The sequence below is a fragment of the Embleya hyalina genome (assembly GCF_003967355.1).
Classification (GTDB): Bacteria; Actinomycetota; Actinomycetes; order Streptomycetales; family Streptomycetaceae; genus Embleya; species Embleya hyalina.
In genome coordinates this window covers 1-111,616 of the sequence record NZ_BIFH01000016.1, presented here as the reverse complement: position 1 = coordinate 111,616, position 111,616 = coordinate 1, and the positions used below count along the sequence as shown (strand labels likewise).

Here is a 111,616-nt window from a genome sequence, read left to right as displayed (position 1 = left end):
CCGGCCCGTCCGGGTCGTTGGTGCTCATGCCTTCACGGTACGACTTGTCGTTGCGAGACGACGGGGGCGGCGGGACGGCCGCCGTGGTGGGCCGATGCCCAGGAGTTACCCAGGAATGACAATATTGGTATAGACCTCTGGGGTCGGGACGGTGTTGACTTGCGCTCAGGCGGGACCGCGGGTCCGTGCCGATCGCCGGAAAGGAATCAGTCGCCATGACGACCGTCTCCCCTCCGCACGTCGGCGCGCCGGTCGCCTACCTGCGGTGCTACCCGCGTGACCCGTGGGAGATGGCCGCCCACCGCAACGCGCTGACGGCGTACGCGCAGGGCATCGGGCTGAGCCGGCCGGTGGTGTGTCTGGACAACGGTGTCTCCTCGCGCGAGGAACGACCCGCCCTCGAACAGCTGCTGGCCCATGTGCTGGCCGGCGCCGTCCGTATCGTCCTGATCCCCGGCCTGTGGGTCTTCTCGCTCGACCCCGAGCGCGCCCGCGCCATCGCGGATCGCTTCATCACCGCCGGCGCCGAGATCATCGACCTCCCGGGCCGCTGGCACGAGCACGAGGGACGCCGCGTCGCGAGGTGGTGAGGTGCGTGGGGTGCGTGGGGCGGAGTGGGAATCGACTCCGCCCCGGTCGCGGCCTCAGCCCGATACCGCCGCCCGCACCGCCTTGGTGACCTCGTCGGCGCGCTTGGTGATCTCGTCCACCCGGGCGGTCTGCGCGGCGAGTTCGGCCCGGACCTGCTCGTCCCTGATGCTGTTGAGGTTGACCTCGATGTTCACCCGGGACGTGGTCGCCGCCGCCCGCGCCGCCTCGACCGCCGCGGCCACGTCGGTGATCACCGCTTGATTGGCGATCGGCAGCAGCTTCTCCGCCAGTTCGACACACGCCGAGGCCACCACGATCACCTCGGCCGGCGGCTTGGCCGCGCCGATCAGCGCGGCGGCCACGGTCGCCGACCGGTCGGAGACCTCCTTGGCGCTCTCCCGGGGCAGCCGGTGCGCCTCCGTCACCGCGGTGAACGCGGCCGCGTCGGCCTCGGCCAACCGCAGTGCCATGGCCCGCAGTTCGTCGGTCAGCGAGATCACCTCGGCGATCGAGCCGGCGTGCTCGGTGTACCGGTCGCCCGTGGTGTAGCGGGCCACCATCCCGAGCAGCGCGGTGGCCTGCGCGACGTGCAGCGCCGCCGCCGCTCCGCCGCCGGGCGCCGGCACCCGGTCGGCGAGCCGGTCCAGGTATTCGCCGATCTTCTCGTCGTGCATGGGAGTTCGTCCTTCGCTCGGGGGGCGACTACCGCATGTCCGGGAATCCTCGCACGAATCCGATCCGTGTTCGGTCCCGACGGCAACCTTCGCACCGCCGTGCGGTCAGCGCGTCGGCCCCGCCGCCGACTCCCGCACGCGGAGCACGATCGCGGTCGCGTTGTCGTGGCCGCCCGCGTCCAGGGTCGCGGTGAGCAGGCGGTCGACGATCCCCGCGGGCGCCTCCGGCGCGGCGAGCAGTCGGCCGAGCGTGTGGTAATCCAACTGTTCGGCGACGCCGTCGGTGCACAGCAGGTACACGTCGCCCGGCCGCAACGTCACGTTGAGCACGTCCGGTTCGGGCCGACCGGGGTGTCCGAGGTAGCGGCCGAGCCGATAGCGCGCGGCGCCGGCCTCCGGCGAGTCGGCCGCGTACCAGCCGTAGACCGCGCCCAACCACGCCTCGGTGTGATCCACCGTCAGCAACTCCAGGTATCCGGCCCGCAGGCGATACCCGCGCGAGTCGCCGATCTGGACCAGCCACGCGGCGGCCTCGGGATCGCTCCCCGCGCCCGCGTCGGCGACCAGCGCGGTGAGCGTGCAGCCGGTGACCCCGTCCAGGTCGCGGGCCGCGGCCAGCACCCGGTCCTGGACGCCGGCCACGCCCGCCCGCAACGCCGCCGGGTCCGCCGCGCCGCCCCCGTGCACGGCCCGGCGGACCGTCTCGGTGAACCCGGTCATCGTGATCCGTCCGGCCGCCGTGCTCCCGGGCCCGTCGCCCATGCCGTCGACCACGGCGGCCAGGCGCAGGTCCGGGTCCAGGCCGAACACGTCGAAGTTGGCCCGATACCGGGTGCCGACCACGCTGCCCGCCGCCGCGAGCACCCGCACCGGGCCCGCCGTGAAACCGACCCCGCCCGCGGCCCCCGGATCCTGCCGGCGTCGTTCGAACATGAGCGGCCCCCTTCGCTCCGATTGGCGTACCGTGGCACGCTATCGGGCGATCAGACCACGGTGCGGAAATGTGTGGTGAGCCGCCCGGCGTCGTCCAGCACGTGGAACGCGAGCGCCGGCGGGATGTCCGCGGCGACGAACGGCGCGTCCTCGTCGGCGCGCTCCCAGGGCAGGTTGACGGTGGAGACCACGCCCGGGGCGACGATCAACGGCTTGCCGGCGAACGTGGTGGCCGCGGGCGTGTGCGCGTGTCCACACAGCAGCGCGGCCACGTTGGGCCGGTCGGCGACCACGGCGGCGAGACGGTCCGCGCCGAACTGGCGGATCGCGTCGATGGTCGGGATGCCCAACTCCACCGGCGGGTGGTGGAAGGCCACGAACACCGGTACGGAGGACGGGGTTTCGTCCAGCACCCCGGTCAACCAGGTCAGCGTCTCGTCGGCGATCAGCCCGTCGTCGCGGCCCGGGATCGACGAGTCGCACAGCGCGTACACGGCGCGCTCGGTGCGATGTGCCCGGTTGATCGGGGCGTCGTCGTCGGGCTCGTCGAGCAGCCCCTCGCGAAACGGTCCGCGTACGTCGTGATTGCCGGGCAGGATCAGCAGCGGGTGCCTGGACGCCAACGCCTTGCGGGCCTCGTCGTATTCGGCGGGCAGGCCCCGGTCCACGATGTCGCCGGTGACCAGGACCGCGTCCAGGTCGAAGGGGAGCGCGTTCAGGTGCTCCATCGTCGCGCGGGTGCGCTCGGCGGCCCGCCGGCCGCCGTCGAGGTGGGTGTCACTGAGATGCGCGAACACGATCATCGGGCGGTCCTTGGAGGCGAGGGGAAACGTCGTTCCGGTGTAACCGGTCGTGATGACGTAGACGCTACGCGGGCCACCGGACCAGGGTTAAGATCCAGTGAAATGCCGAAGGATTGGTCCGGTTCGTGAGCGCGGTGGGTGAGGCGGGCGGTGCGGCCGCCGCGATCGACCTGCACGTCGACGTCGACACCGCCGAGGGCCGCCGGGTCGGTCTGGAGCGAGCCCTGCGGGCGGCGATCCGCGGCGGGCGGCTGGCGCCCGGTGCCCCGCTGCCGTCCACGCGCGGGCTCGCCGCCGACCTGGGCTTCGCGCGCGGGACGGTCACCGCGGCCTACGACCAGCTGGTCGCCGAAGGCTTCCTGATCACCCGTCGGGGAGCCGGCACCCGGGTCGCCGACATGCCCGGACCGGCCGTGCCCGCGGCCGCACACGGCGGGCCGGAGACCGCCCCGCCCCGCTTCGACCTGCGTCCCGGCCTGCCGGACGTGTCGGCCTTCCCGACCGCCGCCTGGCTGCGCTCCACCCGTCGGGTGCTCACCACCGCCGCGCCGCTCGCGGTGCACGGCGTCGGCGACCCGCAGGGCCGGCTCGAACTGCGCACCGCGCTGGCCGAACACCTCGGCCGCACCCGAGGCGTGCTGACCACGCCCGATCGCATCGTGATCACCTCGGGCTTCTACCAGTCGATCGGGCTGCTCGCGGGCGTCCTGGCCGAGGCCGGGGTGCGTGTGGTGGGGATGGAGGACCCCGGGCACAACGTGTATCGGGACGTGATCCGGCGCGCCGGGCCGGCGGTGGTGCCGCTGCCGGTGGACGCCGAGGGCGCGCGTTTCGAGCGGTTGGCCGATCCGGCGCTCGGCGCCGTGGTGTTGACGCCGGCGCACCAGTATCCGACGGGCGTGCCGCTGCGACCCGGACGCCGACACCGGGTGTGCGCGTGGGCGCGGGCGAGCGGCGCGTTGATCGTCGAGGACGACTACGACGGCGAGTTCCGCTACGACCGGCAGCCCGTCGGCGCGTTGCAGGGCATGGCGCCGGAGCATGTGGCGTATTGCGGGTCGGTGTCCAAGACGTTGGGGCCGGGACTGCGGCTGGCCTGGCTGGCCCTGCCCGCACACCTGGTCGAACCGGTGGTGCGGGCCAAGCACCGGGCCGACTGGCATCCCAGGGGCTGGGCCAGTTGGTGCTGGCGGATCTGCTGAACCGGCACGACTACGAGCGGCACGTGCGCGCGGCCCGGCTGAGCTATCGCCGTCGACGGGCCCTGCTCGTGCGCCGCTTCGGTGCCGAACGGACCGCTTCCGGGCCGGAGTTCCGCGGGGTGGCGGCCGGGCTGCACGTGCTGATGACGCTGCCGCCGGGCGGGCCGGACGAGGACCTGGTGCTCGCGCGCGCCGCGGCGTGCGGGATGGCGCTGCGCGGCGTACGCGAGTTGTGGCACGGGCCGGCTCCCGAGGAGGGCGTCCTGGTCGGCTTCGCGGCCTCGCCCGGCCACGCCTGGCCGGGCACGCTGGACGCGCTGGCGGAGGTGCTGCGGGCGCCGTGATCGGGCGGGCGCGGTCAACCGGGCCCGACCACCCGGAAGTACAGGTGGGTCACCCGTCGGCCCTCGATCACCCGGGTCGCCTCCAACTCGATCGGGGTGTGCGCGAGGTGGTCGAAGAAGCGGATGCCCGCGCCGAGCAGGACCGGTACCAGGTTCACCACGATCTCGTCGACCAGGCCCGCGTTCAGGCACTGGCGCACGATGTCGGCGCCGCCGATGCCCACGGTGCGGTCGCCGGCCGCCTTCCGGGCTCGGGCGACCGCGTCGGCCACCCCGGCGGTGACGAAGGTGAACGGCGCGTCCGGATGCGCGGCGACCCACTCGTGCGGGACGTGGTGGGTGACCACGAACACCGGCACGTCGATCGGATGGCTGCCGCCCCACCCGTCGGTGAGGTCGAACAGCCGGCGGCCGGCGACGACGGCCCCGGCGTCGACCAGCGTCTTGCGCAGATGGCGGGCGCTCGCCTCGGAGGTACGGAAGGTCGGCCCCGAACCCGGTGTGGGGATCTCCACGTTGCCGTTCGAGTACCACCCGAACAGGTCCTCGACGCCGTCCGACGGGTCGGCGACGAATCCGTCCAACGACATGGTCTTCTCGGCCACGACGATTGCCATGCGGCTGCCCTCCCGGGGTCGGGTCCGGGGTATCCCTCCAGTCTCGGGGAGGGTGTGGGCGGGCGCGCGCGGGGACGGGCGGTGCGGGCGCGGCTCGGGTTCCGGGCGGGTACCCGGGGCGCGCTCGACGTGCGCTCGACGCGCGCCATGCGTGCGCCCGGCGGATATCGGTGACGCGGAAGATCCGGGACGTGACCGTGGGTGTCGTATCCATGGAGCAAACCGGGGACGGCTGATACGTTGAAGCGCGAGGATATGCGTGCAGCTTTGTGTATAAAGCACCTTTCTCATTCCCTGGATCCGTCCGCCGGCCGTGCCGGCCACGTGCGACTCCGGGCCCGGTGCCGGAGAGTTCGTGGCCGCCCTTCGTGCTCGCCCTCGTCGTTCGTGTTCGGTTCGTGCCCGTGTTCGTTCGCACTCGGTTCGGGTGCCCGATCCGTCGTGTTCGGCGTTCTGTTTCGACCCCTTTCCGTTCGGCCCCCCGGCTCGACGTGCGGTTCGACGTGGCGGTTCGACTTGCGACAGCAGGAGGCGGCTCGATGAGCATTTCCGACGAGGAACGACGTGTCTTCACCGAGCGCGACCTGCGCGCGTTGTCGACCGCGGACCGGGACGCCGACCCGGCCGCCGAACGCCGGGCCTGGCGGCACCTGGGCGACGAGTTGGGCCGGGTCCTGTGCGACCGGTACGAGCAGGGGCCGCCCGCGAGCGCGGAGTCGCTCGTGTCGCCGGACCGCTGCCCGGTGCGGACCGCGATCGTGCTGCGGGCGCGGACCCGGGACATCCGCGAGCGGGTCCTCGGGCATCGGGCGGCGGTGGGCCGGGCGTTCCGGGTGCTGGAGACGCCGTGCCGGGGCGACGGCCGGTACCGCCGGGCGGAGGCGTTGATCGCCCTGTCGCTGGCCGCCGGTCAGGCCCGCTGCCTGGGCAACCGCCTCACCCTGCTCCCGACTCCCGTCCCGCCGCGACCGGGCGCACTCGCCGAGGCCCTGGGCACCGCCCTGGCCGAGAGCGGTCGCGCCCTGGACGCCGCGCAGCGACGCCTACGCGCATCGGCCGAGCCGGGCCGAACGATCCCGGCCACGGCCGCCCTCGCGGCGGCGGGCTCCGCGGCCCGCCTCGCCACATGCCTGGAGGAGGAGATCCGCGCCGAGGCGATCGACGCCTCCGACACCGACCTGTCCCACGTCGATCACCTGGACCTCCCCCTGCTGGCGGGGGTCGTCTGGTCCCGCACCACGATCTGGCCGGACACTCTGGCCCCGCTGACCCGCCGCCACTCCAACCGCGTGGCCCCGGGCGTCTACCAGATCCGTGCGACCCACCCCTGAGCGCGCACCCGAGGGTGTGGGTGTCACCGGGCCTGCGTCCAGTGGGTGGGGTGGGTGTGGGGATCGGCCAGTCGGGTCCGGGAGTTGCCCTTGGCGGCGTCGAGTTGGGACCGGGTCAGGTAGAGGGCGTCGCGCAGGTCGGCGTCGCGCAGGTCCGCGTCGCGGAAGTCGGCGCCGATCACGTCGGCCAGGCGCAGATCGGCTCCGCGCAGGTCGGCGCCGATCAGGTACGCCCCGCGCAGGTTCGCGCCGCGCAGGTCGGCGCCCTTGAGGCGGGCCCCCATCAGGTCCGCGCCGCGCCGGTCCTTCCGGCGGCCCGGGAGGACCGCGCGGGTCAGTTCGCTCGCGCGCAGGAGCAGTGGGTTGTACCGCTCGCGCAGCGCCGTGATGTCGACCCGCAGCAGGTCGGCGGGGCTGCCCAGGGTCAGCCGTTCGGTCTCGTCGTAGGCGGCGCCGAGGTCGGCGTGTACCGGGTGCGCGGCCGGCAGGGACAGCGCCTCGTTCAGGTAGCGGAGCAGTTCGTGCAGGTCGCGCATGACCGGGAAGACCCGGAACATCTGCTGCGCGGTGTGCGGCGCCCGGCGCCAGTCCCGGCCGGCGTACGTCACCTGGGCGACCTTCTGGCCCGCGCCGAAGCAGTCGTAGACGGTGCAGCCCGTGAAGCCGATCGTGCGCAGGCGCGTGTGTACGCCGCAACCGAAGTCGTCCGTGCGCAGGTTGGGGCAGGGGCGGCCGGCGGGCTTGTCGATGGCGAAGTCGGCCGAGGCGGCGAAGGCGGGCGCGACGCAGCACAGCGCGAAGCAGTTCGCGCAGTCGGCGCGCAGGGCCTCGGCACGCGCGCCGACGAGGACCGGGTCGGGGCCGGGTGCTGCGGGTTCGCGCTGCTCGGGCACGGTGCGGGGACTCCTGACGGGGCGGGGGAGCCGGGGCCGGGGTCGCGGTCGGCTCGGGACGATCCGCCCATTGTCCCCGATCGGCCTCGGTGAGCGGTTCGGGGCGGCGCTCACCGGGTGGGGTGGACGGGGCGACTCGGCGAAGTGGGCGGGTTCGCGGCCGAGGTGGTGGCCGCGGCCGCGCGCAGGCCGGCCAGGAAGGCGTCCATCGCCGGTTGCGGCGGCGCGGATCGGCGGACCGCCACGTGGATTCGCCGGACCGGCTCGGGGTTGCGCAGTTCGCGGACCGCGGTCGCCGACGGCCGGGCGTCCAGGGCCGATTCGGGAACGAGGGCGATGCCGAGCCCGGCCGCCGCGAAACCCTGGGCGGTGGCGTAGTCCCGGCTCTCCACCACGAAGTCCGGGCCGAACCCGGCCGCACCGCACGCGTCGAGCAGCACGTCCAGACACGGCCCCGGCGATTCACTGGCCACCCACGGCTCGTCGGCGAGATCGATCAGATCGAGCACGGGTTTCGCGGCGAGCCGATGCCCGGGGGGCAATACCGCGCGATACCGGACGTCGAGCAGGTGCACGAGCCGCAGATCATCGCCGACCGGCCGGTCGGCGGGCCACACCACAAGCGCCGCGTCGGCCCGCCCGTCCCGCACCTCGGCCAGCGGATCGAGCGGCTCGGACAACCGCAACTCGACCTGCACGCCCGGATGTTCGCGGCGCAACGCGGCCAGCGCGGGGGCCACCAGGAGCGCTCCGACGCTGGCGAAGTAGTGGATCGTGATCCGCCCCCCGCGCCCGGCCCGAAGCTCGGCCAGCGCGGTCTCGGCCCGGGCGAGGTGCGCGCCGACGACCACCGCGCACTCGGTGAGCAACCGCCCGGCCTCGGTCGGCCGCACACCCCGACCGACGCGCTCCAGGAGCGCGATCCCGACCTCCTTCTCCAGCGCCGCGATCTGCTGGCTCACGGCGGAGGGCGTGTAGCCGAGGTTGCGCGCGGCGGCGGTGACCGAGCCGCTGGTGACCACCGCTCGAAGGGTCTGCATACGCCGGACGTCAATCATGTAGTGAAGCTTAAAGGTTCATGCAGACATTGTCGCTTGTCTTAAGTGATGGGATGCGACACCGTAAAAAATCCCGTTGATTCCCTTGATCCCTTTGCTTCGGAGGCGAACAGTGCCGGGTGGCTCGCGCGCGACGCTCGTGCGGATGGTGGTTCTCGCCCTGCTCTGGGGGTCGGGCTTCCTGTGGATCAAGGTGGCGTTGAACGGGGGGTTGGCGCCGCTGCACATCACCGTCGTGCGCTGCGCCCTGGGGGCACTGGCGCTTTTGGCGCTCGCCCGGTCCGCGCGGCAGCGGCTCCCGCGTGATCGGCGCACCTGGGGGCACCTCGTCGTGGCCGCGCTGTTCTGCAACGCGGTGCCGTTCTTCCTCTTCGCGGTCGGCGAGCAGACCGTGGACTCCGGCGTGGCGGGTGTCCTCAACGCCACGACCCCGCTCTGGTCACTGGCCATCGGCATCGCGATCGGCACCGAACGCGGGCTGCCCGCGACGCGGTTGTTCGGCCTGGTCCTGGGCTTCGCCGGCACGCTGCTGATCTTCGCGCCCTGGCAGCACGGCGGTGCGACCGGTCGCGGCGCACTCGCCCTGCTCGGCGCGGCCCTCGGGTACGCGGTCGCGTTCGCCTACATGGACCGGCACCTGATCGGGCGCGGTGGCGCGCCGCTCGCGCTCTCGGCCGCGCAACTGGTGTGCGCGACCGGGCTGACCGCGCTCGCCCTCCCGGCCGGCCCCGCGCATCCGGGTGGGCCGACCACGACCGCCGTGATCGCGGTGATCGTCCTGGGCGTGTTGGGTACCGGCGTCACCTTCCACCTCAACTCCCGGCTGATCGCCGACGAGGGCCCGACGGCGGCGGCGACGGTCGGCTACCTCCTGCCGGTGGTGTCGGTGACCCTGGGTGCGATCGTCCTGGACGAGCCGCTGAGCGTACGGGTGGTGGCGGGCATGATCGTGGTGCTCGCGGGCGTGGGACTGACCCGGGTCCGGGGAACGGCCACTTCGACCGCCGAGGTGCGAAGCCCCGCCTCCCCTTAGCGGTCGGTGTCGTCGGGGGTGGGAGTGGCCTGGTGGAAGGACATGCGCCGGCCGGCTTCGGCTTCGGCTTCGTCGGTCGTCGGGTGGGTGTGGACCCATCACGCCGGGGATCATCGAGCGATCTCGGTTCAGGAGGTGCGGCCCGGGGTCCAGGTGCCCGGGCGGATCACCACGGCCGTGGTGTGGATCGGTGGGCTGTGCCGGAAGCGGAGGGTGAAGGGGATGGTCTGGCCGGGGGTGAGTCTGGGGGGTGTGCCGAGCATGATGTTCGCGCCGCTCGCGGTCATGCCGAGCAGGCCGTTGGCCGGGATCGGCAGGGCCTTGGTCATCCACATGCGGCCGGCGTAGCCCGTGTAGGTGTGGAAGCTGAAGCCGACGTCGGTGGTGATGGGTGTGCTGACGGAGACGAGTTCGTCGTTGGCGTCGCCGGTGTTGCGGATGGTGAAGTAGGCGGAGGTGGCGTCGGCGTTGGTGGCCAGGTGTACCCGACCGTCGCTGATGGAGAGCTTGGGCGCGGTACCGGCGCGGCCGGTCGCCGTCCAGACGGTGAGCAGGGTCAGCGCGAGGGCCGCGGCCAGGACGGGGCCCGCGACGGACTTCAGCGCGGCCACGGGCTTCGGTACGGTCGGGGGCTTCATGTCCGGTCCCGCTTCGCGTCGTCGGGGCGGCCGGCCCGGAATCGGGTCAGCCGGAGGCTGTTGGTGACCACCGCGAGGGAGCTGACCGACATCGCGGCGGCGGCGAGCATGGGATTGAGCAGCCCGGTCACCGCGATCGGGATCAGCACCACGTTGTAGCCGAACGCCCAGCCGAGGTTGGCCCGGATCGTCCCGGTCGTGCGCCGGGAGAGCCGGATCGCGTCGGCCAGCGCGCTCAGGTCGTCGCGCACCAGCGTCACGTCGGCGACGCCGATCGCCGCCGCCGTGCCGCCGCCCATGCCGATGCCCAGGTCCGCCTCGCCGAGCGCGATCGTGTCGTTGATGCCGTCGCCGACCACCGCGACGGCCCGTCCGGGGTGGTCCTGCCGCAGGCCGCGGACGAGTTCGGCCTTGTCGTGCGGGTCCAACTCGCTCAGCACCTCGTCGATCCCCACCGCGTCGGCCACCGCCCGGGCCGGGCCCGGACGGTCGCCCGTGGCCAGGATCACCGTGACGCCGAGCCGATCCAGCGCCCGGATCGCGCCGGCGGCCTCCGGGCGTACCGAGTCGCCCAGGACCAGCACCCCCGCCGGCACGCCGTTGACCGTCGCGACGACCGCGGTGTCCCCGGCGGCGTCCGCCTCGGACAGCGCCGCGCGCAGGCGGGCGGGCAGCGCCGTGACGTCCTCGACGCCCGGGCGCAGCACGGCCACCCGCGAGCCGTCCACGAGGCCGCGTACGCCGATCCCGGGCTCCGCGGCGAAATCGGCGACCGGCGGCAGTGTGCCGACGCGCTCGCCGGCCGCGCGGGCCAGCGCGCGGCCGATCGGATGCCCGGACGCGGACTCGACCGCGCCGACCCGGGCGAGCAGTTCGCCCGGGTCGACGTCGGGGGCGGCCACGTGGCGCAGCAGGCTCATGCCGCCGGTGGTCAGCGTGCCGGTCTTGTCGACCACGACGGTGCCCACGCGGCGCAGGCGTTCCAGGCCGGCGGGTTCGCGGATCAGTACGCCGAGCCGGGCGCCGCGCCCGGTGGCGGCCAGGATCGCGGTGGGCGTGGCCAGGCCGAGGGCGCACGGGCAGGCCACGACCAGGACGGCCATGGTCGCGCCGGCCGCGGCCTGCGGGTCGCCGCCGGCGCCGAGCCAGAAGCCGAGCACGGTCACGGCGGTGGCCAGTACGGACGGGACGAACACGCCCGCGATGCGGTCGGCGAGGCGCTGCGCGCCGGTCTTGCCGGCCTGGGCCTCCTCCACCGCGGCGGTGATCCGGGCGAGGCGGGTGTCCGCGCCGACCGCGGTGGCCCTCGCGGTGATCCGGCCGCCCTCGTTGACGCTGCCGCCGGGGACCCGGTCTTCGGGGCCGACCTCCATCGGGCGGCTTTCCCCGGTCAGGTGGGACACGTCGAGCGCGGAGCGGCCGTCGACCACGACGCCGTCGGCGGGTACCCGGTCGCCGGGCCGGACCACGAACACCTGACCTACCGTCAGGGACGCGGTCGGCACGGTCACCTCGACCGTCTTGCCGCCGGGCCCCGGATGCAGGACGGCGACCCGGTCCGGGACGAGCGCGGCCAACTCGCGCAGCGCGGAGCCGGTCCGGGTCCGGGCGCGGTCCTCCAGCCGGCGGCCGAGCAGGACGAACAGCGGCACGGCGACGGCGACTTCGAGGTACATGTGCGCCTCGTCGCCGGCGGCGGGCGGCAGCAGGGTGAAGGGCATCCGCATCCCGGGCTCGCCGGCGCCGCCACCGAACAGGGCCCACAGGGACCAGCCGAACGCGGCGAGGACGCCGAGGCTGACCAGGGTGTCCATGGTCGCGCCCGCGTAGCGCAGTCCGTGCAGGGCCCGGCGATGGAACGGCCAGGCGCCCCACGTGGCCACCGGCGCGGCGAGCGTCAGGCACAACCACTGCCAGTTGGTGAACTGCCAGGCGGGCACCATCGACAGGACCAGTACGGGCAGCGCCAGCGCGGCGACGATCAGGAGATCGCGCCGACCGCGGTCGATCGCCTCGGCGGCCGGGCCGGTCGCGGCGGCGCCCGCGGGGGTGGGGCCGGCCACCGTCGCCTCGTAGCCGGCGGCGGTGATGGCCGCGAGGACGTCGATCACCGGCAGGGACGCGGGGTGCACGACGCGGGCCCGCCCGGTGGCCAGGTTGACCGTGGCGGTGACGCCGTCGAGCCTGGCCAGCCGACGCTCGACCCGATGCACACAGGCCCCGCAGGTCATGCCGGACACGGTCACGTCGGTGGTGATCGGTCGGGTGGAGGTGGTCACAGGGCGGCGCCGGGGCTGCGCGGACCGCCGTCGGGTTCGCCGAGACCCATCCGGCCGTGGCCGCCGCCCTCGTCGCCCATCTTGACCGGCGCCCCGGGCCGGCCCGGCTCGCGCAGGTCGGGCGCCACCGGGCCGGCCTGGCGGCCGATCGTGAACGCGACGACGAACAGCACCGCGAGCAGGCCCAGGAAGGCGAGCACCGTTCCGGGCGCCGAAGCGGCCCGGCGCGACGTCGCCGTCCGACGCGAGGGCGAATCCGGGGTGATCCCGGCATCTCCGGCAACTCCGGTGATCTCGCCGGTCGGCGGACGGAACGGCGGGCGCGGGCGCGGATGCCGGGAGCGATCCCGGGGGTCGGGTCCACCGGCGAACACGGGCATGAAATCGGGCTCCAGGGATCGATCGGCGGGCGAGGGCATCCCGGTAGTCGGTCGGCGATCATGCCTGGTTCCCGCACGACACGATTCACGCGGACTCCCGGGGGACGGCCGGGACGACGCGGACTCGGGGCACACGGTGGCGGGTTGTCGCCCTCGACGTCGATTCCGCGCCGATCGTGTGCCGGTTCCGATCGGGTTCCGGGCGGATCCGGGGTGGAGTTCGGTCCGGGTTTCGGCGGGGTTCGGGAGAAGTTCGGGAAGTGGGCGGCCACCCCCGGGTCCGATCGGCGTGCGCGGATGGGAACATGAGGGTCACCATGCCTGCCCGGTCCGTGCTTCGAGCCGTTCGCGCCGCGATGTTCGCGGTGGTCTGTGTGTTGCTCGCGCTGTTCGGGCACACACTGATGTCCGACGCCCCGGTGCACTGGGTCGCCCCGGTCGGGGCCGGGGTCGGGATCGGCGTACTGGCCTGGGCCGTGGCCGATCGCGAACGTGGTCTGGGCGCGATCACGGCCGCCGTACTGGCCGCCCAGGCCGGTCTGCACACGTTGTTCACACTGGCCCGGCAACCGGTTCCCGAGCCGACCGGCGCGGCCCGCTTTCGGTCCCAGTGGCTCCAGGTGTTGTTGTGCAACGACGACCGCCCCGGTGACGCGCCGACCCACTCGGTGGCCGAACTGCTGACCCGGATGCGGTTGGACCCGGACCTGGCCCGACAGTCCCCGGCGGCGGCCGGCTTCGGCGGACCCGCGTCCGGCTCCGGTGGGCACCACACGGCGAGTGCCGGTTCCGGGATGGGCGGGATGAACCACGACGGTGCGCTGATGTCCGTTCTGGGACACGGCGGTACCGGGATGTTCGCCGCACACGTGCTCGCCGCGCTCGGGTGCGGCCTGTGGTTGCGGCACGGCGAGAAGGCGGTCTTCCGACTGCTGCGCCTGCTCGCCACGATGGCGGGCACCGTGGTGCTCGCGCTGGTCGGCGCCTGGACGTCGCCGATCGCCGCCGGCCGCCCCGCGATGCCGAGGGCGAGCCGGCGTCGGGTCCGGGCCGTCCCCAAGTGGGTCAGCCGACCGCTACCGGGTCGAGGGCCGCCGGCGGCGCTGTACGCCTGACGTCCACCGACGTCCACCGATGTGCGCTCCGGCCCACGCACGACCGCGCGGGACGGCCGGGTCCGTCGTGCCTTCGGCGCGGTGACCCCGCCCGATCCGGGCGCGTCCCGGGCGCGTCGGCGCGTCGCGGTCGGTGGATTCAGGCGTACCGATCACCCGGGTGACGCCGGTGTCGTGACCGGGAAACGTTCCCCGGTTCCCGCCGCCCCGGCGCGGTCCGCGACGTGGTCGCGGCCGCCCCGGGCGTCGGGAACGGGCGGGCGTCGTCCCGATCCGCGACGCCGCCACCCCTCCCGTCGGCACGCCCGGCGTCGGATCCGGCTCGACCCGATCGGACCGGCCCGGTGCCGCGTCACGGGTGTGGGTCGGCGTGTCCTCGGGTGCTCCACCGCACCGTCGTCGAGTCCGAGTCGCAGGCACCGCCGCGCTCGGCTCCCGGTGCGCGCCCCTCCACCCGCTCGGCATCGATCCGCCCGGCGCCGATCGATCGCCGCCCGCTCGACGAGGACGTGGACCATGTCTGCTCTCCACCCTGTCACCCGATCGGAACACCGCTCCGAACACCGGCCCGACCACCGACCGCCGGCGCTGTCGGCACTGCCGTCGGCGCCCGCGCCCGACCCGAGGCGTCCCGCCGGTTCGGGGCTCGCGACGACCGTGATGTTGCGCCCCGCGGGGCGCCGTACCGCACACCCCACGCCCGACCCGTCCCGTGCGCCCGAAGCCTCGCGCGGCGAGCGCACCGCCTCGGTGACCCCGCTCGACTCCCGCCGGTCGGGGGATTCCATGCCCGACTTCGACCTGACCGCGAGGGCCCTCGCCGGCGCGGCCGGTGACCCGGAGGCCGTGGACGACTTCGTCCGGGGCACGCATCGCGACGTGTGGCGCTTCGTCGCGTACCTGACCGACGTCCAGAGCGCGGACGACCTCACCCAGGAGACGTACCTGCGGGCCTGGACGGCGCTGCCGCGTTTCACGGGGGCGTCCTCGGTCCGGACCTGGTTGTTGTCCATCGCCCGACGAACCGTCGTCGACCGCTATCGTGCGGCGGCCGCGCGACCCCGTACCGCCGCCGTCGAGGACTGGGTGGAAGTCGCCGAGCGCCGCCAGGACATCACCCGTCCCGGCTTCGACGAGGGCCTGGCCCTCGACGACCTGTTCGGCGCGCTGCATCCGGCCCGACGCGAGGCCTTCGTACTGACACAGGTGCTCGACTTCGGCTACGCCGAGGCGGCCGTCATCGCCGGCTGCCCGATCGGCACCGTACGCTCACGCGTCGCCAGGGCCCGAAGCGACCTGATCGCACTCCTGCGCGAGGCCGACGAAGTCGGCTACGACTCCCCGGAACCCCGCCCCACCCCGCACCGCAGGGCCGGCTGACGTGCCGGAGGGCACGCCACGCGACCCGCGTGGCGTGCCCTCGTTCGGGGGCGGCGACGCCCCGCTCGATGCCCTCCTATGCCCTGCGGTCCGCGAGTACGTACGAGGCGGCGGCCACCGTGCCGGCCACCGCGAACACCGAGGGCCAGGCGCCGATCCTCTTCGCGAGTGGGTGCGAGGCGCCGAACGCGACCGTGTACAGCCCGGTCAGCGCGGCGGCGGTCGGCGTACCGGCCCGCTCCCGCCACCCCTTGGCCGCCACCGCACCCGCCGCGGCGAGCACCGCGCCGCCGAGCGGCCGCCGCTTCGTATAACGGGCGACCGCGTACCCGCCGACCAACCCGGCGGCGGCAACGGCGGCGGAAGGTACACGAGCCATGGAACGCACTCCTCACAACGACGACGAGACCGCGGTCGATCGATGCCACCGGGGCACGGCGGCGACCGACCGCTCCGCGTACGAACCTAACCCCCCGCGATTCGTGGCCCGCCCCCACCCGGCGCCGAGGTCGCGTCAGGCGACCGCGGTCCCCTCGAGTTCGACCATCAGGGTTGGGATCGCCAGCCGGGTCACCCCGAGCATCGTGGTGGTCGGCGCCACCCCGGCGGCACCCAATCGTGACGCCAGCACGCCGTAGTGCCGAAAGAGCAGATCGACGTCGGTCGTGTGGACGTTGAGCCGGATCAGGTTCGCGAGGGACATGCCGGCCTCGCCGAGAACGGCCTCCAGGTTGTCGAGGGCCAGCGTCAACTGCGCCGCCATGTCGCCGTCGTGCTCGGGCCTGCCCTCGGCGCTCATCGCGGTCTGCCCGGAGCAGTACAGGGTCCGGGTGTGCCCGGAGACGACCTCTCCCTGGTTGAACCCGAGCTCCGTCGACCACGTCACCGGGTTGACTGCCGTTCGTTCCATCGCCACGTCGGCTCCATTCGTGTGTGTCGCAAGTACGTACGTCCGCCGGCCCGACGGCCGGCTCCGACGTCGTGGGGAAGAGCCTCGCAATGAATCACGACATCCTCGGTCATGTATTCCGATAAAATTCTCGAGGTGCGCGCCGATCGGTTGGTTTCGCTGGTGTTGTTGCTGCGTCGGCGCGGTCGGTTGACCGCCGCCACGCTGGCCGACGAGCTGGAGGTGTCCACGCGCACGGTGCTGCGCGACATCGAGGCGCTGTCCGCGGCCGGCGTCCCGGTGTACGCCGAGCGCGGTCGGCACGGCGGGTTCGTGTTGTCGCCCGGTTTCCGGACCGAGCTCACCGGACTGAACCACGACGAGGCCCTTGCCCTGCTCGCCGCCGGATCGGGGCGCGGCGAGCAGGTGTTCGGCCTCGGGTCGGCACTCGCCTCGGCGATGCGCAAGGTGGTCGACGCACTGCCCGAAAGCCATCGGGCCACCGCGAACGACGCGGCGCAGCGGTTTCTCGTCGAGCCCGAGACGGACCTGCTCTCGCGCCGGTCGCCGGCCGAGGAGGTGCCCGGTACGGCGATGATCGAGGTCCGGCGCGCGGTGCTGGCCGGACACCGGCTCCGGATCCACTACGCGGCCGCGGGTCGGGAGCCGAAGTGGCGCACGGTGGACCCGATCGGCCTGGTCACCGTGCGCGATCGGGGCTATCTGCTGGCCACCCGATCCGGCGAGGACCGCACGTACCGGCTGTCCCGGGTGCTGGCCGCCGAGGAACTTCCCGAACCGGCGCAGCGGCCGAACCGGGTCGACCTGGACCGGGTCTGGCGCGAACGCTGCGCGCAGTTCCTGGCCGACGAACAATTCGCCGTACTGGTACGGGTGAACCCGGCGCGGCGGGAGGAACTGCTGGCCACCGCGCTGGCCGTGCGCGCCGAAGAGCCCGAGGCGGACGGCCGACTGCGCCTGGAAGTGACCTTCCAGGACGCCCGCCACGCCGAGTGGGCCCTGTGGCAACTCGACCCGGACGCCGAGGCCCTGGCCCCCCGGTCGTTGCGCACGTCCCTGCACGACCGCGCCACCGCGGCCGCCGTCCGCTACGCGACCTCCCCCTGACCACCCGTTCCGCGCCTCCGCGCCTCGTTCGCGTCGGTGCCGTGTCTGTCGGGGGTGCCGGGTAGTGTTCGTCGGTCGGCGGTCTTGTCGCTTGTGGGTGGTTCGTGCGTATTCGGTGCGGTGAGAGGAGGTCGGCCGTGGGTTCGACTCGGTGCGGGGTGTGCCGTGCCTGGGTCGACCGGGCCGGGCCGGGGGCGTGGTGCGGGTGAGGGCGCCTCGAGTGGCCGTGGCGGCCGACGCCTACGGGCACGGGGGGCGGCTGCGGCCGCTGGGCGACGACGGGGTGCCGCTCGGTGCGGCCGTCCACGTGGCCGATCTGGTCGCGGCGGTAGCCGACTTCGAGGCCGCGCCGGTGCCGCCTCGGTGGGTGTGGGCCTCGGCGGAGAGTGCCTACGCGCCGTTGTCGCCCTCCCGGGTGAGCCGCTGTCACGACCTCGCGCTGGTCGAGTCGCTGCTGCTCGCACACGAGGAGCGGATCGGCGAACCCCGCTCGCTGGGCGCGGCCTGGGCCCGGCTGAAGGGCCTGCCGGTGCCCGAGGACCTGCCGATCGGCGTCGCCGACGCGCAGGACAGCCTGTTCGTCCCCGATCGGCTGCGGCTGCCCGCCGGCGTCGACGCGCTGGAGGCCGTGGTGGCGGTGCACGCCGACCAGGTGCGCCGCATCGACACGATCGAGGACGCCGCCCGGCGCTCCCGCTTCCGGCTCCTGGTCGCCGCCGAGTCGGCGGGCGGGCTGGCCGCGGCGGAGATGGCGGCCGACGGGCTGCCCTGGCGGGTCGACGTCCACGACGCGCTGCTCACCGAACTGCTCGGCGCCCGGCCCCGGGTCGCGGGCGCGCCGCCGCAACACCTCGTCGACCTGGCCGAGCAACTGCGCGCGGCGCTCGGCGGGCGGGCGTTCAACCCCGATTCGCATCCGCAGGTGATGAAGGCGTTCGCCGATCAGGGCGTACGACTGACCTCCACCCGCACCTGGTACCTGCGCGACGTGGCCCACCCGGCCGCCGCGCTGTTGATCAGGTACAAGGAACTCGCCCGCCTGCACGCCGCGCACGGATGGGCGTGGCAGGACACCTGGGTACGCGCCGGCCGATTCCGCCCCGAGTACGTGGTCGGCGGCGTCGTCACCGGCCGCTGGGCCGGTCGCGGCGGCGGCGCGCTGCAGATCCCGCGCGTCCTGCGCGGCGCGGTGGTGGCCGACCCCGGGTGGCGGCTGGTGGTCGCCGACGCGGCGCAGTTGGAGCCGCGCGTGCTGGCCGCGATGTCCGGGGACGCCGGGCTGGCCCGCTCGGCCGCCGCCGGCGACCTGTACGAGGCGTTGGCCAAGGCCGCCTTCCAGGGCGATCGGGCCAAGGCCAAACTCGGCCTGCTCGGCGCGATGTACGGGCAGACCAGCGGCGACATCGGCCCGCTCCTGACCACCCTGCGGCGGCGATATCCGGACGCGATGGGCTACGTCGAGGCCGCCGCGCGCACCGGCGAGGAGGGCGGCATCGTACGGTCGCGCCTCGGGCGCACCTGCCCGCCGCCGTCCTCCGCCTGGCTCGACCTCGCCGAGGGCGGCGCGAGCGGCGAACCCAACGCCGACCGCACCGACGACGCGGGCGCCCGATCGACGCGCGCCCGGGGTCGCTTCACCCGCAACTTCGTCATCCAGGCCAGTGCCGCCGACTGGGCACTGGCCCTGCTCGCCGCGTTGCGCCGCCGGCTCGCCCGCTACGACGCGTCCCCGTCGGGCCGCCCGCATCTGGTCTTCTTCCAACACGACGAGTTCGTGGTGCACAGCCCCGCCGACCTGACCGACGCGGTATCCGCCGCGATCACCGAGGCCGCGGAGGAGGCCCGAACCCTGGTCTTCGGCGACACCCCCGTCCTGCTGCCCCTGGTCCCGACGGCGACCCACACCTACGCCGAGGCCAAGTAGCGCGGCACGACGGCCGGGTGCCGCGTGGCCCGGATGTCAGTCGGCGTCGAGCCGGCGCGCGGGGCGGTCGCCGGCGGCACGGTGGGCACTCCGGTAGGCGCGCGGGGTGGAGTCGGTCAGCGCGCGAAAGTGCCGGCGCATGGCGACCGGCGACACGAAGCCCGCGCGGTACGCGATCTCCTCGACGGGGATGTCGGTTTCCCGGAGCATGCGTTGGGCCTCCTCCAGGCGCATGCGCAGGAGGTATTGCAGCGGGCTGAGGCCGGTGTGCGCGCGGAAGCGGCGGGTGAGGCTGCCCGCACCGGTACGGGCGTGCGCGGCCAGGTCGGCGAGCGTGAGCGGATCGTGGAGGTGCGCGCGCATCCAGCGCAGCGTCGGCTCCAGGCCGACGGTCGCGGCGACCTGCCGGGCGATGGTCTCCTGGACGTCGTCGGCGTACACGTGCAGCGGGGTGATCAGTTCCCGGCTCGTCGCGTCGGCCACCCGCCGGCCGTGATCGTGGGCGAGCAGGCGCAGACAGACGTCCATGCCGCCGAACACGCCCGCCGCGGTGAGGAAGGGGCCGTCCTCGATCGCGATGCCGAGCGGATCGACGTCGATGTCCGGATACAGCTCGGCCAGTTCGTCGGTACGGCGTCGATTGGTGGTGGCGCGGCGTCCGTTCAGGAGTCCGGTCGCGGCGAGCGTGAAGGTCCCGGTGTCGACGGCGGCGATCCGGCCGCCCCGTCGCGCCACCGCGCGCAGTGCCGGCACGACGCCGGCAGGCGGCGCGTCCCGGTAGCCGTCGTGGCCCGGGATCAGCACGACGTCCGCGTCCGCGAGGGCGTCGAGCCCGTACGGCGCGCCGATCCGCGGACCGGCCGGTCCGGCGATCGTCCGCGGACCGGGGCCCGAACAGATCCTGACCTCGTACGCGACGCCGCGATGGTCGCGTTCGGCGGCCCCGAACACCAGCCCGGGAGTGGTGAGCTGGTGCCCGGGAACCCCGTCGAGGGCCAGCACGGCGACGACCGACATGGGGGAATCCAATCACCCGCGGCACGCCGACGCCGCGCGCCACATCGACACGACGCGGGGTGTCCCACGCGCCCGGCATCACACCCGCGCCCGGCGCGGACGACCGCGCCGGGCGTCGGGCGCCTCGGCCTACCTGCCGCCGTGGATCGTCTTGTGGATCCAGCTCTTGTACGCGGTGTCGTTCGTGTACAGGCCCGGGCCCGTCGCGCAGCCCGGCTTGCCGTCGCCGTCGCCCGACGTGGTGCCGATCAGCTCCCACCGGCCGGCGCGGTTCTTCTGGATCTGCGGGCCGCCGGAGTCGCCGAAGCAGGCCATGGCGTCGAGCTTTCGGCTGACCGTGCACAGGCGGGTGCCGTCGGTGCGGCCGTTGCACTCGGCGCTGGTGCCCAGGCGGGTGTCCAGTTCCTGGAGCCGGTTCGGGAAGACCGCGTTCTCCAGGCCGTCCGGGTCGACGATGGTGCCGAAGCCGAGCAGTCGAGTCGGCGTGCCCACCGGCCCGGCCTGCTTGGCGAGCTTGATCGGCTTCTCCTTGACCGGCCGGTCCAGGCGGATCAACGCGAGGTCGTTCACGTTGTAGCCACCCTCCTCGGCCGGCTGCGAGTAGCCGGGATGCATCACGATCCTGTCGATCTTGCGAACGGTGCCGCCCTGCATGCGGTTCTCGCTGCCGATCCGCACCGTCCCGGCCAGTTCGATCGGCAACTCGCGGTCGACACAGTGCGCCGCGGTGAGCACCCACTGCCGGTCTATCAAAGTGGCCCCGCACCCGGCGTCCACGCCCCCCGCCTTCATCGGGACGTAGGCCATGAACTGGTACTTCTCGGTCGAGTCCTGCCCGTTGACGATCGCCCCGGCGCTGCCGGCGAAGGCCGTGGTGCCGAGCACGAGTGCCGCTCCCGTGGCCGTGAGCGCCTTGGCGACCAGGCCGCGCCGGCGGCGCGGGGCGGGGCCGGCGGTGGAACGCGAGGTGGATGCGCGCATGTGGTGACCTTTCGTGGAGGGAGTATCGGCCGCACAGGGGTGCGGCGGCCGTACCCGGGGCCGGACGTCTCCCGCGTCCGGCCTCGTGCCATCCATCCTCGGCGCGGCGATCGGCTCGAAACAGCCGTCTCGATGTCGTCCTCGGCTAGATTCCGGACATGCCAGTGATCGCCGTGCTCGCGCTCGACGGAATCCCCGGGCATCAGCTCACCGCCCCCGGACTCGTCTTCGGCACCGCCGCCCGGCATCACCCACCGGTCGCCTACGACCTGCGGATCTGTACCGCCCCGGGCTTCACGGCGACCGGCGACCCCGGGGCTTTTCGGGTGGACGGGTGCTGGGATCCGGCCGCGCTGGAGGAGGCCGACACGGTCCTGATCCCGGGGCACGCGGGCTTTCGCGACGAACCCGCGCCGGAGATCGTCGCCGCGCTTCGGGGCGTCGCCGCGCGCGCCGGCCGGATCGGCGCGGTCGGCACCGGGACCTTCACCCTCGCGGCCACCGGTCTCCTGGACGGCCGACGCGCCGCCACCGCCCGGCGGTACACCCGGGAACTGGCCCGGCGCCACCCCCGGATCCAGGTCGACCCCGAGGGTGAGGTGGTCGCCGACGGCGGGTTCCACTCCGCCGCCGGTGTGCTCGGCGGCGTCGACCTGTACCTCGACCTCATCACGCTCGACTACGGCCCGGGCGTGGCCATCGAGACCGAGCGGCAACTGTTCCTCCACCTGCACGCCCCGGCCGAGGACGTCGACGCCGACGGCCCGGACGACGCCGCGCACAGCGCGTACACCCCGCCCGGCAGCAGCCTCGAACCCACCACCGGGTGGCTGGCGGCCAACCTGCACCACCCGATCGCGCTCGCCGACATCGCCGGCCACGCCGGGCTCGGCGTGCGCAGCCTCACCCGTCGATTCCGCGCCGAGACCGGACTGTCCCCGCTGCAATACCTGCTCCGCATCCGCATCCAGCGGGCCCAGTGGCTGCTGGAGCGCACCGAGGACCCGGTCGAACGCATCGCGGCACAGACCGGCCTGGGCACGCCCGCGAATCTGCGCACGCACTTCCTGCGCGCGACCGGCACCACGCCGAGCGTCTACCGCGCGGCCTTCCGCTCCCTCGTCGCCGACCTCACCCCCGCGCAGCAGTCGCGGCCCCCGGATCGAAACCGCGCGTGAGCCGTCGAATTCCCCGCCCCGACGACGCGGGGACGCCCACGACACACGGCGACGAGAGAACCCGACCACATGCACGCGCAGCAGGAGCAGGTCACCGCACGACTGGGACGCATCGGCGTCCGGGAGCGCCACGGCACCTACGCGGCCGACCCGGACCCGGGCACCGCCGCGGCCGAACCGGCCGAACTCGGCTCCACCGCCGCCTGGTTCGGCGGCGCCCCCGTCGACGGTCACACCGGCCTGCCGCACGCGCGGTGGGCCCGCCTCGGCCCGGCGCCGCGCGACCTGTAGCGGGTCGCCCGCGCCTCGCTCGTCCCCGAATCGCCGGCCGCCCGCCGCCGTCGGGGCCGCCCGGCAGGTGTACGACCGGGAGCGGACGGGGCAGGAGTAGCAGACGAGCGGGACGAGACGGACGACGCGGACGCCACATCGGCGGAACGAGTGGAGCGAGGGGTTCGATGAACAGCGCGGAGCTACTGGTCGACGCATTCGGCCGGGTACAGGAGGTCGTGCACGAGGCGGTCGCCGATCTGACCCCCGGCCAACTGGCCGAGCGCCTGGACGACGACGCGAACTCGATCGCGTGGCTGATCTGGCATCTGGCCCGGGTCCAGGACGACCACGTCGCCGACGTCGCGGGCCTGGAGCAGGTGTGGACCGCGCAGGACTGGCACAAACGTTTCGAACTGCCCTTCCCGGTCCGGGCGATCGGCTACGGGCAGGACACGAAGGCGGTGGCCGCGGTCCGGGTGGACTCGGCGGACCTGCTCACCGGCTACTACGACGCGGTACACGAGCAGACCGTGGGCTACGTGCGCGACCTGACGCCCGCCGACCTGGATCGGGTCGTGGACGAGGCGTGGACGCCGGCGGTCACCCTGGGCGTACGGCTGGTCAGCGTGATCGGCGACGACCTCCAACACGCGGGTCAGGCGGCGTTCATCCGAGGCATCCTCCTGCGGCGCTAGCTCCGCCGATCCCGCTCCCCGACTCTTCCCGCCCCTCCCACGGAGGAAAGGACGCCGTTCCCATGGCCCCCGATCCCGTTTCGCCCTCCCCGTCGGCGCACGGCGCACGTTCTCCGGCCGCCGCGTTGTTCGACGCCATCGGGGCCGGCTACGAGACCGCGTTCGCCGATCTGCCCGAACAACTGGCCGCGCTGGACTGGCTGATCGCCGAACTCCCGCCCGGTTCGAAGGTGCTGGACATCGGATCCGGTACGGGCCGGCCGACCGCCGAGCGGCTGACCGCGGCCGGCCACCGGGTGACCGGGATCGACGTCTCGGCGACCATGGTCGAACTGGCCCGGGCCCGGGTCCCGGGCGCCGTCTTCGCGCAGGTGGACGCCCGCGACCTGGTCGACGACGACGCGGCCTGGGACGCGGTCTGCGCGTTCTTCCCGTTCCTGCAACTGCCGCGCGCCGACCTGGACCACCAACTGGAACGCCTGGGCGCCCGGCTCGTGCCCGGCGGGCTGCTCGCGTTCGCGACGGTACCGGCCGAGGCGGACGGCGTGGAGATCGACTGGCTGGGCCACCGGGCCCGGGTGACCAGCCACTCCGGCGAGGAACTGCTCGTGCGCCTGCGCGCCGCCGGTCTGGAGATCCTGCACCAGCGGGTCGGTGTGTTCCATCCCCGGCACCCCGACGCCGGGCCGGAGGAACAACTCTTCGTACACGCGCGCAAGTCCGCCGCGGGCTGAGCGGTCGCGGCCGGGCCGGCGGCCGGCCGCCGGCGGTCGGCCGGTACCGTTGACCCGGTAGCGGAATGCCGTACTCATCCGGCTCCGCGTGCCTTGTCCGTCCGCCTCGCCTCGTTCGGGATCCTGTGATGACGATGACCGAACGTGCGGACCCGAGCGACGACGGGCGGTCCGACGGCGCCGCCCGACCCGGCCGCCTCGCGCCGCCGGAGTGGCTGGCCCTGACCCTGCGCGCCACCCCGGGCCCGATGCCGAAGGCCGCCGCCGTGCGCGCCGCGATCGGCATCGGCGCGCCGCTCGCCGTGGGCGTACTCGTCGACGACACCGCCTCGGGCGCGCTCGTGGCCATCGGCGCGCTCGGCGCGGTCTTCGGGGACACCGCCGACGCGTACCGGCTGCGCGTCCTCAACATCGCCGTCCCGCAGCTCGTCGGCGCGATCGGACTCGCGCTCGGCAGTGCGCAGTTCGGGCACGGCTGGTCCGCCGTCGCGATGCTCACCGTGCTCGCCCTGGTCGCCGGGATGATCAGCACGATCGGCGCGGTGGCCTCGGCGTCCGGCCTGAACCTGCTGCTGATGGCGGTCATCGGGGCCGGCCTGCCGATGCCCTCGCCGTGGTGGCGCGCGCCCGTGTTGACCCTGGCCGGGGCCGGGCTGGTGCTGCTGATGGCGCTGCTCGCCTGGCCCGCGCGCTCGCGCATCCCCGAACGCGACGCGGTCGCCGACGTGTACGACGCGACCGCGAACCTGCTGGCGGCGGCCGGTACCGAGGAGTGGGAGCCGGCCCGGGCGGAGGTGACGCTGACCCTCAACCACGCGTACGACCTGCTGCTCGGCCGGCGGGCGGTGGCACCCGGCCGCAGTCGCGGCATGTCGCGGCTGGTCGCGCTGTTGAACGCGGTCGGCCCGCTGGTCGAGGCGGGCACCGCGACGCACGCCGAGGAGCGTTCGGCGGCCGAGGTCGACGTGGCCACCGTGCGCGAGATCGCGGCGGCGGTGCGCGGCGGTACGGTTCCCGTCGGCTCGGCCGATCGCTCGGGCGTCTGCGCTCCGGCCGATCGTGCGGTGGCCGCCGCCATCGCCCATGCCCGGGAGACGTTGTCCGGCGCCTACCGGGTGCCCGATCGGGTCGGCCGTCCGGGCGCGCTGCCCGAGCGGCTGGCGGCCGGCGCGCGCGGTCTGCTGGTGTCGGCGGAGTCGTGGCGGTACGGGCTGCGGCTGACCCTGTGCATCGGGGTGGCCCAGGCGCTGGTGTCCGTGGTGGACGTACCGCGCTCGTACTGGGTGCCGCTGACCGTGACGTTCGTTCTCAAACCGGACTTCGGCTCGGTCTTCTCCCGGGCCCTGCTGCGCGCGCTGGGTACGGCGGCCGGGCTCGTGGTGGCGGGCGTGATCCTGGAGTTCGTGCCGCGCGGGGGATGGGAGGTGCCGGTCGTGCTCGTGCTCGCGGCGGCGCTGCCGATACTCTCCCGGCGCGGCTACGGCTATCAGACCGCGGTGATCACGCCGCTGATCCTGATCCTGTCCGATCTGCTGGGGCACCAGGGGGTCGGGCTGCTCGCGCCGCGCCTGGTGGACAGCCTGATCGGCTGCGCGATCGTGCTGGTCGTGGGTTACGCGTTGTGGCCGGAGAGTTGGCACACCCGGGTCGGCGCGCGTTTGGCCACCGCGATCGAGGACACCGCGCGCTACATCGAGTGCGCGTTCGACGAGAACGCCGACCAGGCCGCCCGGGCCCGGACCCGGCGGCGGATCTATCGCGATCTGTCCGACGTACGGACCGAGTTCCAGCGCGCGCTCGGCGAACCGCCGCCGGCGGGTGCCCGGGCGGCGGCCTGGTGGCCGTTGATCGTGGCGGTGGAGCGGGTGATCGACACGGGCACGGCCGCGGCGGTGCACACCGCGCACGGCGCGCCGCCGCCCTCGCCGGCGGCGGCGGCGCACATCGCGGCCGAACTGCGGGCGTTGGCGGCGTCGATGCGCTCCGAGGAGGCGGGCGTGGGGCCGGGTACGAGCCCGGTCGGGTCCGCGCCGTCGGCGGAGGTCGGGGAGCCGCGGGACGTGTTCTCCGACGTGCGGCGGGAGGTCCGTTCGGTGCGCTCGACACTGGACGGGCCGTCGGAGTCCCCGGAGCCGCCGAACACCGGCAACCCCCGGAAGTCGGCTGGAAGTCCGGGCCCGGAGGCCGGCGTCGACAAGGCGTCAACCGAGGGTTGACCAATCTCGATCGTCAACCTACGGTTGACGCATGGAGAATCCCACGCGCATGACCAACCCGGTCCGGCTCGACGATCTCATTCGAACCATCAAGCAGACCCACTCCGACCCCCTGGAGCAACTGTCCGGCGCGGTGATCGTGTCCGACCACCTCGGCGAGTTGGCCGACCACCTCATCGGCCACTTCGTGGACCAGGCCCGCCGCTCCGGCGCGTCCTGGAAGGACATCGGCGCCGGCATGGGCGTCACCAAGCAGGCGGCGCAGAAGCGCTTCGTCCCCAAGGCCGCCGGCGAGGCCGAACTCGATCCGCGCCAGGGCTTCGGCCGGTTCACCGCCCGGGCCCGCAACCTGGTGGTGGCGGCGCAGAACGAGGCGCACGCGGCGGGCAACGTCGAGATCGGGCCGGTACACCTGATCCTCGGCCTGATCGCCGACCCCGCCTCGCTCGCCGCCGCGGCCGTAATCGCCCAGGGGGTCACGCTGGACGCGCTCCGGGAGGCGGCCCGCGCCGAACTGCCGCCGACCGCCGAGACGGTGCCCGACCTCGTCCCCTACGACGCGGCGGCCCGCAAGGTCCTGGAACTCACCCTGCGCGAGGCGCTGCGCCTGGGCCACAACTACGTCGGCACCGAGCACGTGCTGCTCGCCCTGCTGGAGTTCGAGGGCGACACCGACGGCGTCCTCGGCGGCCTGGGCATCGACAAGACGGCCGTCGACGCGTACCTGGTCGAGGCACTGGCCGCCATCGCGGGCGCCGCCGACGGTCCGCAGGACTGAGCCCGCACCCCGATTTCGTGGTGTCGTCCACCGCCACGACCGCCCGAGCGGCGTCGTTTCCGGCCCCCCGCCGGGGGCGACGCCGCTTCGGCCTGCCCGTCCCGGTCGTCTCCGTCAGCGTTGTCATCCCTGTGTGATAAATGGTGCGTTCGGGTTAAAGATGTGCCGTTCGCGTGCCGGGGCATCGGTGTGCTGCTCGACTGGTGGGGTCGCCGGTTTCGCTCGGATCGTTCCGATCCGGGGCCGGTGGGCCAGTGCCACGGCGTTCGGTACGGGAACCGGCCAGGGGGCGGGGATGTGTCGTCTTCCCGGCGAGGGCGGGTTCTCGGCCCCGGTCGAAGCCGTGCTCACGCCTCGCGAGTCGCAGGTGTTGTGGCATGTCGCGCAGGGCGACACCTATGCGCGGACGGCCCGTTGCATGGGGATCTCGGTGCACACCGTCGACGCGTATCTGCGCCGGATCCGGGCCAAGCTCGGCGTCGCCACCCGGGCGGAGCTGATCCGCCTGGCGATGGTCCCGGGGGACGGTCGCCCGGGTCGCCGGCACACCGATGCGCCGCGCTCCGGCCCCGAACACCCGTGACAAGCCCCCGAGTCACTGTCGCCGCATGCCCTATGTCCGCGGATACGACTCCCTTCGGGAGTCCGGTGGGTCCGCGGCCCGAGGCCGCCTGGCGGCCGGTACGGGCGAGCAGTGCGGCGGGTGCCACGGGCCCGGCTCGGCGTACGGGTGGTGACCCCGGGCCCGGCGTCACGAGCGGGTCCGTCCGGCGAGCGCGTCCGCGAGCAGGCACTGGGTCGGCAGCGCCAGTCGGCCGCGATTCCAGTGGAACACCGTGTAGTACGCGATCGCCTGCCTCGGCCCCACCTCGGCCTCCTCCGTGGCGAAGTAGCCGCGCGTCCACCGCTCGGCCTCGGCCGCGACCTCGGCCCGATGCCGTACGGCCGCCGCACGCAGCGGTTCCGGCAGCGCGTCCCGCAGCGCCCCGATCGCGCGCCAGTGCGCCCGGATCCGTACCGCCGTCTCCCGCCACGCGTCCGGTACCTCCGCCGGCAGGCCGTACCCGGTGCCGCGCCGCACCCGGTCCCACACGTCCCGGTCCTCCCAATCCCGCACCCCGACGCCGTCGAGCACGTCGCGGAGCAGGATCAGCGAGTAGGCCCAGGCGGGCAACGCGCGGGCGTCGTCGGCCAGGAAGCGCAACCACGCCGGCGAGTCGGCGGTGAACAGGCGGTGCACGCTGCGCATCGACACCTCGCCGCCGAACAGGTGCGCTTCCGGCTCGTATCCGCCCGGCTCCCGATGCCGCACCACCTGCTCGCGCAGCCAGTCGTCGGCCCGCTCGGACACGGTCTCGCGCAGTCGCTCCGCCGTCGCCGCGTTGCCGTGCACGGCGAATCCGATCCTGATCCCCGGCGGTTTGTGCAGATGGAAGAAGTCCGTGGCGGCGCCGGTGGCCGGCAGTTCGCAGGCCGAATCCGCCAGCCGCCCGTACAGTCGGCCCTCGGCGTCGGCCGCGGGGGTCACCCCGACCTGGATCCACCGGGTCCGCCGCACCCGACGGTCGGCGGCCCGGTCGAGCGCGGCCGGCCCGGCGGCCATGAACGCACGGCGGGCCGCCACGTATTCGCCGTCGGCCGAGTCCGTGGTGGCCCCCCGGACGTCCCGGAGGCAGTCGTCCAGGAGCACGCCCAGCGGCACCGACCGGGCGCCGACGGACACCTCGCCGGCCGGTGCCGGATCGTGCCCCGCGTGCGCCGAGCCCATGCCACCGCCCCCACCGCCGACCGCGTCGGCACCTTCGCCGTGACCGACCCGATCGGCACCGTCCGTTCCCGGCACCCATCCTCGTGGTCGACCGAGTGTGCCGTATTGTCACGAGAACTCGTGAATTGACCACAGGCTGATGATGCGCTAAGTAGTCAGTGAACTTCACAGAGCGACGATTCCGTGTCGCGTCGGCGACTCGGCGGCCCGCCGCACCCCCGAATGGCCCCGCCTCACCGTGGCGCCCGGGTGTGTGTGCGATCGACGTAACCCCGGACGCGGGGGCGTGTGACGTTCGCGAAACCGCCGCTCTTTAGCGTCCCGGACATGGGGCTCGCCCGGCATCACCGCACGCGCGCCGCACGGCCGGCCTGTATCGACGTGTATCAGTACATATAAGCGAGTGTCGGAAGTTCCGGAACATACCGGGAAAGGGGTGTCGCCCGTGTCGGGATCGGATCCGAAGGCGGCCGACGACACCGTACGGACCGTCTGCTCGTATTGCGGGGTCGGCTGCGGCATGCTCCTCGACATCGCCGTCGACTCCGCGACCGGTCGGCGCACCGTGCTCAAGGCGCGCGGCGACCGGGCGCACCCGACGAACCGTGGCCGGCTGTGTACGAAGGGCGCCACCAGCGCCGAACTGCTCACCGCCCCGGGCCGGTTGACCACCGCGCTGGTCCGTGCCGAGCGTGCCGCGGCGCCGACGCCGACCGGCGTGGACGCGGCGATCACCACGACCGCCCGGCGGCTGCGCGAGATCCTCGACGCGCACGGCCCGGACGCGCTGTCCTTCTACGTCTCCGGCCAGCTCACCCTGGAGGCCCAGTATCTGGTCACCAAGCTGGCCAAGGGTTTCGTCGGCACCAACCGGATCGAGTCGAACTCGCGGTTGTGCATGGCCAGTGCGGGGAGCGGCTACAAACTCTCGCTCGGCGCGGACGGACCGCCCGGCTCGTACCAGGACTTCGAACACGCCGACGTCTTCCTGGTGATCGGCGCCAACATGGCCGACTGCCACCCGATCCTGTTCCTGCGCATGATGGACCGGGTCCGGGCGGGCGCCAGGCTGATCGTGGTCGACCCGCGCCGCACCGCCACCGCCGCCAAGGCCGATCTGTTCCTGCAGATTCGTCCCGGTACCGATCTGGCCCTGTTGAACGGCCTGTTGCACCTGCTCGTGGAGAACGGCGACACCGATCCCGCGTTCATCGCCGAGTGCACCGAGGGCTGGGACACGATGCCGGAGTTCCTGCGGGACTACCCGCCGGCCCGAGTCGCCGAGCTGACCGGCCTGGCGGAGCAGGACATCAGACAGGCCGCGCGCTGGATCGGCGCGGCGGGGGAGTGGACCAGCTGCTGGACGATGGGGCTCAACCAGAGCACCCACGGCACCTGGAACACCAACGCGCTGATCAACCTGCACCTCGCCACCGGCGCGATCTGCCGACCGGGCAGCGGCCCGTTCTCGCTCACCGGGCAGCCGAACGCGATGGGTGGCCGGGAAATGGGTTACATGGGTCCGGGGTTGCCCGGGCAGCGGTCGGTACTGGTGGCGGCGGACCGGGAGTTCGTCGAGCGGCTGTGGGAGGTGCCCGCCGGGACGCTGCGTGCGGAGCCGGGCGGCGGCACGGTGGACCTGTTCGCCCGGATGGCCGCGGGCGAGGTCAAGGCGTGCTGGATCATCTGCACCAACCCGGTCGCCTCGGTGGCCAACCGGGACGCGGTGATCGCGGGACTGCGGGCGGCCGAATTCGTGGTCGTCCAGGACGTGTTCGCGGACACCGAGACCAACGCGTACGCCGATGTGGTGCTGCCCGCCGCGATGTGGGCCGAGACCGAGGGCGTCATGGTCAACTCCGAACGCAACCTAACCCTGTCCCGACGGGCCGTCGACCCGGTCGGCGAGGCACTGCCCGACTGGCTGATCATCGCCCGGATCGCGAGCGAGATGGGTTTCGCCGACGCCTTCGACTACGCCTGCGCCGAGGAGGTGTTCGACGAACTCCGGCGCGCCCGGAACCCGACGACCGGCTACGACCTGAGCGGGGTGAGCCACGCGCGGTTGCGCGAGACACCGGTGCAGTGGCCGAGTTCGGCGCCGGACGGACCGGACCGCAACCCGATTCGGTACGTGTCGGCGGACGCCGCGAAAGCGGGTGACGCGGGCGGCACCCGCAGGCCGCGCTTCCCGACCGCGAGCGGGCGGGCGGTGTTCTTCGCCCGACCGCATCTGCCGCCCGCCGAACTGCCCGATCGGGACTATCCGATGGTGCTCAACACCGGCCGGGTGCAGCACCAGTGGCACACGATGACCAAGACCGGGACGATCGACGCGCTCAACCGCCTCGACCCGGCGCCGTTCGTGGAGATCCACCCCGAGGACGCGCAGGAGCTGGGCATCGAGGCGGGCGACGCGGTCGAAGTGGCCTCCCGACGCGGGCGCGTGGTGTTGCCCGCCCGGCCCACCGACCGGGTCCGTCCGGGCAACTGCTTCGTGCCGTTCCACTGGGGCGACCGGTTCGGCGCGTTCCTCGGGATCAACGCGGTCACGAACGACGCGGTCGACCCGATCTCCTTCCAGCCCGAATTCAAGTCCTGCGCGGTGGCGTTGACCAAGGTGGCGGGCCCGGTCCGCCCCGACCCGGCGGCGCCCTCGACCCCCGCGTCGGGACCGGACCCGGCCGCCGTCGCACCGCCGTCGGCCCCGACCGACCCCGACATCCGGGCCGCGGCCACGCTGCTCGGCCTCGGCGACCTCGCGCCGCCGGTGTACACGGACGAGGAACGGCGGTACCTGGCCGGGTTCCTCGCGGGCGCGGCCGGATCCGCGACGACCCGGGCGCACGGCGTCCCGGTGCTGCCCGACCGGGCCCCGATCGCCCCGGCCCGGGTGCCGTGGGTCAACGGGCTCCTGGCGGGCCTGTTCTCCCGGACCCCCGAGACGCCCGCCGCCACGACCGGAGCCGTCGCGGTCGCCGACCCTGCGGCCGAATCACTGGGCGAGGGCGACGTGTTGGTGCTGTGGGCCTCGCAGACCGGCAACGCCGCCGAGTTGGCCGGCTCGATCGCCGGCCGACTGGCCGAGGCCGGGCGACGACCCGTCGTGCGCGAGATGACCGAACACAGTCCGGACACCCTGCCGAGCGGGACACCCGTGCTCCTGATCACCAGCACCTTCGGCGACGGCGAGCCGCCCGACAACGGGGCCGGGTTCTGGGCGGCGCTGACCGGGGCCGGGCGACCGGAGGTGCACGGCCTGCGCTACGCCGTGTTGGCCCTGGGCGACTCGGGCTACGCGGACTTCTGCGGGCACGGCCGACGCCTCGACGAGCGACTGGCCGAACTCGGCGGCACCCGGATCGCGCCACGCGCCGACTGCGAACCCGATTACGACCGGACCGCCGCGAGCTGGCTGGACGGGGTACTCGCCGCGCTCGGCCCGGGGCCGGCGGCCGGCGCGACGACCACCGCGCCGGCCGCCGCAACGAGCCCGACGACGGCCGTTGCCACGACGCGGATACCCGGCCCGGCGACCGGGGCACCGTCGCCGCCGGCGGCCGTCGGCTATTCGAAGGCGGCGCCCTTCCCCGCCCTGCTGATCGGCGATCGACTGCTCGGCCTGCCCGAATCCGCCAAGGAGGTTCGGCAGTTCACCTTCGACACGCGCGGCGGCGCGCACGGCGACCTGGACTACGAGCCCGGCGACGCGCTCGGGGTATGGCCGGTCAACCGCCCGGAGGCGGTGGCCGAGTGGCTGTCCGCCGCCGGCCTGGACCCGGGAACCCCGATCCCCGTGCCGGACCTGGGCGAACTCGCGCTCGGCGAGGCGCTGCGGAGCCGGTTCGAGATCGCCCGGATCACCCCCGAGTTGCTCCGGTTCGTCGCGGACCGCACCCGCGACCGGGACCTGGAGCGGCTGCTCCGGGCCGGACACCGGGACGAACTCGCGCGGTGGAGTTGGGGCCGCCAGGCGGTGGACGTGATCGGCGAGTTCGCGGTGCGGGCGGATCCGGTCGAGTGGGCCGGCGTGCTCAAGCGGCTGGAGCCGCGGCTGTACTCGATCTCCTCCAGCCCGCTCGCGCACCCCGGCGAGGTGCGGATCACCGTGTCCGTGGTGCGCTATCGCAACGAGGCCGGCGCCGAGCGGCAGGGGGTGTGCTCCGGCCATCTCGCGACGCTGGGCGCCGACGGACCGGTGCCGGTATTCGTGCGCCGCTCCCCGCACTTTCGGCCGCCGACGGATCCGACCACACCGGCCGTGATGATCGGCCCCGGTACGGGCGTCGCCCCGTTCCTGGGCTTCCTGGCCGATCGGCGGGCGCGCGGCGACACCGGGCCCAACTGGCTGTTCTTCGGCGAGCAGCGCCGAGCCACCGACTTCTACTACCGGGACGAACTCGCCGAGTTCCGCCGTGTCGGTCTGCTGGACCGGCTCGACCTGGCGTTCTCCCGTGACCAGCGGGCCAAGATCTACGTCCAGGACCGGATGCGCGAACACGGCCCGCGCATGTGGGACTGGTTGTCGCGCGGGGCGCACGTCTACGTCTGCGGCGACGCGGGTCGGATGGCCAAGGACGTCGACCGCGCGCTGCGCGAGATCGTGATCGTGCACGGCGGGCGGTCCGAGGACGAAGCGGACGCGTACGTACGGCAGATGGTCGGGGAGCGGCGCTACGCGCGGGACGTGTACTGAGGAGTGGGCGGCGGCGCCGGCTCAGACCCGTTCCAGGGGGCGATGCGGCGGTGCGGGCAACTCGACCCGGATGGGGTCGCCGGGTCGGATCTCGCCGCCGGCGCGGACCACGCCCATGATGCCCGCCTTGCGCACCACGTTGCCCGCCTCGTCCCGACCGACGACCTCCTTGAGCAGGCCCGCGCGGAACGTGTTGATCTGCGGACACGGGTTGCGCAGTCCGGTCACCTCGACCACGGCCTCGGCGCCCAGACGCAGCAGCGTGCCGGTGGGCAGCCTGAGCAGGTCGACCCCGCGCGTGGTCACGTTCTCGCCCAACTCCCCGGGAGCGACGATGAATCCGGCGGCGGCCAGCTCCTGGTGCAACTCGGCGTGGATGAGGTGTACCTGGCGCAGATTGGGCTGCGTGGGGTCGGCCGCGACCCGTGATCGGTGTTGCACGGTGACGCCGAGATGGGCGTCGCCCTCCACACCGAGGCCGGCGAGGAGCCGGATGGCCTCGGCGTTCCCTTTGCTGAACGTGTGTTCGCCGCTGCGCGACACCGCCACCACATCGCCGTTCACGTCCACGTCCGCCTCCTTGGTTTCCATAAGATACTCACTACGGTCCGACGACACGGTACGGCAGCGCCCGCCCGCACCGCTCCTACCCCGGATCATCGCGCTCCACCCGGCCCGCGCCGACGCCCCGCGCTCGAAGAACCGAAGAGGCGTAAGCCGCCCTCGGCCGCACGATCGTTCTCACGGAACCCGGCCGCGGTCGACCGCCCGCGTCGCCGACCCCCGTCGCTCGCGGACAATAGGCTTGATACGCAGCGGAGTTGGCGCCGGGCGCCGACCGCGAAGTCGGGTGGCGCGGTCTCGTGCGACACGATGTGACCTGTGTCACGCGTGCCCTTCGGGATGATATCGCCGTATTCGACGACGGCCCCGCCCGGAGTCGCGGATACCGCCGTGCGCAGCACGCGCGACCGCGTCGATTCGGTGGATCGCGGCCTCGCGCGATAGGCATGGACCCCCGCCCGCCGCGCCCGGTTCGGCGACGGTCGTGGGCGGGCAAGCCGCGGGACCCGGTCCCGATGATGCGTTCGTGGAGGATTCCTGATGCGCGCCCGTGCCCCTCGTGACTTCGACCAACTGCCGTACGCCCACCGGCTCGTGGCGTTCGACGGCGAACTCGACCGGGAAGGCGACCACGAGTTCGCACACTTCGACGGAGGCGTGTTCGCGGACGTGGAGGGCGGCGGTACCTCGTTCACCTCGTCGGCCTTCTCCTCGGTGAGCTTCGACGGCGGCCGCTACCGCCGTGCCCGGTTCGACGACGTGTGGCTGCACGCCGCCCGCATCGTCGGCACCGACCTCGCGGAAACGACGTGGATGGACGCCGAGTTCACCGCGTGCGTCCTGGCCGGTCTCGAGGTGTTCGGCGCCGGGTTGCGCCGAGTGGCCTTCCACAACTGCAAGTTCGACTCGGTCAACCTGCGGGGGGCCAAGCTGCGCGAGGTCTCCTTCGTGGACTGCCTGCTGCGCGACGTGGACTTCGCCGGCGCGACGCTGACCGATCTGCGCTTCCCCGGCTCGACCCTGGAGCGGGTCCGCCTCGAAAACGCCGTGCTGACCAGGGTCGACCTGCGCGACGCGGGCGCGCTCGGCTTCGCGTCCGGCATCGACGCACTGCGCGGCGCGACCGTCGACAGCGCTCAACTCCTCGACCTGGCCCCGGCGCTCGCCCAGGTCCTGGGTCTGATCGTCAAGGACAGGTAGGCGCACCCGAGGAGTCGGGCGAACGGCTCGGCCGCGGCGCCGATTTCCTCGTCGCGGGCGAACGGGCGCGGGCTCGGCTTATCGCAACGCAATCGCTCGGGCACACTGGGTGAGTAGGCCGTTCCATTCCCGACGCGTGAGGTCGTCCGCAACCATGGCTCAGCCCGCATCCCCCACCCCGTCCACCTCGAACGCCCCACCACCCTCGGCCGCGGCGGCACCGGTGGGCCGCTGGCCGGCCATCATGGTCAGCGGCGCCGGCATCCTGATGACCCTCGACGTGACCATCGTCAATGTCGCGCTGCCCGACATCGCCGACGATCTCGGCGCCCGACTCGGCGGCCTGCAATGGGTGGTCAGCGCCTACACGCTCGCCTTCGCCGCACTGCTGCTCGCGGCCGGTTCGGTCTCCGACCGGATCGGCCGGCGGCGGGTGTTCGGCGTGGGCGTGGCCCTGTTCACCGTCGCGTCGGCGGCCTGCGCGTTCGCGCCGAACGTGGGCACGCTGATCACCTTCCGCGGCATCCAGGGCGTCGGCGCGGCGATGGTGATGGCCACCTCGTTGGCGCTGCTCGCGTCCGCCTACTCCGGGCGCGCCCGACAGACCGCGATCGGCGTCTACTCCGGCCTGAGCGGTGCCGCCGCCGCGCTCGGGCCGCTGGTCGGCGGCGGCCTGGTGGACGGGCTCGGTTGGCGGTGGATCTTCCTGATCAACCTCCCCGTGGGTGTCCTGGTCGTGGTCGGCACCTGGCTGAGACTGCCCGACGACACCACCGACACGGCGGGGCGCGGGCGACTCGACCTTGCCGGCGTACTGCTGGCGATCGCGGGCCTGTTCGCGCTCAACTACGGGGTGATCAAGGGCCCGGAGGAGGGGTGGACCTCGACGATCGTGCCGGCCACGCTGATCGTCGGGACGATACTGATCGTCGCCTTCGTGGTGGTCGAGGTGGTTCGGCCGTCGATCGCGCTGCTCGATGTCCGGCTGTTCCGGATCCCGTCGTTCACCGGGGCGATCCTGGCCAGTCTGTTCGGCCGGATCACCTCGTTCGGGCTGTTGCCGTTCCTGATCCTGTGGTTGCAGGGCATGCTCGGCAACTCGCCGTTCCAGACCGGCGTCAAGATGCTGGTGCTGACCGGTCCGCTCCTGTTGATCGCGCCGCTGAGCGGGTTGGTGCAGCGGGTACTGACGCCGGGTCAGGCGATCGGTGCGGGCTTCGCGGTGGCCGGGGTCGGGTCGTTGACCATGGCCCGGGTGGACGCGGGCAGTTCGTGGACGGTCATGCTGCCGGGCTTCGTCCTGCTCGGCATCGCGGGCGGACTGAGCTTCCCACCGCTGATGGGCGTGGCGGTGGGCGTGGTGCCGGCCGAGCGGGCCGGGATGGCCTCCGGCGCCACCAACATGTTCTTCCCGCTGGGCACCTCGATCGGCGTGGCGGCCGGCGGCGCGCTGCTGACCGCGCGGATCGGTAACGACCTGGGCGACGACGTGCTCACCGACGGCGGCGTGCCCCCGGGCGCGGTCGACCAGGTTCGGGACGGTGTCGTCTCCGGCCGGTTCGCCCCGCTGAAGGACCACCCGGCGGCGATGGCCGACGCCCGGGACGCCTTCACCTCCGGCCTGGCCCAGGTATGCCTGCTGATGGCCGTCATCGGATTCGTGGCCGCGATCCTGTGCACGGCGCTCATCCGCGAATCCGACCGCCACGAGGTCCCGCGGCCCGCGGCGGGCTGAACACGTTCGCGACACCCGACGATCCCGGACGCCGCCGCCACGCGCGACGGAAGCCAACGGGATCGTGGGCGTTCCCGGACGGGACCGCGTGCGCCGGTCGCCCGGACGCCTCGCGTGGGGCGCGGGCTTTCGGGTGACGATGATTATCGTTGGCGAGCCCGGACGGGCGGTGGGCGGCGCGACCTGTGAGGATGTCCGCTGGTGTCGCGCCCGACCGCGGGTCCTGTCGCGCCGGGGAGTTGTGCCGATGCGTCGAGGGGCGCGGCGGAGGCGGATGTCGCCGGGTGCGGCACGGGCGGGGGAAGTGGCGGTGGGCGAGATGCAGGGGGCGGACCGGATGGGTGCGGGGGAGGAGTCGGCCGGGGGATCCGGAGGACTGATGCGACCGCGCGGGCTCGTCGATCTGCGCGGGCGGGAGCACGGGCCCGCGGTCCTGGGGTATCCCGCCGGCGCCGTCGTGGTGGTCTCCGGGCTGCCGGGGAGCGGCAAGAGCACGCTGCTGAACCGCTGGTCCGGATCGGCCGTCGTGGTGGATCCGCGGACGGCGCACGTCGAGTATCAGGACCGGATGCCCCCGTGGTTGCCGTACGCGGTGTACCGCCCGTGGGTGCGGCTGCAACACGTCAGGCGGCTGCGTGCACACGTGCGGAGCGGGAGGCCGGTCCTCGTGCACGACTGCGGCAGCCGGTCGTGGATGCGTCGGTGGTTGGCCCGGTCCGCCGATCGGCAACGACGCGAACTGCACCTGGTTCTGCTCGCGGTGGACGCCGCCGACGCGCTGGCCGGGCAGGAGAAGCGCGGACGCTGGGTGCCCGGACGGGTCTTCGACCGGCATCGGCGCGGCCTGACCCGGTTGTTGCTGGCGCTGTCCGTACAGGGCGCGGCGGTCGTCCCCGAAGCGGCCTCCGTCGTACTGCTCGACCGCACCCTGCGCGAACACGTGCTCGCCCTGGAATTCGGCCCGGCCCGCACGGCCGCTCCCCACCCGGAGACCCCCGAGCGGCCTCCGGCCCCGCCCACCGCACACATCGTCGTCACCCGACGCGACCCCAAGGCCCCCGAACCCGCGTCCTAGGACGGGCCCGGTCGCCGGGGCGGGGCCGGCCACCGCGGCGGCGGTGACCCCCGCGCCCCGCCGCGCCCCGAGCCGAGCCGCCGCGCCGGGTCCCGTGCCTCCGACGCCGCGCCGCCCGCCGAGTCCCCTGTGCCCGGCGGACGAGCGCCACACGTCGAAAGCATGCGTCACCGCGCCAACAGGCGCAGCCCACGGTGCATGTCGCGGGCCGGTTCGAGTACCGCGAGCGTGGTGAGCGCCACCGCTCCCGCCCGCTCGGCCCGGCGCACCCGGGCCTCGGCCCGCCGCTCCCGCCACGCGGTCCGCCGCAGCGCCGCGCGCTCCGCGTCCGCCAGGATCTCCCGCTCGCGCGCCTTGAACATCTCGTACTCGATCATGACCGTCTCCCGTTTCCCCCGACCCGGCCTCCCCGGTTCGTGGTGACAGCCTCGCGGCCCAGGTGGGCCCCGGACATCGGGCGGATGCCCCATCCCCACGCCCCGAGTGGCCCCCCGCAGCCCCCTAAGGCGCCCTAGGGATGCCCACCCGCCGACCCGGAACCGCCCGGGCAACCGACCCCCGAGCCCCGAGCCGACCCACCGCCCACCCTTTCGGGCCGCCCCGCTTGTGGCCGGACCCCCGCCCGCCGAGCGTGGAAGCGAGTCCACACCTCCACGAAGGGTCGGTCATGTCGCAGGAGCACGTCGTCGCGGTCAATCCGATCTTCGCCCGCCCCGGGGAGGCGGTCGCCGTGGAGCGCTACCGGATGCCGATCGGCGAGATGTTGCCGGAGACCGCGTTCCGGATCGTGCACGACGAGGTGATGCTCGACGGCAACGCCCGCCTGAACCTCGCCACCTTCGTCGGCACCTGGATGGACGAGTACGCCGCCCGGCTCTACGCCGAGTCCTTCGACAAGAACATGGTCGACAAGGACGAGTACCCGCACACCGCGATCATCGAGGACCGCTGCTGGAAGATCCTCGCCGACCTCTGGAACGCCCCCGACCCGACGCACACCATCGGCACCTCCACCGTCGGCTCCTCCGAGGCCTGCATGCTGGCCGGGCTCGCGCTCAAACGCCGCTGGCAACACGCCCGCCGGGCGGCGGGCAAGCCCACCGACCGGCCGAACCTGGTGATGAGCTCGGCGGTCCAGGTGGTCTGGGAGAAGTTCTGCAACTACTGGGACGTGACCCCGCGCCTCGTCCCGATCAGCGAGGAACACCGCACCCTCGACGGCCACGACCTGGACGCCTACGTGGACGAGAACACGATCGGCGTGGTGGCCATCCTCGGCGTCACCTACACGGGGGCCTACGAACCGGTGAAGCGGATCGCCGAGGCCCTGGACCGGATCCAGCGAGACACCGGCGCGGACGTCCCGATCCACGTCGACGGCGCCTCGGGCGCGATGGTCGCGCCGTTTTTGCAGAGCGACCTGGAATGGGACTTCCGGCTGGAACGGGTGCACTCGATCAACACGTCGGGACACAAGTACGGCCTGGTCTACCCGGGCCTGGGCTGGGTGGTGTGGCGGAGCGCCGACCTGCTCCCGGAGGACCTGATCTTCAAGGTCAGCTACCTCGGCGGCGAGACCCCCAGCCTGGCGCTGAACTTCTCCCGCCCCGGCGCCCAGGTGCTGCTCCAGTACTACCAATTCCTGCGCCTGGGCCGCAGCGGCTACCGGGCCGTGCAGAAGTCCTCCCAGGACGTGGCCCGGTACCTCGCCGACTCGATCGGGGCGATGGGCGCGTTCGAACTGTGGAACGACGGCTCCGACATCCCGGTGTTCGCCTGGCGGCTGAAGTCCGGCCACACCGGCAACTGGAACCTGTACGACCTGTCCGACCGACTGCGGATGAAGGGCTGGCAGGTACCGGCCTACCCGATGCCGGACAACCTGGCCGACACGACCGTGCAGCGGATCGTGGTCCGCGACGGGCTCGGCATGGACCTGGCCCGGGACCTGCTCGACGACATCCGCGCCGCGACCGACTTCCTGGACCGCCTCTCCGGCCCGATGCCCACCGACGGCGCGGTGCCCGGCTTCCACCACTGAGCGTGCGGGGCGCCGGGACCGGCCCGCCGCCCCGCGCGCTCAGCCCAGTCCCAACTCCCGCTCCCCGAGCGGCGCGAAGAACGCCTCCACGTCGGCCGCTGCGACCTCCGCCAGTGTTGCCGGCGACCAGCGCGGCCGGCGATCCTTGTCCACCACCTGCGCCCGCACACCCTCGACCAGATCGGGCGTGGTCACCGCCGCGCACGAGACCCGGTACTCCTGGTCCAGCACCGCTCCGAGCGACTCGGCCCGCCGGGCCCGGCGCAGCGCCGCCAGCGTCACCTTCAGCGCCGTGGGCGACTTGGCCGCGATCTGCTCGGCCGCCTCCTTGGCCGCCGGTTCGCCGCTGTCGAGCAGCCGGTCCAGGATCTCCTCGACGCGGTCCGCCGCGTAGCACGCGTCGATCCAGGCGCGCCGCTCGGCCAGCACGCCGGCGGGCGCGGGTTCGGCGTGGCGGGCCGCCGCCCCGGCCGGGTCGCCGGCGGCCAGAGCGTCGAGCAGGGCCGGCAGCCGGTCCGAGGGTACGAAGTGGTCGGCGAGCCCGCACAAGATCGCGTCGGCGGCGCCTATCGCGCCGGCGGTGAGCGCCAGATGGGTGCCGAGTTCGCCGGGCGCGCGGGAGAGCAGGTACGTGCCGCCGACGTCCGGCACGAAGCCGATCCCGGTCTCCGGCATGGCCACCGTCGAGCGCTCGGTGACGACGCGTACGTCGCCGTGTGCCGAGACGCCGACGCCGCCGCCCATCACCACGCCGTCCATGATCGCGACGTAGGGCTTCGGATACGCCGCGATCCGCGCGTTCAGCAGGTATTCGTCGCGCCAGAACTCGCGCGCCGCGTGGCCGCCTTCGAGCGCGTCCGCGCGGATCGCCCGGATGTCCCCGCCCGCACACAGCCCGCGCTCTCCCGCGCCGGTGATCAGTACGGCCGCGACGGAGTCGTCCCGCGCCCACTCGTCGAGCGCGACGGTGATCCGGCGCACCATCGGGTGGTCCAGCGCGTTGATCGCGCGCGGCCGGTTCAGGGTGATCCGACCGAGTCGGCCCGCCGGTCCGATCCGATCGACCAGCACGGTGTCCTCGGGCGTGGGCTGCGGGGGCCGCGCGTGCGGTGTCATGGTGCGTCGTTCCCTTCGGGGTCCGTGGAAGAGCCGATCGGCGGCGGCCCCGGCGACCCGCCCCGTTCGCGGCTCCCCGATGTCCGTACACCCCGGCGATCTCTCTCGGCACCGTATCGCCCGGCCTTCGACGTCCCGCGGGCACGCATGTGCGCCGGCCTCCCGCGCCGGTGGCCCGGCGCCGAAAACTCTTCGCGGAATCGCCTTGACAAAGTCGCGAGATTTTTTGCTAAACCTACCCAAGTCGGTTCACCCAACCGTCGTCAATCGACGCATTCATGGGGGTTTGCGCCATGGGCGGATCACCGCTCGTTTCTTTGCTCCACGTCGCCGAGGTCGTCCGGATCACCCCGCGCGTGATGCGCGTGAGCTTCACCGGGGAGGGGCTGGGCGACGACTTCGCGACCTGGCCGGACCAGCAGCTCAAACTGTGCTTCCCGCGCCCCGGTCAACCCGCGCCGCTGCTGCCGCGGGAGGATCCGGACGACCTCGGGCGGTGGTACGGGGCGTTCCTGGCCATCCCCGAGGCCGAACGCCCCTGGATGCGCAGCTATACGGTCCGCGCACATCATCGGGAACGCGCCACGATCGACGTCGACTTCGTGCTGCACCCGGACGCCGGGCCGGCCACGCGGTGGGCCGAGTCGGCGCGCCCCGGCGACATCCTCGCCCGCTACGGCCCCTCGGCGGCCTACGCCAGGCCGCTCGGCACCGCCGACACACATCTGCTGATCGGCGACGAGACCGCGCTGCCCGCCATCGGCTCGATCCTGGCGGCGTTGCCCGAGGACACCCACGCGGTCGTGTACGCGGAGGTGGTGGACGCGGCCGAGGAGCAACGTTTCGCCTCCCGGGCCCGGCTCACCACACACTGGCTGCATCGCGGCACGGTGCCGGCCGGGCACGGTGACCTCCTGCCGGCGGCGCTTCGGGCCGCCCGGTTGCCGAAGGGGTCGATGCGGGCCTGGTTGGCGGGTGAGGCGGGGACGGTCCGGGCGCTGCGCCGGCACCTGGTCGACGAGCGCGGACTGGCCACGGGGGCGGTCGAGTTCGCGGGCTACTGGCGGCTGCGGTTGAGCCAGGACGACGCGCCGACCGAGGCGGACCTGGCCGAGGCGCGCGAGCGGGTGGCGGACGCGGCGGCGACCGGCTCCTGAGCGAACCGGCCCGCGCCGCACCCGGCCCGCGCCGCGCCTACACCGCCCGCCACGACGGGCTGCGGCCGGCCATGGCGACGACCCGGTCCAGCAGCGGCGCGTCGGCGGGTACCGCCACCGGGGGCGCGAAGATGGCGTCCGGGTCGGGGAGATCCGGGTCGACCGCCTCCTGGGCCGGGGCGAGGAAGGCCAGCGAGGCCTCCAGGTTCGCCGTGTCCACGGTGTACTCGCGACCCAGCGCGCGGGCCAGATCCCAGCCGTGCAGCAGGAGTTCGTTGTGCGCGACGAGCCCCATGACCTCGGCGGGCAGGGTCACCCCGCCGGCCTGGGTCATCCCCTCCCAGGCGTCCGTCCGCCGCCAGACGGCCACGAGTTCGTCCAGCTCGCGCGGCAGGGTCGTGCGCCAGTCCGGATCGAGGTCGGGCATCTTCGCGGGCGGGGCGGTGGCGGTCGACGGGCCCAGATCCTTGCGGCCCGCGTCGCGGAAGGCGATGGTCAGACCCACCAGGTGGGAGAGCAGATCCCGGACCGCGTAGTTCGCGCACGGGGTCGGATCGTCCAGTCGGTCGTCCGGCAGGTCGGCCGCGAGACGGGCGACGGTCGCGGCCGGCGAGTGCAGGTCCACGGTCATGGGGTGGCTCCTCTGGGTGCGGTTCGAGTCCTTGGGGGGTGGACCGCGCGGGCCGGGAAAACTCATCGGTGCGTCGCACATCCGCGTCGCGTTTCCTCGCGCGCCTCCGCACGGCGCGGCCGGCGACGATGTCGACGTCGCCGGCCGCGCCGTGCGGCACCGCACACCGTGCGGAAGCGGGTCCCGCCACCCCCACCGGCCGCACCCCCGTGTCGGCCGGTGCCGGTGTCCGCTCAGCTCCTCGCCTCCTCCCGATAGGTGATCAGCCGTATCGCCGGTGCGGAGACGACCTGGACGACGCCGGTGTCGGGGATGTCGAGGTGGGCGAAGCCGCCCTCGATCGCGACGCGCGCGGTCGGGACGGAGGTGGTGGGAACGCCGTCGGCGCCTCGTACCGGATAACCGTCGACGAGTTCGACGGACGCGGTGTGCCAGGTCCGGGTCACGCGGTCACCTCCGGGAAGTCCAGCTCGGGCCGAGCCAGGTGGTTGTAGTAGTTGGACAACGTGTTCAGCGCGATGTGCGCGACGATCTCGGCCTCCTCGGCCTCGGTGACCCCGGCGGCGCGGGCCGTGGACCGGTGCTCCTCGCCGACCCGGCCCCGGGTGCGGACGATCCGCCGGGCCAGGGTCAGCACGGCGTCGGTGTGCGAATCCGCGTCGTGCGCGTCCCGGGTCTCCCGCAGTTCGTCCTCGGTCAGACCCATCAGGCCGCCCCGGTAGGAGTGCGCGCTGACGCAGTAGGTGCACTCGTTCTCCTGCGCGATCAGCAGCGCCAACTGCTCCCGGAGGCGCGCCCGCAGGACACCTCGGGTGAGCCGGTCGCGCATCGCGAGGTAGCCCTCCAGCGCGGCCGGACCGCTCGCGAGCGCCGCGTACAGGTTGGGCACCCGGCCGAGCTGCTTCTCGACGCGCGCCAGCAGGTCCGCGTGCGCGTCGGTCGCCCCGGGTGACGTGGGCGTGGATGTGGGTGTGGACGACATGCGAACCCCCGTCGATCTTGTACTTCGGTGTGCCGTCGAAAACGGTACCGGTCGGTGCCGTTTTGCAGACGGTACTGATCGGTACCGTTTTTGGTCAAGAGGGGTTAGGATCCGAACGTGCCCGTCAAAGCCCGAGACCGTCTGCTCGCCACCGCCGAGGAACTTTTCTACGCGGAGGGGATCCGCGCCGTCGGCATCGAACGCATCCTGGCCGAGTCCGGCGTCGGCCGGGCGTCGTTGTATCGGCACTTCCCGAGCAAGGACGACCTCGTCGTCGCCGTCCTGGAGGCCCGCGACCGGCGCTGGCGCGCCTGGCTCGCCGAGCGGGTCGAGGCGCTGGGCGGCGGCCCGTCGGCCGTCTTCGACGCGCTCGCCGAGCGGTTCGCGCGGAACGACTTCCGGGGGTGCGCGTTCATCAACACGATGGTCGAGTCCGCCGACCCGGACGGTTCGGCGCATCGCGTCGCGGCGGACCACAAGGAGCGGGTGGTCGCCTACCTGGAACAGCTCCTGACCGCCGCGCGGGTCTCGGAACCGGACCTCCTGGCCCGGGAGTTCGCGCTGCTCGTCGACGGCGCGATCGTCACCGCGCTGCGTGAGCGCACCCCCGCCCCGGCCGTCCGGGCCCGTCGGATCGCCCAGGCGCTGCTGGCGGCCGACGGAGCCGGGGCCGGTAATGGGTAGGGGCGCCGGTCGAGTCCTCGGCTACGGAGCGACCGCCGCCAACTCGGCGACCGTGCCGGACATGATGGTCCGGACGTGCCGGGTGATGTGCTCGATCGGCCAGTCCCACCACGCCAGTTCGAGCAGGCGCGCGACGTCCTTCGGGCCGTATCGGGTACGGATCGGCTTCGCCGGGTTGCCGCCGACGACGGTGTAGTCGGGGACGTCGTCCACCACCACGGCACCGGAGGCGACGATCGCGCCGTGTCCGATCCGGACCCCGGGCATCACCATGGACCGATAGCCGAACCACACGTCGTGGCCGACCACCGTGTCGCCGCGCCCCGGCAGGCCGGAGATCAGGTCGAAGTGGTCGGCCCAGGACCCGCCCATGATCGGGAACGGGAAGGTCGAGGGCCCGTCCATCCGGTGGTTGGCCCCGTTCATCACGAACCGCACGCCCTCGCCCAGCGCGCAGAACTTGCCGATCACCAGCCGCTCCGGCCCGTAGTGGTAGAGCACGTTGCGGATCTCGAACGCGGTGGGATCGTCCGGGTCGTCGTAGTAGGAGAAGTCGCCGACCTCGATCAGCGGCGACGTCACCAGCGGCTTGAGCAGGACCACGCGCGGCTGCCCCGGCATCGGGTGCAGCACGGTGGGATCGGCCGGCCTCTCGTCGTTCACGGCGGTACTCCAAGGGTGGATCGACCGGCCGACGGGCCGGTGGCACGGGATTCGGTGCTGCGGGTGTCGCCGCCGGCTACTCGTACCGGTACTTCAACGAGTCCTCCTCCGCCTGCCGGACGGCCTCGATGGTCAACCCCGGCATGCGCAGCTGGGCCAGGGTCACCTCGGCCGAACTCGGCTGGGCGTCGGCCGGCAGCCAACCGTCCGGCTTCCAGGCCGAACTGCGCAGCAGCGCCTTGGGGCAGTGCGGGTACACCTCGTCCACCTCGACCACGAGCGCGCTGACCGGCGGCTTGCCCACCGGCGTGAGTCGTGCCAGCAACTCGGGCCGCGCGGACACGCACGCGCGCCCGTTGGCGCGAAGTGTGGTGGTGCGCCCGGGAATCACGAACAGCAGCCCGACCCGGCCGGTCGCCACCACGTTGTGCAGCGTGTCGAGGCGCTTGTTGCCGGTGGCGTCGGGGATGACCAGGGTGCGGTCGTCGAGCACGGTGACGAAACCGGCCGGGCCGCCGCGCGGGGTGACGTCGCAACGACCGGCGGCGTCCGTGCTGGCGACGAAGACCAACGACGCGCAGCCGACCAGCGCGCGGGTCTTCTCGGTGAGCCGGTCCATCTCCTTGGCGGCGGCGGCCGCGCCCGGATGTTCGTACAGCTCGCGCAGGCCCGTGACGTCCGATATCGCGTCCGCGCTCAGCGCGTCGAACAGGCTGGGACCACTCTCGGTGATGGGGTTCTCGGTGCTCGTGATCATGCCGCCACCCTAGGGCGTGTCCTTGATCTCCCGCCGGTCCCCGTAGGGTCGAGGCATGCGTGACGATCTGGATCTGCCCGTGCCGGTGCCCGACGAGGTTCGGCGGGTGGTCTCGCTGGTGCCCTCGCTCACCGAGGCGGTCGCGGCGAGCGCGCCCGGGCTGCTGGTCGGCGCCACGGACTGGTGCACGCATCCCGCCGACCTGGACGTGGTCCGGATCCGGGGCACCAAGAACCCGGACCTGGACGCCATCCGCGCCCTGGCCCCGGATCTGGTCCTGGCCAACGAGGAGGAGAACCGCCCGGCCGACCTGGCCGTGCTGCGGGCGGCCGGAATCGCCGTGTGGGTCACCCGGGTTCGCGGCCTGGACGAGGCCTTCACCGCGCTGGAGCGCATGCTCGTGCTCGGCTGCCGACTGCCGGCCCCGCCCTGGCTCGCCGCCTGCCGGGCCGCGTGGGCGGGGCTGCCGGCGGCGGCGCCGCGTCGGGCGATCGTCCCGGTGTGGCGGCGACCGTGGATGGTCGCCGGCCGGGACACCTTCGCCGCCGACGTGCTGGCCCGCTTCGGCCTGACGAACGTGTTCGCACAGCACGCGGACCGCTGGCCGAAGGTCTCCGTCGACGAGCTCCGCGCCGCCGAACCGGACTTGGTGGTGCTGCCGGACGAGCCCTACCGGTTCACCGCCGAGGACGGCCCGGAGGCGTTCCCCGGGCTGCCCGTCGCACTGGTCGACGGGCGGTATCTCACCTGGTACGGACCGTCGTTGGCGGCGGCCCCCGCGGTGCTCGCCGGGCAACTGGCGGCCGGCGGCCGGGTCGGCGGGTGATCCGGGGCGCGCTCGCGGCTCGGCTCAGAGGTTGATCTGATACAGCACGAATCCGCGGTTCAGCGCCACCCGGTCGTAGAGCCGGCGGGCGGTGGCGTTGTCCTGGTGGGTGGACCAGTACACCCGGGAACACTCGTGTTCGCGGGCCCACTCGGTCACCGCGCCGATCAGCGCGCGGGCCACGCCCCGGCCGCGGGCCTCGGGCGCGGTGAACAGGTCCTGGAGGTAGCAGACGTCGGGCGCGGTGGTGCTCGCGTGCACCAGGAAGTGCGTGATGCCGACCAGCTTCCCGTCCACCTTGGCGCCCAGCGCGTGCATCCGGGTGTCCTCTTGGAACGCGGTCCAGGCGCGGTCGAACATCTCGGGGGCGAGAGTGCGTTCGTAGAAGGTGTTGTACCCCTCGAACAGGGCCTGCCAGTCGGCTCGATCCGCCGGGGTCGGCCTGCCGATGTCGACCATGCGCCACCTCTTCCTGTCGATGTGCCGGAAGATCGAACGTTATCGGGGCGCGCGGGCGCGAACGCGCCGCGGCCCCCGGGCGGGAGAGCCCGCGGGCCGCGGTCGTGGCCGAAGCGTCGCGTCAGCGCAGTCGCAGTGCCGCCCGGAACGTGTTGAACAGTTCCGTCTGGTCGGTCACGCCGAGCACGCGGAACGCCTGCGGGCCCTGGGCCGCGATGCGCACCTCGGTGCCGGTGTGCTCCTGCGACTTGCCGGGGGTGTTGGTCGAGTAGTTGACCTTGAGCTGCACACCCTCGTTGGTGATCAGCGTCGAGGACAGACCCGGAGGGGTGGCGTCCAGCGGCACGATCTGGCTGGTGTGCGCGTGGTCCGCGGTGGTCACCACGAGCGTGTCGGGGTGCTTGGCCGCGTACTCGCGGGCGAGCTTGACCGCCTGGTCGAACGCGACGGTCTCACCGATCTGACCGCACGGGTCGGCGGCGTGGTCCTGCTTGTCGATCGAGGCACCCTCGACCTGGAGGAAGAAGCCCTTGCCGCGGTCGTGGCCGCGGCCGGACTGCTTGGCCTCGAGCAGTTCGATCGCCTTGGCGGTCTGCTGCACCAGGGTCGGCGTGGTGCCCGGACGGTTCGGGTTCGAGGTGACGCAGCGCTGCGGCTCGGTACCGCCGACAGCGGCGGCCTTGCCGGTCCACTCGACCGGGACGTTGACCGGCGCGAACAGGCCGAGCACCGGCTTGCCGGCCCGGGCGGCCTTGAGCGAGTCGGCGTCGGTGGCGATCTGGTAGCCCGACTCCCGCGCCTGCTGGAGCACGGTCTTGCCCGCGAACGGCCCCTGGGTGATGGTCTGGTCGAAGCGGGCCTTGCCGCCGCCGAGCAGCACGTCGAACCTGCCCGCGACGCTCTGCTCGGCGATCGAGCCGGGGCCGCCCGCGGCGATCGTGTCGGTCGGGCACTTGGCCATGTCCGCCGGGCCCTGGCAGCTGCGGTCCGTGGCGTGCGCCTGGAGGACCGCCGGAGTGGCGTCGGTCAGCTCGGCCGTGGTGACGCTGCCCGTGGCGTAGCCGTTCTTCCTGGCCAGCTCCAGGATCGTCGGCAGCGCCTTGTCGGTGTCCGGGGTCTTGGAGATGCGGCCGTTGACCGTCTTCTGCCCGGTCGCCCACCCGGTGCCGCTCGCGGCCGAGTCGGTGACGTAGTCCGGACGCTTGTCCTTGTCCACGGCGTACGTGGTGTACGCGCCGGTGAGCGGGAACCCGTCCATGTTCAGTCGACCGGCCGCGCCGACCGAGTAGTTCCGGGCCAGGGTGATCTCGGAGTCGCCCATCCCGTCACCGAGCAGCATGATGACGTTCTTGGCCTGACCGTCCTTGATCGCGTGCCGGGCTTGATCCGCCTGACCGAACGCCGACGCCGCGCCGGGTACGGCGACGCCGACGGCCAACACGGCGGCCGCTCCCCACGCGAGATGACGACGGGACAAACGCAGATCCGGCATTTTCTCCTCCTCGAAGTCGACGCGTTGCCGACGATCCAGAGTTCATCAGTCCGGGGGGAACCAAGGAGCGAAGAACAGATGACGTGTCGCGGACACCCGAATGTCCGTTCCCATGCCCGAAGCGCACGTTCCGACCGAAGCGGCGGGATATGTTCGCCGCTCCGGGCCCGGTCGGGGTGGGTCAGGGGAGGTCGCGGGGGCCGTAGAGGGCGGAGTCGGTGTTGGTGAGCAGGGCCCAGTAGCGGTCGCCGTAGGACCAGTGCCACCACTCGGTCGGGTAGTTGACCAGGCCGGCCTCGCTCAGGGCGGTGCTCAGGATGGTGCGGTTGGCGCGGGCCTGCGGCGTGATGTTCTCGGCGGCCGTGTAGCAGGCGCCGGCGCTTTCCTCCGGGCTCGCGTTCATCGGGGTGCCCAGGTCGAGTTCGCGGCCGGTCGGGTCGACGAGGGTCAGGTCGACCGCGGCCCCGGCGCTGTGCGGGGCGATCTCCGGCGGGGAGACGTAGCGGCTGGCCGCGACGTGGACGCGGTCGGCGTCCCAGTCGGGATGCGCGGCGCGCAGTTCGTCGGCGTACTCCTCGAAGTATCGGCGTTGCAGGGCCGGCGGCCGGTATCCCTCGACGAACAGCAGGCGCAGCCCGTCGGGCAGCGCCGCCTGCGCCTTGATCAGCCGGTCGAGCACGCCGACGCGCAGGAAGGTGTACGCGGCGGCCCACTCCTCTTGGCGCGCGTCCACCGGCAACGAGCCGTCCGCGCGCACGTCCACCAGCGGCTCGCCGCGGTCGCGGACGGGGATGGCGGCCACGAGCGGGTCGGACATCAAGATGATCTGATCCATACGAAGATCATCCCCTGGCGGCGGCCGCCGCCGCACGCACCGTCCGCGCCTGTCGGGGTCGGCCGGCACACTCCGTCCGGACCGTCGACGTACGATGGCCGAGAGGGAGTCGTACCGATGAACCGCCGCACGCGTGTCCTGATCGATCGGGCCGAACGGGCCTGGGGCCGACAGGAATGGGCGCGTGCCGCCGACCGATACGAGCGACTGCTCGCCGCCGAGCCCGACCACGCGCTCGCGGGGCAGTGGGCCTTCGACGCGGCGCTCGCGCACAAGTTCCTGCGCGACTGGCGGAAGGCTTTCGCGGTCGGTCGGCAGGCCGCCGCGCTGGTGCCGCCGCCGGGCACCGGGGATCCCGCGCACTGGAACCTGGGCATCGCCGCCACCGCGCTCGGCGAGTGGGAGACGGCGCGCGCGTCGTGGCGGGCGTACGGCCTCGACATCGCGCCGGGCACCGGGGAGATCGACCAGGACTTCGGGATCACCTGCGTCCGTCTGGACACCCCCGAGGGCAAGGAGGTGGTCTGGGCCCGGCGGATCTGTCCGACCCGGGCGGTGGTGCTGAACGTGCCGCTGTCCCCGGCCCGCCGCTTCGGCGACATCGTGCTGCACGACGGCGCGCCCGAGGGTGAGCGGGTGATGGGCGGTCACACCTATCCGGTCTTCGACGAACTCCTGCTCTGGCGCGCGTCCGACATGCCCACATGGACGGCCGAGGTGACCGCGCCGGCGGAGGCGGACTTCGACGCGCTGGAGACGTCCTTCACCGCACGCGACTTCGCGCTGGAGGCGACGGCCGGCATCCGGATGTTGTGCGGGTGTTGCGCCGAGGGCCGGGTCGAGCAGGAGCGCACGAGCGGGCACGGGGTGGGGGTGGGCGTGCGGATCGCCGCTCCCGAGGCCGAGGCCCGTTCGCTCCTGAACGCCTGGGCCGACATGGGGGACACCCGCTCGTGGACGGACCTGGTCGCGGTCTGATCCGTGCCTCGCGGGTCGCGCTCGCCGGCTCGGCTTGACCTGAAGTCGACTTCATCTTTCATAGTGGCTCCGGTACCCGGCGCCCGTCGGTCCCTCGGACCGCGGGCGCCCACTTCGAACCCGGGAGTCACCCATGCGCGCGATCCGGCTGCACACGTTCGGCCCGGCCGAGAACCTGCGGTTCGAAGAGGTCCCGGACCCTCGGCCCGGCGAGGGACAGGTGCGCATCGACGTCGAGGTCGCCGGTGTGCACCTGATCGAGACCCGGCTCCGGCGCGGGGAGGCGATCGGCCCGCACCGGCCGCCGACGTTGCCGACCACCCCCGGCGGCGAGGTGGCCGGCGTGGTCGCGGCGGTCGGGCCGGGGGTGGCCGCGCGGTGGCTGGGCCGTCGGGTCGTGGCGCAACTCGGCGACGGCGGCGGGTACGCCGAGCAGGCGGTCGCCGACCTGGCCGCGGTGCACCCGATCCCCGACGGCCTGGGCGCCGCCGAGGCGGTCGCGGCGATCACCACCGGCACCACCGCACAGGGCGTGCTCGGGGTGGCCCGGCTCGACGCCCGGGACGTGGTCCTGGTGATGTCCGCCGCCGGTGGCCTGGGCGGCCTGTTCGTCCGGGCCGCGCGGGCCGCCGGGGCGCTCGTGGTGGGGGTCGCGGGCGGCCCGGCGAAGGTGGCCAAGGTGCGTGCGCTGGGCGCCGACGTCGCGATGGACTACCGCGACGCGGACTGGCCCGAGCGGGTGCGGGCCGCACTGGCCGGCCGCGAGCCCACCGCCGTGCTCGACGGCGTCGGCGGCGCGCTCGGCCGGCAGGCCCTCGAACTCCTGGGCCCCGGCGGCCGGTTCCTCCTCCACGGTTGGGCCGCGGGCGAGCCGACCGAGATCACCACGCGCGACCTGATCGAGCGGCAACTGACCGCGACCTGGGCGATCGGCCCGAACATGGTCCCGGCGGGCGGTTGGCCGGAATTGACCGCCCGAGCCCTGCGTGCCGCCGCCGACGGCACGATGGTGTCGGCCGTCACCGCCTTCCCGTTGGCCGAGGCCGCGGCCGCACACGCCGCCCTGGAATCCCGCGCCACCGACGGCAAGGTGGTGTTGACGGTCCGGGCCTGAGCGCCGGCGTCCCGGTCGCCGTCACACCCCGCCGGCGGTGCCGGTTTTCGGCCGGCGCATCGGGCCGGAGACCGTGCGCGTGGTGGGCGCCGACGGGCACAATGGTGATATGTCCAACGTTGCGCAGGGCGATATTTCTTGGCTCGCGACGATCGACGACGACACGTCGGCGACCTCCCCTCCCGCCGACCCGGTCGACCGCGAACCGCCTGCGCGTTGGCGGCCGGACTGGGTGACGGGCCCCTGGACGGCGACCGACCCGCCGGCGCGGACGACCGGCCGCGGGCCCGAGGGGGTGTGGATCCGCGACCTGCTTCCCGAACGGTCCGTCGGCGAACCCCTGGTCGGGCACGACGCACGGGTGGCCGCGGTGACGACCGCGCTGGTCGGCGGCCGGCCGGTGGTGGTCGCCGGGACGGCCGGGTGGGGCGCCACGGTACGGGTGTTCGACCTGGACCGCGGCCGCCAGTTGTGCCGGCCCCTGGTCGGCCGGACCGCGTGGGTGGGCGCCGCGCGGGCCACCGTGGCCGGGCGCCCGGTGGCGGTCACCGGGGACTCGGCCGGCGTACGGGTGTGGGATCCGGCCACGGGCCTGCCGGTCGGCGAACCGCTGACCGGATCGGTGTGGGCGGTGGCGACGGCCGAACTGGACGGGCGTCCGGTGGCGATCGTGGGCCCCGAGGCCGGCCGGGACGGCGAAGCGGACGTCGCGGTACGGGTGATCGACCTGGCCACCGGCGCCGAGCTCGGCGCACCGCTGACCGGACACGCCGGCGCGGTGACGGACGTGGCCACCGCCGTCGTACACGGTCGCCCGGTCGCGGTCACCGGCAGCCGACGGGCGGCGCGGGTCTGGGACCTGGCCACGCGCGAGCCGATCGGCGCACCGCTCGCCGCCGACGTGTCCGCCGTCGCGACCGGCCTGCTCGCCGGCCGCCCGATCGTGGTCGCCGGCGGCGCCACGGGCGAGACCACCTCGACCGAGGAGTGCGGCACGGTACGGGTGTGGGATCTGACCACCCACGGCCCCATCGGCCCGCGCCTGCTGTTCCCGCTCCCGGTCGACGCCGTGGCCGTGGCCCCGGGCGGCCGCGTGGTCGTCGCATTCGGCCGGGAACTCGCGGTACTGCGACACGGTTGACGTCCGCCCGGCCCCGGGCCGCACACACTCGGCGCCCGGTCGACCCGAACGAGTTCGTGGTGCGCTCTAGCCTTGATACCGACCGGTCGGTACCGTTACCGCACAGCAGAATCCCGCTACCCCACGCTCCGAGACCCGTGAACATCGATCGGTCGGCGCCTTCGGCCGGACGGGCGCGGGTCGCTCCCGGGGCGGTCGGAAGCGCCGTATCCGTCGGCCGTCCCGTGCCGGCGACGACCCGGAGGACCCCGCACCCATGACCGAGAACACCCCCGCGACCGCGACCTCGACCACCCCGCGCGTGGCCATCGTCACCGGCGCCGCGCGCGGCATCGGCGCGGCCACCGCCCGCCGGCTCGCCGCCGAGGGCAGGGCCGTGGCCGTGCTCGACCTGGACGAGGCCGCCTGTGCCGACACGGTCGCCGCGATCGTCGCGGCCGGCGGCACCGCGCTCGCGGTCGGCGCCGACGTCACCGTCGGCGACCAGGTGGAGGCCGCCGTCGCGCGCGTGGCCGACACCCTCGGCGCGCCGACCGTGCTGGTCAACAACGCCGGCGTGATCCGGGACAACCTGCTGTTCAAGATGTCCGACGGCGACTGGGACACGGTCATCGACGTACACCTGCGCGGCGCGTTCCTGATGAGCCGCGCGGTCCAGGCGCACATGACCGCCGCCGGCTGGGGCCGGATCGTCAACCTCTCCAGCTCGTCCGCGCTGGGCAACCGGGGGCAGGCCAACTACTCGGCGGCCAAGGCCGGACTCCAGGGCTTCACCAAGACCCTCGCGTTCGAGCTGGGCAAGTTCGGGGTGACCGCCAACGCGGTGGCGCCGGGCTTCATCGTCACCGACATGACCGCGGCCACCGCGGCCCGCGTCGGCATGGAGTTCGAGGCGTTCCAGGAGGCCGCGGCCGAGCAGATCCCGGTCCGCCGGGTCGGCCGCCCCGAGGACATCGCCAACACCATCGCGTTCCTGACCGGCGAGGACGCGGGCTTCGTCTCGGGCCAGGTGATCTACGTCGCCGGTGGCCCGCTCTGCTGAGCGTGGTCGAACCCCAAGGCGCCCGGGCCGGCCACCCCCGGCCCGGGTCCATCCCGAAGGAGCAGCAACCATGCGCGTGTTCGAGAACGTCGACGAGGTGTTCGCGGCCAAGGGCGAACCGCTGGGCACCAGCGACTGGTTGACCGTCGACCAGGAACGCATCGACACCTTCGCCGACGCGACCGGCGACCACCAGTGGATCCACGTCGACCCGGAACGGGCCAAGGCCGGCCCGTTCGGCACCACCATCGCGCACGGCTATCTCACCCTGTCGCTGATCCCCGTCCTGGCCGCCGACCTGTTCACCGTGCGCGGGGTGCGGATGGGCGTCAACTACGGCTCGGACAAGGTGCGTTTCCCCGCCCCGGTGCCGGTCGGCGCGCGGATCCGCGACCACGCCGTCCTGGTGGACACGACCCGGACCGCGCAGGGCGTGCGGCTGACGGTGCGGCACACCATCGAGATCGAGGGCGTCGCGAAGCCGGCGTGCGTCGCGGACACGCTCTCCCTGGTCGTCCCCTGACCGTCCGGCATCCGACCGCCCGACCGACCGGCACGTCCACGACCGAGGAGTTGCGTCCCCATGACCACGCCCGCCGCCGGCAACCGTCAGATCCGGCTGGCCGCCCGCCCGTCCGGCCTGCCCGTGCCCACCGACTGGGAGTCGACCGTCGAACCGGTGCCCGAACCGGCCGACGGGCACCTCCTGGTCGAGGTCTCGCACATCTCGCTCGACCCGGCGATGCGCGGCTGGATGAACGACGTGCGCTCGTACATCCCGCCGGTGCGGATCGGCGAGGTGATGCGCGCCGGCGCGATCGGCCGCGTGCTCGCCTCACGACACCCGGACTTCGCGGTCGGGGACCACGTGTTCGGCCCGTTCGGCGTGCAGGAGTACGCGGAATCCGACGGTGCGGGGGTGCGCCGGGTGGACCTGGGCATCGCCCCGCCCGAGACCCACCTGGGCGTGCTCGGCGCCACCGGACTGACCGCGTACTTCGGCCTGTTCGACATCGGCCGCCCCCAGCCGGGGCAGACCGTACTGGTGTCCGGCGCGGCCGGCGCGGTGGGCAGCGTGGTCGGTCAGCTCGCGAGGTTGACGGGCTGTCGGGCGGTGGGCATCGCCGGCGGGCCGGACAAGTGCCGCACCCTGACCGAGGAGTTCGGCTTCGACGCGGCCGTCGACTACAAGAACGACGACGTGCCCGCCGCGCTGCGCAAGCACTGCCCCGACGGCGTGGACGTGTTCTTCGACAACGTCGGCGGCACGATCCTGGACGTCGCGCTGACCCGGCTGGCCCGGGGCGCGCGGGTGATCGTGTGCGGCGCGATCTCCCAGTACAACAACACCGAACCCGGCCCGGGCCCGAGCAACTACCTCTCCCTGCTGGTCAACCGGGCGTCGATGACCGGCATGGTGGTCTTCGACTACGCCGACCGCTACCCGGAGGCGACGGCGGAGCTGGCCGGTTGGCTCGCGGACGGCCGGCTCCGCGCCCGCGAGGACGTGGTCGAGGGCGACGTCACGTCCTTCCCGGAAACACTGCTGCGCCTGTTCACCGGGGCGAACACGGGCAAGTTGGTGCTGCGCATCCGCTGACCCGTCGGCCGTTCCCGGGTCGTTCCGCTCACCGGGTGAGGGACGCCAGCAGGGCGAGGACCTGGGGCCACCCCTGTGCCTGCGCGGCGGCGTCGGCCGCCCGGGTGCCGCCCATGTCGAGCAGTTCCCGGGTCACCGGGTGGTTGAGCGTGGTGCCGGCGGCGAAGTAGGGATGCGTGCCGACGCCGTGCCCGGCGTCGGGGAAGATCAGGGCCCGGTGCGGGTAGGGGTTGCCGAGGGCGTCGAGTTCGGCGACGATCTCCCGGGCCGAATCCGCCGACGGCCACAGTCGGTCGTCGGTGCCGGCGATGGCCAGGACCGGGCCGTCGACACGGTCGAGGGGGATGCGACCCTCGGCGATGGGTTCGCCGTCCTTGGTCCAGGCGGTCCGCCCACGCGGGAATCCGGCGTGGACCGTCGCCGACGGGGCGTACACGATCGCGCCGTGCACGAGGTCGGGGTAGTGCCGGGCGAGGAGCAGGGCGGCCTCGGTGCCGCGCGAGTAGCCCTGGGCGAGGATGTGTTCGGGATCGACTCCCGGTTGGGCGGCCAGGATGCGGGCGGCGCCGGCGAAGTACTCCAGCGGGATGTTCGCCAACTCGTCGGGGAGGCCGGGGAGTCCGAAGTAGCCGAGAGCCAGGGCCGGGTAGCCGTGTCCGGCGAGCAGTACGGCGTCGGTGATCGGGCCGCGTCCGCCCTCCGAACCGCCGAAGGCGAGCACGGCCGGGTGCCGAGGGGTCCCGGGGGCGGGCAGGAAGAGCATCCCGCTCACCCCGTCCGTGGCGGGGGCGAGAACCCGGGCAACGACACCCGGTGCCGTCCACTGCCTGGTGAGCGTTCGGGAGACGGGGGGACGACCGCGGACCGCGGCCGTGAGGGTGAGGTCGAAGACGTGCTCCCCCGAGTCCGGTGGGATGAAGTACATCTGCTCGGGATCGCCCGACCTCGGGTTCATCGACCAGAACAACCCCATGCCGTCCGGCTTTCGGTAGGTGCCGGACAGGGGGGTCGCGGTGTCCAGGTCGACGACGCCGCGGGGGTTCGCACGGAACGTGGCGTGGCCGTGCCACGGTTCACCCTCGGCGTCCACCGCCCCGAGATCGACGCCGACCTTCTCCCCGGCCGGCAGCCCGCCGATCCGGATGTGCACCGCCCGATCCAGGAGCGCGGTCGGCGCGTCCACCTCGATCACGGGCCGACCGTCCGGCGCCCGCGTGCTCTCCGTGATGCCCGCGCCGAGCAGCGCGAGCGCCACCAGGACGCGCGTCCACCCACGCATACGATTTCGCACGGCCCCGCCCCCGTCGCATCCTCCGAGCCCGCGCGGCGGACGCCCCGATCCTCGCCGGCCGCGTGGCGCGTTCCCTGGCGTCGAGTCGACGGTAACGGCCGCATCCCCCGTGGCGGTAGCGGATTCGGGGAGAGCCCGCGCCGCGGACGCCGGTGTGACGTCATCCCGCCGAGCCGACCGGCTCCGGCGTCACCGGGCGCAGCACCATCAGTGCCGCGTCGTCGGTGAGCCGCCCGCCCACGTGGGCGAGCAGCGCCTGCTGGAGATCGGCCAACAACTCGGCCGCGGACCGGTTCGGGTCCGCGTGCCGGGCGACCCAGTCGCGCAGCGGGAAGAACCGGCCGGCGGCGTCCCGCGCCTCGGTGGTGCCGTCGGTGTACAGCAGCAGCAACTCGTCCGGGGCCATCCGGAACCGGTACGTCGGCGCCCGGTCCTCCGCCGGCACCAGTCCGGCCAGACCCAGCGGCAACTCCGGCGGCACCTGCAACCAGCGCACCCCGGACGGGCCGATCACCGCCGGCGCCTCGTGCCCGTGGTTGGTCAGCTCGACCCGGCCGTCCCCGTCGAACCCGATCAGCAACGCGGTGGCGAACCAGTCCGAGTCCGGCTCGCCGAGCAGCACCTGGTTGCGGCCGAAGCGCTCCAACCCCGCGTCCATGCGCCGCCCGACCCGCCACAGGTCGGACTCGGCGTGGGCGGCCTCGTCGAACGTGCCGACCAGCGCCGCGCTCGCGCCGACCGCGGTCAGCCCCTTGCCCTGCACGTCGGCGATGAACGCGCGCGTCCCATACGGCGTGTCCACCACGTCGTAGACGTCGCCGCCGACCTCCGCGTCCCGTTCGGCGGCCAGGTAGCTGCGCTCGACCCGGATCCCGCCCACCACCGGCGGCACCGGCGGCAGCAGCGCGCGCTGCACGTGTTCGACCACGTTGCCCAGGCGCGAGACCCGCTCCTGGAGACGGGTGCGGAGCAGCACCGTCACCACCGCGATGGCCCCGCCCAGGACGACCACCATGAAGCCGGCCCAGTCGTGTACGTATCCCGCCGACGCCAGCCACGGGTCCAGGACGAGGAACGTCGCCGTGGCGAGGACCGCGTACACCACGGTCGGGCGCACCGGGACCAGCGCGGACGCGGTCATCGGTACCAGGCACAACATGTCGTCGGTCCGGAACTCGTCCGGCGTGCCGAAGTCGACGGCCACGATGGTGATGTAGAGCAGCGCCGGAAGCACCGGGATCAACTGCCGCAGCGCCCGCCCCTGCTGCGCCTCGACCACCGCAGCTTCGCTCATCGGCTGGGCACCGTCCTGCGTCGGGCGGGCACCGCGAGGGGTCACCCGGAGTGGATCGGTCATCGGTCGATCACCGGGGGCCGGCGCCCCTCGAAACCCTTTCCCGGTCCACCCCGCCCCCAGCTACGCCACACGGTGGACGACCGCCCATTCGCGGCCAACCGCGCCGTCTCGTTGTAACCCACACGTACCGCCGATAGCCTCGCGCCCCCGCATCGCCGCGGGCCACTCGCGATCACCTGGAGGCGCGGATGCACGGCTCCGAACGCGTGTCGAGATCCACCCCGAGGACGGCCCCGGGTTCCGCCGTCCCGCCCGATTCCACCCGCCCCCCGGCCCGCAGGCTCCGCCGCCTCCGGACCCGGCTCGGCGTCCTGGGCGCGGCCGTGACCATGGTGGCGACCTGGATGATGCCCGCCCCGGCCGGCGCCGCACCCCGGCTGCCCGTGCCGTACAGCTTCGCCGCCGGCATCGCGGCGCAACTCGCGGCACCCGGCTCCGCACCCCCCGGCGCCAACGACTTCGGCTGTCGACCGAGTGCCGCACACCCGCGTCCGGTGATCCTGCTGCACGGCACGCTCGGCAACATGACGGACAGCTGGCAGGCGCTGTCGCCGCTGCTGAAGAACAACGGCTACTGCGTCTTCGCGCTGAACTACGGCGGCGCGCCAGGCCTGTTCCAGGGCTACGGCGACATCGCGGACAGCGCGGCCCAACTGGACACCTTCGTCGACCGGGTCCGCACCGCCACCGGTGCGGACCGGGTCGACCTGGTCGGCCACTCGCAGGGCGGCGGCGCGCTCCCGCGCTACTACCTCCAGGTCGCGGGCGGCGCGGCCAAGGTGCACGACCTGGTCGGCCTGGCCCCGAGCAGCCACGGCGCGAACCTGGGCGCGATCCTGAACCTGCTCGACGCCTTCCCCGGCGGCCGGGCGGCCTTCGACCGCCTGTGCCCGGCGTGCACGCAGCAGGATCGCGGCTCCGCGTTCATGCGGGCCCTCGACGCCCTTCCGGACACCGTCCCCGGTGTGCGCTACACGATGATCGAAAGCCGGTACGACGAGGTGATCGTCCCCTACACCCTGGCGTTCCTGACCGGCCCGAACGTGCGCAACGTCACCGTCCAGGACCACTGCGGCCTCGACTTCTCCGACCACCTGGCGATCATCTACGACCGGGTGGCCCTCAACGAGGTCCTCAACGCCCTCGACCCCACCCGCACCACCCGCGCCTGCGCCCTGTCCCTGCCCGTCCTCGGCGGCTGATCCCGGCCGGTTCGGGTCTCAGCGGTATCCGGTCTGGTCGGCGGGGAGGCCGCGGTCCTGGATCTCGACCAGGTAGCGCCAGGCGTCGGGGCGGCTGCCGTCCGTGTCGGTGAAGCCGTAGACGCCGGCGAGTTGCCCGCTGGAGAGGGATCGCCCGTTCCAGCGGGCCACGTCGGGGTCGGCGGCCAGCGCCGCCACGGCCCGGCCCACGTACGCCGGGGACTCCGAGATGCCGAAGTGCGGTTGCACCCGGAGGGCGTCGCGCCAGTTCGCCTCGGTCACCTTGTACGCGTCGAGCATCATCTCCGAGCGCAGCCACCCCGGGGTGAGGGCGACGGCGGTGGCGCCGCGCGGGCCGAGTTCGCGGCCGAGCGCGAAGGCCATCCGCAACACCGACGACTTGGCCAGGTCGTAGAAGAAGGACACCCGGTAGTTGTCGCGGTTGTACGCGTCGGTGCCGTCGGTCATCTCCACGACCAGACCGCCGGGGGTGCGCAGCAGCAACGGCAGGGCGTGATGGTTGGTGATCGCGTGCGTGTCCACGGCCAGGCGCAGGATCCGCAGCCCGTCGTCCAGGTCGTGCTCCCACACCGGGGTGTCCCAGGCGAACAACTTCTCGCCGCCCCAGATGTCGTTGACCAGCACGTCGAGGCGGCCCTGTTCGGCGTCGATGCGCTCGATCAGCGCCCGGACCCGCGCCGGCTCCAGGTGGTCGGTGGGTACCGCGATGCCGTGGCCGCCGGCGGCGGTGACCAGGTCGGCGGTGTCCTCGATGGTCTCCGGGCGGTCGTACTCGGAGCGTTGCCCGCGAGTGCTGCGGCCGGTGACGTACACGGTCGCGCCCGCCGCGCCGAGTTCGACCGCGACGCCGCGGCCGGCGCCCCGGGTGGCTCCGGCGACCAGGGCGACCCGGTCGCGGAGGGTGCTCGTGGCCATGCCGACTCCCGGTGCCGCTCGTGGATCGCCGTCTCGTCGGCCGCTGCCCGGGATCACATGCGGCAAACCCGCGCCGGGACGGGGGCGGTGAACGTCGGTGGGGCGTCGCGGGCTTCGGGGTGCCGGCCGCCGGGTTCGGGGGATGCTCGGGCGCGATGCACCCTTCGGACTCGGCGGCCCGCACGAGGACCATGAAACACGGCGTGCCACGCCGGGCGACCGGAAAGGTCACCCGGACGGTGGAATCGGCGCGCCGAGTCCACCCGATCGTGGGCGCGCCGCCGACCCCCTACCCCGCCGCCGGGGCCAACCCCGATTCCAGGGGGTTGTCCAGCAGGCGGGCGAAGGCCAGCTCGGCGGCGCCGTACAGCGGGGCGTCGTCGCCGAGGGCCGCCGTGCGCAGTTTGAGGTGTTCGCGGGTGACCGACAGGCTGGTGCGGTTGAGTCGGCTGCGCACCTGCGCGGCGGTGGCCAGGTACACCTCGCGCAGCGTGCCGCCGAACACCACCATCTGCGGATTGAGGATGTTGACCAGGTTGGCCACGCCCAGGCCGAGCCAGTCGCCGACCCGGCGCATCCCCTCCTCCGCGTCGTGGTCGCCGCGCGCCGCCGCGTCCGCGAGGCCGCCGATCGTGTGCTTCGCGGTGCCCCGGGTGAGCGCGAACTCGCCGATCTCGGCCTCCCAGCAGCCGCGCGCCCCGCACCGACACGGCCGGCCGTCCGGATTGACCACCATGTGCCCGACCTCGCCCGCGTACCCGTCGCCGCCGGCCACCGGCCGCCCGGCGGACAGGATGCCGCCGCCGATGCACACGTCGCCGTGCAGGTAGATCACGTCGTCGCAGCCCACCGCCGCACCCCGGGTGTGCTCGGCGACCACCCCCAGGTCGGCGTCGTTGCCGACCATGACCACCATCCCGATCGCCGCCGAAAGCCGTTCGCCCAGCGGTTCGTTGCGCCAATCCTGGGTGGGCCCCTCGGGAATCGTGCCGTCCGAGCCGCGCACCATCGCGCACACCGCCACGCCCGCGCCCACGCACACCCCGTCGTGCGGCGCGCTCAGCCGCATCTGCGCGACGAACCCGCCGAGCGCCTCGGCCACCTCCTTCGGCGAGAACCCGCTGCCCGGGCGCTGGAGCTCGCGGCGATCCAGGATCACCCCACCGAGCCCGACCCGGGCCGCGACGAGTCGGTCCACGCCGATCGTGAAGGCGTACACGTACACCCGCTGCGACTGGGCCCGGACCACGAGCGAGGGCCGGCCCCGCCCGCCGCCGGAGGTGTCGCGCGGCGCCTCCTCGACGATCAGCCCGGCCGCCGCGAGCTCCGTGGTCAGCGCGCCGATCGTGCTGCGGTTGAGGCCCATGCCCGCGGTCAACCGGGCCCGGGAGGTGGGGCCGAGCACGTGCACGTGGCGCAGCAGCGCCCCCAGGTTCTGCCTGCGGATGTCCTCCTGGGTGGGCGCTGCGCGCATCGGGCTGCGGACCCTGCCTTTCTCATCCGTGGCGTCGATCGAGGGGGAGGGCGGCGTCACCGCAGCCCGGCGGCTTCGGCCCGCCGCCGCGACAGGGCGTCGACCCCGGCGGCGAGGAGCAGCACGACGCCGGTCACAACGTACTTGACGCCGGCGCTGTACCCCATGAGCCCCATGCCGTTGTCGATCACCGCGACCACCGCGCCGCCGAGCACCGCGTCCAACACCCGTCCCTTGCCGCCGAACAGGCTGGTGCCGCCGATCACCGCGGCGCCCACGGCGTACAGCAGCACGTTGCTGCCGCCGGTGTTGGAGTCGACCGAGTTGGCGCGGGAGGCGGCGACGATGCCGCCGATCGCGGCCATCGTGGAGCAGATCACGAACGCCGAGATGCGCACCCGGTCGACGTTGATGCCGGCCCGCCGGGCCGCCTCGCGGTTGCCGCCGACCGCGTACAGGCTCAGCCCGTACGGGGTGCGGCGCAGCACGAACGTGCCGACCAGGAGCAGGATCACCAGCACCGGCACCACGATCGGCACGCCGCGCAGCGAGGAGATCACCGTGTTGCGGCTGCGCTCCTGGTTGAGCACGTACACGGCGAGGCCGACCAGCACGGCGAGCACGCCGATCCGCAGGCCGGTGATCGCGATCGGCTCGGCGCTCAGCCCGCGGCGCGCCCGGCCGCGGTTGCGGCGCACGTGCACCACCCCGTACCCGGCGACCGCGGCGGCGGCCAGCAGCCAGCCGGCGATCGGGGCGAGGTTGCGGTTGGAGATGGCCAGGATGGTCGAGTCGCGCACGGGCACGTTGGTGCCGCCCTTGACCAGCAGCAGCGATACGCCCTGGAAGGCCAGGAACGCGCCGAGGGTGACCACGAACGAGGGGATGCCGACCTTGGCCACCAGCACGCCCAGGACCAGGCCGATCACCATGCCCACGACCAGCGCGGCGAGTACGGCGGCGTACCAGGGCCAGTCGTGTTCGGTGAGCAGCACCGCGAGCACCGCCGCGCACACCCCGCTGGCGAAGCCCGCGGACAGGTCGATCTCGCCGAGGACCAGGACGAAGATCAGCCCCATCGCGATCACGGTGACCGCGGCGCCCTGGGTGAACAGGTTGGCGAAGTTGCCCGCGCTGAGGAATTTGGGGCGCATGATGGCGAATACCGTGCACAGCACGACCAGGCCGAGCACCGCGGGCATCGCGCCGGTGTCGCCGCCGCGCAGCCGGGCGAGGTAGTCCTTCACGTGCGCGACCACCGGTGATTCGGGGGCACCGGTCCCGCTGTTGCCGTCGGCGAGAGGCAGGGCGCTGCTCGTCATCGGTTCACTCCGTTTCGACCGGCACCGGGACCGAATGCCTCGGTCTGTCCCGACGTGATGAGTTCGACGATCTGGGAATGGGTGATCTCACCCGCGTTGACCTGGGCGGCGGTACGACCCAGGTAGAGCACCGCGATCCGGTCGGCGACCGCGAACACGTCGTTCATGTTGTGCGAGATGAGTACGACGGCGAGGCCGTTGTCGGCGAGGCGGCGGACCAGTTCGAGCACCTGCGCGGTCTGCGACACGCCCAGCGCGGCGGTGGGTTCGTCCAGCACCACGACCTTGCTGTTCCACAGCACCGCCTTGGCGATGGCCACGGTCTGGCGCTGGCCGCCGGAGAGGCTGGAGACGCGCTGGCGGATCGAGGAGACGGTACGCACGGACAGGCCGGCCAGGGTCTCCTCGGCGATCTGCTCCATGCTGTCCTCGTCGAGCACCCAGCCGCGCCGGCGTTCCCGACCGAGGAACATGTTCTGCACGATGTCGAGGTTGTCGCACAGGGCGAGGTCCTGGTAGACGATCTCGACGCCCAGGTCGGACGCGTCGCGCGGGCTGTGCACGGTGACCGGCGCACCGTCGAAGAAGTATTCGCCGGAATCGGCGGTGTGGATCCCGCCGATGCACTTGACCAGGGTCGACTTGCCCGCGCCATTGTCGCCGACGAGCGCGGTGACCTGGCCCTCGTACACGGACAGGTCGACGTCGCGCAGTACGTGGACGGCGCCGAAGCTCTTGTTGACACCGCGCAGTTCGAGCACCGGATTCGACGCGGGCGGCGGGGCGGGGGTGGGGGACAGGGCCACGATGCGGGCTCCTCGCTTGGGGGCGGCAGGGGTGGGACGCGCCGACCGGAACCGACCCTCGTGGGTGTCGGTTCCGGCGCGATCGCGGGGCCCGAACGGTCAGTTGATGCCGAACTCGGTGCACTTGGCGGCGTAGGCGCCGGTGCACAGGGTGTCCTTGGTGACGTAGCCGTCGGCGACGACGTCCTTGACGTTCTCCTTGTAGATCGCCAGCGGCTCCAGGAGTACGGACGGCACGTCGCGCTTGCCCTCGGGGTCGCGCACGGTGGCGGGCACGCTGGGCTTTTGGCCCTTGGCCAGCGCCACGGCCAGGCCGGAGACCGCGTCGGCCTCCTTCTTGATCGCCTTGTAGACGGTCATGCACTGGTCGCCGACCAGGATGTTCTGCAGCGCGGTGGTCTCCGCGTCCTGCCCGGTGACCGGGACCCGGCCGTTGAGCTTCTGCTTCTTCAGGATCGAGATCGCCGCGTTGCCCAGGCCGTCGTTGGCGGCCACCACGCCGGAGATGTTCGGCGACTGGGTGAGCATCTGCTCGAACATGTTGGCGCCCTCGGTGTTGTTCCAGTCCGGGACGGCCTGGTCCGGGCCCTTCACGTACGCGCCGGAGTCGAACTTCGGCTTGAGCACCCCGTCGTAGCCCTGCTTGAGCAGCGTCGCGTTGTTGTCGGTGGCCGAGCCGTTGAGCATCGCGATGGTGGGCTTTTGCGCGCCCGCCGCGGACAGGCACTTCTCGATGCCCTGGCCCATCAGGGTGCCGACCTTCACGTTGTCGAAGCTGACGTAGTACTGGGCGCTGCCGCCCAGGGTCAGCCGGTCGTAGTCGATCGTCGCCACGCCCTGCGACTTCGCCTTGTCCAGTACGGCCTTTCCGGTGCCGCTGTCCAGGTTGACGATGATCAGGACGGTGGCGCCGTTGGTGATCATCTGGTCGGCGAGGGTCTGGAACTGGGACTTGTCGCCCTGGGCGTTCTGGATGTCGTAGTCGACGCCGGCGGCCTTGAACGCCTCGGTCAGGTACTTGCGGTCGTTCGTCTCCCAGCGACCCGAGGTCTTGCTGTCCGGGAGGATCACGCCGATCTTCGCCTTCTTGCCGTTGCCGCCGGTGGCTCCGGACGCTCCGGTGGCACCGGAGGACCCGGACCCGGAGCCGGAGGTGTCCGAACAGGCGGACAGGGTGCCGGCGGCGAGCAGCACACAGGCGGAGACGGACACGAGGAACCTCTTGCGCATGGTGGATCCCTTCGGGCACGCGCCGGTGGGGCCGGCGGGGAGACGTGATGGCGTCACGGGGGTGGTGCGGCGTGCGGAGTGGTGCGCAGGGGTGAGCGGTCGACAGTGGGACGGCGACCGCGCCGTAAATGTTGTGGGCGACAACGTAATAGCCGCACGGGGTGTTCGCCAGACCTCACGTGGGGGGAAATTAAGTTCCGAGCCACAACTTAGGGAGCCAAAGGGCGGATTCGTGGGCTCCGGCCTGGGCATTCGGGCGGGTGAGGCAACTTTTCGCGGTGTCAGCACCGGGTGCGTGAGGGGGCGGCGGCGCGTCGTGGGCCGGGTCCGTGACGGGAAGGACCGGTTGGTCGGCGGTATCGGGGCCGCGCGGATCGCCCGGTGGGGCCGGGACTACCGTGCCCGGACCGGCCGCGGCCGCCGAAGCGCCCGGCGCGGCGGGAGCGGGCGGCGAGGGCGTCGCGCGAAGGACGACGGCGTCACGCCGAACGAGGTCGGGACGAACTACCCGACCGGGTTCGGCACGGGCCCGAAGGTCGGCGTACGCGGGACGAACCGGCGGGCGCGCGGCGCTCGTGCGGTGAACCGGCGACCGGCTCGCGGGCCCGTCGCCTCGGCGGCCACCCGTCGCGGTGTCCCGCCCGGATCCCGATCCGCCGAAGCGCGCCTCGACCACAACCGCCGAAGCCGACCGCGCACGGGCGTACGGCGCGCGCGGGATCGGGGCGGCGGCGCCGTGCGGTCGTCGTCCCGCCGGGTGGGGTCGCATCGGGACGGGTGCCAGGGGTCGTCGGGCGATCGCACCGGCACCTTGCGCCGTTCCTGGAGCCGGATCTCCACGTAGGCGTCGTTCGCCGTTCCGTGCAGGGCCTCGTCATAGGCCGACATGGCGGCACGAATGGCCGCGCCGCCGGTGCCCCTGCGGCGTACGCGCGCGGCGAGCCACAGGCACACACCGACCGCGGCGGCAAGGATGCCGACGACCATCGCGATTCCCGGCAGCTCGCCCATGGCACCGACCCTACGCCCGTTCGGGAGACGCGAGTTCGGGTCGTCGCGAAGTCGCGCGGAAAAGTTTGTGGGCGGGGCGTCGAGAACCCGGGTCCGGCTCCGACCGCCCGGTGACGACAACGAAACGACCGCCCGAGGAGATCGCCATGGCCCAGACCGTCACCCGCCGCGCCGCCCACGACCGTTCGATCCGAACCCTCGTCTCGACCCGGCCGGTGTGGCTGGTCAGTGTGGCCGCCGGAGCGGTCGCGGCGGTCGCCACCGAGGCGTACGGGCTGATCGCGCGTGGTCTCGGTACGCCGATGCGGGCCGGGAACATCGGCGCGGCGACGGCGGAGCCGATCACCGTGGGGATGTTCGCCATGGGCGTGGCGGTGGCCATGACCCTCGGCACGCTCTCGGCCGTCCTGATCGCGCGCCGAGCGGCCCGCCCGGCGCGGACGTATCTGCGCACCACCGTCGCCCTGACCGCGCTGTCCATGATCAGCCCGATCCTGGCCGGCGACACCGCGATCTCGACCAGGCTCATGTTGTGCGGCGCCCACCTGGTGGCCGCGGCCGTCGTCGTCCCGACGGTCACCCGCCGCCTGGCGGACGCCGACCGCACCCCCCGAGCCTGAACCCGGCGGGTGCGGCGGCATCCGGGGCGTGGCCGTCAGCCGTCGAAGGAGGCGAGATACGTGGCGGCCATGTCCTTGTCGCCGTGGCCCTGTGCGGAGGCGCGGTGGAGGCGTTCGGCGCCGGCCGCGACGACGTCCATGCGGACCCCCGCGTGCTCCGCGGCCCGCAGGACCAGGCGGGCGTCCTTCTCCGCGTTGTCCACGGTGAAGGACGGGGTGTACTCGTCCGCCAGGATGGCGGCGCCCTTCAGTTGGAAGTACGGGTTGTCCAGCGGACCGCCGGTGATCGCGTCGAAGACCAGCTTCGGGTCCACCTCCAGGCCCTTGGCCAGCGCCAGCGTCTCGCCCACGCCGTGGGTCAGCGCCAGGACCCAGGTGTTCAGGACGAGCTTGAGCCGGCTGGCGGTGCCGGACGTACCGTCCTCGCCCACCCACATGGTGCGCTGCCCGATCGTGTCGAACAGCGGCTGCACCCGGTCCCGAATCCCCGGCTCGCCCGCCGCCAGGATCACCAGCTTCCCCTGCTCGGCCGGTCCCCGGGTGCCCTGCACCGGGGCGTCCACCAGGAACAGGCCCCGGGCGCGGGCGAATTCGGCCAGCTCGGCGAACGCGTCCACGCCGACCGTGCTGACCTGCACCCACGTCGTGCCCTTGCGCAGCCCCGGGACCGCCGCGCGCATCGCGTCGAGCACGCGCGGGCCGTCGTTGAGCGCCGTCAGCACCAGGTCGGCGCCGGTCACCGCGTCGGCCGGGGTCTCGGCCGCGGTCACCCCGTCGGGGACCAGCGCCGCCGCCTTCTCCGGACTGCGGTTCCAGGCCCGGACGGCGAATCCGGCGCGCGCCAGGTTGCGGGCGAGGGCCGCTCCGATGATGCCGGTGCCCAGTACGGCGACGGTCGGACGGGTGTTCGTCATGAGTGCACTCCCCGTGGGGTGGTTCGAAAATCTTCGTACCCCGGTACCGTAGACACCGACGGCACACGCCGGCAACCGGGATCGAACCGAGGAGCGGGATTCGGGATGCCTGTTCAGATGCACCACCCGTCACTCGACGAGGTGGCGCTGAGTGCCGTCTTCGCCGCGTTGTCCGACGACCACCGACGCGGCGTGGTGGTCACGCTGGCCGCCGACCCGGATCGCGAACTGCCGTGCTCGGCGCTGTCCGTACCCGGGTCGAAGTCCACCCGCTCGTACCACTGGAAGGTGCTTCGGGAGGCCGGCCTGATCGTCCAGCGCAACACCGGCACGGGCATGACCCTGCGCCTGCGCGCGGAAGAATTCGACGCCCGCTTCCCGGGCCTCCTGACCAATCTCCTCCACCTCGAAGGCATCACCCCCGCGCCCGAAGGCCCCGCGCCCGAAGGCCCCGCGCCCGAAGGCCCCGCGCCCGAAGGCTTCACCGAGCCGAACCCCCGGACCTGACCACAACCGCCCCCCGGGGTCCGCGTCGATTCCTCGGGTCGCCGTCCGTTGCGGTGGTGTTCCGTTGGTGTGCGGGTCCTCGGTATGGTCCGAATATGGGTGAATCCAGTGGTGTGGTCGGCATGGTCGAGGTCGACGGGGTGCGGCTGGTCCACGAGGCCTGGGGGGATCCCGCGGCTCCGCCGATCGTGTTGTTGCACGCGCTCGGGGAGGACGCCGGGGACTGGGATCGGATAGCGCGCCGGCTGGCCGACACCTGGCGGGTGTACGTCTTCGAACTGCGCGGACACGGGCGCAGCGACCGGCCCGGCATCTACTCGCTCGAACTCATGCGGGACGACCTCCTCGGCTGCCTGGACGCACTGGGCCTGGCCCGGGTGGACCTGATCGGCCATTCGATGGGCGGCATCGTGGCCTACCTCTTCGCCCAGGAACACCCGGACCGGGTAAGGCGGTTGGTCCTGGAGGACGTCTCCGTCCCGGTGCCGCGCGAGGCGGTCGCGCCGGTGCGGCCGGAGGGTGAGCTCGGCTTCGACTGGGACATGGTCATCGCCATCCGCAAGCAGATCGACAGCCCCGACCCCGTCTGGTGGGAGCGCCTCGGCCTGATCACCGCCCCCACACTGGTCGTCGGCGGCGGATCCGGCAGCCACATCCCGCAGGAGCGCATCGCCGAGTGGAGCCGCCGCCTCCCCGACGTGCGCGTCGTCACCATCCCGGTCGGCCACCTGGTGCACGCCGCCGAGCCGGACGCGTTCACCGAGGTGGTCCGGTCCTTCCTCGCCGCCCCGGACGCCCGCCGCCGCCCGGCGCGCTGAGCCTCGGAACGCCGCCCTACGCCCACCGCAGCGGTTCGTCGGTCTCCAACACCGTCTTGAGGTTGGACAGGATCATCGGCCACCCCTCCCGAACGCTCGCCAACATCTCCGACCCGGGCGCGAACCCGTCGTGCAGGACGCGCAACGCGACCGCCTCCCCGACCGGCACCAGATCGAACGCGACCTTGGACACCGGCTCCAGCCGACGCTCGGCCAACTGCTCCGCGCTCCACCCGAACATCTCGGCGATCTCGGGTTCGTAGTTGTGCCAGGTGTACGCCAGCCGGCGAGGCGGCTCGGCCGCGAGGACCACCTGGCCGGCGTCGCGCGGGGCCGTCCGGGGCGACAGCGACCAGCGTACGGTCGAGCCGACGGCCCAGTCCGACTCCGGCCCGGAGCCGTCGAACCAGCGCTCGATCTCGGCCCGATCGGTGAGTGCGCGCCACAACACCTCGGGGGTGGCGCGGATGTAGATGACGTAGCTGAACTGCGTGTCGGACACGGAGCCTTCTCCCAGGTGGGGCGGCATCGATCGCGGACGTGACCGGATGCCCGGGGATCGCCTGCGTTCCACTATCCGCCGGCGCCCCCGCGACACCGGCACCCTGCTCCCGCGCCACGCCGAAGTACCGCGCCGAACCACCCGGGAGTGGTCCGATCGGTCGATCGACCCGCACGGGGGACGGGTGCGCCGCGGGATGTAGGCGAGCGCGGTCACCGACTGCGACCGAAGGGTGATGCGCCGGAGCGGAGCAGCGTCCAGTGTTCGGGGTATGCCCGCATTCTCACTGATTCGCAGACTGCTGCCACCGGCGCTCGCGCTGGTGTTGCCGATCGTGTCGGCCCTGCCCGCCGCCGCCTCGCCCCCGCCCGCGCGGACCGTGCTCGCCGCCGATCCCGCGCCGGGCGGACCGCGTACCTCGTTGCCGCACCCGACCGGGCCCTACGGGGTCGGCCGGCAATCCCTCCATCTGGTCGACCCGAGCCGGACCGATCCGTGGGTGCCCGAGGCGGGGGCGCGTGAACTGATGGTCGGGATGTACTACCCCGCACGCCGCGGGACCGGCACACCCGCGCGGTACGCCACCGTCGACGAGGCGCGGCTGATGTTGGCCGACATCGGGATGGGGGACGTGTTCCCCGCGGAGGTGTTGAGCACGACCGCCACCGACGTGCGGACCGACGCCCGCCCCGTGCCCGGCCGGTATCCGCTGGTGGTGCTCTCCCCGGGATTCGGCTATTCCGTGTTCACCCTCACCGGCCTCGCCGAGGATCTGGCGAGTCGGGGCTACGTGGTGGCCGCGATCGACCACGCGTACGAGTCGGTGGGCACCGCCTTCCCCGGCGGCCGGATGCTCACCTGCGTCGCCTGTACGAAGGCGCGCACCGAGGAGGACCTGATCGCGGCCGGCTCCGGCCGGGGCCGGGACATGTCGTTCGTGGTGGATCGCCTCACCGGGGCCGACCCGGCCTGGGGGTACGCCGACCTCATCGACCGGCACCGGATCGGCGCGGCCGGCCACTCGATCGGCGGCGCGGGAGCGGCGGCGGCGATGGCGGGCGACACCCGGATTCGGGCGGGCGTGAACATGGACGGCGCCTTCCACTCCGCCGTGCCCGAAACCGGCCTGGGCAAAAGGCCGTTCCTGCTCTTCGGGACCGACGACGCCACCCATCGGCCGGGCGGCGAGGATCCGAGCTGGGACCAGGCGTGGACCCGACTGGACGGCTGGAAGCGGTGGTTGACCGTGGCGAACGCCACCCACTTCAGCTTCAGCGACTTCCCGGTCTTCCTGGACCGACTCGGTCTGCCCGGCGGCGGATCGGCGACGACCCTGTCGGGGGCGCGGGGGCTGGCCCTGACCCGCACCTACCTCGCCGCCTTCGTCGACCGCCACCTGAGGCACCTGCCCCGACCGCTGCTCGACGGTCCGACCCCGGCGCACCCGGAGTTCCGGTTCAACAACCCCTGACCGGCGACGTCGACGGACGACCGGCGACCCGCGACCCGTGAACGAGGAAGGCCCGGCGGCGTCGCGTGGTCGCCGCCGGGCTCGGGAGGCATCGACCGAAAGGGGGTCGATCGATGCCGGGCACGGGTTCTTCCTCGGGTGGGATCCGGACGGATCCCGACGGTTCAGCCGGTGAAGCCCTTGAAGAGATTGGTGAATTCGTAGGGCGACTGGCTGATGCTGCTGCACGTCGCGGAGACCCCGCCGCCGGGGCAGGAGCCGTTGTCCCGACCCACCGACCAGAACGCCAGTCGACCGATGTGGTTGGTGTTGGCCCAGGAGACCAGCTTGGTCGCGTCCGACTGGACGAAGATCTTGCCGTTGAAGTTGCGTCCGATCATCGGGGTGACCGCGAGCATGCCCCGGAGTTCGGCGTCGGACTTGGCGGGCCAGATCTCCTTCATCTGACGCAGCGTCGATTCCGCGGCGGCGATCACCGCGTCGCCCCACACCGGGCGCGACGTGCCGAACTCCATCGCCATCGGGTTGACGATGTCGACCCGAACCCCGTTGTCCCGCGCGTTCTTCAGCAGGTCCACGCCCAGCGCCGGGGTCAGACCGTAGTCGTCGCCCTGGACCATCAGCGTGAAGCTCACCGTGGTGGCCGGCCGATCCCGCTGCACCTTGGCCAGCGCCTTGTTCATCGTGTCGATCGGGATGGACGCCTCGATGTCGATGTCGAGGTGCTTGGCGCCCAGCGTGTCGATCACCTTGGTGTACGCGGCGGCCAGCGCGTCGGCGCTGCCGCAGGACGCCTCCAGGTAGGGGCCGGCCGCACCGCCGAAGGCGACCACGATGTCACCGCCCTGGGCCCGAAGCGCCGCGATCTGATCGAGGATTCGCCGCTCGTCGAGGGCGATCGTGCCGCCCCACTTGGGATCGCAGCCGCTGTTGCTGCCCAGGACGAAGGCGAGGGTGAACAACTTCTGGCCGGTGGCCGCGGCCACGTCGGTCAGGGTGGGGGTGGGAGCGGTGATGTCGATGTACGGGACGCTGCGCACCGAGCCCGCGGGCGGATTGCCGCCGCCCGTCGTGGTGGTGGCGATCAGCTCGGGGGAGAACGGGGACACGTTGCCCGACGCGTCCTTCGCCCGGACCTTGATCCGGTACGCGGTGTCCGGGGTGAGCCCGGTCAGCGTCGCGCCGGGGTCGGCGGTGGCGGCGCGGGAGACGTCGTCGACGTACACGTCGTAGCCGGCGACCCGGTCGTTGTCGGTGGACGCGGTCCAGGCCAGGGTCAGCGACGAGGAACCGGCCGCGGACACCCGCAGGTTCGTCGGTGTGCTCGGCGGGGTGGTGTCCGGCGTGGCCGGTCCGGTGCACGGGTTGCCGTTGAGCTTGCAGCCGGCGGGAGTTCCGGGCCCGGCGCCGAGGAAGCCGAACGTGGTCGAGGCGCCCGGCGCGAGGGTGCCGTTGTACTCGCGGTTGGTGAACACGTAGTGGCCGCCGCTGCCGGAACCGCTCTGCAACGCGTCCCAGTAGGAACCGACCGTGGTGCCGGCGGGCAGGTCGAACTCGACCTTCCAACCGGTGAGCGTGCTGCCGCCCTGATTGCGGATCGTGTACTGCCCGGTGAAGCCGGAGCCCCAGTCGGAGGCCTTGGCGAAGGTCGCCTCGGGGGAGGCGGCGTGCGCGGCGCCGGCGGGCAGGACCACCAACGCGATGGGGGCGAGAACGGTGACGGCGACGGCGCGGGCGAGTGCGCGCAGCCGGCGCCGAGCGGGCCCGGACGAGGTGTAACGGGCTTTGGGGAAACGGGAGTTGCGGGGCCGGTGGGCGCCGGCCCGGGGGTCGTGGCGCGGGGAGGGGGACGGGGCGGGGAACTCAGGGTTCATCGAGCCGGCTCCTGGACACGTCTGGGACACGAGTCGGGGGACGAGGGTGGTGCGCGATCCGCCGTACGTGCGCCGCCGGTTGGCGCACTCCACCGCTCGCGGCCGGGCGGTGTGCCGGATCGTACTGCGCTTCGAGATGTGTCTGGTGCAATGGTCTATACCAACCCGGGTCTCGTCCATAGGGTCGCGGGCACTTTTTCGGCGCGCCCGGCAAGTATTGGCAAGGCCGCCGCGGATCGAGGAAAATTTTTCCTCGGCACAATGACGACACATCTGACGGAGTGTCAGAAACAGAGTCGCGCAGGCCATCCCGACTTTTCGCGGGCTTTCGCAACGCCTCGGTTGGGGAGTAATGAACCCTCGTCGGCACGATCGAATCGGAAAGACCCGCTCCGCGCTCTTGCGCGACCGGACGAGCACGACGAATCTGTGTAGCGCCGCAGTCATTGGTCTATACCTGTCCCGTCGGACCGCAGGCGGCGGCACCCGTACGCCGGAATACCGGGATCCGTCGCGGCCACCTCGGATCCCCGTCCCACCCGCGCCGACCGTCCCACCAGTGCCGACAGGTCCCAACCGCGCCGACCGTCCCACCCGCGTTCGAGGGCTCCCGTATGACGTCCATGCGGTCTTCGTGCGTCCCCGCAATCGGCAACTCCCTTACCCGGAGGGCTTCATGAAGTCTCCCCGCAGGGTCGCGGCATTCGCCGCGGCCTGCTGCCTGGCACCCTTGACGATCGCCGCGCTGGCCACCGGAACCGCACAGGCGCACGGCACGCTCAGCAACCCGCTCAGCCGCACCGGCACGTGTCGCGCCGAGAACCCGGAGAACCCGACCTCGGCCGCGTGCAAGGCCGCGGTGGCCATCGGCGGCACGCAGCCGGTGTACGACTGGAACGAGGTCAACCTCGCGGACGTCGCCGGTCGGCACCACCAGCTGATCCCCGACGGCAAGTTGTGCAGCGCCGGGCGGGACAAGTACAAGGGCTTCGACCAGGCGCGCGCCGACTGGCCCGCGACCGCGGTCTCTCCCGGCAGCACCTTCAACTTCCTGTTCCGGGCCACCTCGCCGCACCGCGGCACCTTCCAGTTCTTCGTGACCCGCGACGGCTACGACCCGACCGTGCCGCTGCGTTGGTCCGACCTGGAGGCCACGCCGTTCCTGACCCAGACCGATCCGCCGCTGGACAACGGCTCGTTCGTGATGAACGGCCGGATGCCGCAGGGCAAGACCGGGCGCCACCTGGTCTACGTGATCTACCAACGCTCCGACAGCCCCGAGGCGTTCTACTCCTGCTCGGACGTGGTCTTCGGCGCCGCCGCCGCACCGGCCGCCGCCGAGCGGGTGACGGCGGCGACCGCGCCGCTCGCGCACGAGACCGGCGCGCCGTACATCGAACCCGCCGGGCGCGCCCACGAGAACATCCACGAGGCCCCGGTCGCCGCGGCCGTGCCGGACCGCGGTCCCGCGGGGGTGCCGCGCGCGGCCACCGTCGGCGCGGCCGGCGCGGGCGCGCTGATCATCGTCGGCGGCGGCGCCGTCGTGCTGACCAACCGGCGTCGGGAGGCCCGCGCCCGGCGCTGAACCCACCGCCGGGCACCCCACAGATGCCACCTCCGGTCCGGACGAAGTCGTCGGGCCCGACCAACCCGACGACCGCCGCCGGGCCGGAGGTGGGCCAAACCACGCCCGTTGCGCCGCCCCCCACGTCCCCGGGGGGTCGGCAACCTTCCCCGCACCGGCCCGGTCCCGGGGCCGGCCCCTCCGCACCACCCGATCCCTCCACCCGATCCGCCGGCGCGGCCGTCCCCTCCGCGCCGGCCCCGAACCGCCCCCACCGCGCGGCCCGTCCCGACCGCGCGCACCCGTTCCGACCCGACCGCGCGTCCCGAGCGCGCCGACCCGTACCGTCCCGCGCGGCCCGTCCCGACCGCGCGACGCCCGACCGACAACCCGTCTCGTCCGACCAGTCCTCCCGCGGCTCCACCCCTCCGCGCCGACCCCGCACCCACCGTCCCGCCCCGCACGTGCTCCGCAAGTCCCTTTCTCGTCCTCAGAAAGCGGGAGTACCCATGCGACGACCAAGTCCGCTCCGCACCCTGGCGACCGTGGTGGCCACCGCCGCCGCGTCGCTGGGCCTCGTGCTGACCTCGGGCGGCGCCGCGAATGCCGCCGCGGAGACCACGCCGACCATCGCGCAGACGGCGGCGGCGGCGCCCGCCGCGGCCGGACAGGCGAGTGCGCAGGCCGCCACACCACTGCCCACCCGCGTGTTCGCGCCGTACTTCGAGGCGTGGACGGGGGAGAGCCCGGCGACGCTGTCCGCCCAGTCCGGCGCGAAGTACCTGACCATGGCCTTCATCCAGACCCCGAGCAAGGGTTCGTGTACGCCGTACTGGAACGGCGACACCGGAATGCCCATCGCCCAGTCCACGTTCGGCGCGGACATCGCCAAAATCCGCGCGGCGGGCGGCGACGTGATCCCGTCGTTCGGCGGCTACACCGCGGACAACACCGGCACCGAGATCGCGGACAGTTGCACCAACGTCAACTCCATCGCGACCGCGATGGAGAACGTCATCTCCACCTACGACATCAGCCGCATCTGCCTCGACATCGAGGACAACTCGCTGACCAACACGGCCGGCATCGACCGCCGCAACAAGGCGCTCAAGCAGGTCCAGGCGTGGGCGGCGAGCAACAACCGTTCGCTGCAGGTCCAGTACACCCTGCCGACCACGACCTCGGGCCTGGCCGACAGCGGCCTCGCGGTGTTGCGGAACGCGGTGAGCAACGGCACGAAGGTCGACGTCGTCAACATCATGACGTTCGACTACTACGACAACCAGCCGCACCAGATGGCCAACGACGCCAAGAGCGCCGCGACCGGCCTGAAGAACCAACTCGGCCAGCTGTACCCGAACAAGACCCAGGCCGAACTGTGGGCCATGGTCGGTGTCACGGTGATGCCCGGCGTGGACGACTTCGGCCCCGCCGAGACGTTCACCACCGCCGACGCGGTCACCGTCGTCGACTGGGCCAAGACGCAGGGCATCAGCACCCTGTCGATGTGGGCCCTCCAGCGCGACAACGGCTCCTGCCCGGGCGGCACGGCGCAGGACAACTGCTCCGGAATCCCGCAGGAGCAATGGCAGTTCACCCACACCTTCGCGCCGTTCACCGGCGGCGGCGGACCGGTCGTCAACGACTTCGCGCTCAGCCTGAACCCGACCACCGGCTCGGTCGCGCTCGGCGGCACCACCTCGTCGACGATCACCACCGCGGTCACCCAGGGCAACGCGCAGAACGTGGCGCTCACCGTGACCGGCGCCCCCGGCGGGGTGAGCGCGTCCATCACGCCGAGTACGGTCACCGCGGGCGGATCCGCGACGCTGAACGTCAGCGCCTCCGCGACGGCGACCCCCGGCACCTATCCGCTCACGGTCACCGGCGTCGGCGCGTCCGCGACGCACAGCGCGACGTACTCGCTGACCGTCACCTCCGGGCCGGTCACCAACGACTTCACGCTGTTCGCCGGTCCCGCGTCGGGCAGTGTCACGCAGGGCGGCAGCACCTCGTCGACACTCACCACCGGGATCGCCGCCGGCGCGGCGGAAACCATCGCGCTGACCGTGTCCGGCACCGGCAACGGCCTCAACGCCACGGTCACCCCGGCCTCCGTCACCACGGGCGGAACCGCGACGCTGAACATCTCCACCACCGCGGCCCTGTTGCCCGGTACCTATCCGATCTCCATCACCGGTACCAGCCCGTCGGCCACCCACAGCACGGTGTACACGCTCACCGTCAACGGCTCCGCCGGCGGCCTGCTCAACGCCGACCTGGAAAGCGGTTCGCTCGCTCCGTGGACCTGCCAGCCCGGCGGCGCGATCGTGTCCACGCCCACGCACGGCGGCACGCACGCCCTGGAGGTCGCGGCCGGCGCGGCGCAGACCGGGGAATGCCGGCAGACCCTGCAACTCGCTCCCAACTCGACCCACACGCTCACCGGTTGGGTTCGCGGCAACTACGCCTACCTGGGCGTGAGCGGGGGCGCGACGGCCAGCACCTGGGCCTCGCCCGGGACCACGTGGGCCAAGCTGACCGTGCCGTTCACGGTCGGCGCGTCCGGCAGCGTGACGGTCTACCTGCACGGCTGGTACGCGCAGGGCTCGGTCTACGGCGACGACTTCGCGATCAGCTGAGGCCACGGTGCCGGGGATGGTTCCGTGCATCCCGCCGGATGCACGGGACCGTCCCGACACCGCCGCGATCGCCCCCGAAGCCCGGACGCCGGCTCGCGACCCCACCGCGAGCCGGCGCCCGGTTGCGCCATGCCCGGCCCGGATCGCGGGCCGGGCATGTGCCGTCGGACCCACCGGGCCGCCCGGCCCCGGGCCCATGGGCCGGTCCGCCCGGGCGAGGTACCGACACCGCCTCGCCGAGCCCGCCGGCCGCCCGGCACGGTACGGCCCGGGCCGGCTCGGTGGTCTCCGGCGCGGTGTGCTTCCGGCCCGCCCGGGTACGGATGCGGGTGGGCCGGACGGACCCGGCGGCGGCGCCGATCGATCGGGGCGCGAAACCCTTCCCGGCCGGCCGTCGTGGCAGGTCGCAGACGGTTTGGTTTGCCAGTTCGTGCCGTTGCGCGCGACCCGCCCGGCAGTGGGCTCGGAACGGCCTAACCTGAACCGCTGATCGAGCGCCGGCCGCATCTCCGAGAACCGCCAGGGGGCCGACATGGCACGCAACACCCACCCGCGACCAACCCGCCGCACCGGCGCCGGGAGGCGCCGATGACCGCGTCCACCCAACTCCGCCCGGCGGTTCCGCTGCATCGCCTCGAGGTACCCGCGCCGAGCGTCCTGCCGTTCGCCGTCGGCTCGTTCGACAGCATCGGCCCACTGTCCCGGGCCGATTTCCCGCACCGGCACACCTTCTACGAGATCGCCATCGTCACCGGTGGGCGCGGTACCCACGTATTGGATCTGGTGCCCCGGTCGGTGTCTCCGCCGCAGTTGTTCTTCATCGCCCCCGGCCAGGTGCACTTCTGGCATCGCATGCACGAACTCTCCGGCTGGGTGGTGCTGTTCAACGACGACTTCCTGTTCGCCCACCCCGAGGACCGGGACACCGTCCGCGACCTGGCCGGCTGTGCGCGGTTGCGGCCCACGCCGGAGGCGGCGCCCGGACTGCTGGGCGTGGTGGCCGAAATGCGCCGCGAGTACGCCGAACAGGGTGTGGGATTCATTCCGGTGCTGCAGGCGTATCTGCACGTGCTGATCCTGCGTGCGGCCCGACTGGCGGTGTGGGACGGTCCCGACTCCCGGCGGGACGCGAGGCGGTCGGATCCGGGACAGCCCGATCCGGGGCCGACCGCGGCGCTCGCCCAGCGCTTCGCCCGGCTCCTGGACGGCCCGCCGGATCCGGATCCGGTCGAGCGTACGGTCGGTGCGTACGCCGACCGCCTCGGCGTCTCGGTGGGCCATCTCAACCACGCGGTGAAGACCGCCACCGGCCGCACCCCCGGCCGGATCATCCGCCAGGCGCAGGTGGTGGAGGCCAAACGGCTGCTCGCAGGCAGTGATCTGACAGTGCGTCAAGTCGCGGACCGGGTGGGTTTCGCGGACCCCGCGTACTTCTGCCGGTTCTTCCGCCGGGAGACCGGGAGCACCCCGGGGGAGTATCGCCGCGAGATCAACGCGAAGCACCACGAGAGCCGTGCTTTGTCCATCGACGCCCGCAACCGGTGAGCATAGGTTCAGACCAATCGCGAGCGGGCGGATCGATTCGTCGACGCTGCCCGCCCGTCCCCTCGCCGAGGAGTCGACATGGACCCCGAGATCACCGATCAGGACGAGCCCGCCGCGCGCGGCATCACCCGAAAGAATCTGCTCAAGGCGGCGCTGATCGCCGCTCCGCTGCCGCTGCTGATCGGCGGCGTGCCCGCGCTGGCCCGGGCGCAGCGCAACAGTGGCGGGCCGTTGGCCCCGACGCCGTTCTGCCACGACGGCGACGCGCCCACCATCGACCAGACCGAAGGACCGTACTTCAAGCCCAACTCCCCGCTGCGGTCGGTACTCACCGGCGCCGGCACGCCGCTGACGGTGTCCGGCTTCGTGTTCAACCGCGCGTGTCAGCCACTGGCCAACGTGCTGCTCGACTTCTGGCAGGCGGACACCAACGGCGAGTACGACAACGTCGGATACACCTTCCGCGGCCACCAGTTCACCAACGCGCAGGGCGCGTACTCGCTGACCACGGTGGTACCGGGTCTGTACCCGGGCCGTACCCGGCACCTGCACATGAAGGTCCAGGCGCCCAACCGCGGGATCCTGACCACGCAGACCTACTTCCCGGGCGAGCCGCGCAACAACACCGACACGATCTTCGACGCGCGGCTGTTGATGAACGTGCGCAACGGCAACGGCGGCAAGGAGGCGACCTTCGACTTCGTGCTCAACATCGCCGGCGTCCCGCCGACGAGCCAGCCGCCGACGAGCGAGCCGCCCACGAGCGAGCCGCCGACGAACCCGCCGGGCGGCAGCTGGCGGGCGGGCACCAACTACGCCGCCGGGGCCACGGTGTCCTATGGCGGCCAGAACTACCGCTGCCTGCAAGGGCACACGGCACTGTCGGGATGGGAGCCGCCGAACGTGCCGGCCCTGTGGCAGCGGATCTGATCGACATCGCCGGGGGAGGCGAGTCGATCACGGGCCCCGGCGGTGCCACCCGCCGGGGCCCGGTGTTCGTGGGCGGGGTTGTCGGGCGCGACCGCGCGATTCGTGGGGCCCGCGTGGTCGGTGGGAACGGCGGGGCCGCTCGGCCCGGTCGGCCCGGTTCGATCGGTGTGGACTCCTTGGGGCGTGCGCGACCGTTCAGCCCGCGATGGTGAGTTGCATCAGGGCCTTGGCGGTGTGCATGCGGTTCTCCGACTGGTCGAACACCCGGCTGCGCGGGCCCTCGAAGACCTCGTCCGCCACCTCGCGGAGGTCGGGACGGGCCCGCGCGGTCTCGGTCTCCAGGTCGTGGAACGCGGGCAGGCAGTGCAGGTAGACGGTGTCGGTGCGGCCGGTGCGGGCCATCAGCTCGGGCGTGACCTTCAGGTCGCGCAGCAGCTCGATGCGACGGTCGGTCTGCTCCTCCTCGCCCATGGACACCCACACGTCGCCGTACACCGCGGCCGACCCGGCCAGCGCCTCCGCCGGCGACGCGGTGACGGTGATCGCGGCCCGCGACGACTCGGCCCCGGCGAGCAGCTCGGCGATCGACGCGGGGTCCGGGTGCAGCGGCTCCGGGGCCAGGACGCGCAGGTCGAGGCCGAGCTTGACGGCGGCGACGGCCAGGGTGCGGGCCACGTTGTTGCGGCCGTCGCCGACGTACGTGACGGGCAGGCCGTGGAGTTCGCCGAAGTTCTCCCGCAGCGTGAGCAGGTCGGCGAGCACCTGGGTCGGATGGTAGGTGTCGCACAGCCCGTTCCACACCGGCACCCCCGCGTGCGCGGCGAACTCGGCGATGGTCGTATGCTCGAAGCCGCGGAACATCACCCCGTCGAAGACCCGCCCGAACACCTGGGCGATATCGCGCACGGACTCCTTGATCCCGAATCGGATGTCCTCGCGACCGAAGAACTCCGGATGCGCACCGGACTGCGTCGCCGCGACGACGAACGAGACCCGGGTGCGGCACGAGGGCTTGAGAAAGATCAACGCGATATTGCGCCCCGCGAGCACCGGCACTCGCTCCCCGCACGCGGCCCGCTCCTTCAGATCCCCGGCCCGATCCAGCAACTCGCCGATCTCTGCGGCGTTCACGTCCAGGAGCGAGAGCAGGTTGCGGCCCTTGAGGGTGGAGAACCCCATGGGTGACCTCGATTCGATGTCTTGATGGTGATGCATGAATATTCCTGATGCAGCATCATCATGCACGATCGGGGCCGAAAATGGTGGCCCTTTTCCGGCATGGTCTGATGGGTCTGACGGATCTGACGGGATGTCACCCGGCCGCGGGCGGCCCGAACGGAGCGAAGAGCGAAAACCCGGTGGAGATGCCGTGATCGGGACTGGTAGCTTCGCCCCCGTGCGCAACCCCGAGTCGGACAGACGACGGCCGCCGGTGAGCCGGTGGCCGATTCCCTGTCGATGAGCTGAAGCCGCGTGGCCGCAATGGCCGCGGGCGTCCTCGGACATGGCCGCCACCGGAGTCGCCGGTGTCGAGCCGTGAGGTAATCCATCGGACGTCCATGGGGTTTTGTCATGCCATTCGCCGTATATGTGCTCGGGCTCGCGGTCTTCGCCCAGGGCACCTCGGAGTTCATGCTCTCCGGCCTGCTTTCGGGCATCGCCGACGATCTGCACGTGTCCATTCCCACCGCCGGACTGCTCACCTCGGCCTTCGCCATCGGGATGGTGGTGGGCGCGCCCGCGATGGCGCTGATCGGTCGCCGACAACCACGCCGCCGGGCGCTGCTGTTCTTCCTGTGCGTGTTCATCGCCGCGCACGTGGTGGGCGCGCTCACCCCGAACTACGCGGTTCTGCTGGCCACTCGCGTGCTCGGCGCACTGGCCAACGCCGGCTTCTGGGCGGTCGCCCTGGTGACCGCGATCGACCTGGTCCGACCCGAACAGCGGGCCCGCGCCACTTCGGTGGTGGTCGGCGGCGTCACCATCGCCTGCGTGGTCGGCGTACCGGCCGGCGCGCTCCTGGGCGACCGGTGGGGCTGGCGCGCGGCGTTCTGGGCGGTGGCCCTGGTGTCGCTGCCGGCCGTGCTCGCCATCGCCCGAACCATCCCGAACCACGCACCGCCGGCGCAGTCGGGCCCGCCGGTGCACGCCCGTCGGGAACTGCGGGCCCTGTTCACCCGGCCGCTGCTGCTGACCCTGTCGGTGATGGCCCTCGTCCAGGGCGCCACGTTCTGCGCGTTCTCCTACTTCGAGCCGGTGATCACCGAGGTCACCGGCCTGGGCGACGGCTGGGTCCCGATCGCCCTCGCCCTGTTCGGGGTCGGCTCGTTCGTCGGTGTCACCGTCGCGGGCCGCATCATCGACCGGCGACCGACCCGGGTGATCGGGTGGGGGATGGTCGCCTCGGCCGTCGGCTGGGCCGTGTTCGCCTACACCGCGGCCACCCCGTGGGCGGCGATCACCCTGATCGCCATCCAGGGCATGCTCGCCTTCGCGACCGGAACGGCCCTGATTGCCCGCGTACTTCGCCTCTCCCAGGACACCTCCGGCCTGGCCGGCGCCCTGGCCACCTCCGCCTTCAACATCGGCGGCACCCTGGGACCCTGGCTCGGCGGCCTGACCATCGACGCCGACCTCGGCTATCGAGCCCCCCTCGCAACCAGCGCGGCCCTGACGCTCCTGGCCCTGACGGTGGCAGCAACAACCCACCGGCCCCACCACCGTGACCCCAAGCCCCAACTCCCCACCCCCACCCAACACATCTGACCCAACCCCGACCTTCCGACCCAAGCCAAGCCCCACACGGCGTCCGGCCCGAGCCCACCGCGCGCCCTCGACGGACGTTGCGCGTTGGGCCGCGGGCCGGCCCGGGTCGTGGGGTGGGCCGCCGCCGGCGCGCGGGGCTCCGAGACTTGGGGCTCCCGTCGAGGCGGATGCGTTGGTCGGCGAAAAACCAGCCCGCAGCGGCAGGCAGGGAGGGGGTCGGGTCGAGTCCGCCGAGGGCACCTCCCCGAGTAGTCAGGTCATCCTCGACGGACGTTGCGCCTTCGGTCGCGGGGGCTGGTGCGGGGCCAGCCTGGGGCGTTGGGCGGGCCGCCGCCGGCGTTCGGGGCTCCGAAACCCGAAGCTCTCGACGAGACGGGCGTGTTGCTCGGCGAAAGCCGGCTTGGCAGTGGCAGGCGGGGAGGGCGATCGGGTCGAGTCTGACCGGGAGCCTTCCCGAGTGGCCGGGTGTCTTCGGTGTGTGGTGGGCATTTGGGTGACAGGGGTTCACAGATCTGAACGGCGTGGGATGCCGGAGCCTCGGCAGGAGAGAAAACCGCAGGTCAGCGCGAAGAGGAGCCGTTTCGAGTGCCTCTGAATCCGGTTCCGACACCCACCAGGCACTTTCGGTCTTCTCGACGGCCTGTGTGAGGTCGCAGCGCCCGAAGTCGGCTCCAATTGAGTGATTTCGGCGCCCACACCGGCGTTGAGGGAGCCGAGGCACGCGAAACCGGCACTCGACGCCCGACTTTCCGCCCCGACCATGCAAAACCGCAGGTCACCGAAAACTCGAAGCCCACAACCACCCGCGAAGATCCGGTTCCAAACCCCAACCTCTTCCCAACGCCCCCGAAATACCCTGACCCACCCGCAAAGGCTCCCCGGCAGACCCGACCCGAGCACCTTCCCTGCCCGCCGCTGCCGGGCCGGTTTTTCGCCGACCAACGCACCCGTCTCGTCGGAAGCCCCAAGCCTCCGAGCCCCGCACGCCGGCGGCGGCCCACTCCACGAGCCGGACCGCAGCAGCGCCCGTGACCAAAGGCGCAACGTCCGTCGAGGATGACCTGACTGCTCGGGAAGGCGCCCCGGCGGACCCGACCCGACCGTCCTTCCCGCTCGCCGCCGCTGCCCGTCGGGTTTTGGTGCGGTTGGTCAGGGGGTGCCTGTGCGGGCCAGGAAGCGCATTGTTGTCGGGGATAGGCGGCTCAGCCACCAGGCTGTTCGGGCCTCCGGGGTTATTGGTGCTACCGCATGGTGGCGGCGGATTGCTCGTACGATTTGGTCCGCCACCTTTTCCGGGGGGTAGTTGCGTCGGGCGTAGAGTCTGGATGCTCGTTCTCGGTGTGCGGCCTGGTCGGTATCGCTCATTCCGGAGAAGGTCGTGCTGCGGGTGATTCCGGTGTTGACGATGCCCGGGTGGATCGTGGTCACCCGCACGCCGGATCCGGCCAGTTCGGCGCGGAGGCAGTCCGACAGCATGGACACCGCCGCCTTGGTGGTCGCGTAGGCCGCCAGCAGTTTGGACGGGGTGTATGCCGCCGCCGACGCGATGTTGACGATGTGGCCGCCCTCGCCCCGTTCGGCCAACAGTGTGCCGAAGGCCCGGCAGCCGTGGATGACGCCCCACAGGTTGACGTCCAACACCCGCTTCCACTCGGCGTCGGTGGTGGCCAGGAATGTGCCGTAGTGGCCGACGCCCGCGTTGTTGACCACGATGTCCGGGACGCCGTGTGCGGCCGCGACCTTGGCCGCGAAGGTGTCCATGGCCGCGCCGTCGGACACGTCGACGCGGTACACGTGTGCCGAGCGGCCGTACAGGCGGGCCAGTTCGGCGGTGCGTTCGGCCCCGGCCGAGTCGACGTCGCACACCACGATGTCGGCGCCCTGTTCGGCGAACGCGACCGCCGTGGCGCGGCCGATTCCGCCGCCCGCGCCGGTGATCAGGGCGAGCCGACCCGCGAACGGGTCCTTTCTCGGCGGCCGTTCGTGGTGTCGGGCCGCGTCGAGGTCGGGCGTCGTGGTGCCGTGGTCGATGTGGGCGGCGAATTCGCGGGTCATCCGGGCCACGGTCGGGCCTTTCTCCAGCAGGGCCGACCAGTGGCCGGCCGCGACCGTGCGCCGCCACAACCGGGGCACCCAGCGGTCCAGGTCCTCGGACAGCGCCGCACCGACATACGGATCGTCGGCGAGGGTGATCAACTGCACCGGCACGGTCGTCTCGCGCCGCCCCGGAAGCAGCATCCGGGGCAGCATGTTGGCCCGGTACAGCGCGATACCGCGCACCGCGTCGTCGGCGAGCGTGGCCTGCGGATGGCCCGCGCGCGGCCATACCCCCTCGGCCCGAGCCAACAGCCCGCCCCAACGCGCCGCCAGCCCCGACCGCCAGGCCGCGGGCGCGAGCATCGGCAGGTGGAACGCCGCGATATACCAGGAACGCGCCGACTGGGCCGCGAGTTGGCCCAGATGCCGGGGCGTGGGCCGGGCCAGTCGGCGCCGGGCCCAGTGTCCGACGTGGTCCAGGCACGGCCCGGAGATCGAGGTGTACGAGGCGATCCGGCGCGGCCCGGCCCGGTCGGTGACCGCCTCCCACGCCTGGATCGAACCCCAGTCGTGGGCGAGCAGATGCGCCGGCCGATCCGGGCTCACCGCGTCCAGCACGGCGAACAGGTCGGCGGCCAACTGCTCCAGCCGATAGCCGTATCGACTCCCGGGCGCCCCCGACGCGCCCGCGCCGCGCACGTCGTAGCGCACCACCCGGTGGTCCCGCGCCAGATCGGCGGCGACGTCGTCCCACACGTGGTGTGTGTCCGGGTAGCCGTGCACCAGCAGCACCAACGGGCCCTCCACCGGCCCCTGTTCGTACACCGCGAGCCGGACCCCGCCGGACACCACGGTCCGAGCCCGCACGACGCCGCTCTCCCCGGTCTCCCCGATTTCGCCGACTCCCCCGACCGGCTCCCCGACCGCCTCCCCGACACCTTCGTTCACGACTCCTTCGGAGGCCCCCGCCGTCATCGCGACCCCACCTCGCGCAACCGCCGAACGTGCGGCACGTCGTCGTCCAGCCAGTACGCGTCGTCGTCGGTGACCACCAGCAACTCCTCGAATTTGGCGCCCACCGCGCGCAGCGCGATGTGCGGTTCCACCGCCCACAGACCCGGGGTCGGCGCATGCCGCGAGGCCCGACCGTCCGCCCACAGCGGCGAACGCCCGTGCAGCCGCTCGGCGATCAGCTCCCGGCCGAGGGTGCGAATCGTGCGCACACCGAAGCCGAGTACGTTCACCCCGATCGGCCGGCGCAGGGTGACCCGAGTGACCTGATGGGCGATCACCCGCCCCGGATAAACCTGATGCCGGTTGTCGTAGCCGTGCGCGACGGTCAGTGCGTCGACCGCCCGATACACGTCGTCCAGCGGCCTGCGCCGGCGTACCTCGGCGACGATCAGCTCGCGGTAGGCGCCGAGATCGGCCACGACCCGGTCCCAGACCGGGTTTTCGCCGACCTTGCCCGCGTAGCCGATGTCGCCGGTGTACCCGTCCACGATCGGTGCGCAGTCCAGCACGTACGGCATGCCCTCGGTCAGGACCCGACCGCTCGGGAAGAACTGCAGCGGGGTGCGGAAGTCGCGGAACGCGGTGCGGTCGCCGAACCACACGAACGGGATGTGGAAGCAGTCCCGGACGCCCTCCGCCGCCAACTCCCGCCCCAGGCGCGCGGCGGTCTGTCGCTCGGTGACGCCCGGTTCGATCCAGGCCGCGACCCGCTCTGCGCACCGATACGCCAACCGCTGCACGTCGCGGAATCGATCCAGGTCGTCCTCGTCGTACCGGAACGCCGGCATGCCCCCGGGCGCGCGCACCGTCGTGATTTGTAGCCGTGTGCTCATCATCGCCGCCTTCGAGAGGGGAGAACGCCGCCTTTGGGAACGGGAGATCGTGCGGGTCACAGGTCGAGGACCAGGCGCTCGCCCTCGGCGGCGCGGGAGACGCAGATCAGCATCGCGCCGGCCGCGCGTTCGTCGTCGGTCAGGCGCAGATCGCGGTGTTGTACGGTGCCGGCCACCACGTTGACCCGACACACTCCGCAAAAGCCCTGCCGGCAGGAGTAGGCGGTGTCGGGCGCGGCCTCGCGCAGCACGTCGAGCGCCGACCGGTCGGCCGGTATCGGCAGTTCGACGCCGCCGCGCCGCAGGTGGAGGGTGAACGGGTGGCCGTCGACCACGGGCGCCGGCGCGAATCGCTCGAAGTGCAGCCCCCCGGCCGGACTTGCCTCGACGGCCTCGCGTACGGCGGCCAGCATCGGAGCCGGCCCGCAGCAGTACACCGCCGCCCCTGCGGGCGCGCGGCCGAGCAGTTCGGCGCAGTCGGGCGTGCCCTCCTCGTCGTCCGCACGCACCTCGAACCGCCGTTCGGCGCCGCCCAGTTCCGCCAGTTCGGCGCCGAACGGCAGCGAGTCGCGGGTCCGGCCGAGATGGATCAGCCGCCAGTCCGATCCGACCCGGGCGGCCCGACGCGCCATCGGCAGGATCGGAGTGATGCCGATGCCGCCGGCCAGGAACAACACGGCGGGTTCGGCGGCGAACGGAAACGCGTTGCGCGGCCCGGCGGTTCGCAGCGTGGCGCCCACCGGCAACGCGTCGTGCATCTCGATCGATCCGCCGCCGCCCTCGGCCAGTCGGCGCACGGCGATCCGATAGGTGTAGCGGTCCTCGGGGTCGCCGCACAGCGAGTAGTGCCTGCGGCGTCCGGACGGCAGCAGCAGGAGCAGGTGGGCACCCGGCTGCCAGCGGGGCAGTCGGCCGCCGGCCGGCGCGGTCAGCCGCAGGGAGACCACGTCCTCGGCCTCGACGACCCGTTCACGCACCACCAGTTCCAGCGCGTCGGGACGCACGGCGGCGGTGTTCGGCGCACCCACCCGGGCCGGGCGCCGGCCGCGACGGGCGATCGCCTCGGTGTGGACGCGGCCGAGGACGGTCAGCGCTCGCATCATCCGGTCGCCGCGCTCGCGCCCGTACAGGTCCGGCGGCACGGTGATCGGCTCCGACGGCGCGGAGTTCGGCGGTATGGACGGGCTCATCGGCATCCTCGGCATCCTCGATATCCGGATCGAATCGGTATCGCAGCGAATACGGCGATGCGGTCGCCGATCGCCGCGGCACGCAGCCGGCGACCGCCACCCCTCACCGCGCAGCCGCCCGCGCCGCCGGAGATCGGGCCAGATACGCCACGGCCTGCCCGGTCGAGCCCTCCTGGGTCGGGTGATAGCGCGGTTTCACGTACCGCGCGGCGGAACGGGCCGCACCGGTCAGCCCCGGCAACAACCCACGCCGTGACGCCTGTATGTACCCGCGCCACGTGGGTCGGGCCCGGCCATCGAGGTCGGGGTCGGTCAGCATCAGGAAGCGCACACCGCGCACCCACAGCCAGGTGAGCACGGGTCCGGTGACCGCCATCGTGCGCATCCGGCGCAGATAGCTCGGGTCGAGGTGGACCAGCAAGTCGTAGGCCACACTGCGGTGTTCCACCTCCTCGGCGCCGTGCCAGCGGAGCAGGTCCAGCATCACCGGGTCGACCCCGGCCCGGTCCAGGCCGGGTGCGTTGAGCACCCAGTCGCCGAGGAACGCGGTGAAGTGCTCGATCGCGGCGATGATCGCGACCCGCTCGATCAGGTGCTCGCGGCCGGCCGGGCCGCCGAGGTCGTCCCGGCCGGCGAGCACGCGGTGGAAGAGCCATTCGACCTGGCGCACGAACGGCGCGGGATCCAGGCCCTTGGCGAGCAGCAGGTCGAGCACCCCCTGGTGGGCCTCGGCGTGTACGGACTCCTGGCCGATGAAGCCGATCACGTCCTCGCGCAGCAGCTCGTCGGTGACCAGCGGCAACGCCTCCCGGAAGGTGCGCACGAACCAGCGCTCGCCCTCGGGGAGCAGCAGGTGCAGCACGTTCATCGTGTGCGTGGCCATCGGCTCCCGCGGAACCCAGTGCATCGGCAGACGTGACCAGTCGAACCGCACGTCTCGCGGGTTGAGCGCGAGGTCGTGGTGCTCGTCGGCGCGAACGGCGGGACCCCTGGCGGGGGTTCGGGTCGAGCGACGGTCGAGGCGGTCGCGGCGGGGGAGCGGTGTGTCGGGGGGAGCCGAGGACATGACGGTGCTCCTTCGTGGGGAACTCTTGCTGCCTCTCTGGTCACCTGTCTTGTTACCTCACAGTAGGGAGTGTTGAATAAAAGTCAATACTTCGAACGCCCGCCGGTTTCGATACTCTGCGCGTACCCGCCGCCGTCGCCGCGACCGAAACCAGGCCCCGATTTGAACAAGAGTCAACGATCCCGCACGGAGGGTCGCCGGACCCCGCCCGACTCCGAGCGCTCGCAGGCCCGTCGCGCCGAACTCGTGGCCATCGGGCGCCAGTTGTTCGCGAACACCTCCTACGACGCGCTGTCCGTGGACGAGATCGCGACCCGGGCCAACGTGGCCAAGGGCCTGCTCTACTACTACTTCCGGAACAAGCGCGGCTACTACGTCGCGGTGATCGAGGACTCGGTCGCCGACCTGGTCGCCCGTGCCCGCAGCGACGCCGACCAACCCGCGGCCGACCGGCTGCGCAAGGTGCTGGACGGCTATCTGCGCTTCGCCCAGGGCAACGAGGCCGCCTACCGCACCGTGGTCAGCGGCGGCGTCGGCTTCGACACCGACGTGCTCACCATCCGCGAACGGGTCCGCGAGGAGATGCTCGGCTCGCTCGCCGACGGTGCCTACGGCCGCGTCGACCTGTCGCCGATCGCCCGCGCCGCGCTGGTGGGTTGGCTGTACTGCGTCGAGGGGGTCACCCTGGACTGGCTGGCCCGCGGGGAGTCGACCCGCGAGGAGGTGCACCACCTGCTGGTGATGCTGCTCATGGACACCTTCGTCACCATCGCCGACCTCGACCCGAGGTGGCAACCACCCGAGGCCGCACTCGCCCTGCGGCGCACGCGGACGCGACCGGAGTAGCGAGGGCCGACGACCCGCGGCACCGGACCCGCACCCGCCCCGCCCCGCACCCGTCCCGCACCGCCCCCACCCCGGAGCAGCCACGAGCCGGGTCATCCCCGGGGCGGACCCGTTCACCCTGCGGGCGCACATCCACGGCCGAAAGGTTCGTCCGCACGGCGATCGTCACGGCCGTACCGATTCCCTACCGTCGAGGGCATACCGGGCACCCGCCCGGCGGCCCTCCCCGGGGAGGCGTCGACGCACCGGAGCCGCGGAGATCCAGCGATGATCACAGCCGAAGCACTGACCAAACGCTACGGTCCCAAGACCGCCGTGGAGGGGTTGAGCTTCACCGTCCGTCCCGGCGTGGTCACCGGCTTCCTGGGTCCCAACGGCGCCGGCAAGTCCACCACCATGCGGATGATCCTGGGCCTGGACCGCCCCACCTCCGGCTCGGTCACCGTCAACGGCCGCCGCTACGCCGACCATCCGGCCCCGCTGCACGAGGTCGGCGCGCTCCTGGAGGCGAAGGCGGTACACACCGGCCGCTCGGCGTACCACCACCTGCTGTCCATGGCCGCCACCACCGGCATCCCCACGCGCCGGGTGCACCAGGTGATCCGGATGGTCGGCCTGGACGAGGTGGCCCGCAAGCGGGTCGGCGGCTTCTCGCTCGGCATGGGCCAGCGGCTCGGCATCGCCACCGCACTGCTGGGCGACCCCGCGACGCTGGTCCTGGACGAACCGGTCAACGGCCTCGACCCCGAGGGCGTGTTGTGGATCCGTACCCTGCTCAAGTCGCTCGCCGCCGAGGGACGTACCGTCTTTCTGTCCTCGCACCTGATGAGCGAGATGGCGCTCACCGCCGAGCACCTGATCGTGGTCGGTCGGGGCCGGTTGATCGCCGACACGTCGGTCGCGGACTTCATCGCCGGCGCCGCGCCCGACCAGGTCCGGGTCCGCACCCCCGACGCCGACCGGCTGCGGGCGCTGCTGTTCGGCCCCGAGGTGCGGATCGCGACGGAGGAGCGCGACGTATTGGAGGTCAGCGGGGTCTCCAGCGACGACATCGGCCGGATCGCGGCGGCGCACGGCATCACCCTGTTCGAACTGGTCCCGCATCGGGTGTCCCTGGAGGAGGCGTTCATGGAGTCGACGCGCGACGCGGTCGAGTATCGGGTGGGCGGTCCGTCGGTCGGCACCGGCGCCACGAGTGCGGGCACCGGCCCGAACACCCGCCCGCGCACCGGCCCGCGCACCCGGGGCAGGGCCGCCTGATGTCGACCACGATCACCCCCGGCACCCCCGCCCCCGACTTCGCCGCCCGCGCCGCCGGGCGCGGGCGGGTCACCTTCGTCCGCGTGCTTCGCGCCGAATGGATCAAACTGCGCAGCCTGCGCTCGACGTTCTGGGTCCTGGTCGCCGCGGTCTTCGTGGTGATCGCGCTCGGCCTGCTGGTCACCTCCGGCACGGTCGACCGCTGGCCGGACACCGGTGCCGCCGAGCGCGCGCGGTTCTCCGCGCCCAACGCCAGCCTGACCGGCCTCTACCTCGCCCAGTTGGCCATCGGCGTACTCGGCGTGCTGGTGATCACCGGGGAGTACGCCACCGGGTCGATCCGGGCCACGATGTCCGCGGTGCCGCACCGCCTGCCCGTGTTGTGGGCCAAGGCCGCGGTCTTCGGTGCGGTCACCTTCGTACTGATGCTGGTCACCTCCCTGATCGCGTTCCTGGCCGGGCAGGCGGTGTTGAGCAAGGAGCACATCGACGTCGCACTGGGCGACCCGGGCGTGCCCCGCGTGGTGGTCGGCGTGGCCCTCTACCTCGCGATCACCGGCATCCTGGCGATCGGCGTCGGCGCCGTCGTGCGCAACGCCGCCGGTGGCATCGCGATCGTGTTCGGCCTGCTGCTCGTCCTGCCCCAGGTGGTGCAGGCCCTGCCGACCGCGTGGCAGGACCACATCACCAGATACCTGCCCAGCGAGGCCGGACAGGCGTTCACCCGCTGGCATCCGTCGGCCGACGCGCTGTCCCCGAACACGGGGATCACGGTCTTCGCGCTCTACGCCGCGGCGACCCTCGCGGCGGCGGCGGTGTTGCTGCGCAGGCGCGACGCATGAGCACGCCGTGGCGCATCGACACGGCGCTGCGCCGGGACGGCGGCGGGCGTGGGCTCGTCGCCGTTCCGGCGCGCCTGATGGCCTTCACCCGCAGGCATCCGATCTGGGCCGACACCGCCGTGGCGGTGGGCCTGGTGCTCATCTTCGAGGCCGGCAACCTGGTGCGGCTGTCCGGCTGGTCGGTGCTCGGGCTGGCCCTGATCCTGCCGCTCGCGCTGCGCCGCCGGGCCCCGGAGGCGGTGTTCGCGGTGATCGCGACCGTGGCCCTGGCCCAGTGGGTCGTCGACGCGCACACCGGCGCGGACGCGAGCCTGCTGATCGCGCTGTACACGGTGGCCGCCACCCGTGACCGGCGCCGGACGGTGTACGCGCTGGCCGTGGTCGAGGTCGGCATCCTGCTGGCCGTCGGGCGCTGGACCCTGGACGGCTACCGTTTCGGCGCGTTCGTCGGGCTGAGCGCGATGGCCGTCACGGCCGTGGTGCTCGGTGCGAACCTGCGCACGCGACGGCACTACCTGGCCGCCCTGGAGGACCGTGCCCACCGCCTGGAACGCGACCAGGAACAGCAGGCACAACTCGCCGTCGCGGCCGAACGTGCCCGGATCGCCCGGGAGATGCACGACATCGTCACGCACAACCTGTCGGTGATGGTCGCCCTCGCCGACGCCGCCGCGATGACCGTACGCAGCACGCCCGACCGATCCGCGACGGCGATGGAGCAGGTCTCCGGCACGGGCCGGCAGGCGCTCACCGAGATGCGCCGCTTCCTGGGTGTGCTGCGCGAGGACGAACCGGACGCGGCCCGACACCCGCAGCCCGACCTGGCCCGCCTCGGCGCGCTGGCCGAACAGGTCCGCGCGGCGGGCCTGCCGACCACGCTGACCATCCAGGGCGACACCCGCGAGGTGCCGCAGGGCGCCCAACTCGCGGTGTACCGGCTCGCCCAGGAGGCCCTGACCAACACCCTCAAGCACGCCGAACCCGGCGCGAACGCCCGGATCCGGGTGTGGAGTTCGCCCGAGCGCCTGGAACTGAGCGTGGTCGACGACGGCCGCCCGCGCGCATTCGCCGGCGACCGCGCCGCCGGCGGCACCACCGCCACCACTACCACCGCCACCGCCACCGCCACCGCCACCGCCACCGCCACCGCCACCCCCGGCACCGGCAGCGGCATCGCCGGCATGCGCGAGCGCGCCGCCGTCTACGGTGGCGATGTGGCGGCCGGGCCACTGCCCGGCGGCGGCTGGCGCGTGTCGGCCGTGCTGCACCTGACCGACCCGGGAGGATCCTGACGTGGCCATCGACGTACTGGTGGTGGACGACCAGCCGCTGCTGCGGATGGCGTTCACGATGGTCCTGGGCGCCCAGGACGACATGAGCGTGGCCGGTGAGGCCGACTGCGGCGAGGAGGCCGTGCGGTTGGCCGAACTCACCCGTCCCGATGTGGTGTTGATGGACGTGCGGATGCCCGGCATGGACGGCATCGAGGCCACCCGACTGATCACCGAGCGCTGCCCCGACACCAGGGTGCTCATCCTGACCACTTTCGACCTCGACGAGTACGCGTTCGCCGGGTTGCGCGCCGGTGCCTCCGGATTCCTGCTCAAGAACGCGCTGCCCGACGAACTGCTCGGCGCGATCCGCTCCGTGGCGGCCGGCGACGCGGTGGTCGCGCCCCGGATCACCCGCCGCCTCCTGGAGACCTTCGCCCACCGCCTGCCCGAACACGACGCCGCCCCCGGCGCCGAGGACCCGCGCCTGGGCGGCCTGACCGAACGCGAACGCGGTGTCCTGGTCGAGATGGCCCGGGGCCTGTCCAACGCCGAGATCGCCGCCCGCCTCCAACTGTCCGACGCCACGATCAAGACCCACGTCAGCCGGGTCCTGGCCAAACTCGGCGTCCGCGACCGGGTCCAGGCGGTGGTGGTCGCCTACGAAAGCCGCCTCGTGCAACCCCTGTGACCCGCCGCGCCACCCGCGTTGCTCGCGCCACCCGCGGGGAACGGCGGGCGGGTGTCGGTGCGTTGCCCGGGCATGACACGTTTGTTGACGGGTCCGGCGTTGGCCCTCCTGATCGTCGTCCCGTTGTTCGTGCTCGCCGCGCTGCGGATGGTCGGCCGGCGGATCCGGGGCCAGCGAACGGGTGTGGGGGAGCGGGGACTGGGAGCCACCGGCGTGGAGGAACTGCACGCGCTGCTGTACCCGGGCAAGCGGCTGCAACTGGAGCAGCGTCGCGTCGAACCGCTGCTTCGCGACGACGAACGGGACGGCGCTCCGGGGCGCCCCGGCATCGACTTCGCCACCGGTACGGCCCGCATCAGGATCGTCGGGTCGAAACCCTGACCGCTCGGCCGGGATCACCGCCGCGGATGGCGTCCACGGGGTGGGGGCCGGGTGGATGGCATCATGAGACCGACTTGTCGTATCGGTGCGTGCCGTCGACGGTGACGGTGCCGAGCCACGGAGAAACGCCATGCTGAAGGCATTCGCGGACCTGTCCACGCCGCTCGTGGCCGATGCCTGCATCCGGGTCGACGCGCCGCTGCGGATCGCTCCGCCCGGGATTCGGGCGGTGGTTCCCGGACAGCGGATCGCCGGACGCGTGTTGCCGGTTCGGCACTACGGGAGCGTGGACGTGTTCCTGGAGGCGTTCGGCGCGGCCGAGCCGGGGGACGTGCTGGTGATCGACAACGGCGGTCGGGTCGACGAGGCGTGCGTGGGCGACCTGGCGGTGTTGGAGGCCGAGGCGGCGGGGGTGGCGGCGCTGGTGGTGTGGGGGCTGCACCGCGATACGCCGGAACTGGTCGAGATCGCGCTGCCGGTGTTCAGCTACGGCGCCTACCCGCCCGGCCCCACCCGGCTGGACGAGCGCGAGCCCGAGGCGCTGACCTCGGCCCGGATCGGGCCGCACACGGTGGGCGTCGACGACGTGGTGTTCGGCGACGAGGACGGCGTCCTGTTCGTCGCCGCCGACCGGGTCGAGGAGGTCCTGGCCACCGCCCACCGCATTCACGACACCGAACGCGAACAGGCCCGCCGCATCCGCTCCGGCGACACCCTGCGTGAGCAGACCACCTTCGCCGACTACCTGTCCCGCCGCGCCGCCGACCCGTCGTACACCTTCCGGCAACACCTGCGCCGCACCGGCGGCGCGATCGAGGAGTAACCGCGGAGCGACCGCGCGATCGCCATCGCGGGGCGCGACCGTCGGCGCGTGGGCCGGAGGGGGCTCGGGCGCGCGGGCGGACGGCGCGCGGGCGGACCGGGCTCGGGCGGACGGGCCCGGATGCACGGGCTCGGACTGTGCGCGACGTCGGCACGCGGGTCAGCGGCCCGGCGGGTGGCACAGCGCCAGCACCAACGCGTCGTCGGTCAGGCGCAGCGTGCCGACGTGCCGCCGCAGGTCGTCGCCCAACCGCTCGACCGCGGCCACCGGATCCGCGGCGATCGGCCGCTCGCCGCCGAGCAGCGCCTCGATCCGCTCGACCAGCGGATAGTGCCGGCCCCCCGCGTCCCGGGCGTCCGCGAAGCCGTCGGTCATCAGCAGCAGCAGATCGCCCACGCCGAACGGCACGTTCCACTCGGGCGGCGTGCCCGGGTCGAGCTCGCCCAGACCCAGCGGCAGGCCGGGATCGGGCGGCTCCAGCACGTGCACGGTGCCGTCCGCGCGGATCGCCACGGGCTGCTCGTGGCCCCGGTGTACGAACGCCACCTGCTCGGCCCGCACCTCGACGAGCAGCGCGGTCACGAAGCGGTCGGCCGGCGCGTTGCGGGTCACGCTGGCGTCCACCCGGCGGGCCACCGCGCTCAGTTCCGGCTCGTCGTACGCCGCCTCGCGAAACGCGCCGATCGTGATCGCGGCGGTCCGCACCGCCCCCAGCCCCTTCCCGAGCACGTCGCCGATGATCAGCCGCACCCCGAACGGGGTGTCGAGCGCGATGTACAGATCCCCGCCCAGCTCCGCCCCCTCGGCCACCGCGAAGTAGCGCACCGCCAACCGCAGGCCGCCGAGGCCGTCGGTCGGCGGCATCAGGATCGCGCGCTGCGCCGCGAGAGCCACCTCGGAGACCGCGACCAGGGCCCGCTCGTGCCGTATCCGGGCGGCGGACAGGTACATCGCCAGCGCCGTGGCCATCACGTACATCCACGTGCTGATGTTGAACAGCTCGTGGTACTCGGGCCCGAGATAGCCGTCCACCGACGCCAGCCAGTAGCGCAGCGGCAACGACACGCCGCCGATGACGAGAATCGCCAGGGGCGGCGCGGTGGCGGCGGCGAGCGTCGGCGCGAGCAGCAGGAACGGATAGAACACCATCGACGAACCGGTCGACAGGTCCACGACGGTGACCACGACGAGGATGCCGACGGGCAGCGCGATCTGACGAAACAGCGACGGTGTCGCGGTTCCGGCCACGGGCTGCTGCGGCTCCCTGCTGCTCATCGGTGCGTCCATGGTCGCCCAGAATGTGGTGGTATGCCGCACGCACGGTGCCCGCCGAACAGGTGACGACACTCGAACAGGCGGCCCGGCGAGGTGGGGGCGGGGCGCGCGCGAGGAGTAACGGGATCCGGGCCGAACACCGTCGGCGTCCCGGAGCCGTCGGGCCCGGGACGCCGATCGCGGCGCCGCCCGGCCGGGCGATCCCGGCCGTCGGCGCCACGCGGTCTACGGGGTCGGGTCCACGCTCTTGATGATGGCGAACGGTGCGCCGAACGGGTCGGTCAGCCACGCCAGTCGGCCCACGTCCGGGACGTCGGCGGCGGGCATCGTCACGGTGCCGCCGTCGCGCTCCGCCTTGGCGATCACGTCGTCGGGGTCGGCGACCTCGAAGTAGGCGATCCAGTGCGCGTCCTGACCGTGCGGGTCGGGCACGATGCCGCCGAAGGAGGTCGCCTGCTGGTCGCCCTCGGCCGTGGAGAGCACGTTGTACGTCATGCCGGGCATCTCGAACTGCTGCGTGCGCCAGCCGAACAGCTTCCCGTAGAAGGCGAGCGCGGCGGTGAGTTCGACGCCGTGCAGTTCGACCCAGGCGAGCGAGGTCGGCTTGCCGACCAGCTCCGCGCCCTGGAAGGTGCCGGGCTGCCAGATCGCGAAATCGGCGCCCGCCGGGTCGGTGAGCGGCGACATCCGACCCATCTCCATCACGTCGAACGGGCTCACCCGGACCCGGCCGCCGCCCTCGGTCACGGCCCGGGCGGTCGCGTCGGCGTCGGGGCTCTTGAAGTAGACCGTCCAGGCGGACGAGGCGCCCTCCTCGGTCAACGGCCCGAGTCCGGCGATCGCCTTGCCGTCCTGCTGAAAGAGGCCGTAGCCGCCGGCGTCCGGTCCGGCCGACTGGAAGTCCCAGCCGAAGATCGTGGTGTAGAAACGCGCCGCCGCGTCGGTGTCGGGGCTGCCCAGGTCGAGCCAGTTCGGCGCGCCGGTCGCGTAGTCGGTGCTGAGCATGTCGCTCCTTCGCCGGACCTCGCTTCGGTCCGAATATGCCGCAGATGTCATGAATTGCACGGACTCGACAAGTCTGACTCCGGACACCCGTTCCCCGCCTGCGCACGCGCGGACGGGACACCGTGATCGCGCCACGCCCGTGTCGAACGGGTGAGCGATTCGGGCCCGTGACGGAGCGCCGCGTTCAGCCGGGGCACACGTCGGCGAAGATCTCCCGGAGCGTGTCGTCGTCGCGCGTCGGGTCGGCGAGGGCGGCGGCGGGCCCGGGGGCGTGCTCGGTGATCCCCAGTCCGGCGAGGGCGAACGCCTCGGTCAGCGCCCGCAGCGCGGCGCGCAGACGGTCCGGGTGCAGCCCGCCGGGTTCGGGGAAGGACAGCGCGCCGAACCGCGCGGGGTCCAGGACGTCGAGGTCGACGTGGATGTAGACGTGCGTGGCACCGGTCGCGGCCACGGCGGCCACGAGCGCGTTCGGGGTGCGGAGTGCGTCCACCGACACCCGGCGGATCCCTCGGGCCTGGATGAACCGCTCCTCCGCGGGGTCGACGGCGCGCGTTCCCGCCAGTACGAGCCGGTCCGCTGACGGCCGCCGCTCGGGCGCGGGCAGCAGTTCGTCGGGGCCGTCGCCGAGCAGGGTGCGCAGGACCATGCCGTGGAAGCCGCCCGACGGGGACGACTCGGGGGTGTTCAGGTCGGGGTGTGCGTCGAACCAGATCACCGCCAGGTGCTCGCCGTGCCGGGCCGCCGCGTGCGCGATCGGGGCGAGTTCGACGCCGCAGTCGCCGCCGACGGTGAACAGGGTGTCGTCCCCCCAGGCGGCCAGTGCGTGCTCGGTGGCCGCGAGCGAGCGGGCAAGGGCGTCGAGGCGGAGGACGCCGGTGTGGGTCCGTCGCGGGTCCGGGTTCGGATCCGGGGTCGGGGCCGGGTTCGGGTCCGGGTCCGGGTCCGGGTTCGGGTCCGGTTGTGCGTCGATGGGGACGACGGTGCGGCGGCCGGCCGGCAGCAGGGCGCCCAACCGATGTGCTCCCGCGACGAGTCGGTGCGGGGCGGGGGTGCCGGAGCCCTGCCACTGGGGGACGATCAGCATGCGGGGGAAATGTGCATGAGTATGCTTCACTCGACATACATTTGCAGGGTGTGGGTGGGGTGTCCAGGAAATTGCGCGGGCGCGGGGCTCGGGTGGGGGCGGGGCTGCGGCTCAGGGGATGACCGTGACCGGCCAGCGGGCCGAACGGACCAGGCGGATCGCGAGCGAGCCGACGAGGCGGTGACCGAATCGTTCCGAGGCGCCGACGACCACCGCGTCCGCGCGGACCTGGTCGGCGAGCTTGGCGATCTCGTGCGCCACATCGCCGTACGCCTCGACGAATCGGTGGCGTACCCGCAACTCGGCGGCCCGCTCGGTGATGTAGTCGGCGACCTCGTGGACGGCCGACTCGTGTACCTGCTCCATCACCCCGGCCCCCTCGGCGGTGGTGGCGGCGATGCCCATGGGGGCGCGGACGTAGACGGAGACCAACTCCGCGTCGCCGCGGCGGGCCTGCCCGAGGGCGTAGTCGGCGGCACGGAGGGACGTGCGGCTGCCGTCCACGCCGACGAGCACGGCGCGCGGTCCGTCCGTTCCGAGTTCGAAGACGGGCGGCGACGCGGGGTCGGTCACGGGTGCTCCTCGGACATCGGGGACGTGCGCACGCGTACGAGGGGCGGGCGACGGGTTCCGAGGCTACCCCTGGGTGGAGGACGGGCGGTGTTCGACCACACAATCCGGGCCCGGGGACATGATCGTCTCGTGGCCGTTCTCGGCGCGGACCCGGAAGGGCGGGGTACCGTCCGGACCCAGTACCTCGACGATCTCGACGAAGTGGTCCTGTTGGCCGACGACCCGGCCGTGGATGAGAAGGCGATCACCCTTGGTGGCGTGCATGTCGACTGGCTCCTCTGGGGTGGGATGGGGAGTCGATTGGCCATCAGATCGTAACAGGATGATCACTTTGGGTGAAGGTCGTGGTCGGGTCGCCGTCCACGGCGGCTGGAGTCCCGAGTCGATCTCTCCTACAGTTCGTAGGACTTACTCCGCCCGGTGAGGGGACGTGTTGGGATGGCGCAGCGTGCAGGCGGTGGGTCGGCCACCCCGGCGGATCCGGCGGAGCCGCCCGCGCTCCGGGGCGGCGCCGTGTTCGAGGCGGTGGCCGCCGAGGTGCCTCGGGCCCGTCGGGTGTTGGCCTCGGCGCTGCGTCGGCGGCACGTGCACGAGGACGACGTGCATACCGCGCAGTTGATCGTCTGCGAGCTGCTGAGCAACGCGATCCGGCACGGGAGTGGGCCGACGATGGACCTCGACGTGCGGATCGAGCCGACGCGGATCCATCTGGCGGTACGCAGTCGGCATGCCCGGCCACGACGGCTGGCCCGGCCGAACGGCCCACCGGAGGACAGCGAACGCGGTCGGGGACTGGGCCTGGTCGCGGCGCTGGCGGTGGAGTGGGGGAGCCGGCCGGTGGCGGGCGAACTGCTGGTGTGGGCGACGATCGCGCGCACCGACGCGGGGACCGGTGGGTGACGGGCGGTCGGGCGGGGCGGGCCGGGTGCCGGTGCGTGCGGGCGCGGGTGCGTGCGGGGTGACGGACCGGGGTGGGCGGCCCGGTCGAGTGCGGGTGCCGTTGGCGGCGTCCCGGTCGGGCCGGGCGTGGGATGGCGGCCGGGTGGGTGCGGCGGAGGCGTCAGCGGTGCGCCGATTGCATGGGGTGGGCGCATGTGGCGGTGACGTGGCAGCGGATCACGGTGGTGCCGAAGTGGGCGGTGCCGGTCAGGGTCGCGCCGGTGATCAGGACCGTCATGGCCAGCGCGGCGGTTCGGACCGCGAGGTTGCGTCCGCGGGTGCCGGTCGGGCAGCCCTCCAGGAGCAGGCGGACCCGGCGCCCCGCGTAGGTCGGGGAGCGGCCGATCAGGTGGTGTGCGCCGCCGGTCGGGTCGGGCTCGCGGATCGGCCCGGCGAGTGCCGCCTTGCACACCGCGCTCGCCAGGACGACCGGGTCGTGGTCGTGCTCGATCGCCCATACGTCGGCGGCCCGCTCCAGTTGGAACGCCAACTCGTCGGCGGCCCGCGTGGTGCCGGGCAGCCAGCGAGCCAGCAGGCGGCACACCTCGGCGCTGGCCTGCCACCAGTGGTGGGCGCGGGCGATGTGGCCCTGTTCGTGGGCGAGACCGGCCGCGAGCTCGTCGTCGTCGAGCGCCGCCAACGCGCCGGCGCTGACCACGATCGAGCGCTGCCGCCAGCCGACGGCCGCCATCAGCACCTCGCGGTCGCCGACCACGATGCTGCCGCCCGGGCCGGTCAGGGGCAGCGGGCGCAGCGGTGTGCGGGCGCCGCGCAGGCAGGCCCGGAGGCGGTGGGCGACCGCGGTCAGGGTCAGGAACGCCAGGCCGCCGAGGGCGAGTCGGGTGTCGCCGACGCCGGTGACCACCTGGTGCGGCAACTCCCGTACCCGGTGCGCGAAGCGCGGGGTGTCGGGCAGGCAGATCACCGCGGTGAGGACGAGGCCGATCGCCGCGGCCGCGCGGGCCGCCAGGGCCGACGCCCAGACCGCCGCCGCGCCCACGGGACGGACCCGGTCCAGCGGCGCGAGGTGTGGCAGTACGATCGCCGCGCCCAGGAGCGCGGCCCAGACGGCGAGCCGACTCATCGGCCGTCGGGCCCGCGTTCGATCTCGATCCGGCGGGCCAGCGCGCGCAGATCCGCCAACTCCGACGCGTCCAGACCGCCGACGAGTTGGGCCAGGGCCACCCGGCGGGCCGGCGCGGACGCCGCGGCGAGCGCCGAGGACACCGACGAGGCCACATAGTCGGCCTCGGTCACCGTCGGCCGGTACACGAACGCCTGACCGTCCCGCGCCCTGGCCAACAGCCCCCGCTCGGCGAGGCGGTTGCACACGGTCTGAACCGTCGTATAGGCCCCGCGCGAGGACTCGGGCAGTTCGGACCTGATCCGCTCGACGGTACCGGCCTCGATCCGCCACAACACGGCCATGATCTCGGCCTGCAACTCGCCCTGCACCCGCGGTGATTCGCCCACGCCCGTGTCCCTCCGTCCCCGGCTTCGCTCTCCCGGCCCCCGTACCCCGCACCCGTCCGCGCCACCCTCGGTGGCGCCGCGACGGGGGCTTGAAGACACGCCGTAGACCGTACCCGCTCGCGCGGGGTTCCCGGTCGTTCCGCGGCGCCTCCAACGGGGTCGGGGCACGATCGCCGGCATGGCCCGACGGGTCAACGCGCGGCCGGGACGCTCACGCGCGGGGAGGTCGAGGTGGACGCGGGGGCGGTTGCCGCGGCCGGGCGTTCGCGCAGCAGCAGGCCGGCGGTGAGCGCCACCAGGCAGGCGGTCAGGCCGTGCACGCCGAAGGCCGTGGTGGTGGAGCCGTCGTTGCTCAGCACGACCGTCATGTCGCCGGCCGGGATGAAGGTCATGGCGAGCATCGTCCAGCCGAGCGCCCGCCGGTGTCCGGTCAGCAGGAGGGCGAGCATGACCAGCCCCGTGCCGATGTCGCGGACACCCTTGACGGCGAGGAACCCGGTGCCCTGGTGCTCGGGCCAACTGGGCAGGCCGAAGCCGGACGCGGTCGACTGCGGGGCGAGCAGGTAGGCGAGGCCGACGTAGATGATGAAGCCGCCACCGAGGGCGGCCAGGATGGTGGTGAGGGTCCTGAGCTTCATGGTGTTCTCCCGAGTGTCGGGCCGGTGGGACCGGCCGTCGTCGCCTTGTGGGGAAAACACTCGCCGGGTGGTCCTGGAAGGCACATGGAAGCGACTTGGAGGCGGCCAGGAGGGAGAACGGGGAGCCGCCGGCGCCGGTCGGTGGGGGCGGGTGCGATTAAGGTGATCATGAAGGGGTTCGCGGGGTGGTTCGGCGAGGGGAGCGGGGACGTGGCGATACGGGACCAACTGCGGGGCATCGGCGGCGCGGTGGGCTCCGCGGCGGCGTCGGGGCGGGCCGCGGTCGGGAGTCGGATCGGGGCCGGTCGGGCCCGGGTCGCGTCGGGCGACTGGGTGCGCGCGACGTTGGACGCCCTGCCTGCGCCGAACGCGCCCACGTTCCTGGCCTGGGAGTTCTCCCTCGGCGCGCTGGTCTGTCGGCATCCGAAGGTGCCCGCGATCACCGCCCGGCCGTTGCGGTTGCTCGACGGCCTGGGTGCGGTGCGGTTCGGCCCCGAGACGGTCGGCTTCGACGGGGAGGACATCCCGTGGGAGAAGGTCGTCCGGCTGACCACGCACGACGCGTTCGAGTCGATGACCACGGCGGCGCTGGACACCGAGGTGGACCGGATCCGCGATGTGCTGCCGCCGTTGCCGGGGCGCAAGTGGGCGGTCACCAAGGTCGTGGAGGGCTTGCTCACCGTCGTCCTGGCCTCGCTGGAGCAGGCCGACGATCGGCGCATCGACCGGGTGCCGGTGGCCTGCGAGATCACCTACCGCGGCCTGCTCGGCCGGGAACGCACGCTGCGGGCAAGCCTGTTCGCGACCGCGCTGCTGGCCCGGCAGACCGCCGTCGCGGAGAGCCTGGTGGCCACCGCGCGGGCGCACGGCGTCGAGGTGGTCGAGGCCGTCCCGGCGGGCGGCGCGGACGAGGCGGCGGCGGCCGAGCGCACCCGTGCGCTGCGCGCCCGCACCGACACGATCGCCACGAAGCTCCGCGCCCAGCGCGAACAGGCCGAGGCGGTCGCGGCCGGCGGCGAGGAGGAGCCGGACGAACCACGGGCGGCGCGGGAGATCGGCGACACGTCGCCGGACGATGCGGGAGCCGCAGCGGCTACGGGATCGGCTACCGGAGCCGGAGCCGGAACGGGGTCGGGGTCGGCCGCCGGGGCGGGAACGGGTGCGGGATCGGCTGCCGGTGCGGGGACGGGTACCGGTCCGGTGGCGGGTGCGGCCCGGCCCTCGGACTCGGCGTCCGCCGTTGTCACGCCCGCCGGTGCGGACCCCCGACCCGGCACGCCGCCGCCGCACGGGCCTTCGTACCCCGCCCACCCGAGCGACGCCACCGACCCGACCGATCCGTTCGCCTGCTGAGCGCTCGCCCTCGCGCGAAGTGGCGTGAGCGGGTGGGCCGTCGGCCAGATTCGAAGGCGCGTCGCGTTCGGCACGATTGGACCGCCACTTCGGTGCGCCCGCTCGCTCGCCATGCGTCTCGCCCGCCCGAGCGGTCCCTGCGGTGACCCTGCTCGCTCTCGGGCGAAGTGCCGCGTGCGGGTGGGACGCCACCTCGGTGCGGCCGCCCGCTTCGGTGCGCCCGCTCGCTCGCCAAGTGTCTCGCCCGCCCGAGCGGTCCCTGCGGTGACCCTGCTCGCTCTCGGGCGAAGTGCCGTGTGCGGGTGGGGCGCCACTTCGGTGCGGCCGCCTGCTCGTCGCGTGTCTCGCCCGCCCGAGCGATCCCTGCGGCGACGCCGTTCGCTCTCGGGTGAAGTGCCGTGTGCGGGTGGGGTGCCGGCCCGGTTGGAAGGCGCTCTGCATCCGGCACGATGGGGACGCCCCTTCGGTGCGGCCGCTCGCCACGCGTTTCGCCCGCCCGAGTGATTCCCGCGGTGACCCCGACCGCCCTCGGGCGAAGTACCGCGTGCGTGGACGCCACTTCGGTGCGGCTACCCGCTCGCCATGCGTCTCGCCCGCCCGAGCGGCCCCTGCGGTGACCCTGCTCGCTCTCGGGCGAAGTGCCGCGTGCGGGTGGGGCGCCACTTCGGTGTGGCCGCCTGCTCGTCGCGTGTCTCGCCCGCCCGAGCGATCCCTGCGGCGACGCCGTTCGCTCTCGGGTGAAGTGGTGTGTGCGAGTGGGGCGTCGAGCTGGTTCGAAGGCGCGCCGCGTCGGCACGATGGGGACGCCGCCTCGGTGCGGCCGCTCGGCACGGGTTTTGCCCGCCCGAGTGATCCCTGCGGTGACCCCGCTCGCCCTCGGGCGAAGTACCGCGTGTGTGGACGCCACTTCGGTGCGGCTGCCGGCTCGCCGTGTGTCTCGCCCGCCTGAGCGGCCCCTGCGGCGATCCTGCTCGCTCTCGGGCGAAGTGGCCTGTGCGGGTGGGGTGTCGGCCAGGTTGGAAGGCGCGCCGCATCGGCACGATGGGGACGCTACCTCGAGCGCCCGCCCGCTCGCCGCGTGTCTCGCCCGCCCGAGCGGCTCCCGGGCCGATCCCGCTCGCCCTCGGGCGAAGTGGCGTGTGCGGGTGGGACGCCGCCTCGGTGCGGCTGCCCGCTTGTCGTGTGTCTCGCTCGGCCGAGCGGCCCCGTGCGGTGATCCCGCTCGTTCTCGGGTGAAGTGCCGCGTGTGGGTGGGGTGTCGGGTCGGTTCGGAGGGGTGTTGCGTCCGGCACGATCACCCCGGCCCGAGGGTGCGTGTGTGTTTCTCGGGCCGGGGTGGCGTCGTGGGTCAGACGACCTCGTTGAGCTTGCCGGTGGCCACGTCGAAGACGAAGCCGCGTACCCGGTCCTTGTGCACGATGAACGGGTCGGCCTTGATCCGGCCGATCGACTGGCGTACATCGGTTTCCACGTCCGTGAACGCCTCGCTCGCCCAACCGGGCTTGAGGCCGGTGTCGGCCGCGATGTCGGCCTTGAACCCGTCGTCGTCGAAGGTCAGCATGCCGCAGTCGGTGTGGTGGATGAGGATGATCTCCTCGGTGCCGAGCAGCCGTTGACTGATCGTCAGCGACCGCAGTTCGTCGGCGGTGATCACCCCGCCGGCGTTGCGGATCACGTGTGCGTCGCCCTCGGCCAGCCCGAGGATCGCGTACACGTTCAACCGCGCGTCCATGCACGCCACCACGGCCACGTGCCGGGCGGGCGGGAGCGGGAGGGGACCGGTGAAGCTCTCGACGTAGGCCACGTTGTTGGCCAGGAGTTCGTCCGTGACGGACATGTGGGGTCCTTCGGCTGGGGAGTTGCGGGACTCACCCGATCCCGGTGCTCGAAGTGTCGGGCGAACCGGGCGGGTTCGGACGCGGAGCGGCCACGCCGGCGGCGACGACACGCGGCGTGGCCCATGGACACCACTCGTCGAACAGGCGGACGCGACGCGTCGGCCAGAAGCCTTCGAGCGAAGTCGCCTCCACGCCGGGCCCGTTCCCCATGAGGACAGTGAACTGAACGTGCCCGTGGTGCGCAAGCAGACATGCGTTCGGGACGGATCCGCTCAGGAGGCCAGGGTCGATCGAGTGTGGGTCCCCACGGATCCCGGGCCGCGTAGGCCGGTTGCCACCGGTTCACGGAGGTCGGCGGATGGATTCCGGGAGTCGGCCGAGGATGCGGGCGACCGTCCCGGGGTCCGCCCCGTCCGGCAGCCGGGGCAGGTGGCGGCAGGTGCCGGAGCCGATGCGGCGGCCGTGCTCCACGTCGAGTCGGTGCACCTGTTCGGCGGTGGCGACCGCGTCCGGGAGCGGCAGGACCTCGTCGGGCCTGATCATGCACGCCCGGACGGTTCGCGAACCCGATCCCGGTGAGGGTGTACGTCCCACCCGGCACGCTTGCCCGTCGGCCCGAAAGCCGGTGGCCGGGTCGGTCCCGTGAGCCCGGACGGCCCGGTCCCGTGAGCCCGGTCGGGTCGGAATCCCCTCGCCCGGGGGTCGGTTGCCCCGTTCGCCGTCCGAGCGGTGGGCCCGGACGGCGGTTCGGGGATCGGCTCCGGGTCAGCCCAGCGACGCGGTCAGGGTGATCTCCGCGCCGGGGGCCAGCAGGCGCGAGATCGGGCAGTTCTGCTTGGTGACATCGGCGATCTTGAGGAATTCGGCCTCGTCGATCCCGGCGGCCACGACCGTGTTCTCCAGGTCGATCCGGGTCACGGTCGGGGCGCCGTCGACCTTGTCCAAGTGCACCTTGGCGGTGGTGTCCACGCTCGTGGCCGGGAAGCCCGCGTCGCCCAGGCCCTTGGCCAGGGCCATCGAGAAGCAGCCCGCGAGGGCCGCGCCGATCAGCTCCTCCGGGTTGGTGCCCTCACCCTCCTCGAAGCGGGACTTGAACGAATAGGCGCCTTCCAGGCCGCCCTTACCGGTGCGAATGGTGCCCGCACCCTCGAGGATGGTGCCCTGCCACTGTGCGGTCGCGCTACGAATAGTCATGGGACGACCCTAGCGCGTGACGATGTTCGTTCCCGTGGAGGTGACGGCGGCCCGCCGTGCCTCGTGCCTCGCGCCTCGTGCCGCGTCGGACCGGGTGGCGCGGGCGTCCCGCGTAGGCTGAGGGCCGAGCCGCCGGGTATCCGGTCGCCGGAACGAACACCTCGAACGGGGGGAAGCGCCGTGAGCGCCGACCACGACGCCGCGCTCCTTGTCCTCGACGGGGTCGGCCACCGCTACGGGGAGCGGCCCGTGCTCGACGGGATCAGCGCGTCGATCCGCCCCGGGGAGTGCCTGGCGCTGATGGGCGACAACGGGTCCGGCAAATCGACCCTGCTGCGCCTGGCCGTCGGGCGCGAACGGCCCGCCTCGGGCGAGGTGCGCTTCGCCGGCGCTCCCGTGGACGAGGACGACCCGGCCACCCGCGCCCGGATCGCGACCGTGATGGATGTCGGCGCCCACTACCCGGACCTGACGGTACGTGAGCACCTGATGCTGGTCGCCGTCGCGCACGGGCTCGGCCGCGACGCCGACGACGTGGTGGACGACATGCTCGTCGAACACCGGCTCGGCGACCACGCCGACGTCTTCCCCGGCCGCCTGTCCTCCGGCCAGATCCAGGCGATGTCGCTCGCCGCCGCGTTCGTCCGGCCGCACGACCTGTTGGTCCTGGACGAGCCCGAACAGCGCCTGGACGCGCGGGCCCGGGCCGAGTTGATCGAACGACTGCTCGAACACAAGGCGGACGGCGTGGCGATCCTGCTGGCCACCCACCGCGACGATCTGGCCGGGGCGGTGGCCGATCGCATCCTGGTGCTGGACCGGTACGAGGCGGGAACGCCCGGGGGCGACGGGGATGGTGGGGGCGACGGGGGCGACGACTCGGCCGGCCCGGGTACGGCGCGCCCGATCGACGCGTCGTGCCCGGCGCCTCGACCGCACGGGGGTGTCGGCGAGCCCGCGCCGCAGTCCGCGCGATGAGCGCCGACCCCGACTTCGCGGCCGTCACCACGCGAACCCTGGCCTACCTCCACGACGTTCGCCGCGCCGAGCGGGAACGGCGGCGTGGCCGAACCGTGTTCGCGCTGTACACGATCGTGTTGCTCGTCGCGATCTGGGGCGTGCCGTACCTGGTGGCCGGCCTGCACACCGCGCGGGCCGGCGGTTGGGACGGCCCGGCGGCCCGACGCGTGCTCGCGTCGCTGCCGGTGACCGCACCGACCCTGGTCGCGCTGGTCCTGTACGCGGCCGCGCGCGACGCGGTCTGGCGCGGCCCGATCCGGCTCGACGGGCCAGCCGCGAGTTGGCTGCTGCCGCTTCCGGCGCTGCGCCGGCGGTTGTTCCGGCCCCGACTGCTCGGGGCGATGCTGGTCTCGGGGGCGGCGGGCACGGCGGCCGGCGGCGCGGCGGGCTTCGTGCTGTACGTCCTGGGCGCCGATTCCTGGCCCGGGCCGACCGCCGGCGGCGCGTTCGCCGGGCTGCTCACCGGGCTCGGCGCGGTCGGGGTCGGCGTGCTCGTGCAACGCCACGACCGCGTTCCGCTCCGGTACGCGCGGCGGATCCTGCTCGGCGTACGACTGGCGCTGCTCGTCCCGGTCGCGCTGTCCGTACCCGCGCTGCTCGGCCCCGGCGCGGCCCGGATCGGCACGGTGGTGTCCTGGAGCGGCCCGTGGGGGTGGGCGACCCAGCCGCTCCTGGCCGCGACCGCGACCCGCGCGCCGGGATGGGCGCCGGCCGGTGTCCTGGCCCTGCTCGGGACCGCCGCCCTGCTCGGCCTCGCGTGGCGCGCGTCGGGCGCCATCCCCGCCGAGGGCCTGCGGACCCGGACCGCGCTGGTCGCGCGGGTGACCGCGGCCGTACTCACCCTGGACCCGCGCCAGGCCGGCACCGTCGTGCGCGGCGCCCGGACGACCCGCCGGTCGCGCCCGGTGTGGCGACTGCCGATCCCGCGCGATCGACGATGGACGATCCCGTGGCGCGACGCGACGGCCCTGCTGCGCGCGCCGAGGCTGCCTGCATGGGCGGGCCTGTGGACCACGATCGCGGTGTCCCTGACCGCCGCCGCGCCCGAACTGCCGTCCCGGCCCCGGATGTTGCTTTGCGCGCTCGCGCTGACCGGCGCCTACCTGGCGGTGAGCCGGCTCGCCGAACCCGCCCGCGTGGAGACCGACGACGTCCGGCGCGCCGGCAATCTCCCCTTCTCCGCCGGGGCGTTGGCGCTGTGGCACGGCGTGGTGCCGGCGCTGTCGGCGATCACGGCGACGGGTGTGGGCATCGGGGTCTGTGCGGTGGTCGGGCGTTGGCATCCGGCGCTGCTGCTGCTTCCCGCAGCCGTTCCGGTGTTGACGGGCGCGGCACTGGTCAGCGCGTACCGGGGCCCGGTCCCCACGTCCGTGCTGTTCGGCGCGGACACCCCGATGGGCAATACCGCCCTCGCCCAGACCGCGCTGTGGTACCTGCGAGGACCGCTCGCCGCGCTGGCGGCCGGGGTCCCCGCGCTGGCCGCGGCCGGCGCACACGACAGGCCCGCCCCGATCCCGCTCGCCTGCCTCCTCGCCGCGGCCGGCCCGATGGCGTGGTGGGTCCACCACACGGCCCGCCGCCTGCGTGGCGGTTGAGTGGCGCGGGGGTACCGGCCGCCCCAGCGGCCGAACACCCACGCCCGGCAGGGTCGTCGGACGCGGTCGAGGGGTCGCCCCGGACCGACCTCGGTCCGGGGCGAAGCCTCGACGGGAACTCCCGGGCTGCTTCCGGGCTACTTCCGGGTCTCGATCCCGACCTCGGCCTCCGTCGTCGCGGAGGTGACGCCCGCGCCGCCCGCAGCCGCGCCGGTCGCCGGGGCCGGGTCGGAGCTCATCGCCGCCCGGCCCCGGGGCATCAACAGCGCCGCGAAGAGCAGCGCGACCGCGCCCAGGATCGCCGCGGACAGGAACGCGTCGTGGTTGACCGACAGTTGCGCCTCGTGCACCCTGTGCACGTTGCCCGCCGCCCGGGTCATGTCGCCGGCGAAGCCGCTGTAGGCGATGGTGGCGATCACGGCGAGGCCGAGCGCGCCGCCCGCCTCCTGACTGGTGTTGATCAGACCGGCGCCCATGCCCGCCTCCTCCTCGCCGACGCCGACGAACGCGGCGATCTGGAGGGTGACGAAGCACATGCCGCAACCGAGACCGAGGGCGATGAACGCGGGCAGGATGTCGACCGCGTAGTGGCCGTCCAGCGGGGCCCGCCACAGCAGCAGCAGTCCCGCGGTGGTCACCGCGAGCCCGGCGATCAGTACCGGGCGCGCGGCCACCTTGGTGATCAGACCCGACGCGACCCCCGCGCCGACCGCGACCGCGACGGCCAGCGGTACGTAGGCGAAGCCTGCCTTCATCGGCGAGTAGTCGTACCCGTCCTGCATGAACAGGCTGGCGAAGAAGAACAGGGCGCCGAACATGCCGAACACCAGGATCGCGGACAGGTTCGCGGTCCGCATCGTCTTCAACCGGAAGACCCGCAGCGGCAGGATCGGTGCCGCCGCCCGTGCCTCGATCGCCACGAACGCGCCGAGTAGGACGGCCACACCGGCCAGGCTGCCGATGGTCCGCGTGGTGGCCCAGCCCACGGTGGTGGCCTCGCCCAGGGTGAAGATCAGCAGCAGCAGACCGCTGGTGAGGGTGGTCGCGCCGGCCACGTCGAACCTGTGTCCACGCTCCTCCGCGACGCTCTCCGGCAGCACCCTCGGGGCGAGGAGCGCGACGCCGAGCCCGATCGGCACGTTGATCCAGAAGATCCACTCCCAGCCGGGTCCGTCCGCGAGCAGGCCGCCCATGATCACGCCGACGATCGACGCGATGCCGGCGAGCGAACCCCAGATGCCCAGCGCCTTGTTGCGCTCGGCGCCCTCGGGGAACGTGTTGGTCAGGATGGACAGCGCCGACGGCGCGATCATCGACGAGCCCAGGCCCTGGAAGCCGCGCGCGGTGATCAGCACTGTGCCGTTCTGCGCCAGGCCCGAGACCAGCGAGGCCAGTGCGAACAGTACGAAGCCCGCCCGCAGCACCCGGCGGCGGCCGAAGGTGTCCGCCAGTCGTCCGCCGAGCAGCAGGAAGCCGCCCAGGACGGTGCCGTACGCGGTGACGATGTAGTTCTGGCTCACCTCCGACATGTCCAGGCCGGTCTTGATCGACGGCAGCGCCAGGTTCACGATCGACACGTCGAGGAACACCATGAACTGGCCCAGGCACAGGAACGCCAGGACCGCTCCGGTGCCCACGCCGGGTCCGGATCGGCTCGTCGCCGAATCGGTGGCAGACATCACATTTCTCCTAAGCCATGCGGAATCGGGTGATCGAGCGATCGGACGTCCGTGGCGATCGCGGTGTCGGGTGTTCGAGGGCAGGTCCCACCCACGCCGGGCGGTCGCCGGAGGCAACCGGCCGAGCATCGTCGCGGGGATCCGCCGAACTGACCGCGTCGCGCGTTCGGCCACGGGGTCGGGGTCGGGCTTCGTTCGTTACCGCCTTGACGGATCGCCGACGGCGAATGTGACAGCGGGCCCGAAACCGATTCCCGTACACCCCCGGCAGCACCCCGCAGCCACCCCGAGGGCCGTGTGCCTCGCTTCCCGCGCTGTCACAGCGACCCAGGTCGCAACGTCATGGCTGTGAAAGTCGCGACGAGAACCGAGGACACGACCGCAGGCCCGGGCGACGTGACGGTGACGATGATGCGGATGAACGAGCACGACTTCCCGGCCCAGCGCTTCGAGACGCACCGCAGCCACCCGCCGGCGGCGGCCTATCACATGCCTCGGCTCGCTGACCGAGGCCGACGACGCGCTCCAGAAGACCTGGCTCAAGCTCAGCCGATCCGACCCGGACGAGGTGGACAACCTGGCCGGCCGAGCCTGCCCGGACATGCTGCGCTCACGCCGCTCCCGCGCCGACGGCGGCCCGCTACGCCCCGGCGGCCCGATCGCGCGGCGTGGCGGCGGTGGCCGAACAGGCGCCCGCCTTCGCGCAGATCGCCGACAGCGCACCCCGGCACTGGTCAACGGCACGGCCGGGGTGGTGGCGATCCGCGCCGGCCCAGGCCGATGTCGGTACTGGCCTTCAGCTTCGCAGCCCACCGAATCGTCAGCCTGGACATCCGGCCCCCAACCCGACCCGCCTCAGCCACCTGGACCTGACGGCCTCGGCAAGCTGACCCGAGAACGAACCGAAACGCGGCGAGCGGCTGCGGGCGCGGCTGCGGGCGGTCGCGATGCGGGTTGCCGGTCGGAATCGGCCAGCGGGGAGGGAGCGGGGGCGGTCGGGTCGATCCCGCTGGGGGCTTCCGGGGTGGGCCGGGTGGTTTCCGGCGCGCGTTGCGGTTGTGGTTGCCGGGTGCCGGTGCGGTGCGGGTCCGGTTCGTGGGGTGGGCCGCCGCCGGCGTGCGGGGCTCGGAGGCTTGGGGTTCCCGGCGAGGTGGGTGTGTTGCTCGGCGAAAACCGGCCTGCGGCGGCCGGCGGGGTGGGTGGTCGGGTTGGGTTCCGCCGGGCGTGCGTTCTCGGGTGGGTTGGGTCTGTTCCGGCGTGCGTTGCGTCTGGGG

103 protein-coding genes and 1 pseudogene (1 of these 104 cut by a window edge) are annotated in these 111,616 nt (G+C 73.0%); 50 read left to right on the top strand and 54 right to left on the bottom strand.

The annotated features are described in order from the left end of the window. Positions 1-28, bottom strand: partial view of a DUF3099 domain-containing protein gene (locus EMA17_RS55290; RefSeq protein WP_281290476.1) — the beginning only. It extends 233 nt beyond the left edge of the window; the window shows 28 of its 261 coding nt (coding positions 1-28); it begins with the start codon at positions 26-28; its stop codon lies beyond the left edge, outside the window. 187 nt (positions 29-215) lie between these two features. On the opposite strand from EMA17_RS55290, the gene EMA17_RS11140 reads away from it, so the two are divergent. Beyond that, positions 216-590 (top strand): recombinase family protein, encoded by a 375-nt coding sequence (locus tag EMA17_RS11140; RefSeq protein ID WP_126636782.1) that lies wholly within the window; start codon positions 216-218, stop codon positions 588-590. A 54-nt stretch (positions 591-644) separates the two neighbouring features. On the opposite strand, the gene EMA17_RS11135 is transcribed toward EMA17_RS11140, so the two are convergent. The 3 genes from EMA17_RS11135 to EMA17_RS11125 all read right to left on the bottom strand — a co-directional run bounded on the left by EMA17_RS11135 (position 645) and on the right by EMA17_RS11125 (position 3,001). Continuing rightward, positions 645-1,265: a cyclodeaminase/cyclohydrolase family protein gene (locus EMA17_RS11135; protein WP_126636781.1), complete on the bottom strand. Its 621-nt coding sequence runs from the start codon at positions 1,263-1,265 to the stop codon at positions 645-647. A 105-nt stretch (positions 1,266-1,370) separates the two neighbouring features. Beyond that, positions 1,371-2,198, bottom strand: a complete 828-nt coding sequence (locus EMA17_RS11130) for a PP2C family protein-serine/threonine phosphatase (RefSeq protein ID WP_126636780.1) — start codon at positions 2,196-2,198, stop codon at positions 1,371-1,373. Positions 2,199-2,248: 50 nt separating this feature from the next. After that, positions 2,249-3,001 carry a metallophosphoesterase gene (locus tag EMA17_RS11125; RefSeq protein WP_126636779.1) on the bottom strand — a complete coding sequence of 251 codons (753 nt, stop codon included), beginning with the start codon at positions 2,999-3,001 and terminating at the stop codon, positions 2,249-2,251. 164 nt (positions 3,002-3,165) lie between these two features. On the opposite strand from EMA17_RS11125, the pseudogene pdxR reads away from it, so the two are divergent. Beyond that, positions 3,166-4,547 (top strand): annotated as a pseudogene (gene pdxR, locus EMA17_RS11120) (MocR-like pyridoxine biosynthesis transcription factor PdxR). Positions 4,548-4,561: 14 nt separating this feature from the next. Here pdxR and EMA17_RS11115 read toward each other — a convergent pair. Next, on the bottom strand, positions 4,562-5,164 hold the full coding sequence (locus tag EMA17_RS11115; protein ID WP_126636778.1) for a dihydrofolate reductase family protein: 603 nt from the start codon (positions 5,162-5,164) through the stop codon (positions 4,562-4,564). 539 nt (positions 5,165-5,703) lie between these two features. On the opposite strand from EMA17_RS11115, the gene EMA17_RS11110 reads away from it, so the two are divergent. Continuing rightward, entirely contained in the window at positions 5,704-6,495 is a 792-nt protein-coding gene (locus EMA17_RS11110) for a hypothetical protein (RefSeq protein WP_126636777.1), read from the top strand. A 23-nt stretch (positions 6,496-6,518) separates the two neighbouring features. On the opposite strand, the gene EMA17_RS11105 is transcribed toward EMA17_RS11110, so the two are convergent. Both EMA17_RS11105 and EMA17_RS11100 read right to left on the bottom strand, forming a co-directional pair. Next, entirely contained in the window at positions 6,519-7,388 is an 870-nt protein-coding gene (locus EMA17_RS11105; RefSeq protein ID WP_126636776.1) for a pentapeptide repeat-containing protein, read from the bottom strand. A 110-nt stretch (positions 7,389-7,498) separates the two neighbouring features. After that, on the bottom strand, positions 7,499-8,446 hold the full coding sequence (locus EMA17_RS11100) for a LysR family transcriptional regulator (protein ID WP_126636775.1): 948 nt from the start codon (positions 8,444-8,446) through the stop codon (positions 7,499-7,501). A gap of 145 nt (positions 8,447-8,591) precedes the next feature. Here EMA17_RS11100 and EMA17_RS11095 point away from each other — a divergent pair, with 145 nt between their 5' ends. Next, positions 8,592-9,479 carry a DMT family transporter gene (locus EMA17_RS11095; protein WP_126636774.1) on the top strand — a complete coding sequence of 296 codons (888 nt, stop codon included), beginning with the start codon at positions 8,592-8,594 and terminating at the stop codon, positions 9,477-9,479. A 128-nt stretch (positions 9,480-9,607) separates the two neighbouring features. Here EMA17_RS11095 and EMA17_RS11090 read toward each other — a convergent pair whose 3' ends face one another. From EMA17_RS11090 to EMA17_RS11080, 3 genes are read right to left on the bottom strand one after another with little or no spacing between them, the layout of a single operon-like run. After that, on the bottom strand, positions 9,608-10,117 hold the full coding sequence (locus EMA17_RS11090; protein ID WP_126636773.1) for a copper chaperone PCu(A)C: 510 nt from the start codon (positions 10,115-10,117) through the stop codon (positions 9,608-9,610). Then, a complete protein-coding gene (locus EMA17_RS11085; protein WP_281290475.1) occupies positions 10,114-12,396 on the bottom strand; it encodes a heavy metal translocating P-type ATPase in 2,283 nt (760 codons plus the stop codon). Before EMA17_RS11085 ends, EMA17_RS11090 begins: the two co-directional genes overlap by 4 nt. Beyond that, on the bottom strand, positions 12,393-12,776 hold the full coding sequence (locus EMA17_RS11080; protein ID WP_126636772.1) for a hypothetical protein: 384 nt from the start codon (positions 12,774-12,776) through the stop codon (positions 12,393-12,395). Before EMA17_RS11080 ends, EMA17_RS11085 begins: the two co-directional genes overlap by 4 nt. 305 nt (positions 12,777-13,081) lie before the next feature. Here EMA17_RS11080 and EMA17_RS11075 point away from each other — a divergent pair, with 305 nt between their 5' ends. After that, complete coding sequence (locus EMA17_RS11075) at positions 13,082-13,891, top strand: hypothetical protein (protein ID WP_126636771.1); 810 nt, start codon at positions 13,082-13,084, stop codon at positions 13,889-13,891. Between the two features lie 660 nt (positions 13,892-14,551). Next, positions 14,552-15,271, top strand: a complete 720-nt coding sequence (locus EMA17_RS11070) for a sigma-70 family RNA polymerase sigma factor (protein ID WP_371862994.1) — start codon at positions 14,552-14,554, stop codon at positions 15,269-15,271. Between the two features lie 76 nt (positions 15,272-15,347). Here the strand turns inward: EMA17_RS11070 and EMA17_RS11065 are convergent, their stop codons facing one another. Both EMA17_RS11065 and EMA17_RS11060 read right to left on the bottom strand, forming a co-directional pair. Then, positions 15,348-15,650 (bottom strand): hypothetical protein, encoded by a 303-nt coding sequence (locus EMA17_RS11065; RefSeq protein WP_126636770.1) that lies wholly within the window; start codon positions 15,648-15,650, stop codon positions 15,348-15,350. 135 nt (positions 15,651-15,785) lie between these two features. Next, on the bottom strand, positions 15,786-16,181 hold the full coding sequence (locus tag EMA17_RS11060; protein WP_126636769.1) for a RidA family protein: 396 nt from the start codon (positions 16,179-16,181) through the stop codon (positions 15,786-15,788). 135 nt (positions 16,182-16,316) lie between these two features. On the opposite strand from EMA17_RS11060, the gene EMA17_RS11055 reads away from it, so the two are divergent. Both EMA17_RS11055 and EMA17_RS11050 read left to right on the top strand, forming a co-directional pair. After that, positions 16,317-17,288 carry a helix-turn-helix transcriptional regulator gene (locus EMA17_RS11055; RefSeq protein ID WP_126636768.1) on the top strand — a complete coding sequence of 324 codons (972 nt, stop codon included), beginning with the start codon at positions 16,317-16,319 and terminating at the stop codon, positions 17,286-17,288. 226 nt (positions 17,289-17,514) lie between these two features. Further along, the gene (locus EMA17_RS11050; protein ID WP_126637160.1) at positions 17,515-19,212 is read left to right on the top strand and encodes a bifunctional 3'-5' exonuclease/DNA polymerase; all 1,698 of its coding nucleotides are present in this window, start codon (positions 17,515-17,517) and stop codon (positions 19,210-19,212) included. 36 nt (positions 19,213-19,248) lie between these two features. Here the strand turns inward: EMA17_RS11050 and EMA17_RS11045 are convergent, their stop codons facing one another. Together EMA17_RS11045 and EMA17_RS11040 are read right to left on the bottom strand one after the other, a co-directional pair. Then, positions 19,249-20,229: a GlxA family transcriptional regulator gene (locus EMA17_RS11045; protein WP_126636767.1), complete on the bottom strand. Its 981-nt coding sequence runs from the start codon at positions 20,227-20,229 to the stop codon at positions 19,249-19,251. Positions 20,230-20,358: 129 nt separating this feature from the next. Further along, the gene (locus tag EMA17_RS11040; protein WP_126636766.1) at positions 20,359-21,210 is read right to left on the bottom strand and encodes a S1 family peptidase; all 852 of its coding nucleotides are present in this window, start codon (positions 21,208-21,210) and stop codon (positions 20,359-20,361) included. 158 nt (positions 21,211-21,368) lie between these two features. Between EMA17_RS11040 and EMA17_RS55285 the strand changes: the two genes are divergently transcribed. From EMA17_RS55285 to EMA17_RS11005, 7 genes are all read left to right on the top strand, one after another. Further along, the gene (locus tag EMA17_RS55285; RefSeq protein WP_281290474.1) at positions 21,369-22,388 is read left to right on the top strand and encodes a GlxA family transcriptional regulator; all 1,020 of its coding nucleotides are present in this window, start codon (positions 21,369-21,371) and stop codon (positions 22,386-22,388) included. A 69-nt stretch (positions 22,389-22,457) separates the two neighbouring features. Beyond that, positions 22,458-22,679, top strand: a complete 222-nt coding sequence (locus EMA17_RS11030) for a hypothetical protein (RefSeq protein ID WP_126636765.1) — start codon at positions 22,458-22,460, stop codon at positions 22,677-22,679. A 167-nt stretch (positions 22,680-22,846) separates the two neighbouring features. Further along, complete coding sequence (locus EMA17_RS11025) at positions 22,847-23,356, top strand: mycothiol transferase (protein WP_126636764.1); 510 nt, start codon at positions 22,847-22,849, stop codon at positions 23,354-23,356. A 62-nt stretch (positions 23,357-23,418) separates the two neighbouring features. Then, positions 23,419-24,090, top strand: coding sequence for a class I SAM-dependent DNA methyltransferase (locus EMA17_RS11020; protein WP_126636763.1), 672 nt, complete (start codon positions 23,419-23,421; stop codon positions 24,088-24,090). A 128-nt stretch (positions 24,091-24,218) separates the two neighbouring features. Beyond that, on the top strand, positions 24,219-26,306 hold the full coding sequence (locus tag EMA17_RS11015; protein ID WP_126636762.1) for an FUSC family protein: 2,088 nt from the start codon (positions 24,219-24,221) through the stop codon (positions 26,304-26,306). Positions 26,307-26,337: 31 nt separating this feature from the next. After that, on the top strand, positions 26,338-27,084 hold the full coding sequence (locus tag EMA17_RS11010; protein WP_126636761.1) for a Clp protease N-terminal domain-containing protein: 747 nt from the start codon (positions 26,338-26,340) through the stop codon (positions 27,082-27,084). A gap of 295 nt (positions 27,085-27,379) precedes the next feature. Continuing rightward, entirely contained in the window at positions 27,380-27,667 is a 288-nt protein-coding gene (locus EMA17_RS11005) for a response regulator transcription factor (RefSeq protein ID WP_126636760.1), read from the top strand. Positions 27,668-27,835: 168 nt separating this feature from the next. On the opposite strand, the gene EMA17_RS11000 is transcribed toward EMA17_RS11005, so the two are convergent. Then, entirely contained in the window at positions 27,836-28,927 is a 1,092-nt protein-coding gene (locus tag EMA17_RS11000; RefSeq protein WP_126636759.1) for a thiopeptide-type bacteriocin biosynthesis protein, read from the bottom strand. A 370-nt stretch (positions 28,928-29,297) separates the two neighbouring features. On the opposite strand from EMA17_RS11000, the gene EMA17_RS10995 reads away from it, so the two are divergent. Then, the gene (locus EMA17_RS10995; protein WP_126636758.1) at positions 29,298-33,548 is read left to right on the top strand and encodes a bifunctional nitrate reductase/sulfite reductase flavoprotein subunit alpha; all 4,251 of its coding nucleotides are present in this window, start codon (positions 29,298-29,300) and stop codon (positions 33,546-33,548) included. Between the two features lie 21 nt (positions 33,549-33,569). Here EMA17_RS10995 and EMA17_RS10990 read toward each other — a convergent pair whose 3' ends face one another. Beyond that, positions 33,570-34,139: an MOSC domain-containing protein gene (locus tag EMA17_RS10990; protein ID WP_174861343.1), complete on the bottom strand. Its 570-nt coding sequence runs from the start codon at positions 34,137-34,139 to the stop codon at positions 33,570-33,572. Positions 34,140-34,652: 513 nt separating this feature from the next. Here EMA17_RS10990 and EMA17_RS10985 point away from each other — a divergent pair. The 3 genes from EMA17_RS10985 to EMA17_RS10975 all read left to right on the top strand — a co-directional run bounded on the left by EMA17_RS10985 (position 34,653) and on the right by EMA17_RS10975 (position 38,122). Next, a complete protein-coding gene (locus EMA17_RS10985) occupies positions 34,653-35,312 on the top strand; it encodes a pentapeptide repeat-containing protein (RefSeq protein WP_126636757.1) in 660 nt (219 codons plus the stop codon). A gap of 154 nt (positions 35,313-35,466) precedes the next feature. After that, the gene (locus EMA17_RS10980) at positions 35,467-37,047 is read left to right on the top strand and encodes an MFS transporter (RefSeq protein WP_126636756.1); all 1,581 of its coding nucleotides are present in this window, start codon (positions 35,467-35,469) and stop codon (positions 37,045-37,047) included. A 319-nt stretch (positions 37,048-37,366) separates the two neighbouring features. Next, complete coding sequence (locus EMA17_RS10975; protein WP_126637157.1) at positions 37,367-38,122, top strand: AAA family ATPase; 756 nt, start codon at positions 37,367-37,369, stop codon at positions 38,120-38,122. Positions 38,123-38,289: 167 nt separating this feature from the next. On the opposite strand, the gene EMA17_RS10970 is transcribed toward EMA17_RS10975, so the two are convergent. Further along, positions 38,290-38,499 carry a hypothetical protein gene (locus tag EMA17_RS10970; protein WP_126636755.1) on the bottom strand — a complete coding sequence of 70 codons (210 nt, stop codon included), beginning with the start codon at positions 38,497-38,499 and terminating at the stop codon, positions 38,290-38,292. 290 nt (positions 38,500-38,789) lie between these two features. On the opposite strand from EMA17_RS10970, the gene gad reads away from it, so the two are divergent. Beyond that, positions 38,790-40,163 (top strand): glutamate decarboxylase, encoded by a 1,374-nt coding sequence (gene gad / locus EMA17_RS10965; protein WP_126636754.1) that lies wholly within the window; start codon positions 38,790-38,792, stop codon positions 40,161-40,163. 39 nt (positions 40,164-40,202) lie between these two features. Here gad and EMA17_RS10960 read toward each other — a convergent pair whose 3' ends face one another. Beyond that, the gene (locus EMA17_RS10960) at positions 40,203-41,279 is read right to left on the bottom strand and encodes a 3-hydroxyisobutyryl-CoA hydrolase (protein ID WP_126636753.1); all 1,077 of its coding nucleotides are present in this window, start codon (positions 41,277-41,279) and stop codon (positions 40,203-40,205) included. Between the two features lie 293 nt (positions 41,280-41,572). Here EMA17_RS10960 and EMA17_RS10955 point away from each other — a divergent pair, with 293 nt between their 5' ends. Next, positions 41,573-42,436 carry a siderophore-interacting protein gene (locus EMA17_RS10955; protein WP_126636752.1) on the top strand — a complete coding sequence of 288 codons (864 nt, stop codon included), beginning with the start codon at positions 41,573-41,575 and terminating at the stop codon, positions 42,434-42,436. A gap of 37 nt (positions 42,437-42,473) precedes the next feature. On the opposite strand, the gene EMA17_RS10950 is transcribed toward EMA17_RS10955, so the two are convergent. The 3 genes from EMA17_RS10950 to EMA17_RS10940 all read right to left on the bottom strand — a co-directional run bounded on the left by EMA17_RS10950 (position 42,474) and on the right by EMA17_RS10940 (position 44,049). Then, on the bottom strand, positions 42,474-43,067 hold the full coding sequence (locus EMA17_RS10950; protein WP_126636751.1) for a TIGR03086 family metal-binding protein: 594 nt from the start codon (positions 43,065-43,067) through the stop codon (positions 42,474-42,476). 233 nt (positions 43,068-43,300) lie between these two features. Continuing rightward, a complete protein-coding gene (locus EMA17_RS10945; RefSeq protein ID WP_126636750.1) occupies positions 43,301-43,513 on the bottom strand; it encodes a hypothetical protein in 213 nt (70 codons plus the stop codon). Continuing rightward, complete coding sequence (locus tag EMA17_RS10940) at positions 43,510-44,049, bottom strand: carboxymuconolactone decarboxylase family protein (protein WP_126636749.1); 540 nt, start codon at positions 44,047-44,049, stop codon at positions 43,510-43,512. The genes EMA17_RS10945 and EMA17_RS10940 overlap by 4 nt, the downstream gene beginning before the upstream one ends. A gap of 117 nt (positions 44,050-44,166) precedes the next feature. On the opposite strand from EMA17_RS10940, the gene EMA17_RS10935 reads away from it, so the two are divergent. Next, positions 44,167-44,733 carry a TetR/AcrR family transcriptional regulator gene (locus EMA17_RS10935; protein ID WP_126636748.1) on the top strand — a complete coding sequence of 189 codons (567 nt, stop codon included), beginning with the start codon at positions 44,167-44,169 and terminating at the stop codon, positions 44,731-44,733. Positions 44,734-44,754: 21 nt separating this feature from the next. Here EMA17_RS10935 and EMA17_RS10930 read toward each other — a convergent pair whose 3' ends face one another. Together EMA17_RS10930 and EMA17_RS10925 are read right to left on the bottom strand one after the other, a co-directional pair. After that, positions 44,755-45,354 carry a CatB-related O-acetyltransferase gene (locus tag EMA17_RS10930; protein WP_126637156.1) on the bottom strand — a complete coding sequence of 200 codons (600 nt, stop codon included), beginning with the start codon at positions 45,352-45,354 and terminating at the stop codon, positions 44,755-44,757. A 118-nt stretch (positions 45,355-45,472) separates the two neighbouring features. After that, entirely contained in the window at positions 45,473-46,153 is a 681-nt protein-coding gene (locus EMA17_RS10925) for an MSMEG_1061 family FMN-dependent PPOX-type flavoprotein (RefSeq protein ID WP_126636747.1), read from the bottom strand. A gap of 55 nt (positions 46,154-46,208) precedes the next feature. Here EMA17_RS10925 and EMA17_RS10920 point away from each other — a divergent pair, with 55 nt between their 5' ends. Then, on the top strand, positions 46,209-46,979 hold the full coding sequence (locus EMA17_RS10920) for a helical backbone metal receptor (protein WP_126636746.1): 771 nt from the start codon (positions 46,209-46,211) through the stop codon (positions 46,977-46,979). Between the two features lie 24 nt (positions 46,980-47,003). Here EMA17_RS10920 and EMA17_RS10915 read toward each other — a convergent pair whose 3' ends face one another. The 3 genes from EMA17_RS10915 to EMA17_RS10905 form a co-directional block, all read right to left on the bottom strand. Then, complete coding sequence (locus tag EMA17_RS10915) at positions 47,004-47,438, bottom strand: GNAT family N-acetyltransferase (RefSeq protein WP_126636745.1); 435 nt, start codon at positions 47,436-47,438, stop codon at positions 47,004-47,006. 121 nt (positions 47,439-47,559) lie between these two features. Then, positions 47,560-48,930, bottom strand: a complete 1,371-nt coding sequence (locus EMA17_RS10910) for an alkaline phosphatase (RefSeq protein WP_126636744.1) — start codon at positions 48,928-48,930, stop codon at positions 47,560-47,562. 181 nt (positions 48,931-49,111) lie between these two features. Continuing rightward, a complete protein-coding gene (locus EMA17_RS10905; RefSeq protein WP_126636743.1) occupies positions 49,112-49,765 on the bottom strand; it encodes a M15 family metallopeptidase in 654 nt (217 codons plus the stop codon). A 117-nt stretch (positions 49,766-49,882) separates the two neighbouring features. Here EMA17_RS10905 and EMA17_RS10900 point away from each other — a divergent pair, with 117 nt between their 5' ends. The 6 genes from EMA17_RS10900 to EMA17_RS10875 all read left to right on the top strand — a co-directional run bounded on the left by EMA17_RS10900 (position 49,883) and on the right by EMA17_RS10875 (position 55,640). Further along, positions 49,883-50,743 carry a tetratricopeptide repeat protein gene (locus EMA17_RS10900; RefSeq protein ID WP_126636742.1) on the top strand — a complete coding sequence of 287 codons (861 nt, stop codon included), beginning with the start codon at positions 49,883-49,885 and terminating at the stop codon, positions 50,741-50,743. A gap of 133 nt (positions 50,744-50,876) precedes the next feature. Then, the gene (locus EMA17_RS10895; RefSeq protein ID WP_126636741.1) at positions 50,877-51,857 is read left to right on the top strand and encodes a zinc-binding dehydrogenase; all 981 of its coding nucleotides are present in this window, start codon (positions 50,877-50,879) and stop codon (positions 51,855-51,857) included. A 109-nt stretch (positions 51,858-51,966) separates the two neighbouring features. Further along, positions 51,967-52,998 (top strand): WD40 repeat domain-containing protein, encoded by a 1,032-nt coding sequence (locus tag EMA17_RS10890; RefSeq protein ID WP_126636740.1) that lies wholly within the window; start codon positions 51,967-51,969, stop codon positions 52,996-52,998. 256 nt (positions 52,999-53,254) lie between these two features. Next, entirely contained in the window at positions 53,255-54,040 is a 786-nt protein-coding gene (gene fabG / locus EMA17_RS10885; protein ID WP_126636739.1) for a 3-oxoacyl-ACP reductase FabG, read from the top strand. A gap of 70 nt (positions 54,041-54,110) precedes the next feature. Further along, positions 54,111-54,563, top strand: a complete 453-nt coding sequence (locus EMA17_RS10880; RefSeq protein ID WP_126636738.1) for a MaoC family dehydratase — start codon at positions 54,111-54,113, stop codon at positions 54,561-54,563. Positions 54,564-54,623: 60 nt separating this feature from the next. After that, positions 54,624-55,640 (top strand): NADP-dependent oxidoreductase, encoded by a 1,017-nt coding sequence (locus tag EMA17_RS10875; protein WP_174861342.1) that lies wholly within the window; start codon positions 54,624-54,626, stop codon positions 55,638-55,640. A 28-nt stretch (positions 55,641-55,668) separates the two neighbouring features. On the opposite strand, the gene EMA17_RS10870 is transcribed toward EMA17_RS10875, so the two are convergent. Both EMA17_RS10870 and EMA17_RS10865 read right to left on the bottom strand, forming a co-directional pair. Beyond that, on the bottom strand, positions 55,669-56,919 hold the full coding sequence (locus EMA17_RS10870) for an acyl-CoA thioesterase/BAAT N-terminal domain-containing protein (protein WP_126636737.1): 1,251 nt from the start codon (positions 56,917-56,919) through the stop codon (positions 55,669-55,671). 172 nt (positions 56,920-57,091) lie between these two features. Beyond that, positions 57,092-58,225: a PP2C family protein-serine/threonine phosphatase gene (locus tag EMA17_RS10865; RefSeq protein WP_160161365.1), complete on the bottom strand. Its 1,134-nt coding sequence runs from the start codon at positions 58,223-58,225 to the stop codon at positions 57,092-57,094. Between the two features lie 392 nt (positions 58,226-58,617). On the opposite strand from EMA17_RS10865, the gene EMA17_RS10860 reads away from it, so the two are divergent. Further along, entirely contained in the window at positions 58,618-59,490 is an 873-nt protein-coding gene (locus EMA17_RS10860; RefSeq protein WP_126637154.1) for an esterase/lipase family protein, read from the top strand. An 18-nt stretch (positions 59,491-59,508) separates the two neighbouring features. Here EMA17_RS10860 and EMA17_RS10855 read toward each other — a convergent pair whose 3' ends face one another. The 6 genes from EMA17_RS10855 to EMA17_RS10830 form a co-directional block, all read right to left on the bottom strand. After that, positions 59,509-60,426: an SDR family oxidoreductase gene (locus EMA17_RS10855; protein ID WP_126636735.1), complete on the bottom strand. Its 918-nt coding sequence runs from the start codon at positions 60,424-60,426 to the stop codon at positions 59,509-59,511. A gap of 289 nt (positions 60,427-60,715) precedes the next feature. Further along, positions 60,716-61,900, bottom strand: a complete 1,185-nt coding sequence (locus EMA17_RS10850; protein ID WP_126636734.1) for an ROK family protein — start codon at positions 61,898-61,900, stop codon at positions 60,716-60,718. A gap of 56 nt (positions 61,901-61,956) precedes the next feature. Further along, positions 61,957-63,222, bottom strand: a complete 1,266-nt coding sequence (locus EMA17_RS10845; RefSeq protein WP_126636733.1) for a sugar ABC transporter permease — start codon at positions 63,220-63,222, stop codon at positions 61,957-61,959. After that, a complete protein-coding gene (locus EMA17_RS10840) occupies positions 63,219-64,028 on the bottom strand; it encodes an ATP-binding cassette domain-containing protein (RefSeq protein WP_246126582.1) in 810 nt (269 codons plus the stop codon). The genes EMA17_RS10845 and EMA17_RS10840 overlap by 4 nt, the downstream gene beginning before the upstream one ends. Before the next feature lie 99 nt (positions 64,029-64,127). Continuing rightward, positions 64,128-65,258, bottom strand: a complete 1,131-nt coding sequence (locus tag EMA17_RS10835; protein ID WP_126636732.1) for a sugar ABC transporter substrate-binding protein — start codon at positions 65,256-65,258, stop codon at positions 64,128-64,130. Between the two features lie 504 nt (positions 65,259-65,762). Next, the gene (locus EMA17_RS10830; protein WP_174861341.1) at positions 65,763-66,269 is read right to left on the bottom strand and encodes a hypothetical protein; all 507 of its coding nucleotides are present in this window, start codon (positions 66,267-66,269) and stop codon (positions 65,763-65,765) included. 146 nt (positions 66,270-66,415) lie between these two features. Between EMA17_RS10830 and EMA17_RS10825 the strand changes: the two genes are divergently transcribed. Then, positions 66,416-66,889, top strand: a complete 474-nt coding sequence (locus EMA17_RS10825) for a DUF6069 family protein (RefSeq protein ID WP_126636731.1) — start codon at positions 66,416-66,418, stop codon at positions 66,887-66,889. 35 nt (positions 66,890-66,924) lie between these two features. Here EMA17_RS10825 and EMA17_RS10820 read toward each other — a convergent pair whose 3' ends face one another. Further along, positions 66,925-67,803: an NAD(P)-dependent oxidoreductase gene (locus EMA17_RS10820; RefSeq protein ID WP_126636730.1), complete on the bottom strand. Its 879-nt coding sequence runs from the start codon at positions 67,801-67,803 to the stop codon at positions 66,925-66,927. A gap of 105 nt (positions 67,804-67,908) precedes the next feature. Between EMA17_RS10820 and EMA17_RS10815 the strand changes: the two genes are divergently transcribed. Together EMA17_RS10815 and EMA17_RS10810 are read left to right on the top strand one after the other, a co-directional pair. Then, positions 67,909-68,310 carry an ArsR/SmtB family transcription factor gene (locus tag EMA17_RS10815; RefSeq protein ID WP_126636729.1) on the top strand — a complete coding sequence of 134 codons (402 nt, stop codon included), beginning with the start codon at positions 67,909-67,911 and terminating at the stop codon, positions 68,308-68,310. Positions 68,311-68,405: 95 nt separating this feature from the next. Continuing rightward, a complete protein-coding gene (locus EMA17_RS10810; protein ID WP_126636728.1) occupies positions 68,406-69,128 on the top strand; it encodes an alpha/beta fold hydrolase in 723 nt (240 codons plus the stop codon). 16 nt (positions 69,129-69,144) lie between these two features. On the opposite strand, the gene EMA17_RS10805 is transcribed toward EMA17_RS10810, so the two are convergent. Continuing rightward, the gene (locus EMA17_RS10805; RefSeq protein ID WP_126636727.1) at positions 69,145-69,630 is read right to left on the bottom strand and encodes an SRPBCC family protein; all 486 of its coding nucleotides are present in this window, start codon (positions 69,628-69,630) and stop codon (positions 69,145-69,147) included. A 271-nt stretch (positions 69,631-69,901) separates the two neighbouring features. Here EMA17_RS10805 and EMA17_RS10800 point away from each other — a divergent pair, with 271 nt between their 5' ends. Next, positions 69,902-71,101 carry an alpha/beta hydrolase family protein gene (locus tag EMA17_RS10800; protein ID WP_126636726.1) on the top strand — a complete coding sequence of 400 codons (1,200 nt, stop codon included), beginning with the start codon at positions 69,902-69,904 and terminating at the stop codon, positions 71,099-71,101. A gap of 164 nt (positions 71,102-71,265) precedes the next feature. Here EMA17_RS10800 and EMA17_RS10795 read toward each other — a convergent pair whose 3' ends face one another. Continuing rightward, a complete protein-coding gene (locus EMA17_RS10795) occupies positions 71,266-72,975 on the bottom strand; it encodes a cellulose binding domain-containing protein (RefSeq protein WP_126636725.1) in 1,710 nt (569 codons plus the stop codon). Positions 72,976-73,651: 676 nt separating this feature from the next. On the opposite strand from EMA17_RS10795, the gene EMA17_RS10790 reads away from it, so the two are divergent. The 4 genes from EMA17_RS10790 to EMA17_RS10775 all read left to right on the top strand — a co-directional run bounded on the left by EMA17_RS10790 (position 73,652) and on the right by EMA17_RS10775 (position 79,656). Then, a complete protein-coding gene (locus EMA17_RS10790) occupies positions 73,652-74,560 on the top strand; it encodes a lytic polysaccharide monooxygenase auxiliary activity family 9 protein (protein WP_126636724.1) in 909 nt (302 codons plus the stop codon). Between the two features lie 488 nt (positions 74,561-75,048). Beyond that, on the top strand, positions 75,049-77,181 hold the full coding sequence (locus tag EMA17_RS10785; RefSeq protein ID WP_126636723.1) for a glycosyl hydrolase family 18 protein: 2,133 nt from the start codon (positions 75,049-75,051) through the stop codon (positions 77,179-77,181). 588 nt (positions 77,182-77,769) lie between these two features. Next, positions 77,770-78,726 carry an AraC family transcriptional regulator gene (locus EMA17_RS10780; RefSeq protein ID WP_174861340.1) on the top strand — a complete coding sequence of 319 codons (957 nt, stop codon included), beginning with the start codon at positions 77,770-77,772 and terminating at the stop codon, positions 78,724-78,726. A gap of 78 nt (positions 78,727-78,804) precedes the next feature. Next, positions 78,805-79,656, top strand: coding sequence for a dioxygenase family protein (locus EMA17_RS10775; protein ID WP_126636722.1), 852 nt, complete (start codon positions 78,805-78,807; stop codon positions 79,654-79,656). A 195-nt stretch (positions 79,657-79,851) separates the two neighbouring features. On the opposite strand, the gene argF is transcribed toward EMA17_RS10775, so the two are convergent. Then, positions 79,852-80,871: an ornithine carbamoyltransferase gene (gene argF / locus EMA17_RS10770; protein ID WP_246126581.1), complete on the bottom strand. Its 1,020-nt coding sequence runs from the start codon at positions 80,869-80,871 to the stop codon at positions 79,852-79,854. A 357-nt stretch (positions 80,872-81,228) separates the two neighbouring features. Between argF and EMA17_RS10765 the strand changes: the two genes are divergently transcribed. Next, the gene (locus EMA17_RS10765) at positions 81,229-82,422 is read left to right on the top strand and encodes a Cmx/CmrA family chloramphenicol efflux MFS transporter (RefSeq protein WP_126636721.1); all 1,194 of its coding nucleotides are present in this window, start codon (positions 81,229-81,231) and stop codon (positions 82,420-82,422) included. Between the two features lie 1,149 nt (positions 82,423-83,571). On the opposite strand, the gene EMA17_RS10760 is transcribed toward EMA17_RS10765, so the two are convergent. The 4 genes from EMA17_RS10760 to EMA17_RS10745 all read right to left on the bottom strand — a co-directional run bounded on the left by EMA17_RS10760 (position 83,572) and on the right by EMA17_RS10745 (position 88,562). Beyond that, positions 83,572-85,353, bottom strand: coding sequence for an SDR family oxidoreductase (locus EMA17_RS10760; RefSeq protein WP_371862993.1), 1,782 nt, complete (start codon positions 85,351-85,353; stop codon positions 83,572-83,574). Between the two features lie 77 nt (positions 85,354-85,430). Beyond that, on the bottom strand, positions 85,431-86,306 hold the full coding sequence (locus EMA17_RS10755; RefSeq protein ID WP_126636719.1) for a M24 family metallopeptidase: 876 nt from the start codon (positions 86,304-86,306) through the stop codon (positions 85,431-85,433). 56 nt (positions 86,307-86,362) lie between these two features. Next, positions 86,363-87,496 carry a PDR/VanB family oxidoreductase gene (locus EMA17_RS10750; protein WP_246126580.1) on the bottom strand — a complete coding sequence of 378 codons (1,134 nt, stop codon included), beginning with the start codon at positions 87,494-87,496 and terminating at the stop codon, positions 86,363-86,365. Between the two features lie 103 nt (positions 87,497-87,599). Beyond that, a complete protein-coding gene (locus EMA17_RS10745) occupies positions 87,600-88,562 on the bottom strand; it encodes a metal-dependent hydrolase (RefSeq protein ID WP_126636718.1) in 963 nt (320 codons plus the stop codon). Positions 88,563-88,724: 162 nt separating this feature from the next. Here EMA17_RS10745 and EMA17_RS10740 point away from each other — a divergent pair, with 162 nt between their 5' ends. From EMA17_RS10740 to EMA17_RS10710, 7 genes are all read left to right on the top strand, one after another. Continuing rightward, positions 88,725-89,408, top strand: a complete 684-nt coding sequence (locus tag EMA17_RS10740) for a TetR/AcrR family transcriptional regulator (protein ID WP_126636717.1) — start codon at positions 88,725-88,727, stop codon at positions 89,406-89,408. A 267-nt stretch (positions 89,409-89,675) separates the two neighbouring features. After that, entirely contained in the window at positions 89,676-90,668 is a 993-nt protein-coding gene (locus tag EMA17_RS10735) for an ATP-binding cassette domain-containing protein (protein ID WP_126636716.1), read from the top strand. Next, positions 90,668-91,510, top strand: coding sequence for an ABC transporter permease (locus EMA17_RS10730; protein ID WP_126636715.1), 843 nt, complete (start codon positions 90,668-90,670; stop codon positions 91,508-91,510). Before EMA17_RS10735 ends, EMA17_RS10730 begins: the two co-directional genes overlap by 1 nt. Further along, positions 91,507-92,802 (top strand): sensor histidine kinase, encoded by a 1,296-nt coding sequence (locus EMA17_RS55280; RefSeq protein ID WP_281290472.1) that lies wholly within the window; start codon positions 91,507-91,509, stop codon positions 92,800-92,802. Before EMA17_RS10730 ends, EMA17_RS55280 begins: the two co-directional genes overlap by 4 nt. A gap of 1 nt (position 92,803) precedes the next feature. After that, positions 92,804-93,472 carry a response regulator gene (locus tag EMA17_RS10720; RefSeq protein WP_126636714.1) on the top strand — a complete coding sequence of 223 codons (669 nt, stop codon included), beginning with the start codon at positions 92,804-92,806 and terminating at the stop codon, positions 93,470-93,472. Positions 93,473-93,544: 72 nt separating this feature from the next. Then, positions 93,545-93,853: a DUF6191 domain-containing protein gene (locus EMA17_RS10715; protein ID WP_126636713.1), complete on the top strand. Its 309-nt coding sequence runs from the start codon at positions 93,545-93,547 to the stop codon at positions 93,851-93,853. A gap of 130 nt (positions 93,854-93,983) precedes the next feature. Beyond that, positions 93,984-94,676 (top strand): RraA family protein, encoded by a 693-nt coding sequence (locus EMA17_RS10710; protein ID WP_126636712.1) that lies wholly within the window; start codon positions 93,984-93,986, stop codon positions 94,674-94,676. Between the two features lie 159 nt (positions 94,677-94,835). Here the strand turns inward: EMA17_RS10710 and EMA17_RS10705 are convergent, their stop codons facing one another. From EMA17_RS10705 to EMA17_RS10685, 5 genes are all read right to left on the bottom strand, one after another. Continuing rightward, positions 94,836-95,951, bottom strand: coding sequence for a PP2C family protein-serine/threonine phosphatase (locus tag EMA17_RS10705; protein ID WP_160161364.1), 1,116 nt, complete (start codon positions 95,949-95,951; stop codon positions 94,836-94,838). A 225-nt stretch (positions 95,952-96,176) separates the two neighbouring features. Continuing rightward, positions 96,177-96,956: a VOC family protein gene (locus tag EMA17_RS10700; RefSeq protein ID WP_126636710.1), complete on the bottom strand. Its 780-nt coding sequence runs from the start codon at positions 96,954-96,956 to the stop codon at positions 96,177-96,179. Between the two features lie 184 nt (positions 96,957-97,140). Further along, the gene (locus EMA17_RS10695; protein WP_126636709.1) at positions 97,141-98,040 is read right to left on the bottom strand and encodes an arginase family protein; all 900 of its coding nucleotides are present in this window, start codon (positions 98,038-98,040) and stop codon (positions 97,141-97,143) included. Positions 98,041-98,151: 111 nt separating this feature from the next. Continuing rightward, complete coding sequence (locus tag EMA17_RS10690) at positions 98,152-98,613, bottom strand: universal stress protein (protein WP_126636708.1); 462 nt, start codon at positions 98,611-98,613, stop codon at positions 98,152-98,154. 63 nt (positions 98,614-98,676) lie between these two features. Further along, entirely contained in the window at positions 98,677-98,877 is a 201-nt protein-coding gene (locus EMA17_RS10685; protein WP_126636707.1) for a DUF1918 domain-containing protein, read from the bottom strand. A gap of 174 nt (positions 98,878-99,051) precedes the next feature. On the opposite strand from EMA17_RS10685, the gene EMA17_RS10680 reads away from it, so the two are divergent. Further along, entirely contained in the window at positions 99,052-99,513 is a 462-nt protein-coding gene (locus tag EMA17_RS10680; protein ID WP_126636706.1) for an ATP-binding protein, read from the top strand. A 160-nt stretch (positions 99,514-99,673) separates the two neighbouring features. Here the strand turns inward: EMA17_RS10680 and EMA17_RS10675 are convergent, their stop codons facing one another. The 3 genes from EMA17_RS10675 to EMA17_RS10665 all read right to left on the bottom strand — a co-directional run bounded on the left by EMA17_RS10675 (position 99,674) and on the right by EMA17_RS10665 (position 101,663). After that, positions 99,674-100,636 carry a M56 family metallopeptidase gene (locus EMA17_RS10675; RefSeq protein ID WP_126636705.1) on the bottom strand — a complete coding sequence of 321 codons (963 nt, stop codon included), beginning with the start codon at positions 100,634-100,636 and terminating at the stop codon, positions 99,674-99,676. Beyond that, positions 100,633-101,025, bottom strand: a complete 393-nt coding sequence (locus EMA17_RS10670; RefSeq protein WP_160161363.1) for a BlaI/MecI/CopY family transcriptional regulator — start codon at positions 101,023-101,025, stop codon at positions 100,633-100,635. Before EMA17_RS10670 ends, EMA17_RS10675 begins: the two co-directional genes overlap by 4 nt. A gap of 191 nt (positions 101,026-101,216) precedes the next feature. Then, positions 101,217-101,663, bottom strand: coding sequence for a DUF4267 domain-containing protein (locus tag EMA17_RS10665; protein ID WP_126636703.1), 447 nt, complete (start codon positions 101,661-101,663; stop codon positions 101,217-101,219). Between the two features lie 210 nt (positions 101,664-101,873). Here EMA17_RS10665 and EMA17_RS10660 point away from each other — a divergent pair, with 210 nt between their 5' ends. Next, entirely contained in the window at positions 101,874-103,016 is a 1,143-nt protein-coding gene (locus EMA17_RS10660; protein ID WP_126636702.1) for a hypothetical protein, read from the top strand. 1,348 nt (positions 103,017-104,364) lie between these two features. Here EMA17_RS10660 and EMA17_RS10655 read toward each other — a convergent pair. The 3 genes from EMA17_RS10655 to EMA17_RS10650 all read right to left on the bottom strand — a co-directional run bounded on the left by EMA17_RS10655 (position 104,365) and on the right by EMA17_RS10650 (position 106,048). Continuing rightward, a complete protein-coding gene (locus tag EMA17_RS10655; protein WP_126636701.1) occupies positions 104,365-104,853 on the bottom strand; it encodes a beta-class carbonic anhydrase in 489 nt (162 codons plus the stop codon). Positions 104,854-105,196: 343 nt separating this feature from the next. After that, the gene (locus EMA17_RS51690) at positions 105,197-105,397 is read right to left on the bottom strand and encodes a hypothetical protein (protein ID WP_160161362.1); all 201 of its coding nucleotides are present in this window, start codon (positions 105,395-105,397) and stop codon (positions 105,197-105,199) included. Positions 105,398-105,619: 222 nt separating this feature from the next. Further along, the gene (locus tag EMA17_RS10650; protein WP_126636700.1) at positions 105,620-106,048 is read right to left on the bottom strand and encodes an OsmC family protein; all 429 of its coding nucleotides are present in this window, start codon (positions 106,046-106,048) and stop codon (positions 105,620-105,622) included. A 180-nt stretch (positions 106,049-106,228) separates the two neighbouring features. Between EMA17_RS10650 and EMA17_RS10645 the strand changes: the two genes are divergently transcribed. Together EMA17_RS10645 and EMA17_RS10640 are read left to right on the top strand one after the other, a co-directional pair. Next, positions 106,229-107,026: an ABC transporter ATP-binding protein gene (locus EMA17_RS10645; protein ID WP_126636699.1), complete on the top strand. Its 798-nt coding sequence runs from the start codon at positions 106,229-106,231 to the stop codon at positions 107,024-107,026. After that, positions 107,023-108,663 carry a DUF6297 family protein gene (locus tag EMA17_RS10640; RefSeq protein WP_126636698.1) on the top strand — a complete coding sequence of 547 codons (1,641 nt, stop codon included), beginning with the start codon at positions 107,023-107,025 and terminating at the stop codon, positions 108,661-108,663. The genes EMA17_RS10645 and EMA17_RS10640 overlap by 4 nt, the downstream gene beginning before the upstream one ends. Positions 108,664-108,800: 137 nt before the next feature. Here EMA17_RS10640 and EMA17_RS10635 read toward each other — a convergent pair whose 3' ends face one another. Continuing rightward, positions 108,801-110,342, bottom strand: a complete 1,542-nt coding sequence (locus EMA17_RS10635; protein WP_126636697.1) for an MFS transporter — start codon at positions 110,340-110,342, stop codon at positions 108,801-108,803. Positions 110,343-111,616 lie beyond the last annotated feature (1,274 nt).

Excerpts from the sequence above, each read along its gene's own strand:
- EMA17_RS11140 (WP_126636782.1), top strand. The coding sequence starts at position 216 with ATGACGACCGTCTCCCCTCCGCACGTCGGCGCGCCGGTCGCCTACCTG.
- EMA17_RS11135 (WP_126636781.1), bottom strand. The coding sequence starts at position 1,265 with ATGCACGACGAGAAGATCGGCGAATACCTGGACCGGCTCGCCGACCGG.
- EMA17_RS11130 (WP_126636780.1), bottom strand. The coding sequence starts at position 2,198 with ATGTTCGAACGACGCCGGCAGGATCCGGGGGCCGCGGGCGGGGTCGGT.
- EMA17_RS11125 (WP_126636779.1), bottom strand. The coding sequence starts at position 3,001 with ATGATCGTGTTCGCGCATCTCAGTGACACCCACCTCGACGGCGGCCGG.
- EMA17_RS11115 (WP_126636778.1), bottom strand. The coding sequence starts at position 5,164 with ATGGCAATCGTCGTGGCCGAGAAGACCATGTCGTTGGACGGATTCGTC.
- EMA17_RS11110 (WP_126636777.1), top strand. The coding sequence starts at position 5,704 with ATGAGCATTTCCGACGAGGAACGACGTGTCTTCACCGAGCGCGACCTG.
- EMA17_RS11100 (WP_126636775.1), bottom strand. The coding sequence starts at position 8,446 with ATGATTGACGTCCGGCGTATGCAGACCCTTCGAGCGGTGGTCACCAGC.
- EMA17_RS11095 (WP_126636774.1), top strand. The coding sequence starts at position 8,592 with ATGGTGGTTCTCGCCCTGCTCTGGGGGTCGGGCTTCCTGTGGATCAAG.
- EMA17_RS11090 (WP_126636773.1), bottom strand. The coding sequence starts at position 10,117 with ATGAAGCCCCCGACCGTACCGAAGCCCGTGGCCGCGCTGAAGTCCGTC.
- EMA17_RS11080 (WP_126636772.1), bottom strand. The coding sequence starts at position 12,776 with ATGCCCGTGTTCGCCGGTGGACCCGACCCCCGGGATCGCTCCCGGCAT.
- EMA17_RS11075 (WP_126636771.1), top strand. The coding sequence starts at position 13,082 with ATGAGGGTCACCATGCCTGCCCGGTCCGTGCTTCGAGCCGTTCGCGCC.
- EMA17_RS11070 (WP_371862994.1), top strand. The coding sequence starts at position 14,552 with ATGTTGCGCCCCGCGGGGCGCCGTACCGCACACCCCACGCCCGACCCG.
- EMA17_RS11065 (WP_126636770.1), bottom strand. The coding sequence starts at position 15,650 with ATGGCTCGTGTACCTTCCGCCGCCGTTGCCGCCGCCGGGTTGGTCGGC.
- EMA17_RS11060 (WP_126636769.1), bottom strand. The coding sequence starts at position 16,181 with ATGGAACGAACGGCAGTCAACCCGGTGACGTGGTCGACGGAGCTCGGG.
- EMA17_RS11045 (WP_126636767.1), bottom strand. The coding sequence starts at position 20,229 with ATGTCGGTCGTCGCCGTGCTGGCCCTCGACGGGGTTCCCGGGCACCAG.
- EMA17_RS11040 (WP_126636766.1), bottom strand. The coding sequence starts at position 21,210 with ATGCGCGCATCCACCTCGCGTTCCACCGCCGGCCCCGCCCCGCGCCGC.
- EMA17_RS55285 (WP_281290474.1), top strand. The coding sequence starts at position 21,369 with ATGCCAGTGATCGCCGTGCTCGCGCTCGACGGAATCCCCGGGCATCAG.
- EMA17_RS11030 (WP_126636765.1), top strand. The coding sequence starts at position 22,458 with ATGCACGCGCAGCAGGAGCAGGTCACCGCACGACTGGGACGCATCGGC.
- EMA17_RS11025 (WP_126636764.1), top strand. The coding sequence starts at position 22,847 with ATGAACAGCGCGGAGCTACTGGTCGACGCATTCGGCCGGGTACAGGAG.
- EMA17_RS11020 (WP_126636763.1), top strand. The coding sequence starts at position 23,419 with ATGGCCCCCGATCCCGTTTCGCCCTCCCCGTCGGCGCACGGCGCACGT.
- EMA17_RS11015 (WP_126636762.1), top strand. The coding sequence starts at position 24,219 with ATGACGATGACCGAACGTGCGGACCCGAGCGACGACGGGCGGTCCGAC.
- EMA17_RS11010 (WP_126636761.1), top strand. The coding sequence starts at position 26,338 with ATGGAGAATCCCACGCGCATGACCAACCCGGTCCGGCTCGACGATCTC.
- EMA17_RS11005 (WP_126636760.1), top strand. The coding sequence starts at position 27,380 with ATGTGTCGTCTTCCCGGCGAGGGCGGGTTCTCGGCCCCGGTCGAAGCC.
- EMA17_RS10990 (WP_174861343.1), bottom strand. The coding sequence starts at position 34,139 with ATGGAAACCAAGGAGGCGGACGTGGACGTGAACGGCGATGTGGTGGCG.
- EMA17_RS10985 (WP_126636757.1), top strand. The coding sequence starts at position 34,653 with ATGCGCGCCCGTGCCCCTCGTGACTTCGACCAACTGCCGTACGCCCAC.
- EMA17_RS10980 (WP_126636756.1), top strand. The coding sequence starts at position 35,467 with ATGGCTCAGCCCGCATCCCCCACCCCGTCCACCTCGAACGCCCCACCA.
- EMA17_RS10975 (WP_126637157.1), top strand. The coding sequence starts at position 37,367 with ATGCAGGGGGCGGACCGGATGGGTGCGGGGGAGGAGTCGGCCGGGGGA.
- EMA17_RS10970 (WP_126636755.1), bottom strand. The coding sequence starts at position 38,499 with ATGATCGAGTACGAGATGTTCAAGGCGCGCGAGCGGGAGATCCTGGCG.
- gad (WP_126636754.1), top strand. The coding sequence starts at position 38,790 with ATGTCGCAGGAGCACGTCGTCGCGGTCAATCCGATCTTCGCCCGCCCC.
- EMA17_RS10960 (WP_126636753.1), bottom strand. The coding sequence starts at position 41,279 with ATGACACCGCACGCGCGGCCCCCGCAGCCCACGCCCGAGGACACCGTG.
- EMA17_RS10955 (WP_126636752.1), top strand. The coding sequence starts at position 41,573 with ATGGGCGGATCACCGCTCGTTTCTTTGCTCCACGTCGCCGAGGTCGTC.
- EMA17_RS10950 (WP_126636751.1), bottom strand. The coding sequence starts at position 43,067 with ATGACCGTGGACCTGCACTCGCCGGCCGCGACCGTCGCCCGTCTCGCG.
- EMA17_RS10940 (WP_126636749.1), bottom strand. The coding sequence starts at position 44,049 with ATGTCGTCCACACCCACATCCACGCCCACGTCACCCGGGGCGACCGAC.
- EMA17_RS10930 (WP_126637156.1), bottom strand. The coding sequence starts at position 45,354 with ATGCCGGGGCAGCCGCGCGTGGTCCTGCTCAAGCCGCTGGTGACGTCG.
- EMA17_RS10925 (WP_126636747.1), bottom strand. The coding sequence starts at position 46,153 with ATGATCACGAGCACCGAGAACCCCATCACCGAGAGTGGTCCCAGCCTG.
- EMA17_RS10920 (WP_126636746.1), top strand. The coding sequence starts at position 46,209 with ATGCGTGACGATCTGGATCTGCCCGTGCCGGTGCCCGACGAGGTTCGG.
- EMA17_RS10915 (WP_126636745.1), bottom strand. The coding sequence starts at position 47,438 with ATGGTCGACATCGGCAGGCCGACCCCGGCGGATCGAGCCGACTGGCAG.
- EMA17_RS10910 (WP_126636744.1), bottom strand. The coding sequence starts at position 48,930 with ATGCCGGATCTGCGTTTGTCCCGTCGTCATCTCGCGTGGGGAGCGGCC.
- EMA17_RS10905 (WP_126636743.1), bottom strand. The coding sequence starts at position 49,765 with ATGGATCAGATCATCTTGATGTCCGACCCGCTCGTGGCCGCCATCCCC.
- EMA17_RS10900 (WP_126636742.1), top strand. The coding sequence starts at position 49,883 with ATGAACCGCCGCACGCGTGTCCTGATCGATCGGGCCGAACGGGCCTGG.
- EMA17_RS10895 (WP_126636741.1), top strand. The coding sequence starts at position 50,877 with ATGCGCGCGATCCGGCTGCACACGTTCGGCCCGGCCGAGAACCTGCGG.
- EMA17_RS10890 (WP_126636740.1), top strand. The coding sequence starts at position 51,967 with ATGTCCAACGTTGCGCAGGGCGATATTTCTTGGCTCGCGACGATCGAC.
- fabG (WP_126636739.1), top strand. The coding sequence starts at position 53,255 with ATGACCGAGAACACCCCCGCGACCGCGACCTCGACCACCCCGCGCGTG.
- EMA17_RS10880 (WP_126636738.1), top strand. The coding sequence starts at position 54,111 with ATGCGCGTGTTCGAGAACGTCGACGAGGTGTTCGCGGCCAAGGGCGAA.
- EMA17_RS10875 (WP_174861342.1), top strand. The coding sequence starts at position 54,624 with ATGACCACGCCCGCCGCCGGCAACCGTCAGATCCGGCTGGCCGCCCGC.
- EMA17_RS10870 (WP_126636737.1), bottom strand. The coding sequence starts at position 56,919 with ATGCGTGGGTGGACGCGCGTCCTGGTGGCGCTCGCGCTGCTCGGCGCG.
- EMA17_RS10865 (WP_160161365.1), bottom strand. The coding sequence starts at position 58,225 with ATGAGCGAAGCTGCGGTGGTCGAGGCGCAGCAGGGGCGGGCGCTGCGG.
- EMA17_RS10860 (WP_126637154.1), top strand. The coding sequence starts at position 58,618 with ATGGTGGCGACCTGGATGATGCCCGCCCCGGCCGGCGCCGCACCCCGG.
- EMA17_RS10855 (WP_126636735.1), bottom strand. The coding sequence starts at position 60,426 with ATGGCCACGAGCACCCTCCGCGACCGGGTCGCCCTGGTCGCCGGAGCC.
- EMA17_RS10850 (WP_126636734.1), bottom strand. The coding sequence starts at position 61,900 with ATGCGCGCAGCGCCCACCCAGGAGGACATCCGCAGGCAGAACCTGGGG.
- EMA17_RS10845 (WP_126636733.1), bottom strand. The coding sequence starts at position 63,222 with ATGACGAGCAGCGCCCTGCCTCTCGCCGACGGCAACAGCGGGACCGGT.
- EMA17_RS10835 (WP_126636732.1), bottom strand. The coding sequence starts at position 65,258 with ATGCGCAAGAGGTTCCTCGTGTCCGTCTCCGCCTGTGTGCTGCTCGCC.
- EMA17_RS10830 (WP_174861341.1), bottom strand. The coding sequence starts at position 66,269 with ATGGGCGAGCTGCCGGGAATCGCGATGGTCGTCGGCATCCTTGCCGCC.
- EMA17_RS10825 (WP_126636731.1), top strand. The coding sequence starts at position 66,416 with ATGGCCCAGACCGTCACCCGCCGCGCCGCCCACGACCGTTCGATCCGA.
- EMA17_RS10820 (WP_126636730.1), bottom strand. The coding sequence starts at position 67,803 with ATGACGAACACCCGTCCGACCGTCGCCGTACTGGGCACCGGCATCATC.
- EMA17_RS10815 (WP_126636729.1), top strand. The coding sequence starts at position 67,909 with ATGCCTGTTCAGATGCACCACCCGTCACTCGACGAGGTGGCGCTGAGT.
- EMA17_RS10810 (WP_126636728.1), top strand. The coding sequence starts at position 68,406 with ATGGGTGAATCCAGTGGTGTGGTCGGCATGGTCGAGGTCGACGGGGTG.
- EMA17_RS10800 (WP_126636726.1), top strand. The coding sequence starts at position 69,902 with ATGCCCGCATTCTCACTGATTCGCAGACTGCTGCCACCGGCGCTCGCG.
- EMA17_RS10795 (WP_126636725.1), bottom strand. The coding sequence starts at position 72,975 with ATGAACCCTGAGTTCCCCGCCCCGTCCCCCTCCCCGCGCCACGACCCC.
- EMA17_RS10790 (WP_126636724.1), top strand. The coding sequence starts at position 73,652 with ATGAAGTCTCCCCGCAGGGTCGCGGCATTCGCCGCGGCCTGCTGCCTG.
- EMA17_RS10785 (WP_126636723.1), top strand. The coding sequence starts at position 75,049 with ATGCGACGACCAAGTCCGCTCCGCACCCTGGCGACCGTGGTGGCCACC.
- EMA17_RS10780 (WP_174861340.1), top strand. The coding sequence starts at position 77,770 with ATGACCGCGTCCACCCAACTCCGCCCGGCGGTTCCGCTGCATCGCCTC.
- EMA17_RS10775 (WP_126636722.1), top strand. The coding sequence starts at position 78,805 with ATGGACCCCGAGATCACCGATCAGGACGAGCCCGCCGCGCGCGGCATC.
- argF (WP_246126581.1), bottom strand. The coding sequence starts at position 80,871 with ATGCATCACCATCAAGACATCGAATCGAGGTCACCCATGGGGTTCTCC.
- EMA17_RS10765 (WP_126636721.1), top strand. The coding sequence starts at position 81,229 with ATGCCATTCGCCGTATATGTGCTCGGGCTCGCGGTCTTCGCCCAGGGC.
- EMA17_RS10755 (WP_126636719.1), bottom strand. The coding sequence starts at position 86,306 with ATGAGCACACGGCTACAAATCACGACGGTGCGCGCGCCCGGGGGCATG.
- EMA17_RS10750 (WP_246126580.1), bottom strand. The coding sequence starts at position 87,496 with ATGAGCCCGTCCATACCGCCGAACTCCGCGCCGTCGGAGCCGATCACC.
- EMA17_RS10745 (WP_126636718.1), bottom strand. The coding sequence starts at position 88,562 with ATGTCCTCGGCTCCCCCCGACACACCGCTCCCCCGCCGCGACCGCCTC.
- EMA17_RS10735 (WP_126636716.1), top strand. The coding sequence starts at position 89,676 with ATGATCACAGCCGAAGCACTGACCAAACGCTACGGTCCCAAGACCGCC.
- EMA17_RS10730 (WP_126636715.1), top strand. The coding sequence starts at position 90,668 with ATGTCGACCACGATCACCCCCGGCACCCCCGCCCCCGACTTCGCCGCC.
- EMA17_RS55280 (WP_281290472.1), top strand. The coding sequence starts at position 91,507 with ATGAGCACGCCGTGGCGCATCGACACGGCGCTGCGCCGGGACGGCGGC.
- EMA17_RS10715 (WP_126636713.1), top strand. The coding sequence starts at position 93,545 with ATGACACGTTTGTTGACGGGTCCGGCGTTGGCCCTCCTGATCGTCGTC.
- EMA17_RS10710 (WP_126636712.1), top strand. The coding sequence starts at position 93,984 with ATGCTGAAGGCATTCGCGGACCTGTCCACGCCGCTCGTGGCCGATGCC.
- EMA17_RS10705 (WP_160161364.1), bottom strand. The coding sequence starts at position 95,951 with ATGAGCAGCAGGGAGCCGCAGCAGCCCGTGGCCGGAACCGCGACACCG.
- EMA17_RS10700 (WP_126636710.1), bottom strand. The coding sequence starts at position 96,956 with ATGCTCAGCACCGACTACGCGACCGGCGCGCCGAACTGGCTCGACCTG.
- EMA17_RS10695 (WP_126636709.1), bottom strand. The coding sequence starts at position 98,040 with ATGCTGATCGTCCCCCAGTGGCAGGGCTCCGGCACCCCCGCCCCGCAC.
- EMA17_RS10685 (WP_126636707.1), bottom strand. The coding sequence starts at position 98,877 with ATGCACGCCACCAAGGGTGATCGCCTTCTCATCCACGGCCGGGTCGTC.
- EMA17_RS10680 (WP_126636706.1), top strand. The coding sequence starts at position 99,052 with ATGGCGCAGCGTGCAGGCGGTGGGTCGGCCACCCCGGCGGATCCGGCG.
- EMA17_RS10675 (WP_126636705.1), bottom strand. The coding sequence starts at position 100,636 with ATGAGTCGGCTCGCCGTCTGGGCCGCGCTCCTGGGCGCGGCGATCGTA.
- EMA17_RS10665 (WP_126636703.1), bottom strand. The coding sequence starts at position 101,663 with ATGAAGCTCAGGACCCTCACCACCATCCTGGCCGCCCTCGGTGGCGGC.
- EMA17_RS10655 (WP_126636701.1), bottom strand. The coding sequence starts at position 104,853 with ATGTCCGTCACGGACGAACTCCTGGCCAACAACGTGGCCTACGTCGAG.
- EMA17_RS51690 (WP_160161362.1), bottom strand. The coding sequence starts at position 105,397 with ATGATCAGGCCCGACGAGGTCCTGCCGCTCCCGGACGCGGTCGCCACC.
- EMA17_RS10650 (WP_126636700.1), bottom strand. The coding sequence starts at position 106,048 with ATGACTATTCGTAGCGCGACCGCACAGTGGCAGGGCACCATCCTCGAG.
- EMA17_RS10640 (WP_126636698.1), top strand. The coding sequence starts at position 107,023 with ATGAGCGCCGACCCCGACTTCGCGGCCGTCACCACGCGAACCCTGGCC.
- EMA17_RS10635 (WP_126636697.1), bottom strand. The coding sequence starts at position 110,342 with ATGTCTGCCACCGATTCGGCGACGAGCCGATCCGGACCCGGCGTGGGC.